This is a genomic window from Paenibacillus sp. GQ49 (assembly GCF_059759055.1).
Genome location: NZ_JCAXEL010000001.1, coordinates 692,059 through 807,401 on the forward strand (window position 1 = coordinate 692,059; position 115,343 = coordinate 807,401).

Annotated in this window: 101 protein-coding genes and 1 riboswitch (2 of these 102 only partly in view); of the genes, 21 read left to right on the plus strand and 80 right to left on the minus strand. The window is 45.1% G+C overall.

From position 1 onward, the window contains the following. The 11 genes from AC6CIF_RS03200 to AC6CIF_RS03250 all read right to left on the minus strand — a co-directional run. Positions 1–1,594: the 5' portion of a hypothetical protein gene (locus tag AC6CIF_RS03200; protein WP_498197847.1), read on the minus strand. Its footprint begins 2 nt before the window's first position; only the first 1,594 of its 1,596 coding nucleotides appear in the window; its start codon is at positions 1,592–1,594; the stop codon is cut by the window's left edge — 1 of its three bases falls inside, at position 1. A 484-nt stretch (positions 1,595–2,078) separates the two neighbouring features. Then, a complete protein-coding gene (locus AC6CIF_RS03205) occupies positions 2,079–3,206 on the minus strand; it encodes a hypothetical protein (protein ID WP_498197848.1) in 1,128 nt (375 codons plus the stop codon). A gap of 60 nt (positions 3,207–3,266) precedes the next feature. Beyond that, on the minus strand, positions 3,267–4,406 hold the full coding sequence (locus tag AC6CIF_RS03210) for a discoidin domain-containing protein (RefSeq protein WP_498197850.1): 1,140 nt from the start codon (positions 4,404–4,406) through the stop codon (positions 3,267–3,269). 65 nt (positions 4,407–4,471) lie between these two features. After that, positions 4,472–6,232 (minus strand): hypothetical protein, encoded by a 1,761-nt coding sequence (locus AC6CIF_RS03215; protein WP_498197852.1) that lies wholly within the window; start codon positions 6,230–6,232, stop codon positions 4,472–4,474. Then, positions 6,232–7,350 (minus strand): discoidin domain-containing protein, encoded by a 1,119-nt coding sequence (locus AC6CIF_RS03220; protein WP_498197854.1) that lies wholly within the window; start codon positions 7,348–7,350, stop codon positions 6,232–6,234. Before AC6CIF_RS03220 ends, AC6CIF_RS03215 begins: the two co-directional genes overlap by 1 nt. Before the next feature lie 4 nt (positions 7,351–7,354). Beyond that, positions 7,355–7,927 (minus strand): hypothetical protein, encoded by a 573-nt coding sequence (locus AC6CIF_RS03225; protein ID WP_498197856.1) that lies wholly within the window; start codon positions 7,925–7,927, stop codon positions 7,355–7,357. Positions 7,928–7,960: 33 nt separating this feature from the next. Further along, positions 7,961–8,581: a hypothetical protein gene (locus AC6CIF_RS03230; RefSeq protein WP_498197857.1), complete on the minus strand. Its 621-nt coding sequence runs from the start codon at positions 8,579–8,581 to the stop codon at positions 7,961–7,963. A 62-nt stretch (positions 8,582–8,643) separates the two neighbouring features. After that, complete coding sequence (locus AC6CIF_RS03235; protein WP_036609956.1) at positions 8,644–9,186, minus strand: hypothetical protein; 543 nt, start codon at positions 9,184–9,186, stop codon at positions 8,644–8,646. 17 nt (positions 9,187–9,203) lie between these two features. After that, positions 9,204–9,965 carry a hypothetical protein gene (locus AC6CIF_RS03240; protein ID WP_498197858.1) on the minus strand — a complete coding sequence of 254 codons (762 nt, stop codon included), beginning with the start codon at positions 9,963–9,965 and terminating at the stop codon, positions 9,204–9,206. 146 nt (positions 9,966–10,111) lie between these two features. After that, positions 10,112–10,870 carry a hypothetical protein gene (locus tag AC6CIF_RS03245; RefSeq protein ID WP_498197859.1) on the minus strand — a complete coding sequence of 253 codons (759 nt, stop codon included), beginning with the start codon at positions 10,868–10,870 and terminating at the stop codon, positions 10,112–10,114. Beyond that, positions 10,867–13,587, minus strand: coding sequence for a hypothetical protein (locus AC6CIF_RS03250; RefSeq protein WP_498197860.1), 2,721 nt, complete (start codon positions 13,585–13,587; stop codon positions 10,867–10,869). The genes AC6CIF_RS03245 and AC6CIF_RS03250 overlap by 4 nt, the downstream gene beginning before the upstream one ends. Before the next feature lie 269 nt (positions 13,588–13,856). Between AC6CIF_RS03250 and AC6CIF_RS03255 the strand changes: the two genes are divergently transcribed. After that, on the plus strand, positions 13,857–14,429 hold the full coding sequence (locus AC6CIF_RS03255; protein ID WP_091014625.1) for a hypothetical protein: 573 nt from the start codon (positions 13,857–13,859) through the stop codon (positions 14,427–14,429). Positions 14,430–14,552: 123 nt separating this feature from the next. Here the strand turns inward: AC6CIF_RS03255 and AC6CIF_RS03260 are convergent, their stop codons facing one another. Next, complete coding sequence (locus tag AC6CIF_RS03260) at positions 14,553–14,939, minus strand: DUF423 domain-containing protein (RefSeq protein WP_017689551.1); 387 nt, start codon at positions 14,937–14,939, stop codon at positions 14,553–14,555. A gap of 284 nt (positions 14,940–15,223) precedes the next feature. On the opposite strand from AC6CIF_RS03260, the gene AC6CIF_RS03265 reads away from it, so the two are divergent. Together AC6CIF_RS03265 and AC6CIF_RS03270 are read left to right on the plus strand one after the other, a co-directional pair. Then, complete coding sequence (locus tag AC6CIF_RS03265; protein ID WP_498197862.1) at positions 15,224–15,694, plus strand: hypothetical protein; 471 nt, start codon at positions 15,224–15,226, stop codon at positions 15,692–15,694. Between the two features lie 105 nt (positions 15,695–15,799). Continuing rightward, a complete protein-coding gene (locus AC6CIF_RS03270; protein ID WP_036609970.1) occupies positions 15,800–16,648 on the plus strand; it encodes a DegV family protein in 849 nt (282 codons plus the stop codon). A gap of 194 nt (positions 16,649–16,842) precedes the next feature. Here AC6CIF_RS03270 and pdaA read toward each other — a convergent pair whose 3' ends face one another. Together pdaA and AC6CIF_RS03280 are read right to left on the minus strand one after the other, a co-directional pair. Beyond that, the gene (pdaA, locus tag AC6CIF_RS03275) at positions 16,843–17,622 is read right to left on the minus strand and encodes a delta-lactam-biosynthetic de-N-acetylase (protein ID WP_498197864.1); all 780 of its coding nucleotides are present in this window, start codon (positions 17,620–17,622) and stop codon (positions 16,843–16,845) included. Between the two features lie 97 nt (positions 17,623–17,719). Beyond that, entirely contained in the window at positions 17,720–18,130 is a 411-nt protein-coding gene (locus AC6CIF_RS03280) for a hypothetical protein (RefSeq protein ID WP_076209139.1), read from the minus strand. A 207-nt stretch (positions 18,131–18,337) separates the two neighbouring features. On the opposite strand from AC6CIF_RS03280, the gene cysC reads away from it, so the two are divergent. Beyond that, positions 18,338–18,976: an adenylyl-sulfate kinase gene (gene cysC / locus AC6CIF_RS03285; RefSeq protein ID WP_498197866.1), complete on the plus strand. Its 639-nt coding sequence runs from the start codon at positions 18,338–18,340 to the stop codon at positions 18,974–18,976. Between the two features lie 81 nt (positions 18,977–19,057). Here cysC and AC6CIF_RS03290 read toward each other — a convergent pair whose 3' ends face one another. From AC6CIF_RS03290 to AC6CIF_RS03330, 9 genes are all read right to left on the minus strand, one after another. Beyond that, positions 19,058–20,875 (minus strand): ABC transporter ATP-binding protein, encoded by a 1,818-nt coding sequence (locus AC6CIF_RS03290; RefSeq protein WP_498198199.1) that lies wholly within the window; start codon positions 20,873–20,875, stop codon positions 19,058–19,060. After that, the gene (locus AC6CIF_RS03295; RefSeq protein ID WP_498198201.1) at positions 20,875–22,008 is read right to left on the minus strand and encodes a nucleotidyltransferase domain-containing protein; all 1,134 of its coding nucleotides are present in this window, start codon (positions 22,006–22,008) and stop codon (positions 20,875–20,877) included. Before AC6CIF_RS03295 ends, AC6CIF_RS03290 begins: the two co-directional genes overlap by 1 nt. Positions 22,009–22,060: 52 nt before the next feature. After that, a complete protein-coding gene (locus AC6CIF_RS03300; protein ID WP_076209512.1) occupies positions 22,061–22,543 on the minus strand; it encodes a lasso peptide biosynthesis B2 protein in 483 nt (160 codons plus the stop codon). Between the two features lie 4 nt (positions 22,544–22,547). After that, positions 22,548–22,847, minus strand: a complete 300-nt coding sequence (locus tag AC6CIF_RS03305; protein ID WP_017689560.1) for a lasso peptide biosynthesis PqqD family chaperone — start codon at positions 22,845–22,847, stop codon at positions 22,548–22,550. Continuing rightward, the gene (locus AC6CIF_RS03310) at positions 22,844–23,791 is read right to left on the minus strand and encodes an aldolase (protein ID WP_498197868.1); all 948 of its coding nucleotides are present in this window, start codon (positions 23,789–23,791) and stop codon (positions 22,844–22,846) included. Before AC6CIF_RS03310 ends, AC6CIF_RS03305 begins: the two co-directional genes overlap by 4 nt. 138 nt (positions 23,792–23,929) lie before the next feature. Then, positions 23,930–24,067, minus strand: coding sequence for a paeninodin family lasso peptide (locus tag AC6CIF_RS03315; protein WP_174806426.1), 138 nt, complete (start codon positions 24,065–24,067; stop codon positions 23,930–23,932). A gap of 29 nt (positions 24,068–24,096) precedes the next feature. After that, positions 24,097–26,028, minus strand: coding sequence for an asparagine synthase-related protein (locus AC6CIF_RS03320; protein ID WP_076209145.1), 1,932 nt, complete (start codon positions 26,026–26,028; stop codon positions 24,097–24,099). Further along, a complete protein-coding gene (locus AC6CIF_RS03325; protein WP_076209146.1) occupies positions 26,025–27,293 on the minus strand; it encodes a sulfotransferase family protein in 1,269 nt (422 codons plus the stop codon). The genes AC6CIF_RS03320 and AC6CIF_RS03325 overlap by 4 nt, the downstream gene beginning before the upstream one ends. Positions 27,294–27,717: 424 nt before the next feature. Further along, on the minus strand, positions 27,718–29,052 hold the full coding sequence (locus AC6CIF_RS03330; protein ID WP_498197871.1) for an MFS transporter: 1,335 nt from the start codon (positions 29,050–29,052) through the stop codon (positions 27,718–27,720). Between the two features lie 254 nt (positions 29,053–29,306). Between AC6CIF_RS03330 and yhbH the strand changes: the two genes are divergently transcribed. Together yhbH and AC6CIF_RS03340 are read left to right on the plus strand one after the other, a co-directional pair. Then, entirely contained in the window at positions 29,307–30,476 is a 1,170-nt protein-coding gene (gene yhbH, locus AC6CIF_RS03335; RefSeq protein ID WP_036609998.1) for a sporulation protein YhbH, read from the plus strand. Further along, the gene (locus AC6CIF_RS03340; protein ID WP_498197873.1) at positions 30,473–31,909 is read left to right on the plus strand and encodes a SpoVR family protein; all 1,437 of its coding nucleotides are present in this window, start codon (positions 30,473–30,475) and stop codon (positions 31,907–31,909) included. The genes yhbH and AC6CIF_RS03340 overlap by 4 nt, the downstream gene beginning before the upstream one ends. Positions 31,910–32,050: 141 nt before the next feature. Here the strand turns inward: AC6CIF_RS03340 and AC6CIF_RS03345 are convergent, their stop codons facing one another. The 5 genes from AC6CIF_RS03345 to AC6CIF_RS03365 form a co-directional block, all read right to left on the minus strand. Further along, the gene (locus AC6CIF_RS03345; RefSeq protein ID WP_498197874.1) at positions 32,051–34,531 is read right to left on the minus strand and encodes an EAL domain-containing protein; all 2,481 of its coding nucleotides are present in this window, start codon (positions 34,529–34,531) and stop codon (positions 32,051–32,053) included. A 265-nt stretch (positions 34,532–34,796) separates the two neighbouring features. After that, positions 34,797–37,619: an endo-1,4-beta-xylanase gene (locus AC6CIF_RS03350; protein ID WP_498197876.1), complete on the minus strand. Its 2,823-nt coding sequence runs from the start codon at positions 37,617–37,619 to the stop codon at positions 34,797–34,799. 252 nt (positions 37,620–37,871) lie between these two features. Next, on the minus strand, positions 37,872–38,876 hold the full coding sequence (locus tag AC6CIF_RS03355; RefSeq protein ID WP_221823030.1) for a LacI family DNA-binding transcriptional regulator: 1,005 nt from the start codon (positions 38,874–38,876) through the stop codon (positions 37,872–37,874). Positions 38,877–39,005: 129 nt separating this feature from the next. Beyond that, a complete protein-coding gene (locus tag AC6CIF_RS03360) occupies positions 39,006–40,013 on the minus strand; it encodes a protoglobin domain-containing protein (protein WP_498197878.1) in 1,008 nt (335 codons plus the stop codon). Between the two features lie 242 nt (positions 40,014–40,255). Further along, complete coding sequence (locus AC6CIF_RS03365) at positions 40,256–42,151, minus strand: PrkA family serine protein kinase (protein WP_036610009.1); 1,896 nt, start codon at positions 42,149–42,151, stop codon at positions 40,256–40,258. A gap of 361 nt (positions 42,152–42,512) precedes the next feature. On the opposite strand from AC6CIF_RS03365, the gene AC6CIF_RS03370 reads away from it, so the two are divergent. Beyond that, entirely contained in the window at positions 42,513–43,358 is an 846-nt protein-coding gene (locus AC6CIF_RS03370) for a DUF2161 domain-containing phosphodiesterase (RefSeq protein ID WP_498197881.1), read from the plus strand. Between the two features lie 113 nt (positions 43,359–43,471). On the opposite strand, the gene AC6CIF_RS03375 is transcribed toward AC6CIF_RS03370, so the two are convergent. From AC6CIF_RS03375 to AC6CIF_RS03385, 3 genes are all read right to left on the minus strand, one after another. Then, entirely contained in the window at positions 43,472–44,098 is a 627-nt protein-coding gene (locus AC6CIF_RS03375; protein ID WP_036610012.1) for an FMN-dependent NADH-azoreductase, read from the minus strand. A gap of 190 nt (positions 44,099–44,288) precedes the next feature. After that, on the minus strand, positions 44,289–45,512 hold the full coding sequence (locus AC6CIF_RS03380; RefSeq protein WP_036610015.1) for an aminotransferase-like domain-containing protein: 1,224 nt from the start codon (positions 45,510–45,512) through the stop codon (positions 44,289–44,291). 136 nt (positions 45,513–45,648) lie between these two features. Next, positions 45,649–46,305, minus strand: a complete 657-nt coding sequence (locus tag AC6CIF_RS03385; RefSeq protein WP_017689577.1) for a response regulator transcription factor — start codon at positions 46,303–46,305, stop codon at positions 45,649–45,651. A 439-nt stretch (positions 46,306–46,744) separates the two neighbouring features. On the opposite strand from AC6CIF_RS03385, the gene AC6CIF_RS03390 reads away from it, so the two are divergent. Both AC6CIF_RS03390 and AC6CIF_RS03395 read left to right on the plus strand, forming a co-directional pair. Beyond that, positions 46,745–47,155 (plus strand): uroporphyrinogen-III C-methyltransferase, encoded by a 411-nt coding sequence (locus tag AC6CIF_RS03390; protein ID WP_017689578.1) that lies wholly within the window; start codon positions 46,745–46,747, stop codon positions 47,153–47,155. Further along, complete coding sequence (locus AC6CIF_RS03395; RefSeq protein ID WP_221823021.1) at positions 47,152–48,216, plus strand: phosphodiester glycosidase family protein; 1,065 nt, start codon at positions 47,152–47,154, stop codon at positions 48,214–48,216. Before AC6CIF_RS03390 ends, AC6CIF_RS03395 begins: the two co-directional genes overlap by 4 nt. Positions 48,217–48,513: 297 nt before the next feature. Here the strand turns inward: AC6CIF_RS03395 and AC6CIF_RS03400 are convergent, their stop codons facing one another. The 6 genes from AC6CIF_RS03400 to AC6CIF_RS03425 all read right to left on the minus strand — a co-directional run bounded on the left by AC6CIF_RS03400 (position 48,514) and on the right by AC6CIF_RS03425 (position 56,177). Then, positions 48,514–49,530, minus strand: a complete 1,017-nt coding sequence (locus tag AC6CIF_RS03400) for a LacI family DNA-binding transcriptional regulator (RefSeq protein ID WP_498197884.1) — start codon at positions 49,528–49,530, stop codon at positions 48,514–48,516. A gap of 77 nt (positions 49,531–49,607) precedes the next feature. Next, positions 49,608–51,773: a beta-glucosidase BglX gene (gene bglX / locus AC6CIF_RS03405; RefSeq protein WP_498197885.1), complete on the minus strand. Its 2,166-nt coding sequence runs from the start codon at positions 51,771–51,773 to the stop codon at positions 49,608–49,610. A gap of 98 nt (positions 51,774–51,871) precedes the next feature. Then, entirely contained in the window at positions 51,872–53,467 is a 1,596-nt protein-coding gene (locus tag AC6CIF_RS03410; RefSeq protein WP_498197887.1) for a type 2 periplasmic-binding domain-containing protein, read from the minus strand. Positions 53,468–53,520: 53 nt separating this feature from the next. Further along, complete coding sequence (locus tag AC6CIF_RS03415) at positions 53,521–54,423, minus strand: carbohydrate ABC transporter permease (RefSeq protein ID WP_036610027.1); 903 nt, start codon at positions 54,421–54,423, stop codon at positions 53,521–53,523. Positions 54,424–54,441: 18 nt separating this feature from the next. Then, positions 54,442–55,401: an ABC transporter permease gene (locus AC6CIF_RS03420; protein ID WP_017689585.1), complete on the minus strand. Its 960-nt coding sequence runs from the start codon at positions 55,399–55,401 to the stop codon at positions 54,442–54,444. A gap of 11 nt (positions 55,402–55,412) precedes the next feature. Continuing rightward, positions 55,413–56,177 carry an alpha/beta hydrolase gene (locus AC6CIF_RS03425; protein WP_074094321.1) on the minus strand — a complete coding sequence of 255 codons (765 nt, stop codon included), beginning with the start codon at positions 56,175–56,177 and terminating at the stop codon, positions 55,413–55,415. A 473-nt stretch (positions 56,178–56,650) separates the two neighbouring features. On the opposite strand from AC6CIF_RS03425, the gene AC6CIF_RS03430 reads away from it, so the two are divergent. Continuing rightward, positions 56,651–57,568, plus strand: a complete 918-nt coding sequence (locus AC6CIF_RS03430) for a serine hydrolase domain-containing protein (protein ID WP_498197890.1) — start codon at positions 56,651–56,653, stop codon at positions 57,566–57,568. A 103-nt stretch (positions 57,569–57,671) separates the two neighbouring features. Here the strand turns inward: AC6CIF_RS03430 and AC6CIF_RS03435 are convergent, their stop codons facing one another. The 5 genes from AC6CIF_RS03435 to aroF all read right to left on the minus strand — a co-directional run bounded on the left by AC6CIF_RS03435 (position 57,672) and on the right by aroF (position 62,929). Then, positions 57,672–57,926: an AbrB/MazE/SpoVT family DNA-binding domain-containing protein gene (locus AC6CIF_RS03435; RefSeq protein ID WP_036610032.1), complete on the minus strand. Its 255-nt coding sequence runs from the start codon at positions 57,924–57,926 to the stop codon at positions 57,672–57,674. Between the two features lie 167 nt (positions 57,927–58,093). Further along, positions 58,094–58,561 carry a tRNA (uridine(34)/cytosine(34)/5-carboxymethylaminomethyluridine(34)-2'-O)-methyltransferase TrmL gene (gene trmL, locus AC6CIF_RS03440; protein ID WP_211081130.1) on the minus strand — a complete coding sequence of 156 codons (468 nt, stop codon included), beginning with the start codon at positions 58,559–58,561 and terminating at the stop codon, positions 58,094–58,096. Between the two features lie 139 nt (positions 58,562–58,700). Beyond that, the gene (gene serC / locus AC6CIF_RS03445; protein ID WP_074094319.1) at positions 58,701–59,789 is read right to left on the minus strand and encodes a 3-phosphoserine/phosphohydroxythreonine transaminase; all 1,089 of its coding nucleotides are present in this window, start codon (positions 59,787–59,789) and stop codon (positions 58,701–58,703) included. Between the two features lie 239 nt (positions 59,790–60,028). Beyond that, a complete protein-coding gene (glnA, locus tag AC6CIF_RS03450; RefSeq protein WP_074094318.1) occupies positions 60,029–61,453 on the minus strand; it encodes a type I glutamate--ammonia ligase in 1,425 nt (474 codons plus the stop codon). Between the two features lie 411 nt (positions 61,454–61,864). Further along, the gene (gene aroF, locus AC6CIF_RS03455; RefSeq protein WP_498197893.1) at positions 61,865–62,929 is read right to left on the minus strand and encodes a 3-deoxy-7-phosphoheptulonate synthase; all 1,065 of its coding nucleotides are present in this window, start codon (positions 62,927–62,929) and stop codon (positions 61,865–61,867) included. Between the two features lie 748 nt (positions 62,930–63,677). Between aroF and AC6CIF_RS03460 the strand changes: the two genes are divergently transcribed. Together AC6CIF_RS03460 and AC6CIF_RS03465 are read left to right on the plus strand one after the other, a co-directional pair. Next, the gene (locus AC6CIF_RS03460; protein ID WP_498197895.1) at positions 63,678–64,973 is read left to right on the plus strand and encodes a DUF3238 domain-containing protein; all 1,296 of its coding nucleotides are present in this window, start codon (positions 63,678–63,680) and stop codon (positions 64,971–64,973) included. A 76-nt stretch (positions 64,974–65,049) separates the two neighbouring features. Next, a complete protein-coding gene (locus AC6CIF_RS03465) occupies positions 65,050–65,451 on the plus strand; it encodes a hypothetical protein (RefSeq protein WP_498197897.1) in 402 nt (133 codons plus the stop codon). A gap of 80 nt (positions 65,452–65,531) precedes the next feature. On the opposite strand, the gene AC6CIF_RS03470 is transcribed toward AC6CIF_RS03465, so the two are convergent. The 11 genes from AC6CIF_RS03470 to AC6CIF_RS03520 all read right to left on the minus strand — a co-directional run bounded on the left by AC6CIF_RS03470 (position 65,532) and on the right by AC6CIF_RS03520 (position 78,231). Then, positions 65,532–66,485: a 4-hydroxy-3-methylbut-2-enyl diphosphate reductase gene (locus tag AC6CIF_RS03470; RefSeq protein ID WP_498197899.1), complete on the minus strand. Its 954-nt coding sequence runs from the start codon at positions 66,483–66,485 to the stop codon at positions 65,532–65,534. Positions 66,486–66,552: 67 nt separating this feature from the next. Beyond that, positions 66,553–68,013: a sensor histidine kinase gene (locus tag AC6CIF_RS03475; protein ID WP_498197901.1), complete on the minus strand. Its 1,461-nt coding sequence runs from the start codon at positions 68,011–68,013 to the stop codon at positions 66,553–66,555. 1 nt (position 68,014) lies between these two features. Next, positions 68,015–68,704: a response regulator transcription factor gene (locus AC6CIF_RS03480; protein WP_076209172.1), complete on the minus strand. Its 690-nt coding sequence runs from the start codon at positions 68,702–68,704 to the stop codon at positions 68,015–68,017. Between the two features lie 174 nt (positions 68,705–68,878). Further along, positions 68,879–70,540, minus strand: a complete 1,662-nt coding sequence (locus tag AC6CIF_RS03485; RefSeq protein ID WP_498197903.1) for a S1C family serine protease — start codon at positions 70,538–70,540, stop codon at positions 68,879–68,881. A gap of 148 nt (positions 70,541–70,688) precedes the next feature. Beyond that, the gene (locus tag AC6CIF_RS03490) at positions 70,689–71,351 is read right to left on the minus strand and encodes a response regulator (protein ID WP_498197905.1); all 663 of its coding nucleotides are present in this window, start codon (positions 71,349–71,351) and stop codon (positions 70,689–70,691) included. 18 nt (positions 71,352–71,369) lie between these two features. Then, positions 71,370–72,395, minus strand: coding sequence for a HAMP domain-containing sensor histidine kinase (locus tag AC6CIF_RS03495; protein ID WP_036669825.1), 1,026 nt, complete (start codon positions 72,393–72,395; stop codon positions 71,370–71,372). Between the two features lie 3 nt (positions 72,396–72,398). Then, complete coding sequence (liaF, locus tag AC6CIF_RS03500; protein ID WP_498197906.1) at positions 72,399–73,427, minus strand: cell wall-active antibiotics response protein LiaF; 1,029 nt, start codon at positions 73,425–73,427, stop codon at positions 72,399–72,401. 198 nt (positions 73,428–73,625) lie between these two features. Continuing rightward, positions 73,626–73,847: a hypothetical protein gene (locus AC6CIF_RS03505; protein WP_076209177.1), complete on the minus strand. Its 222-nt coding sequence runs from the start codon at positions 73,845–73,847 to the stop codon at positions 73,626–73,628. 111 nt (positions 73,848–73,958) lie between these two features. Further along, complete coding sequence (locus AC6CIF_RS03510; protein ID WP_081595013.1) at positions 73,959–74,498, minus strand: 3D domain-containing protein; 540 nt, start codon at positions 74,496–74,498, stop codon at positions 73,959–73,961. 422 nt (positions 74,499–74,920) lie between these two features. Next, complete coding sequence (gene thrS / locus AC6CIF_RS03515; RefSeq protein ID WP_036610058.1) at positions 74,921–76,858, minus strand: threonine--tRNA ligase; 1,938 nt, start codon at positions 76,856–76,858, stop codon at positions 74,921–74,923. A 419-nt stretch (positions 76,859–77,277) separates the two neighbouring features. Continuing rightward, complete coding sequence (locus AC6CIF_RS03520; protein WP_498197908.1) at positions 77,278–78,231, minus strand: putative sporulation protein YtxC; 954 nt, start codon at positions 78,229–78,231, stop codon at positions 77,278–77,280. Positions 78,232–78,402: 171 nt separating this feature from the next. Between AC6CIF_RS03520 and AC6CIF_RS03525 the strand changes: the two genes are divergently transcribed. The 4 genes from AC6CIF_RS03525 to AC6CIF_RS03540 all read left to right on the plus strand — a co-directional run bounded on the left by AC6CIF_RS03525 (position 78,403) and on the right by AC6CIF_RS03540 (position 81,856). Further along, positions 78,403–78,807, plus strand: a complete 405-nt coding sequence (locus AC6CIF_RS03525) for a hypothetical protein (protein WP_076209181.1) — start codon at positions 78,403–78,405, stop codon at positions 78,805–78,807. 292 nt (positions 78,808–79,099) lie between these two features. Beyond that, complete coding sequence (locus AC6CIF_RS03530) at positions 79,100–79,594, plus strand: cation:proton antiporter regulatory subunit (protein ID WP_036610059.1); 495 nt, start codon at positions 79,100–79,102, stop codon at positions 79,592–79,594. Positions 79,595–79,598: 4 nt separating this feature from the next. Then, positions 79,599–80,837 (plus strand): cation:proton antiporter, encoded by a 1,239-nt coding sequence (locus AC6CIF_RS03535; protein ID WP_091014701.1) that lies wholly within the window; start codon positions 79,599–79,601, stop codon positions 80,835–80,837. 113 nt (positions 80,838–80,950) lie between these two features. Next, complete coding sequence (locus tag AC6CIF_RS03540; protein WP_498197911.1) at positions 80,951–81,856, plus strand: YitT family protein; 906 nt, start codon at positions 80,951–80,953, stop codon at positions 81,854–81,856. A 278-nt stretch (positions 81,857–82,134) separates the two neighbouring features. On the opposite strand, the gene AC6CIF_RS03545 is transcribed toward AC6CIF_RS03540, so the two are convergent. The 6 genes from AC6CIF_RS03545 to metA all read right to left on the minus strand — a co-directional run bounded on the left by AC6CIF_RS03545 (position 82,135) and on the right by metA (position 89,031). Then, positions 82,135–83,148 carry a zinc-binding alcohol dehydrogenase family protein gene (locus AC6CIF_RS03545; protein ID WP_498197913.1) on the minus strand — a complete coding sequence of 338 codons (1,014 nt, stop codon included), beginning with the start codon at positions 83,146–83,148 and terminating at the stop codon, positions 82,135–82,137. After that, a complete protein-coding gene (locus AC6CIF_RS03550) occupies positions 83,145–84,122 on the minus strand; it encodes an aldo/keto reductase (protein WP_498197915.1) in 978 nt (325 codons plus the stop codon). Before AC6CIF_RS03550 ends, AC6CIF_RS03545 begins: the two co-directional genes overlap by 4 nt. A 232-nt stretch (positions 84,123–84,354) precedes the next feature. Next, on the minus strand, positions 84,355–85,491 hold the full coding sequence (mqnC, locus tag AC6CIF_RS03555) for a cyclic dehypoxanthinyl futalosine synthase (protein WP_091035048.1): 1,137 nt from the start codon (positions 85,489–85,491) through the stop codon (positions 84,355–84,357). A gap of 241 nt (positions 85,492–85,732) precedes the next feature. Further along, positions 85,733–86,905: a trans-sulfuration enzyme family protein gene (locus tag AC6CIF_RS03560; protein ID WP_490206104.1), complete on the minus strand. Its 1,173-nt coding sequence runs from the start codon at positions 86,903–86,905 to the stop codon at positions 85,733–85,735. Then, entirely contained in the window at positions 86,902–88,089 is a 1,188-nt protein-coding gene (locus AC6CIF_RS03565; RefSeq protein ID WP_498197917.1) for a PLP-dependent transferase, read from the minus strand. The genes AC6CIF_RS03560 and AC6CIF_RS03565 overlap by 4 nt, the downstream gene beginning before the upstream one ends. A gap of 24 nt (positions 88,090–88,113) precedes the next feature. After that, positions 88,114–89,031, minus strand: coding sequence for a homoserine O-acetyltransferase MetA (gene metA, locus AC6CIF_RS03570; RefSeq protein ID WP_498197919.1), 918 nt, complete (start codon positions 89,029–89,031; stop codon positions 88,114–88,116). Positions 89,032–89,267: 236 nt separating this feature from the next. Continuing rightward, a riboswitch (SAM riboswitch) is annotated at positions 89,268–89,391 on the minus strand. A gap of 451 nt (positions 89,392–89,842) precedes the next feature. On the opposite strand from metA, the gene corA reads away from it, so the two are divergent. Beyond that, entirely contained in the window at positions 89,843–90,778 is a 936-nt protein-coding gene (corA, locus tag AC6CIF_RS03575) for a magnesium/cobalt transporter CorA (RefSeq protein ID WP_062833460.1), read from the plus strand. A 70-nt stretch (positions 90,779–90,848) separates the two neighbouring features. Here the strand turns inward: corA and AC6CIF_RS03580 are convergent, their stop codons facing one another. The 8 genes from AC6CIF_RS03580 to AC6CIF_RS03615 form a co-directional block, all read right to left on the minus strand. After that, positions 90,849–91,850: an HRDC domain-containing protein gene (locus AC6CIF_RS03580; protein WP_498197920.1), complete on the minus strand. Its 1,002-nt coding sequence runs from the start codon at positions 91,848–91,850 to the stop codon at positions 90,849–90,851. Positions 91,851–92,026: 176 nt separating this feature from the next. After that, positions 92,027–92,905: an ROK family protein gene (locus AC6CIF_RS03585; protein ID WP_047842269.1), complete on the minus strand. Its 879-nt coding sequence runs from the start codon at positions 92,903–92,905 to the stop codon at positions 92,027–92,029. 73 nt (positions 92,906–92,978) lie between these two features. Continuing rightward, the gene (locus tag AC6CIF_RS03590) at positions 92,979–93,665 is read right to left on the minus strand and encodes an MOSC domain-containing protein (protein WP_498197922.1); all 687 of its coding nucleotides are present in this window, start codon (positions 93,663–93,665) and stop codon (positions 92,979–92,981) included. A 31-nt stretch (positions 93,666–93,696) separates the two neighbouring features. Continuing rightward, positions 93,697–94,803, minus strand: coding sequence for a phosphodiester glycosidase family protein (locus AC6CIF_RS03595; RefSeq protein WP_498197924.1), 1,107 nt, complete (start codon positions 94,801–94,803; stop codon positions 93,697–93,699). Positions 94,804–94,808: 5 nt separating this feature from the next. Then, entirely contained in the window at positions 94,809–95,702 is an 894-nt protein-coding gene (locus AC6CIF_RS03600) for a 5'-3' exonuclease (RefSeq protein WP_017689620.1), read from the minus strand. A 369-nt stretch (positions 95,703–96,071) separates the two neighbouring features. Continuing rightward, positions 96,072–96,437, minus strand: coding sequence for an arsenate reductase family protein (locus AC6CIF_RS03605; RefSeq protein ID WP_076209194.1), 366 nt, complete (start codon positions 96,435–96,437; stop codon positions 96,072–96,074). A gap of 404 nt (positions 96,438–96,841) precedes the next feature. After that, positions 96,842–97,825, minus strand: a complete 984-nt coding sequence (locus AC6CIF_RS03610) for an RluA family pseudouridine synthase (protein WP_498197926.1) — start codon at positions 97,823–97,825, stop codon at positions 96,842–96,844. Further along, positions 97,822–98,397, minus strand: a complete 576-nt coding sequence (locus AC6CIF_RS03615) for a cob(I)yrinic acid a,c-diamide adenosyltransferase (protein WP_036610088.1) — start codon at positions 98,395–98,397, stop codon at positions 97,822–97,824. Before AC6CIF_RS03615 ends, AC6CIF_RS03610 begins: the two co-directional genes overlap by 4 nt. 148 nt (positions 98,398–98,545) lie before the next feature. On the opposite strand from AC6CIF_RS03615, the gene AC6CIF_RS03620 reads away from it, so the two are divergent. Beyond that, positions 98,546–99,157, plus strand: coding sequence for a DedA family protein (locus AC6CIF_RS03620; RefSeq protein ID WP_017689624.1), 612 nt, complete (start codon positions 98,546–98,548; stop codon positions 99,155–99,157). Positions 99,158–99,242: 85 nt separating this feature from the next. Here AC6CIF_RS03620 and AC6CIF_RS03625 read toward each other — a convergent pair whose 3' ends face one another. The 7 genes from AC6CIF_RS03625 to AC6CIF_RS03655 form a co-directional block, all read right to left on the minus strand. Next, positions 99,243–99,785, minus strand: a complete 543-nt coding sequence (locus AC6CIF_RS03625; RefSeq protein ID WP_076209196.1) for a bifunctional adenosylcobinamide kinase/adenosylcobinamide-phosphate guanylyltransferase — start codon at positions 99,783–99,785, stop codon at positions 99,243–99,245. Between the two features lie 37 nt (positions 99,786–99,822). After that, a complete protein-coding gene (locus tag AC6CIF_RS03630) occupies positions 99,823–100,374 on the minus strand; it encodes a hypothetical protein (protein ID WP_310333874.1) in 552 nt (183 codons plus the stop codon). A 177-nt stretch (positions 100,375–100,551) separates the two neighbouring features. Next, positions 100,552–100,773, minus strand: coding sequence for an aspartyl-phosphate phosphatase Spo0E family protein (locus AC6CIF_RS03635; RefSeq protein ID WP_179198508.1), 222 nt, complete (start codon positions 100,771–100,773; stop codon positions 100,552–100,554). 187 nt (positions 100,774–100,960) lie between these two features. Further along, positions 100,961–102,169: an aminotransferase class I/II-fold pyridoxal phosphate-dependent enzyme gene (locus AC6CIF_RS03640; protein ID WP_036610094.1), complete on the minus strand. Its 1,209-nt coding sequence runs from the start codon at positions 102,167–102,169 to the stop codon at positions 100,961–100,963. Between the two features lie 13 nt (positions 102,170–102,182). Next, positions 102,183–102,683, minus strand: a complete 501-nt coding sequence (locus AC6CIF_RS03645; protein ID WP_024628343.1) for an Lrp/AsnC family transcriptional regulator — start codon at positions 102,681–102,683, stop codon at positions 102,183–102,185. Positions 102,684–102,843: 160 nt separating this feature from the next. Next, positions 102,844–103,239: a spore coat protein gene (locus AC6CIF_RS03650; protein ID WP_076209199.1), complete on the minus strand. Its 396-nt coding sequence runs from the start codon at positions 103,237–103,239 to the stop codon at positions 102,844–102,846. Positions 103,240–103,284: 45 nt separating this feature from the next. Then, entirely contained in the window at positions 103,285–103,518 is a 234-nt protein-coding gene (locus AC6CIF_RS03655; protein WP_047842262.1) for a hypothetical protein, read from the minus strand. Between the two features lie 97 nt (positions 103,519–103,615). Here AC6CIF_RS03655 and AC6CIF_RS03660 point away from each other — a divergent pair, with 97 nt between their 5' ends. Continuing rightward, the gene (locus tag AC6CIF_RS03660) at positions 103,616–104,836 is read left to right on the plus strand and encodes an NAD(P)/FAD-dependent oxidoreductase (RefSeq protein ID WP_498197929.1); all 1,221 of its coding nucleotides are present in this window, start codon (positions 103,616–103,618) and stop codon (positions 104,834–104,836) included. 94 nt (positions 104,837–104,930) lie between these two features. Here the strand turns inward: AC6CIF_RS03660 and AC6CIF_RS03665 are convergent, their stop codons facing one another. The 4 genes from AC6CIF_RS03665 to AC6CIF_RS03680 form a co-directional block, all read right to left on the minus strand. Further along, positions 104,931–106,145, minus strand: coding sequence for an MFS transporter (locus AC6CIF_RS03665; protein ID WP_498197930.1), 1,215 nt, complete (start codon positions 106,143–106,145; stop codon positions 104,931–104,933). 130 nt (positions 106,146–106,275) lie between these two features. Further along, positions 106,276–106,842, minus strand: coding sequence for a hypothetical protein (locus tag AC6CIF_RS03670; RefSeq protein ID WP_076209202.1), 567 nt, complete (start codon positions 106,840–106,842; stop codon positions 106,276–106,278). A 120-nt stretch (positions 106,843–106,962) separates the two neighbouring features. Then, positions 106,963–107,382, minus strand: a complete 420-nt coding sequence (locus AC6CIF_RS03675; RefSeq protein ID WP_076209203.1) for a DUF350 domain-containing protein — start codon at positions 107,380–107,382, stop codon at positions 106,963–106,965. A gap of 70 nt (positions 107,383–107,452) precedes the next feature. Continuing rightward, positions 107,453–109,819 carry an endonuclease MutS2 gene (locus AC6CIF_RS03680; protein WP_047842259.1) on the minus strand — a complete coding sequence of 789 codons (2,367 nt, stop codon included), beginning with the start codon at positions 109,817–109,819 and terminating at the stop codon, positions 107,453–107,455. A gap of 187 nt (positions 109,820–110,006) precedes the next feature. Here AC6CIF_RS03680 and AC6CIF_RS03685 point away from each other — a divergent pair, with 187 nt between their 5' ends. After that, positions 110,007–110,366 (plus strand): phage holin family protein, encoded by a 360-nt coding sequence (locus tag AC6CIF_RS03685; RefSeq protein ID WP_017689637.1) that lies wholly within the window; start codon positions 110,007–110,009, stop codon positions 110,364–110,366. Positions 110,367–110,586: 220 nt separating this feature from the next. Further along, positions 110,587–110,973, plus strand: coding sequence for a cupredoxin domain-containing protein (locus AC6CIF_RS03690; protein WP_498197934.1), 387 nt, complete (start codon positions 110,587–110,589; stop codon positions 110,971–110,973). A 104-nt stretch (positions 110,974–111,077) separates the two neighbouring features. On the opposite strand, the gene AC6CIF_RS03695 is transcribed toward AC6CIF_RS03690, so the two are convergent. Next, positions 111,078–113,786 (minus strand): hypothetical protein, encoded by a 2,709-nt coding sequence (locus AC6CIF_RS03695; protein ID WP_498197936.1) that lies wholly within the window; start codon positions 113,784–113,786, stop codon positions 111,078–111,080. 138 nt (positions 113,787–113,924) lie between these two features. Continuing rightward, positions 113,925–115,343, minus strand: partial view of a phenylalanine--tRNA ligase subunit beta gene (gene pheT, locus AC6CIF_RS03700; protein WP_498197938.1) — the 3' portion only. Its footprint extends 1,035 nt past the window's final position; only the last 1,419 of its 2,454 coding nucleotides appear in the window; the start codon falls outside the window, past its right edge; its stop codon occupies positions 113,925–113,927.

Sequence of the window (115,343 nt, forward strand, 5' to 3'; positions counted from 1 at the left end):
ATACACGGTCTGCTGTGACCTTCATTTCAAAATTACCATTAGGATTCGGCTTGGCATGAATATCTGTTGCAATACGAATATAAAAATCGATGCTATCCTCCGGTTGAATCAGACCATAGGTCAGATAATCGATCGGAAGAAACGGGTCGGCCTGTCTGGATAATTGGACGTCAACACCGTCCGTTTCGAATTTCTTATCCATCTCCAGGTATACATGATCCACAGCATATCCAAGCAAGTTTTTGATTCTGACTTTCTTCGTTAACGTCGTCTGTCCGGCGATGATCACACCATAATCAAGTTGTTTCAAAATACCACCAAAGGTATCTGACAGAAAGTCTCCCGACTCGTCCATGAACATTAATCCTGAATACGATCCGATAAACTCGATTTCCCTAGAGTCTATGGCACCCCAATAGTCCTGAAATTCAACCTTCAAGGTATTCTCAACGCCAAAATTAACATCTCTCTCGTCAATATTGAGTTCAATATTGAATGGTGAAGCTGCTAGTCGCGTAAAATTGCCATCCGCCGGATAATACGTTTTACCGTTCAACAACACGCGGTACTTCACCTTGCCTTGGTCTGCATCATCAAGCACACCTGTAAGTTTGTTACCAGAGAAGGTTAGGTCGATTGTGGCAGTGGTGTTTAACAATTGCAGTGACATATCTCTAAACTCCACCGCATTACGCGGTGCATCAACGATCATCTTCACTTCGTCCAGCGAATAGCTGTTTTCATAATGCTTACTGCTATCGAAGTAATAAGCGATTCGTGTTAAATCTATTAGATCCTTTTCAGGGATCGCGTTGAGTGTGTCCAGATTCATTCCTTTTCTTTTGAATAAGGTTGTATCCTGGATATCCATATTGAACCACTTGTTGAAACGGTACGTTTTCCATGTCAGCCCCGAGTCGAACGAAGCAGCCATTCTTAATATACCTTCCGGACTGTTCTCCGTTACTTTCGTAGCGACAACCTTTCTAACGTCTCCATATAACGCTATGTCTGTTGGTTGCACAATTAATTGCTCAAACGGTAGCGCGTTATACGTTAGCATCATGTCCCGATTACCTGCAATTACGTCTTCATCATTCGTCCACGTAACCACGTCAAAATCTCCCTCAAGTTCATCCAATGGGGAGTAGTTAGCCGTGATATTTAGTTCCGCTGACGTTTTGGATGGATCGTCTGTGTAGTATAGAACATCCACACTGTCACCCAACTCGTCGTAGAGGGTAAACGGTTCGGTTTCGATTGTAATCGTTGATTCGGTTTGGTTGGGGTCATCGGTGTATTCAATGATTTTGATCTCTTTGTCTTCCCATTCTTCCGCTAGGGTGAAGGGTTCGGTTTCAATGTTGAAGGATGCTTCTGTTTTGGTTGGGTCGTCGGTGTAGTAACATAGTTCTACTTCACCTTGAAGTTGTGACCATGCGAATTCAGGTATGATGGAGATGTCGTCCATTCCATAGTTTAAATAGTCCTGCTCGGTGGGTGAACCTGAAATCACTTGCCATTGTCCGCTTGCGTAATACTTGTAGGTTGAGCTATTTTGCACTAAATACTTATTGTCATAGACCCAATCCATAAATTCAATCTCATGGATATTGATTACTTCAGAGGTGTTATTTCTTGTTACCCGTACTCTATAGTTGAGATAGGCTTTAGTGGGAGCGATATTGAAAGTGACTTTTCTATTGTTTGTCCATGATGCGACTACATAATCATTTCTTGTGTCAATTAGATCCCATGTAACTGCATCATTACTTGCTTCCAGAACCCAAGATCGAGGTGGCGAGTTGTTTTCCAAGCAATATATCGAGTACCCTGCCAATTTTATAGAGGTTGGAAACCTGTAAGAAACCCATGTATTAGTGACACGATAGGTTCCGTAGAACGTACCTTGACTTCTATCAAAGGCTTTATAAGCGTGATATGCACCATTTTGACCGTTGTAGCTTACTACCCCTGAAGGTGAAGTATACGATGTCATAGGTGGTACGATATTCACAAGCTTTGCCATAATCCCATCTCCTTTCTAAATGTAAATTAAACAATTTCATTTTACTGATTTAAATGATTGATGCTTTTTTGATTGGTATTTTGTTAGTGTCAATTTTTTGTTTGAAGACTTTCCCTGAACCAATTTTTTCACTATCTTTAACCAATGACCTTCTTTCGCTGAATTCATCCTCCAAATCAATAATCATTCCTTTGCTCATCCCATGTTCTAGAATACTTACTTCCGAACATTCCACGGAAGTTATGTACCTTTCGGATTCATACATGCCAAAATCACCAATCGCCAAGAAGTCTCCAGCGCCTTGGTTGGCAGTAACATTAATTCTATATTTCTTGAACCCAACTTTATTCTTAAACCCGTAGAGACGGAACTCTTCTACAGTAAAGTTAGGCTCATTTATTCTGGTGTCAAGGATAATCCATTTCGTTCCTTCCCATCCCTCAAATGTCCAGGTTTTTGGAGGTCTGTTGACTGGGGTTGTTCCAGACTTAATAGAATATGCAGTTATTAATTTGGCCTGAGGAAACTCATAGCTTAACCATCCCAGCAAAATTCCACTAGCGGCAACCCATCCATTTGGATCAACAATTCTATCAAATGCTCTCCATGGATAAAATGTTGTGTAAGTCGAACTTGCATCAACAACACCTGATGGAGTAGTGTTAGATGTCATTGCAGGAATAACATTATCTTTGTATTTATTTGTAATGCTATAGTGATTGTCTTCTGATGAAATCAAGAACTTATTAATGTATATACCTATACGAGTCTCAATTTCTTTTGTTTGACTTATAGATGTAAATATAATTTTACCAACAGAGGTATAGTTAGTTTCATTATCACTTGAATGAAAGACTTCAATATTTGTTGCACCGCCATTATTTGAATAAGATTTGGCAACAATTTTTTTTATACCATTTTCTTCATATGGAAATTTAAGTATAATAACACCTTTATTACTTGGAGTGTCATAAGGTACATAGCCATCACTAGGAACAAACCACTTTGCTGTGTCTGTAGCTGTAGCCCTATTGATATAATTGTGAGAAACTAAATTGGAGTTATTCATTAAAATCAAATTGTTATTATTGTCAAAAAATTGTACTAGATCAAAAGTTTCATAAGTTAGACTTCCACCTAGTGATCCCGTAACTTCTAGCTTGATGTAAATCGCCAATTCAAGCATCTCCTTTCAAAATAAAATAGAACACACCATATAGATGTGTTCTTCATAAAATTAGTCAAGCATAATCTTATCTACTCGGCGTTTTGACATATCAACTGTGTGTTTCAAGGTTTTACCTGTACCTAAAGTAATACCATTTGATTCAATAGACATAACTCCGTTGAACAGGTCAAAATCAACTGATAAATCCATACCGTATTTAATGAAAGTTTGTTCTGATTTATTAGAGATGATAGCCAATTTACATGAATTAATATAATTATACATTCCAAAACCTCTGATAGATAAAAGAGTGCTTCCATTGTTATCTATCACGTTTACCCTATATTGAGTGAAATAATTTTTATTATTAATTGCAAATTCTCTTTTCACTCCAGATTGCCATCCAACCTGATTAGTTTGACTGTCTAAAACAACCCATGATATTCCATCATTAGAACCTTCAAATGTCCATGATTTTGGTGCTTGAGTTAAATCTGCGCTGTTAGCTAGTAGAGTATATTTTGCAATAGCTAAAGGATTTGAAAACTCATATGCCAGCCAGCCAGTTTTTGATGTTGATGCCCAAGGATATTGGTCATCTAATCTGTCAAATGCCTTCCAAACACTGTAATTAGAACTGTAGATACTACTTGCTCTTGCAACACCCGATGGAGTAGTGTTGGAAGTCATGATTGGAATCAAATTATTTGAGATCCTTTTTATTAACGAATATGTTTTATTACCAGACGAAAGTAAGATTTTATCATGAGTAATATTAAAACTAATGGATTGAATAGTAGTACCTTGAGTGAAAACTCCTGACGTTAATGTAGTCCACAAAGAACCATTTAGGCTTCCTTCGACTCTGTAGTTTTTTATGCCATATACTCCAGATGAGAGAGAATCGCTCTGATAATTCAAAGCTGATATTTGGACGAGATCACCAAAATCAACTTGAATCCATTGGTCTGTTTTGGAGCCGTTGGCAGAAAACCATCCTGTATTATTTGCATTAAATACGTTGTCGAACGCTTTAGGTGCTAGGTGACTTGCATCGTAAGTAGATGATGCTGTAAATGCTGATGAGTTTAAAGAGTTCGTTGCATCGACACTTTCTCCCGATTTAAACATCTCTATTTCTGATACTCCAATAGATCCTCCACCATAATTGTCTATCGCAAATAATCTATAGTATCTATACTTCGCCACACAACCATCTCCCTTCTAGTTAAAATCATTATTCTATAAACAAATAGAAGTAGAGCATTCAAGCCCTACTTCACAATTACATTTGTTATTTCAAAGTACTTATTCAGATCGACACTACTGTTGAACAACTTACCTAATCCTAGTGATCCATTGGAAGTCATAGTTTGAACGAAATCTTCTTTTTTCCTATCTAATACAGATAGATCATCCATTCCGTCATTAATAAAAGTGTCTTCTGATGGTAAAGTTGCTGAAATTGTATTCCATTCTAAAGTTACAGTATCAAGCCTTTTATAGGCTCCATCATGTTTGACGAAGGATTTAAACATTGGCAAAGTTTCTAGTTCCACTAATGGTCTATATCCAGTAGCGGTTGAACTTGTGTTTGTTGCTATACTTCCGTTGTTGTTTGCTATGAAAGCATCTGCGGATGTTCCACCTCTTTGAACTCTTCTGTCAGTAAAAGAAGGGTAAGTAGTAGAAGTCCAACTTCTAGTGGTTCCACTCCAATTCCATACACCATTGCTTCCAGCAATGATTGCTCCATTCAGCGTAGAGCTAACAATATATTTATCCCACTCATTATCCTTATCCGTTGCGTTGATACCGCCTCTGAGTAATCGATAAAGAAAGTTATAATTCTTCTCTCCCAATTCCTTTTGAACGCCAAATACAAGACCACTACTGTTCAATGCATCCCATGAAATTGTGGATTGAATGTTCCTGTCTGCAATTAAAATTTTCTTTCCATTATATGCATCAGCAACAATGAAATAGAAGTCACCATTAGGCACACTTGGAACAGATGTTGCTGATATAAAGTCAGATGTTTGTTTTCCTATATTTTTAAACTCTCCTGCCACACCAGCGGTATTCGAAACATAGTTACATCTAATACGCTTACCAACTTCAAGTTCAGTAATACTTGTCACTTCGTCTGGATGAAATAACCGACCATCTGAGTCTATATCTACGGCATCAAGAGCCATAAAAGTAGTCGTTGATCCACTGGATTTATTCACCATTTCTACTCGATGTCTTGATTTCGGTAATCCCACAATTTCAACCTGAAGTACTTGTGCAAGTTCTGATCCTAGTTGTGAATGAGTTCCATGCAACTTTCCATCAACGTAAATATCAATTAAATCACTTCGATTGGTATAACGTGCTCCAATAATTCTTAGCTTAGTTCCTTCAAAATCAAAGACAATTTTGTCGCCTATCATTGATGTGTAATTAGAGTACCCGTTGTATGCACCTGTACCAGCACCGTTAGTGAAACTTCCAACATATTTAATTGAGGAAATATTGTCATCATATCTCTTCCATCCTGATTCTGGCGCTGTTAATCGAGATCCTACCACTGGTCTTACCAATCCAAGATCCCTATCTTGATCAATATCAATGGAGTCAAACAAAAGTCTTGTCCTAGTTGCCCCTGAAACGGATGTATAGGGTAAGACTTTTATTTCAACGCTATGTTCACGATCTTCCAAATCGTCTTTTTCATAAACGACCACAGTAGATGGAGTTCCGTAAGCAGTCTTAATGTTCCCCTGATTCACTCCATCAAGTATTAGTACAAATCCACTTGTATCATTATTTCCATATGCTTTCAAAATAAGTTTTTTACCAGTAAAGTTAAATTTCATTGTATCGTTTGCTGTGATAGAGAACATACCAACATTATCAGTAAACTGATAGGAGCCTATAGTTGTTTCAAATCTCTCCCAAGTTCCTACATAAGAAATTGCTGAGGAAATTGCATTGGATCTTTTCCATCCTGTTTGGGGCTTTGGTAATTGCTGTCCTACAGTTGCCATCATTACACCTCCTTATATTCAAATACAGGACGATACCCATATATTGTATGGATTGATGCCGCAGGTAATATTAAGGTACCTTGAGGTGTAGTCGATCCTCTTGGCATTCTGTAATTAGAAACACTGAAAGATATATTTAACTCTGGAGTGTCCTGTGTAAATGAATAAACGTTTTTCCAGTGAAAAACATCGTCTAGAGTTTTGCCAGCTTGAATTTTACCCATAGGGAAATTAACAATGTACTTGTCCCATTCGTTGATTTTAGGCCAAGCGCCAAAATTCAAATCTGTTTTTGAAGCAGACTTTTTACCATCCGAATCAGCAAAAGCAATTCCACCTGTAAGACTTCGAAATGTTCCAACAATATTATCCATCAACTCTAATTCAGTTAGAGCAACATAGCCAGCCATACCATTATTCTTGGTTATATTTAAACGGTAGTGAGTAAATTTTTCGGTGTTATTAAAGGTGCATATTTTTTTCTCTAATGTTGTAAAACTTTCGTCAACTCTTGTATCCAACACTGTCCAATTAGAACCATCATTTGAACCTTCAAGCGTCCAATCTTTAGGATTGATTTGTAAAGAGAATTGTCCTGTATCAATTCCAGTCAAACTATACTTAGACACTCTTTTTCCTTCTAAAAATTTATATTGAATCCACCCTGTAGCTGCATTTGCTTGCCAAAATTTATTTCCAGTATATACTTTGTCAAAAGCTTGGTAAGCTTGCCTTGTACTTATTTCTGAACTTGCACTTGCTTCCCCATGAGGAGCAATATTGCTAGTCATCTTTGGAGTTAAAACGAATGGATTCCAATTCGCATAACCTTCTATCAGCCCTCTTGCATTAAGCAAATCCCAACTTACCATATTAAAAACAACTCGGTCAGCCACAAGAATGCCTTTATTAACTTTGACAAGATAAAAAACTCCAGTTTGTTGAGTGGTTGCATCAAATCCAGTCAAAGCTACTTCATTTGAATTGGGATAACCAAGATCATAAAATGCTGTTGATGCGCTTATTGTTCCTAAACGTATAGCACTACATGAAATATAATCGCCAATCTCCATATCTCCTATATTTGTTCTCAATTGCCCCGTCGTTGCTGGAACTGCCATAAAATCACCCCTTACTCACTCTGATTCTATCTACTTTCTTGAATTTCGCTTTTTCAACTTTCTGACTTAGCACCATCCCTGTTGGAGTGTCCGATGCTCGTTCCATGTTCAATTGATATATTTTCTTTAAGCCTAGTGAACCCGATTCACTTTCAATAAAGGGATTACTGTATTTCCCCTTCTGATTAAAATCGTCTATGTAGAAATTCGAATATTCTTTCTCAGCAACAATCTCAATTTTCACTTTCGCATACTTTGCTGGAGATTTAGGAGCAGTCACATCTGCTAGAATTTCCTCATACGCCCCCCACTCAAAGCCATCCTCAGATGTACTCCAATAGATCTTGTATGATGCTCCCCCTACTACATCTACGCTTGCAGCCACACCTTTAAATGAAGCGATCTTATCCTGAATCCGAATGGGAGTGGACTCCCAAGATCCATTAGCTGGATAGATTGAATTCCCGTCCGCATCCTGGCTCAACTCTCTTAATTTCAATTTCTGATCCTGAAATATCGTATCTTTGAAAACACCAACAGACAGATCTATATCCAGTGCAATTTCTTGAATTGCCATACTCTCACCACCTATCTCATCTCAAAATCCAACTCAACGAATGTCCCAGTTTATGATTCCTGCATGATTTGCCTTCAGAGGAGCTACGATTTGATCTATAACAAATCCATTTTTACGAATAACCAATTCCCCTGGCAGGTCCTGGTCTGAGGTAATTTTAATTTGGAGAAAGGCCGTTCCGTTCAACGGCAGGGAACACACACATTGAAAGTTAATCTGCACATCGTTCAAATTCATCATCTTTTTGTAACCGAAGTTAAAACATTCAATCGTATTATTAATAGCCCCCGAATTCCCGGGACCTGAGTGCCCACTCATATTCACATCTGAAGAAACATTCTTGAATTGAATGATGTCACTGTATAGAAAGGTCCTACCCGTTAACGGGTATTCTTGATCGTCACATACGTAAGATACAGAGTACCTATCCGCATTAATATGAAACACACCGTTGGCAACATTGTGATACACGTGAGATCCTTGCCCCATCAATCCAAAAGAGACCAACTTTTCCTTGTTAATTCTATAAAAACTGTTTGATTGTTGTGTCTGCAAATCGAATTCACTTAAATAAGTACCATCATAGTAATTAGCAATCCATATATAAGCTTGAGATACAGGTGAGCGCATAAATTGTGTATTACCTAGAATCACAGGACTTCCCCCTTTTAATAAAAAAGACAGGCTGCAATAGCCTGTCCCATAATTGTTTCTTTTTACACGTAACGATAGGAAATACGTTTCTTGAACTGTTGCTTGCCACTTTTCGCATTCAGCGGCACTACACATTGAATGGATAGAGTTACATAGTTACCAGCCGCATCTTGAGGATTTCCATTGTTACTAACGCCCAGGATTTCTTTCGGTCCCGGTGCAAATGGTGTTGCATAAGCGGTTCCTGTGTGATCTTTGGTTGTCTTGCCTGTTGTTCCGATGGGTTTGGAAAAATCCTTACCAATACGAGAACTTTCTTCTTCGAGATCTGTCTCCCCCAAGGAATCAACCTGAACGTGGAACCAGTTATTCTTCACCACTTCTACATCATGAGCCTCCGTGTCACCAGTACCACCAGTCATATCTCGCGTTGTAATCGTACAATCTTCCATTTTAGATACGTCCGAAGCACCATTCTTATTGTTCCATACATTGAAAATAAAAATATCACTTTTGCTATCCGCATCAATAACCTTGTAGTCAAAAGGGGTAATAATCTCATTACTATGTGTAGCATCCATCCATGAAATAATTGGTTGTGTCATTATATTCCATCTCCTTTTTATGTTCTGATCGTTAATTGAATTGTAAGATGTTGAATGTTTGAACCTGCTTCAATGATGTTGATTCTGAAGATATCTCCAGCCTCTACTTTTTTGGTCTCAAATGTAGCCTCACCGTCATCTTGATGTTGAAATGCTTCAAATTTCAGTGGACTCCCCATTACATCCTGCCAGTGAATGAGATCCTTGGATCGTTCAATTCTTATTTCAGTCGCGGTATCTCCAGAAACTCCACAGTAGCCCTTTACATGTAAAATCTCGCCATTGAATGGAAAGGGGGCTAGAATCCCCAGTACTTCCGGGTACACCCGTGATTCTTTGCAGAAGACCATAACCCGATCCTGTACTTCCAACGGAATCTCATTTAATTTCAGGTGTTCAGCTGTACTCATGAGCCCATCCATATCGGAATTAACCACCTGAAGGTTTTGACCAAATACATCAATCTCTACCCATGTCTTACCATCATAACGATATCTCTTGCCATCCTTATACGTCTGTACCGTCCAGCCTATTTCAGGAGAAGGGTACTGCATACTTAACTCCTCAAAATCAGCAACCGGACTCTGGTACACAAGTCGAGTCGTCTGATAAGCCTCTTTTGCTTTTCCGGCAGCCTGTAAGGCTTCGCCAGCAGCCTCCAGTGCCCGCTTGATAGCGAGTTCAGTTTCGCCAGGATCTCCTGGCTGTCCCGGACCGCTATGTTTCACCGCTTCTCTAATTAAAGACTCTACATGTGCTAAAGTTATCCCATTTGACATAATTCACCTACCTAAGCGTTATGTAGCATATTTTCTTTATAAGACTGTTTCCAAGTTGATACCTCCCCCTTAACTAGGAAACCTGTCCCTGGCTTATCATTAAAGAAATTCTTGAACAACCATGCAAAGCATTGCTGTGTCTGGCTTTAGAGAGGTTTTCTAATGGGACTAATGCCAGCTTTTTTGCACTCCTTGCAGTATTTCATTCGGTTCGATTTTGCCAGCATCCGTTTTCCGCATACGGTACAATTTTTAATATTTTCTCCTTTCCAGCGAGAGTACTCCAACACAAAGTCATCGAAGCGAACTAACTGGAAGGCAACCTCACCATGCTCCGCAGCGAACAAAACCTGTACATTAGTTGAATCGACGCGTTGACTTTCTTTGAGATACCCTAACTGAATAAGTTTGTGCACCAATAACCCCTGATCTTTTTTGCTTACGGCCATTTGACTATCACCGTAGATTTCTTTCCATTCATGATTAATCCAGTACGTATCATTTTCATTGATTCGATTATTAATCTTGCTGTAGACCAGTAAAACAAATGCCAATTTCTCGAGTCGTTTACTTTTAAGCTGTTTGATCTTTTGAAGTTCTTCGTGCGTTACAGGTACATGATCAATCTCGATTAGCGCGCTCTTGCATGCCTCCTCCCTTATCTTGATATACTTCTGAGACTGCTTAATGATACGATTGAGAAATGTGTCCCACTGGACAGCATTGTAATCTGGATAGTATCTGGTCATAAACTGATTTAACAACGCATACACATCTTCGGCGTTCTTTCCTTGTTCAAGCCCGTATTTAGCTAAACATATCAACGTTTTGGTTGGCTTCTTATCCATTTTCCCATGTGCAATTGCTTGCTCGGCATGATGACGTTCATTCAGAATGATTTTCAAGGGCGCTGCTCCTTCACATACATTTGGGTCATTTTAAAGGTTCTTCCGGCATACTCAATATCGCCGTCCGGCTCTCTAACCGGATAATGGATGATGTGATCATTGCTGAGCAATAGATTGCGAATAATCTGATCTCCTGACACATCCCATACAAATTGCTTTGATTTCTCGGCATTTCGATAACACATGTCCACAATCATATTGCACAGATCTTCTTCGTTATTACAGATCTCCAGCGCCTGCTCCTTAAAGCGTGAAACAAACAACTGCCATCGGGCAGATCTTTCTTCCTTTTTCACCTTACTCTTGCGCAAGTTAGTCATATAGCTACGTAGCTCTTCGTTATGCATCTGATATAAACGTTGAATCTCTTTGTAACGAGCTTGTGAGTATTTTTTGGTACTCATCAATATCGTATGATCAAATGGACTCTCGGACTGTTTTAGCTTTAACTTGTTGAACTCATCTTCCACTTGATGGCATAACCGGTTCATCACAGATGGTGCCGTGGATACAGGCATTCTCTGTTCATACTGTGCCAGGAACTGTTCCTGATCCGGAGATAGCTCCTTATTCGAATACAACTCATCCACAGTCATGCCAAATAACTGCAAGCACTTCTGACTCGTTTTTTCTACATAGGTGGTATATTCTTTTTTCTGTTCCGGGTCATTGTATATGAAAAAATAAGGTTTCTTGTGTGCTACCATTTTCAAGGTAGACTCGTCCGTTACCGCAGCGCGAATATCATACCAGTGCTTCGGCATTTTTTTACATTCAATACCTTTAGCCTGATCAATGGCATTTTGTTGATAATGCTGACCACATTGAATTCGGTACATCATTTCCTGATATTCTGCACTATGCTCCTCATAATTGGCTAATACATCAAACATCGACGTGATTTTGTTCGTTGTAAAACCGATCAGATCACCAAAGCTGTCTTTGTTAGCCTGAATCAGATCCTTCTCATCCGGAATTTTTTGGGCTGAGGTTTTCTGTACACATACAATCGCATCAAGCTCCTGAATTGCCCCAAGAATTGTGTCGTTGTCTGTAGTTAAGACCTGATCACTATCCATATCTGCACCATTTAAGGAATGCGTCGTCGTATCCCATGAATTTAAGATCGTGACCGTGTTCATATAGCGATACCAATGCTGCATCTCATCTGTATTTTGAAAACGAAGCATCTTGATATTGTTATGACAAGTCATCGGAGCTCTGAAGCAAGCTACACGGTCCACATGGCGTTCATGCCAATAGCTGGAGTAGAACTCACCTGAACTCAGCAATCCTGTTAAAGGCAAGCCAAATATGCTCTGACACAATGTATAGGGATCGCCAGATATAATGCTGAAATTGCCTTTCACTCTTAGAACTCCGATCTTGGCTTCATTCATTCGCTTACGTATTAAGGTATGAATTTTGTTGCGCACAAAAGGATCATCTATAAGTCGCGGGTCTACCATCAGCCCTTTGATATAATCATCTGGACTATTTCTATAATCGTTCTCATGGATGTGAATTCCTTTGAGAAATAACAGTGCCTTGCGATAGTCTTCACCTAGCACATCTTTAATCGAGTCTACTGTGGGACGAATAAGTTCACCAATCTCGTTATCATCCAATTGGAGTGACTGAATAAACTGGTAATTTAAATGACGCTCATCCTCCAGTTCTTCGGGTGTAACCTTCGTTACGCTGAACGTGTAGCCATAATAACCGCAACATAACAGGTAATCGTCGATACTGTTGTATGAGCTCCATAGTTTGAGCATGGACGTTGTGATGATCAGGTCTACCTCTCGAATATCCACAGGATTACCCCAGGCATCGTCCACCATATCATTGCCTGCAACTCGATCTGCAAATTCGTGATAATCAAATGTAAAGACCATCCCTTTACAGAAGCTATTACGAATACAAAATCCACTCGGGATATATGCATGTCCCAGCTCGGTTGCCCATCGTTCACTAAGTGCAGGAGAGATAAGACCGAACCCATCACTCATATTCATCTGAATAGGCTCATTTTTCCTACTCTCTATGCGAGGGTATTCTGTCTCGGTATCATCAATCTGTATTATGTCTGCACCAAATTCAGTTATACAATCATGAACAACCAATACCCGTTCGGGATGTGACACAGGCGTGCTTGTACTGCAAGCCAAGGCCTTATATGCCTCCAGTTTGGCAGGAACCAGTTCTTTATTGGGATCTCTGCCGTTATTCAATCTTTTCTCCAACAGCGAATGAATATCCTCACTCACATAGATGACCGTCGAACTTTTGGCTCCACCTGTCGTAGCCAATAACCGCTTGTATTTCTTGCCGTTGATGGAGAAAGCTTTCGATGAATTCAGCCGATCATAGTCTTTATTATTTTCAATGACCACCAGCAAGTAATCATCGGCAAATTTCAGGTTTTTCAGTTCTTCATGCAATTTCTTCATTGTTCTTTTATGTTCAGCATTGGTTTTCAAGGCTTTTAATCGCTCTATTTCCAGCTTGATTTTAGCCAGATCTTCCTCTCTCTTCTTATAGCCTCGAATATGATCGATAAAACGAAACACCTGATGGTTTCCAATAGATGCCACTTCTCCATTAACTGTCGCTTCTTGATAAGTAAGATGCAGATCATAATCCGCTTTTCTAATTCTGGAAGATGTAATTTTATAAACGTATCTCAATCGATCCTGATATGCATTGCCCATTCCCGATTCCCCCTGTTGCTTCCTGTCCTGATTAAATAAATTATAGAGTAGACCCGCACGACTGGCGCAGGCAAACAGGACGATCAGGGGATGAAAAAAGAAGAATATTTGTTCTATTCTGGGGAGAAATTAAGGGGCACTCCGGGACTAGATACATCTCGAATCGGCATATTTCTGCGTCTCTAGCACTATGATAATTTCCTTTTTAATGATATAGTGAATTGAAGCGTTTTTTTGAGCTGACATAATTTTTAACGGGGCTGGGATGAATGAAAGAAACCTTATCCAATCAAGAGGACATCGGCTTTTTATTTAATGTCGATATACTTATTAAGAGCCGCTCAAATGCATTGGCACTGCAGTCCCTGTTGGAGTTCATAAACAATGAAGAACAAATTGCGGACTTTCGGATTCAATCCGGCATAGAGCTAGGCAAAATTATTGAAGCGACACTCCAGTCCAAGAAGGACTCTTTCGTCACACTTCACAACGAACGCAAAAAAGCCAACGCAGCACAGAAGGCGTCCACTGCAGCTCAGACACCTGCCTCACCTGCTCCAGTCAAAACACAGAATCAACAAGAAAAACCGGTTAGCGAGAAAAAGCCTGCCACCCAAACATCCAATGTATCCGATGGAAACTCGTTTGACGCGTGGATTGACACGCTTATTAAAGAGAATAAACTCACCCGTATTGTTGTCAATAACAAGAACGGTAAACATCAGAGCATTCCTTGCCGTATTCTGAATTTTGATCGTGATACCAGTATTGTGAGCATCTACCATGTCGATGAAAAACAGGTGTATACGTTCCGAACCAATGAAATCGATGAGTTTCTGTAACTAACTTCATCGGATTAAAACAAAAAGCAACTTGCGTTAGAATGACGGGACATTCTAACGCAAGTTGCTTTTTAGTTCTATGGTTCATGTAGGATTGAACCCTCCGAGATTTGTTTGGACCGATCAGGAGCGATCCTTACCTCGCTGCCATACATCTAATGCCAATAACAACCATCCGGCAATGAAGGCTACCCCACCAATCGGTGTGATGGCACCCAGAATCTTGATGCCAGAAATACTAAGCACATACAAGCTGCCCGAGAACACGATAATTCCGATAAACAACAGACGCGCTGCCCACTTCAGTTTTGTCGATGCTCCAAGTTGACCAGCCGTCAAGCCAATAATGAGCAAGGCCAATGCATGAATCATGTGATATTGTACACCTGTCTCATATGTAGCTATGGCCGCCGGCCCAATCGTATCCTTGAGCATGTGAGCACCAAACGCACCAATCGCCACCGATAACATGGTCATTACAGCTCCAAGCATCATCCATCTTCGTTGCATATAAGTTCTCTCCCTTAATTTACTACAATTCACTCCTATTATTGTATCGAATCCCCTCCTCCTTTACCAGTCGTGACGGAGCTTCAAAGATCATATGTCTGTTTATACTTAACAATCCTATCCCTGCCTTATAAATTGTAGGAAACAAGCGTAAATCCTTGATTTTTATCGATATTTATGGAAAAGTAAATAGGTATGTAATCGTGTATTCTAAGAAAGAATCATTACTCATCGATTAGGTTAATAACACTCAGTACGATGATTAAGGGAGGCAAGTCAACATTATGGATAATCGCGATTCCTATAATTCAGGTTATAACAACACGGATCAGAATCCTGGCCATGCAGATCCATACAATAACAATGGGTATGAAGCATACCCGCCAGATCATGAGAGGCAACCAATGGTACCACTGAAACATTCCGGACCTGGGATCGCCAGCTTTGTCATTGGATTGGTTGCAATCTTGGGTTATATTCTGATATTCTTTATTGCCACCATGGCTGTAAACGAATCCATCGGAGTTCTCACCCCGTTGCAGACAGAAGAGATCGCCTTGCATCCAGCAGTGGTTCTGGCTTCATTAGCCATTCTGGTCTGCCTGATTCTCAATCTGGCTGGAGGCATCGTCGGAATTATTGGTCTTGTCCTCAAGAATCGAAAGAAAGTTTTTGCCATGATCGGAACCATATTAAATGGGATCATGATTCTGTTATTCGTTGGACTTATTTTGGTAGGCATGACGCTGATGTAACGCTTTGCATCAGCGTCATGTTTCCTTATAATTAAAATGAATGGGTTTACACATAAGTATAATCTATATTTTTTGCCAAAATCATTGTTTTCAAAGGAGATTGACATGTCACGAATCAAAATTTTTGCGGACAGCACAAGTGATCTGGCTCCAGAATGGATCCAGCAGCACGATATCGGTATCATCCCCTTATATGTCGTGTTCGGTGAAGAGTCACTGAAAGACGGTGCTGAGATTAAGCCTGAACAGCTATATGAACGTGTTAGCCAAGATGGGCGTCTTCCCAAAACAGCTGCACCTTCCCCCGCTGACTTCATAACGGCATTTCAACCTTACATAGATCAAGGGGATGAAATTTTATATATCAGCTTATCTTCTGAACTTTCCTCTACCTATCAAAATGCACGACTAGCGAGTTCCGAGTTCCCGGAAGGTCGAATATCGGTCATTGACTCACAGAATCTCTCATCAGGAATTGCACTGATGGTGATGAAAGCTGTACATGCTGCTGATAAAGGGCAAAACCTGACTCAGATTACACACCTGATTGAGGCGATGAAATCAAATGTACGCACGGAGTTTGTTATCGATACACTAGAGTATCTGCATAAAGGCGGACGCTGTTCGGGCATGCAGAACCTGATTGGAAGCCTGTTGAAGATTCGTCCTGTCATCCGGGTAACAGATGGCAAGATGGCACCTGCCTATAAAGTGCGCGGCAAACGGGAGAAGGCTCTGGAACAAATGTTGAATAATACGCTCAGCCAGAAGGATCAGATTGATCCAGACCTGCTGATTGTTGTGCACACCATGGCTGAAGAGGATGCGCTTGACTTGCAGAAGTCTTTGCAGGAACAGACGGGTGCCCGAGTTGAACTAACCACTGCTGGTTGTGTAGTATGCAGTCATTGCGGCCCGAAAACGATTGGAATCATCTATAATACTGTTTTATAGTATTACACGTTACATCGTATCGTATTACCCAATCCTTTCTTCTAGATCTGTATGTGGCACATTAATACTTGGACTGGCATACCGTTATAAACTAAAAAGGGCATTCCGAGCTTAATCGCTCAGGATGCCCTTTAATAATTTTCCTAAACTTTTGAATGACCTACACTTGGTCCATTGCTCATTATGATAATGGATCAATAATTTTTGGTCCGCAGATCATCCAGACTTTTGAATGCGTATCCTTGCTTGCGGGCCTCATCAATAATGGAACCAAGAGCCTCCGTGTTATCTTTGGATACCGAATGAAGCAAAATGACAGCGCCCGGATGGAGTTGTTTCAACACCTGTTGATGAGCATATTGTGCGCCACGCTGCACATTGGTATCCCAATCTTTATAAGCAACAGACCAGAACACATTCACATAACCCTGAGCATGACTCTCTGCAAGCGTACGATTGTTAAAAATTCCACGCGGTGGCCGTAAAAAGGTCGCTTGTTGACCGGTCAGCCGATTGACCTCCGTCTTGACCTTCTCAAGTTCCTCTCTAAGCTTTTCATTGGAGATGCGGGTCATATCCGGATGACTCCATGAATGATTACCGACAATATGACCTTCAGCCGCCATACGTTTGACCAACTCAGGCTGATCTTTCAGATAATGACCTGTCACAAAGAAAGCCGCTGGCACCTTCTTGGTACGCAAAACATCCAGTATGGCAGGTGTGAATCCATTCTCATACCCGTTATCAAACGTGAGATACAATTCCTTCTGTTTTGTATCCCCCAGGAAAATGGCATCGTTATGTTGTAAGATTGATTTAAAGCCTTCCTGATCAATGGAGGGCAGTTGACCGTTTTGACTTTTTTTGAAGCCAAAGTGATACGCTCCGGTAACCGGTGATGCTTCAGTCTGTGCCGGTACCATACTGATGGATAACAGTCCCAACAGTATATATAGAACCATTCGCTTCATTCTATCCGCTCCTGTTCCTGAAAAATTCGGTTAGTCGTTTGCACACACGAACACCTTCAGGTAATATGCCACAGGAACGGCTAATGTATGTAAATCATTAACGATCGAAACGTTTATTTTCAGGTTGTGGCGGAGATTGATGGAACAATTCAAGTAAGGTCTGAGGTTTGCCACTGGAAGCAAGCCATTCCCTCACGGTCTGTATGGCACGGGTCTGTCCATCTCCCCGATCACGCCATGTAAGCAACTCGATAACTTTGATAATCAAGGCCGACATATTGTGATTATCCAGTTCGGACCGCTCTGCCCTCAGCTTGTGATACAAAGCCTCCTGCTCCCAATCCAGTAGAATCTCATCACCGATGGTTGGCTTCAAAAGTGTATACGCTCTGTCACAACCTTTACAACGAACCGTGCTGACCTGTTCATCTATAAATTCCGCTCGGATATCCTGCTCGCAATCCGGGCATTTGAACCCAACTTGTATGTTTTGTATGTTTTTGTTCATGACATTGTTCCTCCTGCGATGTGAGCATTTTGCATCATTCGATTCAAAATACTCCTTGGATATATGCATAATGCTTATGTATGTACTACATCTATACCCGATATTTTGTCGATTCACGCTTATTTTGAAGAAATCTGTAAGGTGCTATAATCTTGTAAATATGTTAAAATATTATACATATCATGGTAGGGAAAAGGCGGGATACTCATGTCGAAGGAAGAGCGCAACATAACTTGGCAAACATCCAGCATCAACAGGCAAGACCGGGAGAAGCATAATGGGCACCATAGTCGTGCCATATGGTTTACCGGGTTATCAGGTGCAGGAAAGTCATCCCTTGCATTTGCCCTGGAGCAGTATCTCTACGATCAAGGCGTACGCTGTTATGTTCTGGACGGGGATAATGTACGTCATGGACTGAACCGTGATCTCGGTTTTACAGCAGGGGATCGTCAAGAAAATCTGCGGCGAATTGGTGAAGTATCGAAGTTAATGGTAGATGCCGGGTTGTTTGTCCTTTCGGCTTTTATCTCCCCTCATGAACAGGATCGGGAGATGGTTAGACAGTTATTTGAACCAGATGATTTCATTGAAATTTATGTGCGCTGTTCAATTCAAGAATGTGAGCGGCGTGATCCCAAGGGGCTGTATAAAAAAGCTCGCAACGGTGACATCCCGCATTTCACAGGCATTTCCGCCCCCTATGATGTACCCAAATCTCCTTCATTTATCATCGATACAGAGCAGTCATCCATTGAGGAAGCCGTGCAAGAGATCGTACAACATTTGGAGCAGATCGGTGCTCTCCAACTACCGCGCCCTTCCAATACAGAACTGGTCCATTAATTCTTGCTCATTATACTAACCTACTTACATGAAAGGCGCGCCCATAGTGGCGCGCCTCTTTACTTTATGTCATAACCTACTTTACTGCCCCACAACACCCGCTTGCATATTAAGAAGCTTGCTGAACGTCCCTACCGGATCAGTAGATAACTGCTGGTACCCGCCTTCTTGAATCACCCGACCTTCATCAAGCACAATGACACGATCTGCCGTCCGAATCGTGGACAATCGGTGTGCAATCACGATAATGGTCACATGTCCTTTTAGCCGTTCCAGCGCCTCATGAATGTACTGTTCATTCTCACTGTCGAGCGCACTTGTTGCTTCATCAAGTACCAAGACCGAAGGATTACGCAGCATGGCCCGAGCAAGCACCAATCGCTGACGTTCGCCCCCGGATAGCCGAATACCCCGATCACCAATAAGCGTATCCAGACCCTGAGGCAGCTTCCTCACAAAAGCCGCAGAAGAGGAAAATTGCAAAGCCTGCCACATCTGCTCTTCACTTGCATTTGGATCAACCAGACGCAGATTCTCACGAATACTTGTATGAAATAGGAATGGGTCTTGGGAGACATATCCGATGGAACTCCGCCAGCTCAATAATCGTTCTTCTGACAGAGGCACACCGTCAATCAAAATACGACCAGTTTCAGGCCTCACAAGGCCCATAATCAGATCTATCAGCGTGCTTTTGCCTGCTCCGGATTTCCCCACAATTGCGGTCATACCCCTTGCTGGAATCGAAGCTTGCACATTTCTCAATGAGTAAGCATCACTTCCCTCATAGCGATAGCAGACATCCTCACAGGTGATAGATTCCATCAGTTCCATAGGTTGAATTCCATCAGTTCCAACGTCTCCTGCCGAAGCAATCTCTTCACTAATCTCACGACTCTTCGCCGTCTGCGCTTGCAGTTCTCTGACCACTCGAAACGCAGGCAGCATCGAGCTGATGTACTCCAGATTGGACTGAATTGCCGTAAACCTTGGCCATAAGCGGGAAAAGATAAGAATGATGAGCAGCAAACTTGCGGGAGGTACCGTCATTACACGGAGAGACAGGTAGATGAATGCCGCAATAATGATTGCCGCGGACATCCGGTGAATCAGCTGTGTTCCACTGTTCAATTGACTAAATTGAATGACGTTGCGTTCTATCTGTCTGCACATGCGCTCAAACCAGTTCATGTGTGAGCGCTCAAGCATGTTGCTCTTAATATCCTTAATGCCGTTAAAATGCTCGGTAATGCCGTTATAATAACTTTGCGAGAATTCAGAGGTCTGGTCTCCGATCTGCTTGGCCCGCTTGACGAATTTTCTCAAGACAAAAAATAATAACAATCCACAGACCAGCACAAGTGCCGTCAGCTTGGCGGATAACCAGAAAGCAAGACCAATCTGTATCCCCGTAAAGATCAGCGAGGCTGCCATTTGCAGCATAATGCTCGTTCCCTGGCTCACACGTGCAAGTTCAGTCGTTAATATATGGTTAAAATCGGATTTTCGTTTTTGGAGAAAAAATGACCATTGCGCCATAATAATAGCACCATAGGTTTCCATGCGCAGCGTTCGTACAAATTGCTGTTGGATTCGAGTATTACGGATCGTCTGGAGACGCTGCATCCAGGCCTGTCCGGAGACAATCAACACAAAGGTGAACAATACGAGTAACAATTGGCTATTTTCAGAAAAACGATTCAGCACTTCGCCAATCCAGGGAATGTTTAAGCCTGTGGAGCCCATCTCAAATATGCCAATCAGACTCAGCATCGGAACAAGCATGTAGATGCCAATCCCTTCCATGAGACTGATACAGATCATCCCTAGCAGATTCCAATATAAGATGGGCCCCGTGACATGATGCAACTTTCGCATGAAATACCTTAATTCCGAGATCATACTTTACCCCTTTCCGTCACCGTATACCTTTTAATTCGCCGCCAGAACCAGAGAAACGGACGTAACGGAAAGTACAGAAAAAACAAAGAACGCGGAAGCGGCAATTGATCCACATCCCATGTACTTGGATATAAACGTTCGATAAAGAAAAACCATTTCTGTTTGGTACTTCGAAGTTTAAACAGATACGATTGATAAGACTTCATATCAGCCGGACTTTCCAGCATGTCGTTCATGAACTTTGCGCCTTCGTTGGCTAAGCGCTTGCCTGTACGGACACTCAAGGACATTAAGGACCTGTACTCTACATCCAGCGGCGTGTTCAGCAGCTCCGAGGCCAGATAAAGAGCCTGTGAACCGATCGATAAACGTCCCTCCGCTTTCAAACGTCTTTCCACTTTCTTCACATCAAGTAGCATGCAGCGGATCATCTGGTCGATATCCAGTAACCAGCGCAGTCTGAACCAGCCGTGTCGTGCACCATGGGTTACGAGATAAGCCCACAGGTCTTCTTGTTCGAGCATACGCACAGGTGTCTGTGTATATGAACTGAACCGGCTGCGTTTCCACAGCAATTCAAAATCGGTTTCTTTGCCCGAATCCGGATTCAGACGCCAATGGATCTCCACTTGAGTCCTTTTGACCGGATGGGTATAACAGATATGATGTTCCCGCCATTTCCAGCTGCGCACCGTAGGTGCCCGCTCCCCTTCCTTGGATACGTATCCGAGAGTAGCCAGAATGCTTTCAGCCGCTTCCACATCATCGAACGGAATCAGGATATCCAGGTCTTTGGAGGTTCGCATGGATACATCACCATAGAGATCATGAGCCAGCGCTGGTCCCTTGAGTGTAATATTGCGGATGCCGCGTTCACGAAAAGCGCCACACACCTGCTCCATTTCAGCTGTCAGATGTAACATGCGGAACGTATTCATCGTATATTGTTGTCTCAGACTCTCCATAACATCTGCAGGAATAATTGCAGAGTTCAATTCTTTCATTTTCAAATAAAGGACAGAGTATAAGCGGTGATGATAGACAAGCCGCAGAAAGAGCTGCCAATCCGTTCCTTGCAAACCCGCCTTGAGTTCTTCAGGGGATAGAGCCGTCAGATCACCTCTAATCATGCTCAAAATCAGCTTAAGCTCCTTCGGAAACCCTGATGAATAGAGTTCACTTTCATGTATCATAGACAATCTCCCCAGATCCCTTCTCCGGACACCGTTTGCCAAACACACCGACAACCGTATATTGGTCCATAGTATCAGCTCCGGTCACGATCAATTTACCACTTCGCAGCCAGGCATGAGCCATCATATGTCCTTGTTTATTCCGCGCTGTCCCCATATATAACGTACTCTCTATCTTGCGTCGCTCAAGCATCTTCATACCGGCAATCGCCATTACAAGGCAGCGGCTTTCCCATAACGTATATTTGCTGGCGAGCGAAATCGCTTTGGAAATATTCCGTATAGTGATGACCTCGCTGCGATCAAGTCCTGTCATCGGTGTTTCAACCATGGGTGTACCCAGCCCTGGCGCGATTTTGGCAAATGGCATAGCCTTCTGTATGCGTGCCCAGCCAAGGAGCATATAGGCCTCCCATACCAGTCGACGCATCGACCGCGGGAGCGCGAGATAAGCCTTTATTTTTCGCAACATCATTCTACACTCCGCGAGTAACGTCGATTAAACCTTCACGGGACAGATGTTCCAGGAATTGCACCACCTGCTCACGACATACATCTGGCTCAATCTCGTACTCCGCAGCAAGTACCTCAACAACTTCACCCAGCGTGCGTTCTTCTGCGATCAGATCCCAGATTCGTCCACCGGTACTCCCGAGATTATAGTATTTTCCAGAGCTGATGCTCATCATAACTTTCTCACTGCCCATATCACTGACCAGATTGCCTTCCTTCCGGGTTACCCGGTCTTCCACATTCATCGGCGTAGTCGCTGTCATTGTCCTGTATGCACTCCTTTACGTATATGATCTGTGATCCGATCCACCATCTCAAATGCTGTAAACTCAGCACCCGTTCTGACCCACCTGCCAATCTCCACACCTGCTGAAAGTCTTGAAGCCGTCTCGAACAGCCACTGTGCCAGCCCCTGTCTTGCAACGAGTCCACCACGGAACGTATGCGAGCATAACAGATGCAGTCGTTCTAGCCCCGTCACTTCAACCAGTTGAACAGAAGTATGGTTTTCCTCCGGTTGTGGAGCAAGTTCGAATATGCCACCTAGTGGTACGGCCATCTCATGAAAATAGTGCTGAACAGGTATCGCATACTTCGTAATCTCCGCATGAACCGTTGCGTAATCCTGCTCCTTCATACCGAAACCATCCAGACTGGGTTGCCATAACTTCTGTTGCGGGTAACCGGGTGATACGATAGCTCTTCCTCCGGCATCCCAGGTCAGTGCAACAACATCATCGGTGAGAAGCGGATATCCGCGTGATGCCAGTGCAGCCGACAGTGTCGATTTACCTGCTCCCGAATGTCCGACAAATGCGTAAGCCCAGCCATCAATAACCACTGCACTGCCATGCAATGGTAGAATGCCACGCTGCATCATAATGACCGCCATACATGTGCCCAGGATGAATAATCTGACCTTTTTCTCATCTGCACCCGGTATGGGAGATACAACAATGCGCTTTCCTTGTTCCATTAGAAACAGACCTGTATCTTCGATTTTGAAAAAAAGACTGCCCTCTCGTGCCACAAAGTTGTCGTTGCCTACATTCCAATCCTCCCACAATGGGGTCAGATCTGAAGACTCGATGTGCACATCCACGACATCAAAATCAGTCTCCGCATCCTTGGGTGCAACTTGTAGTTCAGGCATTCGAATTAGGCTCGACCAGCGCAGACCATACGCCACATAATGCACAGGCAACAATGAACGACGCCTCCCTCGTAATAAAATGTAAAAAAAGCCCTTATATTCATGTTGCTCAATATAAGGGAGGAGGCGAAAAGCTGGATTGGTTCCAATTCCGCCCTTTAAGTATGATGACACGTTTTGGAACTAAACAACTTAAGAAGTTGGATCGTACAGATCCGCATCGTGAACCGTGATCCAGTCAATTTGTCTGTAGCCAGTACCGGCCATAGTTTGATTGACTTCCAACACTTCAAGAGCTGGTGCTTGCCATTCCTTTTTTTCCATTTGCATCGTATTCACCTCCTTTCATGTGCGCTCATTCAGAATTTTCGAATGAACCGATAGACGATTAGACTATGCATCATCAATCGCAGATCTGGATGCGAAGCAAGTTCAGGTCGTGGACTGGGAAAATTGGCCAGGGCAGACTTGATACGCTCCGTGTTTAATATGCCAGCAACCTTGCTATCAGAACACAAGGCACGCAACTCGGCCGTAAAGGCATCCCAATTCGGAATGATGCGATGCAGCCAATCCGCCGGTTGTACACCCCGTACCCGTTGATTCAGTCTGACCTTGTCAGGCAACTCCGGTGAGGTAGCCCGGCGAATCAATGAACGATCCGTCCCTTGTTTCACATATTGTTCAATCGGCACGGACAGACAGAACCGGATGACTCTGGCATCACTTGTCGGATCACGTTCCCAAGCGCGGTAACGCAGAGAACATTTTGTAGCTACAGCACCGTTTTTGTTCGCAATGGCCAGGTTATTGAATTTCTCGGCACGTACTTTGAGTGCATCAGCCTGCGCACCGCCCTGCAGAACAATAATGGATTTGAGTCTTTCCAGTACACCTGTTCTTTGAGCAAAATCAGGATGGATCAACTGTACAGAAGCGGCCTGGTTTGCTCTTTTGGACTGAGCCTTGAACCATTCCGGATATGCCTTTTTCCCGGTGATCTTGGCTATACGGGAGAAGGGCATACCGGTCCGTTCACTATACTGCTGCATCTCACGGAACCAGCGATACCAGCGGCCGCTTTTCAGTAGACTGGCGTAATAATCCAGAGCCGGACCCCAGGAGATGGTGAAGTTACCCCGTGCTCCTGTGAGCAGGATGCCCGCATCTTGCTGGCTCGCTTTTTCATAGAATCCGCGAATCCAGAATGAATTTTCAAAGTATTTGTAGGGCATTTCCATAATATCGAGCCAGGTGTCTACTTCACTGAGCGGACTTCTGCCTTCAAAATCCAGATAGTTCTCTGTGATATTCCCGACGTGATTAATAGTCGAACGTATAAATGGTCTCTCGTCAGCAAGCAACGTTTTCGACGTGTAATCCGTGAAATCCGGCACGGGAACATAGCTATAAGCATGCAGCCGTTTACCCTGACTTCTCAGTGTTCCGGAAGCAAAACCAACCACGGCTCCCGAGTCCAGTCCGCCACTTAAAGCAGCAGCTACCTGCCTGTGAGTTCGTAATCGCGACCCAACCGCCTGCCCAAAGACCTCCCGAAACGCTTCTACATACTCACCATCGGATTTCAGCCTTAGAGGTTCGACTTCATTCCAGCGATGATACTGCTTCAGCTCCAGTCTCCCATCCCGGAAAACAAGTGTATGTGCAGAAGGCAGCTGGCTTATTCCCCGATATACGGTTGAATTGATATCTGCTGAATCATGCATGTCAGGAATGGCAAGGAATTCGGACAACCAGGTCTCATCCAGTTCTTTATGTACCCCTTCAAGCCCAAGCAACGGATTCATGAGTGTGCAGAAAGCAAAACGTGAGCCATCATGTCGGTAATAAAAAGCTCTCATGCCTGTAATGTCTCTCGCTGCATACAGTTTTCGATTCCGCTCATCCCATATCGCGAATACAAAATCCCCCAGCAATCGGACAGCTACATCTTCTCCCCAGCGCTGATACGCACGCAAGATCAATTCACTATCCGATAACATCGCCAGTTCAGCTCTGGATATCTGTAATTGATCTGCCAGTTGTTCCCGGTTATCCAGAATGGCATCTGCCGTGATGGTCAGACCACTTTCCTCTTCATATAAAGGCAACTTCTCGCTAACCGATTCCGGTGTAATCCATTGGGCATGACAGCTGAGGAACGCCTCATTGCCTTTCCACACCCCTGTTGTATCCGAAGGGACATGCCCCAGGCTTGCGTACAGACGCCAGCTGTCTTCCCATAGCGCCTGCTGACCATCGTTGTGTACAATTCCTGCTATGGCGCTCATGACTTGCCTCCCCGTAAAATCTTGCGCTGTGAAGCCCAGGCGCTGATCTGGTGACCAAATGGTACCCATGATTTGATACGCTGTATTTTGCTTTGAGCAGAAGCCAGCTGGACTTTCAATCGTTCTCGTTCACTGTATCCCCGTTCCAGACGATGATCTGCCGCCCGTAGTGCGGCCTGCAGCTGCCTGATCGTTGCCAGTGCAGCCAGTGTGGGATCTATCTTTTCCGGTTCTTCGAGAACTGAACCATTCAGATTTTCATGGGAATCATGGACGAGAGAATCAGCTGGCTGCATCCGATAGTGCTGCTGCCAGTCGCAACCAGTCGCTGTCGTCAACTGATGTGTAATTCGCTCGATGACCTCTTGATCCGGACTTGCTTCATAACGAACACCCGTCCATTGTTCGGCTTCTGCCAGCTGTTCACTGTATCCCATCCGGTGGAACAGATCTGCCCCCATCACACGGCAATACAGTTCAACTTCATGCGGTTCTAATATGTTTTTCCAGTTGTTAACAGAACCCTGATGTGCCTCTTGATGCGAAGAGAGGAATGGATCACCCACGCCCATACTGTAGAACATGTCAGACTTGGCACTGTCCAGAAACTGTCCATACTGCTCCATACCCTGTTCATATCGAATTCCCAAGAATGAGCACAGTTTCTCAAGTTCTTCTTGAGGATTGGAAACCAATCGTTCATATTGCAATTCATGCGCATTGGAATGTGGTTCAGCAAAATAATCATTCAAGCGGAGCATACCCAGTGTGAGATCTACAGATTTCATATTTAATTTGGAGCTCTGCAAACTATGAGTCAGGTCGAATCCTTCACCTGTATGGCGGTTTACCTTTTTGAATGATGCTGCTATGGCCAGAGGATTACGCTGGAGATGAATGCGCTTGGACTGTGGGAACAGACGATCCAGCCATTCAAGCATGTAATAATAACGCGGAGATTTATCAACGATGAAGTCTGCTCCGCTCCCTTCCAGGAATCCATTGTAGATCTCAAGAGCAAAACTTCTGCACGCCTTTTCGAAGACATCCTCGGATACCATGGCATTGTAGAACTGACGCATGATGGAGCTGCCACCATAAGCACGTGAATCGGTTTTTGGCAGATCGACAAGACTCATCAGAAACCACATTTCCTGGGTGGCGAATATACGACTGTGATTTTGCAGCATTACGGTGGATAAGGAACTACCACTGCGGGGAACACATAGTAAGAAAACAAGTCCGTTACCTTGAGCATCGATCAATGGCAGCCTCTCCTCTGTTCATTAGTATAAATGTGTAGCTGGGATAGACCAGACTCTACCTTTGTGTTTGGCAAAACGAGTAATATGCACGCTATAGGTCAGCATTTTGCAATATTCCGTCGGAAGTTCACCCGGGAATGAAGCAAAACACATGATTACATTCGACAACTCTCAGATACAATATGTATTTATAGTTTTACTCTATGATACAAAATGTATCATGTCAATCTTTTATTTTCACCTTTTCATAAATTGATACTCTTTCACTGTATTCTGCTGTCTGTCATTTAAGCACTTATTCATGGATCAATTATGTTCTGATTGCACAAACGCGAATAAGCTCCAGACATGTTCTGTGAGGAACAATGCCTGAAGCCATACGTAATCCGTTGAGAAACTTAATATGAAAACGGGTGAACAACCATCAGGTAAATCTTACATCTGAACTTTTCCCAGTAGCTCCGACACTCCTATTTCTCTCTTCTTCCTGATCTGCCAGTGAAGCATCCTGCATCCCCTTCTGTACCTTCACGGTTAACAATACAGCAATGCCAGCGACGAAAAAGAAGATGAGCGACAGAATGCCCCAACGCGTGGAACCCGTGATCTGTCCGACATAACCGAATACAAATGGACCAAAGATCGAAGAGAATTTGCCTGTAATATTCACAAAACCAAAATATTCGCCTGTTCTGCCAGCTGGCATCAGATTGCTAAACAAGGAACGAGCTGTGGATTGACTCACACCCTGCACGACACCAACCAGCCCGGCGAGCACGTAGAAGTGGATCGCTTGTGTCATGAAATAACCGAGAATCACAATACATATGTAGACCGATAAGCTAACGATTAATACCTGCTTTGCTCCCCAACGCTGTGCCCATGCTCCCAGTAACAATGTACACGGGAACCCGATGAACTGGGTTAACAGTAGCGCGAGCATCAGGTCGGTTGTGCCGATACCTATACTTGTCCCATAGATTGTAGCCATCAGAATGATGGTATTAATGCCGTCATTAAAAAACCAGAAAGCCAACAACATGCGAATTAACTGGGGAAAACGCCGCATCTGACGAAAGGTGTGCCGCAGTCTGCGTACGCCCACCGCAGCATACCCTGTCCACGTTCCGGGCAGATCCGGTGATGCAGGCCGTCTCGGAGCATGGCGAAAGATCGGTATCGAGAACAGCAACCACCACAACGAGACGGAGATAAAAGCAAGTCTTGTGCCTGCCAGTGTACTACTCATCCCGAACCAGCCCGGTTGCTGAATCATCAGCAGGTTCACTGCAAGCAACAAGCCTCCTCCAATATAACCATAGGCATAACCTTTGGAGGATATCATGTCCCTTCGTTCCACGGGTACCAGATCCGGCAGCATTGCATCGTAAAAGGTGTTACCACCCGCAAAACCGATTGTAGATATGACCAGCAAAGCGGAAGCAAGTAACCAGTCCCCTTCACCGATTGCGCTGAATCCCAATGTAGCAAGGACGCCTATGATTGCAAATACACGCAGGAAGTCGCCTTTCCGTCCTGACAAATCAGCCAATGTGCCAAGCAGCGGTGTTAGCAGAGCTACACACAACATGCCAATGGAATGTGTGTAGGCCAGGTAGGAGGCGGCTGTATCCGTATCCAGCGTTGCTGCAGCAACCGAAGCATAGAATACGGGCAGGACCGCTGCCAACACCGTTGTCGCGTAAGCCGAATTGGCCCAATCATACATAATCCAAGCCTTGATCGCCTTTTTATTCACATAAATCCTTCCTTTACATGCAACTATTATAATGATTAATGTCTTGCTCCTATTGTAAAGGAAGGATATCACACTTGTTCACTGTTTCTGTAAAAAATGGTGCAGTTCTGTGCTTGCGACTCACCTTACCTCTGAGGTGAACTTGCGTAATTGTATCATTTTATATCCACTCTCATCACATATCGTCCTCGCCCGTGAATATACTTAATTACCGACAGGCCAAACTGTGCCGCGTAATCAATGGGGGTGCCTACATGTCAAATTCACACCAGCCTTACTCGTTCGTTGTGTCGAAGGAAGATTGGTCGCTTCACCGCAAAGGGTACCAGGACCAACAGCGCCATCAGCAAAAGGTGAAAGATGTCATCAAGCAGAATCTGCCTGATCTGATTACGGAAGAAAACATCATCATGTCTGATGGAAAACAAATCATCAAGGTACCAATCCGCAGTCTGGATGAGTACCGTTTTGTGTATAACTACCAGAAGCAAAAACATGTCGGTCAAGGAGACGGTGACAGTCAGGTCGGAGACGTCATCGGTCGTGATCCCTCTGCTTCGCAGAAACCCGGCAAAGGCGAAAAAGCTGGCGATCAGCCTGGTCATGATATTGTGGAAGCCGAAGTTAGTATTGAGGAATTGGAAGATATGCTCTTCGCTGAGCTGGAATTACCCGATCTGAAGCAGAAAGACAAGGATCTGATTGAGACACATACGGTAGTTTTCAACGATATTCGCAAAAAAGGCATGCAGTCCAATATTGACAAGAAACGTACCATTCTGGAGAATCTGCGTCGCAATGCAACGACTGGTACGCCAGGCATCCATCACATCAGTCCGGATGACCTGCGCTACAAGACATGGGAAGACAAAATCATTCCACAATCCAATGCCGTTATTATTGCCATGATGGATACATCCGGGTCCATGGGTTCGTTTGAGAAATACTGCGCGCGCAGCTTTTTCTTCTGGATGACCCGTTTTCTACGCCGTCAGTATGAGAAAGTTGAGATTGTTTTCCTCGCCCATCATACGGAAGCCAAGGAAGTAACCGAAGAAGAGTTCTTTACCCGTGGCGAGAGCGGAGGCACCATCTGCTCCTCTGTATATATGAAAGCACTGGATATTATTGACAGTCGTTATCCTCCTTCAAGCTACAACATCTACCCTTTCCACTTCTCTGACGGGGATAATCTGACCTCGGATAACGAACGGTGTGTGAAGCTGATCGGTGAGTTAATGAAACGTAGCAATATGTTTGGATACGGCGAAGTGAATCAGTACAACCGCAGCAGCACACTGATGTCGGCTTATCGTCATATCAAGATGGATCAGTTCATGTATTATGTGATCAAAGAAAAAGGCGAAGTGTACAAAGCTTTGCGCAGCTTTTTCCAGAAACGGGAAGGAGGCAGCGTTAGATGACAGATGAGATCCGCGACCTAGAATACGCTATTGCCGAGATTATGGAGATTGCCAATGGTTTTGGTCTGGACTATTACCCCATGCGGTACGAAATCTGCCCATCGGATATTATTTATACATTTGGAGCCTACGGCATGCCGACCAGATTCAGTCACTGGAGCTTTGGCAAAACATTTCATAAGATGAAAATGCAATACGATTTTGGACTCAGCAAAATTTATGAGCTTGTCATCAACTCCAACCCTTGTTATGCCTTCCTGCTGGATGGCAATTCCCTGATTCAGAACAAATTGATCGTAGCCCACGTATTGGCACACTGCGATTTTTTCAAAAACAATGCCCGCTTCTCCAAATCCAACCGTAATATGGTCGAAAGCATGGCCGCTACGGCGGATCGAATCAGTAATTATGAGATGGAGTACGGAACGGAAGCGGTTGAAGCATTTATCGATGCCGTGATCGCAATTCAGGAACATGTGGACCCACAGCTGATTAAGCCCCGCCATTTGGACAAACAACGTTACATGGAGATGAAAATGCGGGAGCAGCGCGGTGAGAAAAAACAACGGCCCGAAGGTCGCTATGATGATCTATGGTCGCTTGATGTTGTGAAGACCGAAGAAACACCCGCCGAAGGTATTCAGGTCCATCACTTTCCGCCTGAACCAGAGAAGGATGTCATGTGGTTTATTCAGGAATTCTCGGAAGTGTTGACCGACTGGCAACGGGATATCATGAGTATGATGCGTGAAGAGATGTTATATTTCTGGCCACAGATGGAAACCAAAATCATGAACGAGGGCTGGGCATCCTACTGGCATCAACGCATTATTCGTGAGCTCGATCTCAACAGTGAGGATACGATTGAATTTGCGAAGCTCAACTCCTCCGTGGTGCAGCCATCCAAACAAAGTCTGAATCCGTATTATTTGGGACTGAAGATTTTCGAGGATATTGAACGGCGCTGGGATAACCCAACCCGGGAAGAACAGGATCGTTGGGGCCGTAAACCAGGCCAAGGTCGTGCGAAAATGTTCGAGGTGCGTGAATTTGATTCCGATACCTCCTTTATCCGGAATTACATGACCAAGCAATTAACCGAGGATCTTGACCTTTACGTCTTTGAGAAAAAAGGCCCGGACTGGAAAATTACCGACAAGTCCTGGGAAAACATACGGGATCAGCTCGTATTTTCACGTGTCAACGGAGGCTCCCCTTATCTGGTCGTGCAAGATGCCGACTATATGCGGACAGGGGAACTCGTACTGAAACATCAATATGAGGGCATCGAGTTGGACCTGAAATATATGGAGCGCACCATGCCTTATCTGTATCGCCTCTGGGGGCGTACGGTACATGTGGAGACACGTGTCGAGGATAAACCGATCTGGTTTACGTATGATGGCAAGAAACACCACCGCAAATTTATGTAAGGTTTTCGATTATCATTATTGGAAACGAAAATATAAATGCTCTTATCATGGATGAGATTAATGATTAATAATAAATAAGGACATAAAAAAGCGGCAAGTTCCCGACATACACGGGGACTTGCCGCTTGGCATTTCATAAAATTAGGATGGTACTGGCGGGATACCATTACCTTGCAACCGCAGCGGTACAAAAAAATCATGCTCCACTTCACTTGCTGGCAGCGGACGACTGAAATAATACCCCTGAATCTCGCGGCAATCATTCTGCATCAGAATATCCAGTTGACCTTTCGTCTCAATGCCTTCCGCAATGACTTCCATCTTGAGATTCTGTGCCATTGATATAATAGTCGCCACAATGGCTTGATCGCTGTGACTCTCTGTAATGTCCGTTACAAACGAACGATCAATCTTGAGCTTGTGTATCGGGAAATGCTTCAGATAACTGAGTGAACTGTATCCCGTACCGAAATCATCCAGGCTGATCTTGACACCCAGTGCTGTCAGTTCATTAAGAATCGCCGTGGATACGACTGCATCCATCATCATGCTCTCTGTTATTTCCAACTCCAGATATCGAGCCTCCAGCCCTGTCTCCAAGAGTGCATTCTTGACTTGTTCTACCAAGTTGGATTGGTGGAACTGCTGGCTCGACAAGTTAACCGATACTGGAATGAGTGGTCCGCCACTGGCATGCCAGAGTTTCATCTGCCTGCATGCTTCCCGCAGCGTCCAATTGCCAATCTCATAGATCATGCCTGTCTCTTCTGCAAGCGGGATAAACACATTGGGTGCGAGCAGACCTTTGAGTGGATGGTTCCAACGTATAAGAGCCTCCACACCAATCATGCGGCTATCCTCGGTACGAATCTGTGGCTGATAGTACAGGACCATCTCATCGCGTTCCAAAGCTTTACGAAGATAACCCTCCAGCTCAATGCGTTCATATAGTTCCGAATCCAGTTGGGCAGTGTAGAATTGGAAACCATTTTTGCCGTTTTTCTTCACTTCATACATGGCGGAATCCGCATGTTTCAGCAAAGCATCCACGCCAACTCCATGATCCGGGTACATCGCAATTCCAATGCTGGCGGTTACGTAAAAGTCATTCTCCTTCAGTCGATAAGGTAACTGAATGGCTTCAACAATCTGTTTTGCAAGTTCTGCCACTCTTACTTCTGTCGCTTGACCCTGGGTCACAACGAGTGTAAACTCGTCCCCGCCCATCCGGGCTAACATGACATTCTCCATAGCCAAGGGATCAGAAGCTTCTATGGCTTTCATGATCCGGTTGCTGACTTCTCTTAGAAATACATCTCCAATGGAATGTCCCAGCGAGTCATTAATCATCTTGAAACGATCTATATCCATCACCATAACGGCAAAAGAATTCCCTTTTTCTGCTGAATCGTTAATCGTACAAGCCAGCACATCATCCAACTTACGCCGATTGGGCAACCCCGTCAACGGATCATGCAAAGCTTGGTGACGAATCTTCTCCTGAGCCTGCTTCTCCTCCGTAACGTCTTTGATTAAAATGTGACTTCCCACATGTCTGCCATCAATGACAACAGGAACTACAACAATACTAAGGTCCAGAAGTTCACCCTGTATGTCTCTCATTTTGGCCATGTAGTGCGCCTGCTCCAGCCCATGATCATCCCAATCGATGGAATCAAATTCACTTATCCACTCTATATCGATTTGCTGAGCGATCTCATCAATGGAACGATCCATGACCTCTTTTTCAGGATATCCAGTAATTGTTGTTACAGCAGCATTAATACCTTTGACAATACCTTCCTTGTTCACTGAAATAATGGCATCCGAATGGTTATGATACAGGGCCTGATACCATTGCTCATTCTCATGAATCCGTCGATCTTTCTGTAACATTCGCTGATTGATAAATATGCCAAACAACGTCAAGCCCAAAGCAATAAATGTGCCCGATGCGATCAGGTAGGCGAGAATGCCCGGTTCAATCTGCATACCTGAACTTACCATCGAGCCATGTGAATGATGGAAATGTGCGGCTGACATCCCGGTATAATGCATGCCAGAGATTCCAATACCCATAATGAGACCGCTGCCCATCTTGTAAACCCAGGTATGTCTTGATTGATGATAACGGAAGAAAAACATGAGCCACAATGCCGCAAAGGAAGCAAGCGCTGCAATCAAAATGGATAACACCACTCTGCCTGGTTCATACGTAACCGGAGTTGACATCGCTGCCATTCCCACATAATGCATCGAGCTGATCCCCGCTGTCATCAGCACTCCAGCAATTATGAGCTGGCTTATCCTGCCCGATTGTCTACCCGCAATGTTCAAGGCCACCCCTGATGCGACAATAGCAAGTAGAACAGATAAAACAACCTTACCGGTGGAATAGGAGACTTGCGTAGGCAGAACAAAAGCCAGCATACCTACGAAATGCATGGACCAGATTCCCAGCCCCATCGAGACTGCACCGCAGGTAAGCCATACATTCCGCGCCATCCCGCTAGCCTGACTTACACGGCCTGCAAGGTCAAGGGCAGCGTATGAAGCTAACGATGCAATAATATAGGATAAAATAACAAGTTCTAAGTTGTACGTACCATGTAGGTGCTCCACTCACTCTGTCCTTTCGACCGGGAAATGCCTTGTATGTATGCAAAAATGTAAAAAAGAAGCGAGTGCGCTGTCTGGATGACAGGCACTCCCTCCGCATCATTTGACTCGTGACTACAGACTTAGTTGAAGCCGTTGTCATACATTGGAACCCGTTTATTTGAATGTATATAGTCTAAACGTCCCAGCCTTTAAAATCAACACTTATTTCCAGATATACGATGTTGAACAGCTAACATTTTCATATTCTAATTCACAACAAAATATTCTATTTGCGAGTCAATAACAGACTGCCAAAACCGGAAGTATCTTGATAAGAATTACCTGATGAATCACTCCAGATGGACACACTGCTTCGCTTGCCATCCCCCGCGCCATCATCATTAACTTGCAGATCAAATCCAATCCATCTTTGCCCTTCAGCACGAACGCTATCTAGTGGGATTGCCACTTCCACTGTATACCCTCCGCTTGTTAATCGGGTAGCTGATTTGAAACTTTCTTTCCGTGCATTTCCTCCAAAAGAAGCCTCATTATCAAAATTGACCCGGTACTGGGCGTCATCCTCCTGATAGAATGTTGTCTGATCTTTGCTCGGGTCGATAAAAATCTCGATTGAATCCTGCTCATGTGCATTAGAACTTAATTTGCTTCGCAAAGGATCTTTCACATCTGCCAATACGTACAGGTATTTCTCATCCCATAACAGCTGTGCAGTCGCCGTTGCACCGGAGTTTCCGACCACCCAGACATCCGTTTTAACAGATGCAGCCTTTTTCCAGACGTTATCCTTTTTCGCATCAATTACAGGTTTGCCATAAGTGACCTTGGTTTGTTTCAAAACAGAACCGAGCTTCAGTTTGCCCCGGTTGGCTGGTTTGTCGGGCTGCTGATTGGAAATATCATTCCAAACGATGGTCGCTGTCTTTCCAGCAGCAGATTCATCCGTAATCCGAAAATCCAGAGACAAGACCTGGCCTTCGCTAAGTAAAGCAGCTGACATAGGTAATGATGCGTATACAACATAACCGGTTTTTGTCTCCTGTACGTTGTAAGTATTTTTATCTTTGCCTTTACCGCCATCCCGTTTAAATGTATATTGACCATTTGCAGACGGTGGATTTTTCTTCTTGGCAGACAGATCAGCTTCAGAAGTTGCAGCACCTGTCCCCTTGACTTCTTCCGCGAGGAAAACCTGCACCTGATCCCCTTTGCGACGTGTGGTATCCTTCACTTCCACTCGTAAATTCACCTTTTTGGCATCCCACATCATACGAGCCTCACCCGTAACCGCAGATGTACCATCTGCCAGATGATTAATTTCGAGTCCTTTCACAGCACCCCAAAGAATATCTTCCTGCCCTTTGTGATTCGGGAAAGAAGGGCTGGCCTTCAATGCTGTCCATTCATTACGATAGATCGGAAGAGTGGTAGCATCCACCAGTGCCCAAAATGCCGGTTTTGCTTTTAATTTACGATCAAATAACAATGGTGCATCTTTGCGTCCTTTGACTGGATGATTGTCAAGCCATGTACCATCATCCGCAAGTCCCCATACTGTAACGCTGTCCATTACGCCGCGTTTTCCCAACTCGTCGAACAGGTCGAACAGTTCACGATAACGATAAGCTTGTTGCAGCATTAATTCATCTGTGACAGGCATCTCCAGTTCAGAATTACTTGAATAGATCGAAACGTCCAGCTCTGTAACCTGTACATTCACACCAAGAGCGATCACTTTCTCAAAAGCCTCACGAATGAGCTTTACATCCGGTCCGTACATCGACACATGCATCTGGAATCCAACCGCATCAATCGGTGTTCCTTTGGCAAGCAGCTTCTCTACAAGCTTCACCATATCATTTACCTTGTTTCCATTGCCCTCCATTCCATAATCGTTAATCACCAGTACAGCATCGGGGTCAGCCTCACGTGCATAACGGAAAGCCAGCTCAATGTAATCACTGTCATCTCCGTCGCCATCTACATCCCCAATAATATCTCTCCACTTGGAATTACTGGCCTCATTCCGCAAGCCGCCTCCATCCGAGATGACTTCATTGACGACATCCCATGTATGAACCTTTCCTTTGTACCGGGTCACGATGGTTTGAATATGGGTTTTCATCCGTGCAAGCAACTGTTCCCGCGTGGCAGGTTTCGAAGCATCGTTTGGATCTGTAAAGAACCACTCTGGCACCTGACTATGCCATAACAGCGTATGACCTCTGATTTCCATGTCATTTGCTTCGGCAAACTCCACCAGGCGATCTGTCTCTGACCAGACAAATTGTCCTTCCTGAGGCTGCATCGCATCCATTTTCATAAAGTTTCCAGCTGTAATACTATTAAAATGTTTCGTCAACAGCTGGGAATGCGGATCTTCCGCATCCAGTGCAGACTGGTCGATTGCCGCTCCCATTGCATAGTGTTGTCCCACAACATCCACTAGATTCGGAATGTTCGGCTCTATTTCAATTTTTTCGGCTTCCGTAATCAGTACATCATCCACGTAAAAAGTAATCGTATCCGCCGGCGTCACTTCCGCTGACGTCTTCCAAGGTGTCTCTGCATACATCCGGAATCCGGTGATGCCGCTATTTTCTCCAGGGATCACCACATCCGCCTCGATTTTTTTCCACTGTCCCTTGTTCAGAGTTGCAGAGGCAAACGTAGCATATTCTCGACTTGAAGCGTCGTTATTGTACTCTTTCTCCAGTGAACCGTTAATAACCTGACTGTCCGGCCCTTCATCATACATGGCCCAAAAAGAAATATGAACCGTGCTGCCCTTCTGTACATGGTCTATTACTTCAATTAATGGTCCATGGAACGTTTCGGTACGGGAAGAGGTTCTCAGGCTCCGTGTACTGTCGTGACCTACTTGCGTTACGATATCAAGCTTTTCACTCGCACGTGGACACCATTGTCCCAACACACCATCTTCAAAATTAGCCTCAAACAGTACTTCATCATCGCCAGTCTTAACGTCCGCAGCCGCAGCACGTGTCCCTCCTGTTCCCACACTTGGGAACAAACTGAAGATCAATACAGCCGACAAGCACAAGCTCCACCATTTTCTCAAATGCATCCGATCTCCTCCTTGGTTGGTTGTTTGTGAAGAGTAACCTTTGTTCTGTCATGCTCCAGCCCTTTACAAGATCGTTGTGCAGGATTGGATAGACGTTATTCAACAGAAATTGTAAGCACTTTCATTATACGATTGCCAGCGAACTTTGTTTACCCGTTAAACTATAGGACTTATTTTAAAAACTCCACCATAATATAAAACGACAAAAAGCACAGCTTGTTAGCTGTGCTCCATGTCACCGTCATTACATATTTACACTTTTAAAGGTGCTGTCGTCTGACGGACAACCAGATTGGAAGGTTCCGTCACCACGGGAGGAGAATAAGATGGATTCTCGATCATGGCAATCAGATATTCGATGGACTTAATGCCAATGGAATAGATATTCTGATTCACCGTGGTCAACCCCGGTTTGAATACCTCAGCATAATACGTGTTATCGAACCCGACAACCGAGATATCTTCTGGTACACTCAGTCCATGCTTTTCAATTTCATGAATCGCACCAAAAGCAGACATGTCTGATGCACAGACAATTCCCGTTGGTTGATCCTGAAGTGCCAGCAATCGTCGGGCAGCCTTGCTTCCTCCGTCGAAGGAATAATCGCAGATCTCCAGATATACCGTAGAATACGGGATGCCGCATTCTCGCAGCCCTTCCCGATATCCTTCCAATCGCAGATTGGCTACGGCAGGTCCAAGTGTCCCTGAGATATAGGCAATTTTGCGGTGCCCAAGCTCATGCAGATGTTTGACACCCATCGAGATCCCGTTCGCGTTATCCGTAGTAATGTAACCGGCACGCTTGCCCAACATGTCCGTATCGATAAACATTGTTGGAATCTCTGCATCCACCAATTCCTGAATACTCGTGTTTTCTCTGCCTTCCCCGAATACCACAACGCCATCCACATTACGACTGCGGCAATGTTTGATAAACGAGTACGCCGGATCATCGAATCGAGTAGACAACCGGACCAGATCATATCCACTGTTCTCCAGCGCTGTCTTGATCCCTTCCAGCAACTCCGACACAAATGGGTTCGTAAACGGAACCGTTAACAGTACGCCCACCGTCCATGAACGGCGTTTGACGAGTCCACGTGCGACCACATTGGGTTGATATTTCAATAATTCGATGGCTATATTGACTTTTTTGCGTGTTTTTTCACTTACATCAGGATAATCGTTTATCACTTTGGAAACGGTTGCAACAGATACTCCCGCTTCCTTGGCTACATCATGGATAGAAGCCATCTGATCACCTCAACCTCTTTCAAATCCCCTGTCTCCGGCTGCATTTTCTATAACATCGGCAGGTTTGTCTACCCATTATAGCTTAAAACAGCCTGAAACGGTATGGAAGGTTCCTAATGCTTTTAAGCTCTATTCCTGCTGTTCCAGATTCTTCAAATCCAGAGACAGTTTCTCCATTGTTGTTGCAAATACAGCGAGTTCAGCCGAGCGTGAAGCTTGGCTACGTGCTCCGCGAGACGTATGATCCGACTCCTGCTGCACACTGCTCAGTTTCTTCATGATCTGCTCCAGATTAGACTGAATTTTACCCTGGGCGTCCCGAGAACTGGCTGCAAGCTTGCGCACCTCACTGGCGACTACTTCGAAGCCACGTCCAAACTCTCCTGCATGAGCAGCTTCAATCGCTGCATTCAGACCGACAAGATGACTCTGATCCGATATCTCGCGAATGAGTTCACCCATTTTTCCAATCTGATGGATCTCCCCTGTCAATTCGGTGAGCAGAACCTGAGCCTGATCCTGAGAAGCCGCTGTTTCCTTGGCTACACTCGATATAGCCATTGCACTTTCATTTAATTCACTAATCATGCCCGTAAGCTCTTGGGTAATCTGCGTAATCGCCTGCAATGTATGTTGTTGGTCATCGGCAAGCTGATGTAACTTTTCTTTTTCTTTCTTCTCATAGGCTTCAAGGACAAGCTGTGAATCCAGATTGAACATTTTGCTGAGCGCTTGAATGACAAGATGCCAGGAATCAGGAATAACCTGTTGGAATATGCTCGTTGCAATATCCAGGTAGACCATATAGGTACCCAGATAATAATCTTCAGACAGACCAATCCGTGAATGCACAAGTCCAATCGCAATTCGTTGCTCAATATATGCGTCGTCCACGATTCCGTCCGTCATCGATAACCAGTACATCTTCTGTGTTTCTTTTAGACGATCAATGGTAGAGAACCTTGCGATCAGATCTACCAATTCAGGATAATTCCCCACATGATTGTAGAAATGATCCACCACTTCATTAACGACTTTTTTAAAAACAGGCCGATGATCGGCAAGTAGTTTTAGATCCCTTGTGGTTAATCCCATGTAATCAAGTTGCTTCTGTCTTGTTGCGGAAATACTGCTCATATCTGGTTCAGTCAGCTCCTTAATAAACACTAAATACTTCAAATTGTAAATATATGTATTGATTATAGACTAAAATACCTAAATATACATATACCATTAGAACTAATTCTCTTTAAAATTAACCTTATTTGTCAGCTTTTTAAATTAATATGACCTTCATGTAATTAAAAAGGCCCTGACTCTGCTGTTAAGGAGCCTCACAGCAGACATCAGGAGCCTGATCCGGAATGGTTTGTTGCCGATTAGCGATTAAGCAGACTGCCCACATAACGTAACAGTTCATTCGCGCTGGCTGCGGTGTATCCATGTTCCTCAATTAAGCGTTTAATGACTTCATTCATACGTTTTAATTGTGTTGCATCCGGTGTTTTGGTTGAGGTTGTGATCTTGACGATGTCTTTCAGATCGGTGAATAACTTCTTCTCAATCGCTTCACGCAAACGGTCATGGCTGCTGTATTCGAACTTGCGCTCCTTGCGGGAGTAAGCCGAGATTCGGATCAGAATCTCTTCTCTGAACGCTTTCTTTGCATTCTCGGAGATCCCGATCTGTTCCTCAATGGATCGCATCAGACGCTCATCCGGGTCCATCTCTTCATCCGTGAGCGGATCACGAATCTTGGACCAGTTGCAGAATGCTTCAATGTTATCGAGATAATTTTCAAACAACGTTCTGGCCGACTCCTCGAACGAGTACACAAATGCTTTTTGCACTTCCTTCTTGGCCAGTTCATCATACTCCTTGCGTGCAAGAGCAATGAAGTTCAGATAACGTTCCCGCTCTTCCTTTGTAATCGAAGCATGTTGGTCCAGACCGTCCTTGATCGCCCGCAGAATGTCCAGCGCGTTAATGCACTGAAGATTTTGCTTGATCAAAGCACTGGAGATCCGGTTAATGACATACCGTGGATCAATGCCGGACATCCCTTCATCCAAATACTCATTTTGCATCTCGCGCAGATCGGCTTCTTTGTATCCTTCCACTTCTTCACCATCATACATGCGCATCTTTTTAACGAGATCCATGCCTTGTTTTTTTGTTTCCTTCAAGCGGGTAAGTATCGAAAAAATGGCTGCAGTCCGCAGGGCATGCGGTGCAATATGAACATGCTTCATGTCACTTTGCTGAATGAGCTTGGCATAGATTTTCTCTTCCTCGGATACCTTCAGATTGTACGGAATCGGCATGACAATCATCCGGGATTGCAATGCCTCATTCTTTTTGTTGGAGATAAAAGACTTATACTCCGATTCATTTGTATGCGCCACAATCATTTCATCCGCACTGATTAAGGCAAAGCGCCCTGCTTTGAAGTTCCCTTCCTGCGTAAGCGAAAGGAGATTCCACAGGAATTTCTCATCACATTTTAACATCTCCTGGAACTCCATTAACCCACGGTTCGCTTTGTTCAACTCCCCATCAAAACGATAGGCACGTGGATCGGATTCGGAACCAAACTCCGTAATGGTGGAGAAGTCAATACTACCCGTCAGATCGGCAATATCCTGCGATTTCGGATCCGATGGGCTGAACGTTCCTATTCCCACGCGATTATCTTCGGAAACAATGACCCGTTCCACCGGCACCTTGCTGATATCACCACCATATTCGGTACGGAGCCTCATCTGGCAGGATGGGCAAAGATTACCCTCAATGCGGACTCCAATTTCCTTTTCCACTTCAGGACGAAGCTCCAGTGGAATCAGATGCAGCGGTTCCTCATGCATCGGGCATCCATCAATGGCGTATATGGCACCTTTCTCTGTCCGCGAGAACTGTTCAAGCCCCCGCTTCAGCAGCGTCACCAGCGTCGATTTTCCTCCACTTACGGGACCCATCAGGAGCAAGATCCGCTTCCGTACATCCAGACGGCGTGCTGCCGAGTGAAAGTATTCTTCAACCAACTTTTCAATCGAACGGTCCAGCCCAAAGATCTCCTGTTCAAAAAACTTGTACCGCTTATGCCCACCTACTTCTTCCACCCCAAACGATTCAATCATCTCATACACTCTGGCGTGAGCCGTCATTGCCGGAGTCGGGTCCTCTCTCAGCAGTGCAATATAATCTTCAAATGTTCCGTTCCATGTCAAACGGTCACTCTCTGCCCGATGTTCCGCAACGCGTTCAAAAATATTCATGCTTGGTACCTCCCATGGCTCCTTTAGTGTGATTGTCAACCATTCCGAATGGTATGAAGAAATCAATAGAATTGCGGCTCCTGCTTGAATACCAATCTTGCGGTTCTGTGTAGTTCCGCCACCCTCTGTCCAAACGTCTTGTTTTGTTGTGAAAAGTGTATTACATACCTATGCGGCAATTCAGATAAGTTGACCTCTTTTTTTCAATCCACCGCTTCGAATTTTGGCTTTTCCCTGTTCTATCAGACATCTTGTGCCTTCAGAAAAAAAAGAACGAATATGATATAATGAGGGTTCTAAATTCAGGAAACCGGACAACACATGGTCAGAGACAGGCCACTTCTGGAAAGGAGCACGGACGATGGCAGTGAAATACGAAACCGAACTATATTCGCCTGTGAAGGCTTTCTTCGAGCAGCGTGGCTTCGACGTCAAGGCGGAAGTCAGACATTGTGACCTCGTCGGAGTCAGATCGGACCAGGACGAACCACTGATCGTGGAGATGAAAAAAACATTCAACCTCTCCCTGTTATTGCAGGGCATGCAGCGCTTGAAGCTTAGCCCGTTCGTGTATCTGGCCGTCGAGCGCAATCGCAGTAAACGCGGAGCCGTGAACCAACGCTGGAGCGAACTGGCTGCACTATGCAGACAACTTGGTCTGGGGCTGCTGACTGTCACATTTTACAAAACCAAATCCCCCCTAATTGATGTACTGTGCGAACCTTCAGCCCAGACGCCCCTTACTAGCGCCAATCAATTTGCCCGCAAAAGCGGTGTTCGGCGGAAACGATTGCTCAAGGAATTTGACGAACGCAGCGGAGACTACAATACGGGAGGCAGCACACGAAGACAGCTGGTCACAGCATATCGTGAGAAGGCTTTACGTGTCGCATCCGCTCTACGGACGAACGGAGAAGCCTCTCCGGCCAACCTTGCCAGACAGACAGGCATAGGTTCTGCAGCAGCGATTCTCCAAAAAAATTATTATGGCTGGTTTGAACGCCTCTCCCGTGGAAAATATATTTTGACGATTAAGGGAGTACAGGCGTTAACCGAGCATGCACACATGCTTGAGGATAATGATATGATTGAACGAACCATTAATGAACTGGATGTAACGTATTCTGTATCTGGTGAAAATAAGGACGACCTTGCACACATCGCTGAAACAGCGGAGCAGTACTTGAAAAATACAGGCAAGATCTGATTCTGAATCATCTGAAAGTAACGGATACGAAAAAATGAGAATGCAAAAAAAACACCTGTAATCTCCACTGGAGACTACAGGCGTTTTGATGTGTTCTATATAAATGATTGCTATTAGAATTTTACGGCTACTTCGGAAGCCAATTTCAGACCTGCAGTAACGATTTCTTCAGCACGATCTGCAGAAGCGTTATGTCCTTCAACGATAACCACTTCTGGGTTTTGAATGCCCCACAAGCCGAGAACTGTTTTCAGGAAGTTCAGGGACATTTCAGCAGCTGCCATTGGGCCTTCGGAATATACGCCACCACGTGCGTTAAGCAAAGCTACTTTTTTGTCGCCAGCAAGTCCTACAGGACCTTCAGCAGTGTATTTGAATGTTTTACCAGCTTGGCTCAGGTAAGCAATGTAGTTTACCAATGGAGCTGGAACAGTGAAGTTCCACAGTGGGAATGCAAATACAACTTTGTCAGCTGCCAGGAATTGATCTTGCAATTGTGCTGCAAGTGAAGCTGCTTTTTGCTCGTCAGCTGTCAGTTCAAAACCGTTAGCTGCTTTGTAAGTACCTGTGATAGCAGTGTTACCATAGAATGGGAATTCTGTATTGTAGAGATCCAACTCAGTAACTGTGTCACCTGGGTGGGACTCTTTGTATGCGCTCAAGAATGCATCGTACAATTTAACGCTGACTGCTTGATCTGCAGGACGGTCATTTGCTTTAACAAATAAAATATTAGACATGTTGAATTTTCCCCCGTTAGATAAAATATATGAGTGCTTTTTCTGAACCGGCCACCATTGTAGCTTATATAAAGAAACCAACAACTCATTAATTCATATTATATATAAAAATGTTAGTGGATGCAATAACGTAATCACTTTGGTCATGAACCCATTTTAATTTTTGCTACAAAATCTATTTTGATCCGACTTAGCTACGAGCCGTAAATTCGGAAATGGCTTCACTGATCAGGTTCATGCCAAGCAGCAATTCATCCCGGCCCGGATGGCTAAAGTTCAACCGGATGTAACGTTGATCCTGTACACCTGTGGAGCATAGTGATCCAGGAAGAAAGGATACACCTTTGGGCAAAGCCGCCTTAAGCAGAGCGCCACTATCCAATCCTTCAGGCAACTGTACCCACAGATACATTCCGCCCTCAGGGATGTTGTACTGACACCCTTTCCAGCCAGGTCTTTTCAACAGTTCAAGCATCAGTTTGAGTCTTGTCTTATACTCCCGATTCAACATGGATAGGTGATCACTCCAACGAAAAGGGGAATGAGCAAGCAATTGATACAACAGCCGCTGATTCATCGGACTGGACTGACCATCTGCAATTCGTTTAACCGAGGCCATTGCCTGAATCAGCGCAGGATGTCCAGCGGCCCATCCGGTTCGAAGAGCGGGCGCTACCGTTTTGCTGAATGAACCAATGTAGAGAACATGTCCACCCTGATCGGCAGTATCCAGTGCAAAGAGTGAAGGATATTTACGATAGAATTCCGTTGGCTCAAGGCCATCAAAATGGAGCTCTCCATAAGAATCATCTTCCACAAGCAGTACACCATAGCGCGAACACAGCTCAAGGACTGCCTCCCGCCGCTCCATACTCCACAAAGCACCGGTCGGATTCGAGAAACTGGGTGCAGCAAAAAGCAGCTTCGGTCTAACCTGCTGCATGTGATGCTCCAAAAGGTCTGGCAGTATGCCGTCCCGATCACCCATTACGGGCACAATCTTGGCTCCTTGCATCTCCAGAACCTCAAGACAGCCTGGAGATGTGGGATGTTCAACCAGTACAGAATCTCCTGGCTCAAGCAATAGACGCATCACCAGATCGATGGCCTGCTGGGTACCAGTGGTCAACAGAATCTGCTCGGGTACCGTTCGTATGCCTTTGCGTGCATTCCAGTCTTTGTTCAACCACTCTCTTAGGGGTGTGTAGCCTGCTGGCTCTCCATATTGCAATGCGGAGGGGCCTGAACTAAAGACAGATACCGCTGCTTCTTCCAACAATTTGAAAGGAAACAACTCCTCCGCAGGCAATTCTTCTGCCAGAGAAATGAAATAATCCCTGCCAGACATCTCACGTATATCCCTCAGTGGTGATGACAAAAGCCTGTTGGTACGGGAAGCAAAGAAATATTTCATCGATCCGTTCCCCTTTCATCCCTATTCCGAAACTGTACTCGCAGTCCGCAGCCCTACAACCTATTCCTGCTCGCCATCGAATATGACCGGATGCATACAGAACTGTTGTGATCATGGGAAGAACAAACCTGTTTCGTCAGGATCCCGTCTTCACTTGTCTTGCATGCAAGGCATAACGTTCAATGGCCTGTGCTCTACTGCTTACTTCCAGCTTCACGTATATTTTACGCAGGTAATTATCAATGGAACGTCTGCTAACGTTGATCTCATTCGCTATTTTATCATAGGTTACACCCTGAACAATTCTTTCCATGATAAAAGTTTCGGTTTCTGTTAATTCAATGACACGTGCTTCTGTCGGAGACTCCACAGGTTGCGCCCACTCCGCACTGTTTAACCACGACAATGGAATGGACACATGGCCCTCACGCAACCCAGAGATCAGATGAATCAGCTGGCTAGGGGAAGCCTGTTTGGATAACATGCCGCTTGCACCAAGGCTCATCAGATGACGAAACAGCTTCACATTGTCTTCATCCGTCAAAATAATGATGTGACTGTGAGCTGACAGATTCTTCATCTGGGCAATATATTGATCTGCCTGACCCTCCGGAAGACGATAATCCATCAGAATCAGATCAGGCTGGTGAATATTCACCAGATCGAGCCCTTCTGTTCCGGTCGAAGTCATGCCACGTACCGTCAGATCTTGCTGCTCTTCCAAAATCAATTTTGTACCGAGCATGCTGGTGGGGTGGATATCTATGATGACCACCTGCCATACTTTTTTCATTGTTGTTCCCCCTGTTATGTATTGGACAAATAACTTTTAAATTCTGTCATGATGATTTCATCGTCTATGCGACAATCCGAGTATAGAAGAAGCATAGGTCGGATTATGTCGAAAAACAGAAAAATACAGGAGGAAGCCGATAAAAAAGCTCTATTTTCACTGTATTTTGTTATAAAAACACCATGACGTCCATCTTCCCATTCCCGGAAAGGTCAAAATATAGTATAAATTTCCTGCATTTCTATCTAAAAAAGTCGAAAAACCTGCCCAAAGTTCCTACTTATTGCATCTATAAGAAATTGTATCCTAGGACTTCCTTCCGATGCAATCTCTTTTTACTCTATTAAGTAAAGAATTTCATTTTTGCGTAATCAATAGGGGCATGATAGAATGAGGACTGGAAATTTTTTTGTACCTATTAATGACCAGGAGTGATGATATGAAACCATCTGCCCCGTCCTCTGACATCCATCACACCCGGAGCGCCAAAGGCAAGGCTGGATCTTCAATCAAGCTGTTTCTGGTAATGTGGATTGTTCTCATTGCACTAGGAGTCGTTGGAACCTACTATTATAGTAACCATCTCCAGCAACAGATGATTAACCAGCTTCAAGCCCATAATCAGCAGCAGATTGCAGCGCTAAAAACCGACTATGAAAATCAGCTAACAACGATATCAAAGGAAGTAGAAGACCTGCAGGGACAGGTTCAATCCTTCAATGAATTGCTGACCTTCACCAAGGATAATGCAAGTGACAAAACGGATAACAGCAACAAACTGTATACCCAGCTGAGCGAAGTCAAAAAACAACTGGAGACACTCCAGAAAAAGATGGACCTGCTCAAATGATTACACCCGTCAAACAGGTTAATCGTTTTTTTATGCTTGCACTCGCTCCTTTTGTTGGATTGATATTATGCCTGCTGCTGCTTCGTCCTCCACTTGAACCCGGAGGTTTGATGCCTACCGAACTGTCAGAGGATACGATTACACCCCGGACCCAAGCAATTAGCCAAGAGCTTGCGGGGGCAAAAGATGCTGCTGTCCAGACTTCTTCTTCTATTAAAAGAACGACACAGCTCTATAATAAAACAACAAGTACGATGTCTACACTTGTACAAAAGGCTTCCGCCCAAGCGGATCGTCCGGAAATGATCTACAACAAACGGATTTCATCCAAGCTTGGAGTTCCATTTGAACGGGTAGACAGTGACCGGTTAACGATTGAAATGTACAGAGTGAATCCTGGCAGCTATAAGGGCTATGCCATGAAGATCAAGCTAAAAGACCCGACGGCCATGCAGATGGCTCTAGACAGTGAACCAGGGCGTTCTGAGACGACCATGCAGGCTGTGAAGCGTAACGGCGCAATTGCCGGGATCAACGCAGGTGGATTTGCTGACAGTGGCGGCAAACGTTATCCACTTAGCACAACCGTCATGGACGGGAAATACGTGAACGGGTTCCAAGCCAGTTTCAAAGATCTGTTTTTTGTAGGACTTAACGATGCCGGCAAACTGGTCGGAGGCAAGTTCTTCGACAAAAACTCACTGGATCGCCTACAACCACAATTTGGGGCTACGTTTGTACCCGTGCTGCTACAGAATGGACGTAAAACTGCAATTCCCGACAAGTGGAAGGTATCACCCAAACGAGCACCACGTACAGTCATTGGCAATTATAAAGATGATCAGTTATTGATTATTGTTGTTGACGGATATAATGAGGGCGGAAGTTCCGGTGCTACCCTTGAAGAGTTGCAAGGGCGGTTGTACAAGCTTGGGGTGATCGACGCCTATAATCTGGATGGCGGTGGATCATCCTCGCTTATTCTGAATAATCGGGTCGTGAATAACCCTTCAGATGGCAGCCTCAGACCGGTGCCCACACACTTTTTATTTTACAAATAATAGGGTGAAGCATTTCTTTTCTACCTATAATGGTTATAATAGAAGAAAATGAGCTTGTGCAGGAGGTGCGAAGGGCATGTCATTTTCACTGACATTCTGGATTATTGCAATCGTATTGACTCTCTTCATTACAGGCATTCTCACTTCATCCTACAACAATGACAAAACAAAAGGCTTGTAAGGCCAAGCCTCTCTCCGGAGAGGCTTTTTCTATTGCTTCATCCTCGAAATAGCAAGAGACAAGGCTTAAAAGAATGATTCGATTCTTCTAAGCCTTGTCTCTTGCTGTATTCGGGATCAATAGCTAACCGCCTGGTCATTCCGCATAGATATAACCGAATCAGACGGACTAGGCCCACTCACCGACCCACCCTCAACTAATGTCACATAAATTCGTTCATGATCAACGGGTTCTCCAGCAATAATTTTGATCAATTGTTCAGCAGCGAGCGATCCCCACTTGCGTTTGGAATAATCAATGCTTGCCAATCTCGGCTGGACGTACTTGCTCAATTCAATATTGTCGAATCCGATGACATCAATCTCCTGACCAACGCCAAGTGCACTGTCTGCCAGACGATCACACAAGCCAATAGCCATCTCATCATTGAGGCAGAATACCGCTGCGGGTCCATCATACACCTGCACAATCTGATCTGCGGCTTGTTCTCCACCACTCTTCTCAAAATCTCCCGTGATCTCAATCCATTCCACATCGGCTTCACGTTCCGCAACCTGTCTCACAGCCTTTAACCGCTGCACAGAGTCAAACGAACCTTCCGGTCCTGTCACCACGTAGATTTTCTTATGTCCCTGTTCAATCAGATGTTCCATCGCAAGTGTCGCCCCGGCTTTGTTATCCAGCAGAACCTGATTAATGTTGGGATGATCCATCTCACGGTCCAATACAACGATTTTGTGCCCACGATCGGCATACTGCATTAGTTCCTCACTTGCAAACGTATGATCCAGAATGATTGCACCATCAATCATCCTTTCTGGAAGCATGCGATGGGATTGTTTACCACTGCACACGATCAGGTCATAACCTTGAGCATTACATACGGCTTTCATGCCACTCAGCAAGTCTCCATACACATCTCCTCTAAAATCGGTCAAGAATACACCTAGAATTTTGGATTCCCTCTTCTTCAGTGTTCTTGCTGCGGCATTTGGAACATAGTTCAGCTCTTTGGCAATGGCCAAAATTTTGGAACTCGTCTCATCGGTCACTTTGTTGCTGCCATTCAGCGCATATGACACAGTAGAGATGGAAACTCCCGCCTGTTTGGCGATATCCTTGATACTGACCACATTCTTCGCTCCCCTGTTATGTTCATCAGGCCTTCCATAACAAAAGGCCTGACACATTACTCTTTCCATTCACCGGATTAAACAAGTCTGAATGATTTCTTCTGAGTATCCCGACTGTTTGCACCCACAAGAATATGGAACTCGCCTCGATCACTGCGGTGGCTTAAGTCGGAATGGTGATAACGAAGCTGTTCTTCATTTAACGTAAACGTGGCTGTACCACTCTCGCCTGGCGCCAGTGCAAGCTTCACATATCCTTTCAGCTCACGCATAGGACGAACGACTTCACCCGTTACATCACGAACGTACAACTGAACGGTCTCCACGCCTGCCCGCTCACCGGTGTTTGTTACACGCACTTGGATGCTCAGGGACTCTTCGGCAGTCATCTCGTTACTTGACACTTCAAGATCACCATAAGAGAACGAAGTGTATGAAAGACCATAACCGAACGGAAGCAAAGGTTCATTCGGGCTGTCAATATATTTGGAGACATAACGTTCTTCCGTCTTCTCCGGGTTCAGTGGACGACCTGTATTGAAATGGTTGTAATAGACCGGGATCTGACCTACGGACTGCGGGAAAGACATCGTCAGACGTGCAGATGGATTCACCACACCTGTCAGAACATCTGCAATCGCGGCTCCGCCTTCACTACCTGGGAACCAGGCTTCAAGAACGGCATCCGATTCATCGATTACACCATGCAGATCCAATGGACGGCCGTTGAAGATAACGCTCGCAATCGGTTTTCCCGCTGCTTTGAGCTGTTTAACCAATTCCAATTGGGCTGCTGGCAGACGAATATCCGTGCGCGAGCCACCTTCTCCACTCATCTCGGAGTCTTCACCAAGAGCAAGGACAATCAGATCTGCTTTGCTTGCCACTTCCAGGGCTTCGGCAATCTGCTCAGCTGTAATCGTATGAACATTACTGCCTTGAGCAAATTGAACTTTCCCACCCGTCAGGCGTTCTTGCAGAGCTGTTCCCAACTTGACTGCATCTTCCTTAACCCCTTCACAGGACCACCAGCCCAGAATATCAGGACTCTGTGCAAAAGGACCAATGAGGGCTACATTAGCATCAGGTTGAAGTGGAAGCACGCTACCATCATTTTTCAACAGGACAGCCGATTTGGTTGCCAGTTCATACGATACCTGACGGTGCTCTTTGGAGAATACAATCTCACGTTCACGTTCAGGATCAGCTGCACGAAGTGGGTTATCGAACAATCCCAGCTTCTCTTTCAGTTGCAGAATTCGCAGAACGGCTTCATCAATGAGCTTCTCATCCACTTCACCACTCTCAATCAGTTCAGGCAAATGATGCACATAACAAGGTGTCATCATCTCCATATCTACTCCTGCGCGAATGGCACGATATGCCGCTTCACGATCATCTTCTGCAGCACCATGCGCAATCATCTCGCGAATGGAAGCCCAATCCGAGATCAATACACCATCAAAGCCCCACTCGTCACGCAAAATGCCGCGCATTAACTTCTCATTGCCACTTGCCGGAATACCGTCAACCGTATTGAACGAAGTCATGACCATCTCCACGCCCGCATCCAACGCTGCTTTGTACGCTGGCAAATAATACTCACGCAGGTTACGCTCAGACATGTCCACCGTATTGTAATCCCGACCACCCTCAGCCGCTCCATATGCCGCAAAGTGTTTAACACAGGCTGCAAGACGGTCTGGCTCATCCTTCAAGCTATCGCCCTGATATCCACGTACAAACGCAGCCGCAAACAAACTGTTCAGATAAGGATCTTCTCCTGTCGTTTCCATCACACGACCCCAGCGTGGATCACGAACCAGATCCACCATAGGCGCAAAGGTAACATGCAAACCGGATACAGCTGATTCACGTGCTGCAATTTCAGCACTTTTCTCAGCCAGTTCTGTGTCCCATGAACAACCGATCGCCAGTGGAATCGGGAAAATGGTTTTGAATCCATGAACTACGTCAGCCATGAACAAAAGCGGAATGCCCAAACGGCTTTTTTTCATATAAGCTTGCTGTACATCAATGATGGCCTGTGCACCCGACAATCCCAGAATGGACCCACTGGCATCCACGGACTGCTCCGTAATTCCCATCTCTTCCATCGGCCCTGTGATCTGACCTTCAACATTTGTTCCTTCATAAAAGTTGGCAGTCAACTGAAGAAGCTGAGCTGTTTTTTCCTCCAACGTCATCTGTTTTACCAGGTCTAACAACTGCTCGTTATTCATCTGATCTTATCCTCCACTACAAGTTGTTGAAATAAAGAACCCGGCTGCGTTCGGGGAGAGACCGCGCACCGGGTTCAAAATTAATTACTGAACGATTACTAGAATTTCTCGTTTAGCTCATCCAGATAAGGTTGAACCAGGGACATTTTACTGTTCACCCATTCTTTCCAGTTAGCCTCCAGATCTCCGCTTTTCAGGATCAGGTTGGCATATTCGTTCTGGTAATCGAATGAAGCTTGACTCTTAGCTTTGGAATCGTACAGGTTGACATCCCAATCGTATGGTGCAAGCGATTTGCCTTCTGTACCAAGTTTTGCTTTTTCTTCGAACAATTTCACGGCTCTATCACGGTAATCTTTTTTGATTGCAGGGTTTACAACACTGAAGTCGTCACCGAGCAGATACAGACCTTCGAAACGTGCTGGATATTTATCTTCCAATACCGTTCCTTCTGGCAACAAGCTAACGAGTTCGTTGTTTTCATCATATTTCCAATCTTTTCCTTCAAAGCCCATGTTTATGAGCAACTGTCCTTCTTTTGTTGCGGAGTAATCGATCAGATCCATGATCCGTTCGAATTTCTCGTCACTAATCTCCGGATTGAAGATCAATGCAGACCAGAAGTTGGCTTGCTCCATGTTACGGTATTTACCGTCATCGCCTACTACGATTGCTGTGTGTACCAGTTCATCACTATCTACACCCAGATTTTTTCTCATATCAGAATCCAGACCTTGTCTGTACGAAGCCAGTCCGCCCAGACTCGTTACAGCAGCTGTACCTGTTACTTTGAAATTGTTTTGACCTTCATTGTTTTTCCATGTGTAGAACTCAGGATTGAGCAGTCCATCTTTGTAGGCTTTTTGCATCAATTTAAGTCCTGTCAGCGTTTCAGGATCTGCTGGTCCCCAGTGGAATTGGCCATCTTCACCTTTGTAGAACGGAGAGTCAGTCATGGCATGCACACTGTTTGGCATAATCATGTTTGTCATGGCATCTGCCGCATTGTAGGACAGAGGTACAAGTTTGTTACCCACTTTGCCTGGATCTTTTTCTTTCACTAGCGCAGCATATTCATTCAATTCGGTTGTTGTATAAGCATCTTTCAGTTCAAAACCAACCGCTTCAGCCCAGTCTTTACGAAGCGCAATGACACCAATTTGGTTCGTGAGTGGGTCAGCTGGTTTGTTCTCGAAATAAATTGGTCTAGGCAGGACGTATGTTCCACCCGTCAATTCTTCCAATTTGTCTCCAAGACCCGTCAGATTGTAAGCTGCTGCCACGTTAGGCCAGCGTTCTTTCCAGTCATCCGGGAATTTGTAGAACAAACCTTGTTCAATGCTGTTTATAGCATCGCCATGGACGTAGTTCCATACAGCTACATCCGGCAAGTCGCCAGAGTTGATCCACAGACGAAGCTTCTCGCCCCATGAATCCCAATCGATATAGTTGTAGTCCCATGTTACATTGAATTTGTCTGTCCAGAACTTGTGGAAGTCATTATCCAGGTTCCCGTTTTTGATTTCTGTCAGGTTAGCTACAGAGATGGTCAGGTTATCTTTGTAATTTCCCTCTGCATCTTTTTCGTTACCACCTGAAGCTCCTTGGCTGGAACAAGCGGTCACCATCAGCATAACTACACTAAGCGTGATGGCAAAGAGAGCTCTTACTGACAACTTTTTGTTCGTTTTCATGTTTTACCCCCATGTTTTTTAGTAGAATTTATTGCAAAATCCTATACGTATAATCAGGTCTTGATTGCCCCTGTTAATACCCCTTTGGCAAAGTGTTTTTGCAGCATTGGGAAGAAACACATAATTGGTACCATGGTGACAAATACAGCTGCCATCTTCATGCCCATTGAGAAGTTGCTTGCCTGGGCAGCATCCACACTGGATGCATTGGATGCATTCGTCGTAGATGTCACAATAATATTTCGGAGTACATTCTGGAGCGGTAACTGATCCGCTTTTCGAAGGAATATCATCGCATCATACCAGCTGTTCCAATAAGCCACACCGTAGAACAAAGTGATTGTAGCCATAATTGGTGTAGCAAGCGGAAGAACAACGGAGAACAAAATTCTCCACTCTCCTGCTCCATCCAGTCTCGCCGATTCCATCAGCGATTCAGGCAAGGTGTAGAAGTAGTTCATCATCAGGATCATGTTAAACGCACTGAAGCTTCCCGCCAGGATAACGGACCACAGCGTACCAGTAAGATGAAGTGATTTCATGATCAGGTACAGCGGTACGATACCACCATTAAAGATCATGGTGAACAGTACCAGGAAAAAGAGAAATTTCTTAAACGGAAATTTGTTACGACTAAGGCCATATGCCATGCTTGTTGTCAGGAACAAGCTTAGTGGCAAGCCGATAACTAGCAATATAATTGTATTTTTGTACCCCGTCAGAATCGTTCCGTCAGCGAACAATGCCTTGTAGGAATCCAATGTCCATTCTTTAGGGAACATCAAAAATGGATTGTCAGCATATTCTTTTTGTGTTGCAAACGAAATCATGATGACATTCCAGAACGGAATCAGGATCATCAGGGCAAGCACTAGTAATACGGCGAAAATAATGTAATCGAGAAGTGTCATTTTTTCTGTACCAATTCTCGGTTTTTTGTTAGCTTTCTTGCTCATCTCATTTTTCCTCCTCTCTTATCGGAACAAACCGTCTCCGCCAAGCCACTTGGCAAATCTGTCAGCAAGAAGCAGCAAGGCCATATTCACCAGGGAACGGAACAAGCTGACCGCTGTCGAGAATGAGAAATCGGTAGATGACTGGAACGTAATCCGATAGATATATACATCGAGTACTTCCGATACATTTTTGGTAGCGGCATTTGCCAAGTTGAAGATCTGGTCAAACCCGGAAGACATCAATCCACCAACCGAGAGAATAAACATGATTGTGATGGTTGGAAGGATGTTCGGTAAAGTAATTTTGAACATCTGTTGCATACGGGAAGCCCCGTCAATCTGTGCTGATTCATACTGATCCTGATCAATACCGGAAATGGCAGCCAGGAATATAATCGCACCCCATCCACTTGATTTCCAAATATCAGTCAACAGCAACATGGGTACAAAGTTGGATTCAGACCCCAGGAAGTTAATCGTTGGCAATCCCAGTAATCCGAGCGCGCTATTTACCAGTCCGTCATATGCCAGCACATTGATGACTACCCCGGATACGATGATCCAGGACAGGAAGTGCGGGAACGTAAGAACGGTTTGGAATAATTTTTTCCCTCTGCGCATCCGCAATTCATTCAGCAACAGCGCCAGAATAATTGGGAACGGGAACTGAATAATCAGTTTCAGAATATTGATGTACAGCGTACGCCATACTGCGTCGATAAAGGTTGGATCACGGAAAACATATTTGAAGTTCTCGAATCCGCTCCATGGACTTCCCCAGATGCCCAGGTTGGCCTTGTAATCTTTGAATGCCAGAGACAGGCCACCCATCGGCATGTAGGCAAACAGAATTAGCCAGACAAGCCCCGGAATAAGCAGGGTGTATGTCATTCGGTGCTTCCAGATTTCAGTCCAGAGCGAATTGCCCTTCACGTTTCCCTTCAGCTTTTTGCTAGGTCCTTCGGCTGCAGGTTTCACATTGCATCTCCTCACTCTACTATGGTCTTGTCGTTGTACAGAAAATCAAACATCGTTCTCAGGTGGTGCTCCCAAAATTTCCATTCATGAGCCCCTGGCGTCTCCACATACCGAAAATCAAAGGCAGTCCCCTGCATGTATCTCGCATAGTCGCGATTCATCTCTACAAAGGGGTCACTATCGCCACAGCAACTGAGGATATCCGGTAAAGGAACACCCTGTTCCAGCAGCTTGGCCGACAGTGCGTAAATATCCTGATCGGCTTTTACCTGTAAACGTTCTCCAAAAACCGCTTTCATTTCCTTGATCATGGTCGCTGGCATATGGGGATCATGAAGTCGTGTCTGGATATCCGTTACGCCGGATAGGGACACTACTTTGCGATATCGCTCTGGATAAGTTAGTCCACATTTCAGTGCACCATATCCACCCATGGATAAACCGGCGACGTATGTTTTCTCCGGATCAGGATTCAGATTGAGCAGACGCTTGCATATTTCAGGTAACTCCTGAGTGATGTAGTGGAAGTAATTCAGGCCGTATTCCATATCGGTGTAATAGCTTCGATTCGCTTCCGGCATAATGATCGTACAGCCATATTGCGCTGCATACATCTCAATTGTGGTTAACCGCTGCCAGGTACTCGCATTATCGCCTGCCCCATGCAACAGATATAGTGTACCGCCTGAAGTCTCTCCGGAGTCACTGGACACAACATGTATGCTGGTATTCATGCATAAGGTTGGCGATCCAGTTTCGATCGTTATATGTGCCATAAATGTAACCCCTCTCATCATCGCCTGCTGTCTTTACTCATTCGTTTCTCTGGGGTTGGATTGCAGGCTGTTGTAGATTCCCTTGTATTACGATGGGTTATCGAAACGATTTTCTCGAATCGTTTCAAAACATAGCCAACGTTGATTCACATGGACTTCATTACAACACTTTTAATGTGGAAGCGATTTCTTCGAATCGTTTCGAATAAATCATAAGCCCGATGAGTAAATCCTGTCAATAACCTTTTTACAAATTTCGCGTTTTTTTCTCGAAAAAATGCTCTTTTAAGTCTAAATTTGCGTCCAAAGACACTATTATTACGAAAAAATGAAAATTTAGTAAGTCCTATTACAACTTTAATTGACACCAAACCAGGTTTATACTAACATGGGTTCTGATTTTGCATTCGAATTACGGAAACGTTTCACCAACCGATTTTACTCAGGTTTCACCTGATATTAGGGAGGTTAATATGTCTGAGCAACTCAAAGGTTTCATTCATACGATTACGGAGCAACAATTGAACGTTTTTTCCATTCGTATATTACAAAAAGGGCATCTGCTTGCCCATTGGGACCGGGATAAGGATCAGCGCAGGGTACAACATTCCATCAGTAAATCCTTCACATGTATGGCCGTTGGTCTTGCGCTTGAAGAAGGTCTGATACATCTGGATGCGACACTTGGTGATTATTTCTCTTATGATCATGTACCCGTTGCACAACGCAATCTCCCATCGCCGCAAGAATTGAGACTACGTGATCTTCTCCGAATGTCTTCGGGCCATGACTCTCCCCCTCTTTGGGCTGATGAACGAGCTTCATTGACCGAAAAGGACTGGGCGAAATATTACATGTCGCTGCCTCTGGACCGGGTACCTGGAGAACAATTTACCTATAGCAGTGGGGATACATTTATGATCTCAGCCATGCTACAGGCTGCTACCGGCCAAACCGTGAAAGATTACCTGACTCCACAGTTATTTGATCCACTTGGCATTCATGATGTAGAGTGGGAAACCTCTCCATTGGGGGTAACACTCGGCTGTGCAGGTCTTTGGATAAGCAATGAGGAACTGAGTCGATTTGGACAGTTACTGCTGCAGGAGGGGCTTTGGGAAGGCACACAGCTTGTACCTGCGGATTGGATCAGACAGGCTACGTCCCAGCAGATCGAAACGACTGGAGACGGTGATTGGGGAAAAGGTTACGGGTATCAGTTCTGGATGTGTTCCCATGATGCTTACCGCGCCGATGGTGCCTATGGTCAGTTGTGTATCGTAATTCCCTCAAAGGAAGCTGTCATATGTATTAATAGTGAGGAAGAAAATATGCAAGGCATCCTGAACGCTGTATGGAATGAGGTTTTACCCCTTTACACCCAGCGTTAGTATACGTATTTTATCTTTTTTTTCAAATTGCAATTATGCCATTCAATTGAGAATAAAACAAAAAAAAACGCCACGGGGTCAATGGACCCCATGACGTTATTTCTTATCCGTGTTGTGGAAGCTGAGTCATTTCATCTAAACATTGTGCGCATATGTAACGCTCTTTGAACTCGTTGACTTCCTCGATGGATCCGCAGAAAATACATTTTGGACGATATCTCTCCAAGATAATATGGTCCCCTTGTACTAAGATTTCTACAGGATCTCCCTCATTCATTTGATACCTTTTACGCAAAGATTTAGGCAATACGATCCTACCTAATTGGTCAACTTTGCGAACTACTCCAGCTGGCTTCATAGCTACGGCACACCTCTCCTATCTTACTCTAAATTTCTAGGTACATTTGTACTATGTTTATAGATTCGCCAAGATTTTGTCGAATCCTGCTGGAAATAAACATTTTTTGTCCTTTTTTTTGAAAAATGTTTTTTTACCGAATTCTAGCCGTCATTTATAACCTGAATTTATCCTTCTAACCCCGGGAAATTGAGTTGACGCAACGCTTCATATACAATAATTGCTGCCGAATTGGACAGATTTAATGATCTAACGTCACCAGTCATTGGCATTTTCATACATGTATCGGGATTCGCGGCAATTAATTCAGGTGGCAGGCCTTTAGTCTCTTTACCAAAAACGAGGAAATCTCCATCCTGAAAATTAAAATCACTGTATCGGTTCTTGGCCTTCGTAGTTGCGTAGAAGAAACGACCTTCGGAATATTTTTCCTGAACCTCAGCAAATGAGTCGTGGTATTCAATATGAACGGCATGCCAGTAGTCCAGCCCTGCACGTTTCAATGTAGCATCATCTGTTCGAAATCCAAGTGGGCGTACGAGATGCAGATGGGTCCCGGTTGCCGCACAAGTACGCGAAATATTGCCTGTGTTCGCCGGAATTTCTGGTTCAACCAGAACGATGTGTAAAGCCATATGTGTTCAATCTCCTTTTCATTTCATGTTGACGACAACCCTCTAATCTTAAAGAAAAGCCTTCCACACGTCAATGTGGAAGGCTCTGGTAAGGCACAGGATTAGACACAAAGGTCCATTACACCGTACCTATACTTAATTATCCATTTGTCTTCTGGAAGTGGCTCATGAAGTCTGTCAGTGCCTTAACACTCTCATAAGGAGCAGCATTATAAATGGAGGCACGGAGACCACCCACACTGCGATGTCCTTTCAGACCTACAAATCCTTCTTCCTCCGAAGCCTTGATGAACTTTTTCTCCAGTTCTTCAGAAGCAAGACGGAAGGTTACATTCATGAGGGAACGATCTTCTTGTTCAACACAACCACGGTAGAAATCACCGGAAGCATCAATTGTGTTATAGAGCAATTCCGCTTTTTTCGTATTTTTCTGCTCAATCCCAGCCAATCCGCCCTGTTCTTCAATCCATTTCAATACTTCATTCACCATATATACCGAGAAGGATGGCGGCGTATTGTACAGGGAGTTGTTATCTACATGTGTGCTGTAACGAAGCATGGTTGGAATCGTTTTAGGCGATTCGCTCACCAGTTCCTCACGAGCAATGACAACCGTAATTCCGGATGGACCCAGGTTCTTCTGTGCACCTGCGTAGATCATGCCAAACTGATTAAGATCAAATGGTTTACAGAAAATATCACTCGACATGTCCGCGATCAGAGGTACTGAACCGGTATCCGGGAACGACTTGAATTGCGTACCTTCAATCGTTTCGTTGGAAGTCAGATGTACATAAGCCGTACGTTCTGGCAAACTCAGATTCGAAACATCCGGCAATTTCATGAACTTCTCTGCTTCTGAAGATGCAGCAACATGTGTCTCGCCGATCAACTTCGCCTCAGACAGAGCCTTTTTGGCCCAGCTGCCAGTCATTACGTAACTTGCAGTCTGCCCTGCACCGAGCAGGTTCATTGGCAACATCGCGAACTGAGTGCTTGCACCGCCCTGCAGAAAGAGAACCTTGTAACCTTTTGGATTGCCTAGAAGCGACAACAACCGCTCCTGAGCTTCATTATGTACAGACTCATACACCGCTCCACGGTGAGACATCTCCATAATCGACATGCCTGTATTACGAAAATCTACAAATTCCGCCTGTGCACGCTCCAGTACCTCAAGTGGTAACGCCGCAGGTCCTGCATTAAAGTTATACGCTCTTTTTGTCACAAAATCCCCCGCCCTTTCCATCCGTAACTCTGACATACTAAGTGAATATTATCGCTATGATATCAGTATTCTCTATCTGCTTCAAGGGCAATATGCACTGAAGTGTTGAATTCAGGTCATCAAATTCCTTTATCACCCTGCAAAGTTAAAGCACTACATTGTTTAATTCAAGGAAAAGCCTCCGAGAGCGTGTCCCGGAGGCTTTAAGTTGGAACAAGAACTGTTCCGACCCCGACCGATTAGCAGTCGAAGTAGAGGCTGTACTCGTGCGGATGAATGCGGATCGCTACTGCTTTCGCTTCATCACGTTTGAGGTTGATGTAGTTTTCAATGAATTCTTTTGTGAATACGCCGCCTTCAGTCAAGAACTCGTTATCAGCTGCCAATGCATCAAGTGCTTCTTCGAGGGAAGCTGGCACACTGCGGATGTTTTCTTTATCTGCATCAGACAGGTCATAGATGTTTTTGTCGAGCGGACCATATCCAAGCTCAGTTGGGTTGATTTTGCGTTTGATTCCATCCAGACCCGCCATCAACATTGCGGAGAATGCCAAGTATGGGTTAGCTGTGGAGTCTGGTGTACGGAACTCGATACGACAACCTTTTGGTGTCACAGCTGCAACCGGAATACGAACTGCTGCGGAACGGTTACCTTTGGAGTAAACCAAGTTAACTGGTGCTTCGTAACCAGGTACAAGACGTTTGAACGAGTTTGTACTAGGGTTAGTCAAAGCGATCAGTGCCGGAGCATGGTACAGAATACCTCCGATGTAGTGCAGAGCCATTTCACTCAGGTTAGCATATCCCGCTTTGTCATAGAACAATGGGGAATCGCCATCAAAGATGGATTGGTGAACGTGCATTCCGCTACCATTATCACCGAACAATGGTTTTGGCATGAATGTTGCTACTTTACCATATTGACGTGCAGTGTTATGCACGATGTATTTGTATGCAAGCAGGTTATCTGCTGTTTTCTTCAGTGTATCAAAACGGAAGTTGATTTCGGCTTGACCCGCTGTCGCCACTTCATGGTGATGACGCTCGATCGACAGGCCCGCTTCTTCCAAAAGGCGACACATTTCGCTACGAATATCTTGTTGTGTATCCACTGGCGCTACTGGAACATATCCACCTTTAGTGCGTACTTTGAAACCCAGGTTTCCGCCTTCTTCTTTGCGGTTCGTGTTCCACGAAGCTTCTTCGGAATCTACATAGTAGGAAGAGCTGTTCGTGCCGCTCTCATAACGTACATCGTCGAAGATGAAGAACTCGGATTCAGGTGCGAAGAATGCCGCTGTACCTACACCGCTCTCTTGCAAATAAGCTTCTGCTTTAACAGCGATGCTACGTGGGTCACGCTCATAACGCTCGCCATCCGGAGTGAAGATATCACACATAACATTCAATGTAGGGTGTGCAGTGAACGGATCGACATAAGTCGCTTCAGGGTCTGGCATCATAACCATATCGGACTCTTCAATTCCGCGGAAACCTTGGATAGAAGAACCGTCAAAAGCTACTCCATTTACGAACGTGTCTGCATCAACAGCCGAAGCTGGCAACGAGATGTGATGTGCACGACCAGCTAAATCTACAAAACGAAAATCTACCCACTCGATGTTGTTCTCTTGAATTGATTTCAATACGTTTTCAACCGACATGTATTCGTCCTCCCAAATATTCCGAACATTAAACAACCCCACTAAGAAAATGTCTAAATTCGAATTTTTTTCTGTCGTCATTATAAATTTTAAAACATGACATCGTCAATACTTATGTAAGGTATTTTTTGAAGGTATGTTAGATATACTCACATTTTATAAATAACCTAAATTCATATAACAACTAGATTTATATATATTTAACTGGTTTAATGCGGTAAAGCGACCCCTTTTTTATCCTAAATCATGGGAAAAACTTCACATCATAAATGTTTCTTATCACCATTGATTAATAAATACGTTCAAAACTGCAAAATATGCAAAAAACCGAGCATCTATCTGATTCCGTTGCAATGAACGAGACCAGAGGAGATGCCCGGATGATGATCCAGACCTTGATTATAAATCTTATTATACGCCTACACGTGCCGGGAAAAATTCTGCTGGTTGTTTGGCTGTGCTGAATGATTTACCCACGATAGGTGCCAATTTCTCCAGATCCTGCAACAGGTTGGCGAATTGGTCAGGGAACAAGGACTGCACACCATCTCCTGTCATGGAATTATCCGGATCGGTATGCATTTCAATGATCAGGCCATTGGCACCCGCAGCAACGGAAGCTTTAGTCATCGGTTCCACCAGTTCACGTCGTCCAGTACCATGGCTCGGGTCAGAAATAACCGGCAAATGGCTCAGAGACTGCAGAACAGGGATCGCTGACAGATCCAGCGTATTCCGTGTGTAGGATTCAAATGTACGAATACCACGCTCACACAGCATAACATTTGGGTTTCCACCCGCAAGAATGTATTCAGCCGCGTTCAACAATTCATCGTATGTCGCACTGAAGCCACGTTTCAATAATACCGGTTTGCCACACTCGCCCAATTTGCGGAGCAAGTCAAAGTTCTGCATGTTACGTGTACCTACTTGCAGAATATCTGCGTACTCGGCGCAAATATCCACATACTCAGGTGTCATGACTTCTGTAATGGTCAGCAGATCATGTTTCTTGCCTGCTTCCGCCATCATGATCAATCCCTCTACGCCCGTTCCCTGAAAGCTGTAAGGACCCGTACGAGGCTTGAATGCACCTCCACGTAACACTTGCCCGCCCGCAGCTTTCACAAGCCCGGCAATCTCATCAATCTGTGCAGCGGATTCAACCGCACATGGTCCGCCCATGACAACAAGTTCTTTTCCGCCGATATCTACACCTTTGATGGAGATCACCGTATCTTCCGGATGGAAGTCGCGGCTTGCCAATTTGTAGGACTTCGAGATTTTAACGACATTCTCGACACCTTTCATTTGGCGAAGATGCTCTTGCATTTTAGGTTCAACTTTGCCAATCAAACCAATGATAGTACGATCCTCTCCGCGGGATACATGTGCCTGTAACCCTTCCTTTTCAATCACACTAACGATATCTTGAATTTGGTCCTCCGAGGTAGCTTTGCCTGCAATTACGATCATGAATTGTCCCATCCTTCCTTGTATAAGAGCACTCGTCTATTTCGTGCATCTGATTGTCCTGTGGTCAGTATCTCAAAAATCCTGTCGTGCTTAAACGCTTGTTCGCTTGTTCGCTTTTAAGCTTTTAATCACTAAAGTGAATATAACAATGAAGTATACTCTTGTCAAGTCCTCCTTTATAAGACTATAGATCATTAGCATCATTGTATGCCTGCGTGAGATAAATGAAGAGATCTAGCTCGTTCTCAGACTGACGCATCCTAAGTCAATGGATTTAGTTTCACTGCTTCCTTCATCAACCAGTCGTACAAACTACCTTGAATACAGTCTTTACTGTAGTGAGGGTTATATTTGATTTAATTCGGAAAAGAGTTCTTCATCATAGCTTTCAAAGTAATACAGATAGTATATATTTCATTTACGTAATATTAATAGTAATATTCGTAAATTATTCATTCTTATTTGGGGCCCTTTCATCCTACAAACTTGTTTCTCACAGAAAGCATAAAAAAACCGACTATTATAGTAACAATAACGAGCTTGTATTGGTTTTATGGATACACCAAGTTAATAGAAGCCTGCTGAATGGTGCTCAGGATACTCAGCGTGTAGTAGACTTTTAAACATAGAATGCTTTAAATTACTAAAATAAAATTAATCATTGTAAATAAAGTATTATTGTAAGCATTTACATTTACGAAAGGTGGTTGTAGTCAATTTATTAAAAATTAAGGGAGTTGAACAAAGCATGCATAAGGTACGAACAATAATTTTATCTTTTTTATTTATATTTTCAATGTCAGGCTCAATGATGGTTTCTGCAGAATCCAATGAAAACAAATTAGCCCCCCCTAAAATCGAGACTACATCAAATTCAATTATTATGACTTTTAATGACATTCATGGTGTGGTAACTCTAGAAGATTTAGACCAGGGTAATGAAATAGTATATCAAGGTGTAGATAAAGAAATTACCTTGAATAATTTGGATCCTAATACATTGTATCGTTTCAAAATTAGCTTAGACAGTGAAAAAGAAGGAAATGTAATGTATGTATCGACAGAGACAGATAATAACCCTTTTAAGGCTTTAACAAACAGTGACGAATCTGAAACTAAAATTAAATCAAATGCAATAGTTACTCAAGAAAAAGTAATTCTTTCGTGGGACAATGTTCCTGGAGTAAGTAAATACACTATATTAAAAAATGGAGACCTGTTGTCTGAAACTCAGAAAAATAATTTTGTAGATCAAATTGACAGTAACCAAGTTTATAGCACATACGAAATACAGTTTGATATCCCTCTTACTTCCAGTGAAAAAGATGAAATCAAACAATTCTATGCCAACAAAAACATGGATTTAGGCAGTGAAGAGTTAGAGCGTCTTTCCAAAAAACCTTATAGTATAATAAAAGTTATTGACTCATCGATCTTAAATCCTACTCTATCTTTAGCAGCAGTTAATAACTCTTTTAAATGGACATATAAGACTTTTATACCCATGGATTATGCAGAAGATCCCTGGTATAACGCAGCTACTTGGGGAAAGAATATAAAATTCTTTAAAGGTGACAATCGTGGGTTTAGTTCTAGTGCAGAAACTTATAGAACAAAAACTGTAGGAGATACTATATTTTACACAGATTCAACTACAGCTTCAGAAGCATTTTATAAGGATGTCTCTGCTACTCACGCTTTAGACAAAGATAAAAAGCTTGTCAGTACAAAAACCGACTCCGGACAACATATCAACAGAATCGTTAACAGCAAAACCTCTTCAAAAACAGATGTAACTGTATTTCACAAGTCTGGAAATCCATACGCAGTCTCTGGAAATGAGATAGACTATCAAATGAGAGTTATAACCCAAAAAGGGGGCTCTTATAGTTTTGCAGGCACTCATGACCGTGCTCCTGCTCATGAATTATATGTCAGACTGAGTAATGGAACTACCCTTACTATTTTCAATCACCCACATGAAGGCTTTGAATATCTAGGAGCACCGAGTACGTTGGCTAGGAATTTCAATATTTCAAATTAGTTTTTTAGCGCCTGTTATTATTTAACAGGCGCTGTTATATTAAGTATAACCTTTTTATCGAAGGAGGTGAAAAATTTTGAGTAAAGTAATTAGTGCTTTTGTAACTGCTCTAATAGGTTCAATTATTTTCACATTTTTTAATATGATGAACAGGAATACTGAAACCACCCTATATTATACTGGTGTCTCATTATTTATGACAGGTTTTGTAGTCTTATTTATCTTGTTTTTATTTATTGCAACACCAATATCTCTTTTTTTAGACAAAAAACTTAAACAATATACTTTCCTAACAAAATCCCTTTTGTATTTTGTCACTGGAATAGCTTTTGGAGCATTATTTTTAATTTTCAATCCCTCCAACAATTTAGCAGGAATATTGAATTTATTGTTAGTTTCTGGTTGTTCCAATTTAATTTTTTTTCTTTTTTCTCATCTAATTAACTCTATATTGATATCATTTAAAAAATTGAAATAATCAAAAGAAGCTGGAATCGAGAATAGACTCGAAACCAGCTTGTTTAAATGATGCTTCCCTCTTTTTTATAACTATAAAACTCAAATATTACGTGTCTTCTCTCGAACCGGAGGTAACAGCTTGCTCATATTAACAGTACGTTTGATTTCCCACGTCTCCGGCTGATCATGCTCGTATTGCTCCAGATATTGAATAACTTCCTTGGTAATTGGTGTTGGTGTTGAAGCGCCTGACGTCACAGCCACTTTCTGCACACCTTTTAACCAGTCTTGTTGAATTTCAGATACGTCCGATACACGGTAGGCCGTAACACCCGCAATCTCCTCCGACACTTGTGCCAGACGGTTAGAGTTATTGCTGCGAGGATCACCCACCACGATAACCAGGTCTGCTTGACCTGCCTGTTCCGCGACAGCTTCCTGACGAACCTGAGTTGCAAGGCAAATCTCATTATGAATCTCTGCCCCTGGAAACTTCTCCAGCAGACGGCTCATAATGTGTTTGATATCCCACTGGCTCATCGTTGTCTGATTTGTAATAAGGATTTTGCCTGGAGATACGTTCAGTTCTTCGATCTCTTCTTCCTTCTCGATCAGGTGAACGAGATCTGGTGCAACACCTACGGCACCTTCTGGTTCAGGGTGATTCCTTTTACCAATATAGATGATCTGATAACCTTCTGCCGTCTTCTCCCGAATGAGATCATGGGTCTTGGTGACATCAGGGCATGTTGCATCCACTGTTGTCAATCCTTTGTCCCGTGCCAACTTGCGCACTTCAGGAGAGACACCGTGAGCTGTGAAAATAATCGTGCCACTCTCCACTTGGCTCAAAATATCCATCCGGTTCGGACCATCCAATGTAATAATACCTTCATCTTCAAAGGAATCCGTCACATGTTGGTTATGCACAATCATACCCAATATATAAATAGGTCGTGGTAAATCCAGATTGCGTGCCGCTTGACGCGCGAGCACCATCGCATCCACAACGCCGTAACAATATCCCCGCGGCGAAATTCGTAGTACTTCCACTTGGTTGCCACCCGCTTTCTTTCTCGGCAACGTTGCCGATGTAATTGCAGTCCTGTCTATTATACCTTTATTCGATAGGCGGAGCAAAGACAACCGGCAACCAGATAATAAAGGTGGTTCCTTCTCCACGTCTGGTCACAACCTCAACCGATCCATGGTGTTCCTCAATAATCCACTTCGCAATTGAAAGTCCCAGACCTATGCCCGGTGTAGCCCCGCGGGATTCATCTGCCCGATAGAAACGATCAAAGATGAACGGCACTTCGTCCCGATCCATCCCAATACCGGTGTCGCTGATGCGTAGTCCTACCTGACCTTTGTATAATACGGCATCCAGCGTCACAGAGCCTTCAGGTGTGTATTTAAACGCATTTTCGATGAAAATAAACAGCATCTGTTGCAGATAGTCCTTGCTACCGTTCACATAAATGCCGTTCAGGATGGAAAAATCTCCTGGAAGCCAGTCTGCCTGACGATCCAGAAATTGTGCTCTGCGTGCTACTTCCTGTACGAGTATCTGCAGCGGGATCGGATTCAGTTCAATTTTCTGACCCGTATCCGCTCTCGCCAGCGATAACATGTCGCTGATCAGCCTGCTCATACGTTTTCCCTCGTCCGCCATATCTTCAATGGCTTCCAGCGACATTTGTTTGACAGTCTCCTCATCCAGATTCGGTCGGTCGCTTCCTTCCTGATCCCACAGCTTCTTCAAGAAGTCTACGTTCCCGCGAATGGTGGTCAGCGGCGTACGCAGTTCATGCGATGCATCGGATACAAAGCGGCGCTGGGCAGCATTCGTCTCCTCCAAACCACGGAATGACAATTCTGTACGTTCAAGCATATTATTCACCGTTTCAATCAGACGCCCGATCTCATCCTTCGGCCCAGCATATTGAATACGTACACTTAAGTCATCTCCAGATTGAATCTGATTGGCGGCATCAATGACAGTCACGAGCGGACGCATCGACTTGCGAGCCAAGACGAGGCCTGAGGTAATAGCCAATGCCATCGCTACCAGCCAGCCAAAAACCAAAATATTAAGCAACGCTTCCAGCAAGCGCTCCTGTGAACTTACATTCGCACCAACCTGAAGAATCCCACGTACTTCATTGGTTCCCTGAAGAGAAAGGGGAAGCTGATTCACTAGAAACGGTGTACCATCCACATAGATCTTGGATATGCCTCGCTTTTCAAGAATTTCATTGGCTTTTAATACCGGAAACTGAATCTCCAGTTTTTTCATATTGCCCGAAATTATGCCTGAGCGACTCTGATAATCCCAGAGTTGAATGTAAATTTGTGCCTCCTGAAGCTGACTCTCTGTAAATGGGTCCAGATCCAACGACTGTGAAAGAGGATTAACACCAATCTGCTCCGTAATCCGGGTACTCTTCACCTTCAATTGCTGTTCGACTTCCTGATAGGAGTTAAAATACACAAAGGCATAGATTACAACGCCCCAAAAGATAAGAACAGCCGCCAAAATGCCAGAATACCATGCGGTTAGTCTTAACCGGATGGACATATCAGGAGTCACCTCTCAGAATATAGCCGGCTCCCCGGATGGTCTGGATTAGACGCTTGCCACCGTATTCTTCGGTCTTCTGTCTGAGCATGGCAATGTACACTTCAAGCACGTTAGACTCACCGCTGTAATCATAACCCCAGATTTTATCCATAATCAGATCGCGGGACAGTACCCGTCTTGGATTTTGCATGAACAGATTCAACAGTTCGAATTCTTTGGCAGTCAGCTCCAGACGCTGCCCATCTCGCAATACTTCACGTGAGTCATTGTCCAAAATGATATCTTCATACATTAAGCGGTTGTCCGGCGTACCCCCATTATCAGACTTGCGGCGCAGCAATGCGCGGACACGTGCCAATAATTCTTCCAGCGCAAAAGGTTTTACAAGGTAGTCATCGGCTCCCGTGTCCAGTCCGGTCACCCGGCTCTGTACTTCATCCTTGGCCGTCAGCATCAGCACAGGCACTTTGCTGCCTGCTTCTCTCAATCTGCGACATACCTCAAATCCGTCAATCTGCGGCATCATCACATCCAGCACAACGATGTCCGGCTCCTTGTCCATCAGTTTGCTGAGGCCTTCGGCTCCATTGGAAGCCGTCTGTACCTCATATCCTTCAAAAGCCAGCCCCCGGCGGAGCATGGATACAATTTTTTCGTCATCATCCACAATCAAAATAGTTGAGCGCATGGTCTTTCTCCTTTATCCTAACGTTTTATCCCATTGTAACAGGCAGAAGCACAATCTGCATCTTCAAGTAGGCAGTCTCCATTCCGTACTGGTCCATTGTAACCTTGCTCCATCAGGGCAAAAAAAACGGAAGGGCCTTCAAACCCTTCCGTTCTGTTAATCCTTGACCGATATTTATGGTTGCTGCTGTTGTGTACCTGTTGTTTGTGAAGTATCAAAATCATTTTTGTTGCCGATTTTGATTTTCAGATCCATTTTCTTACCGTCACGCACCACGTTTAATGTCACTTCACTGCCGATTTCCTGTTTCTTGATAAAATCAATCAGATCTTGACTTGTGGCGTAAGGGGTACCGTTCGCACCTGTAATGATGTCATATGCACGAAGATCTGCTTGGTAAGCCGGCGATTGGAAGATCGTGCTGGCTACAACTGAACCTTCGGTCACATCTGTTCCCATTTGTTTAGCGACTTCAGGTGTGAGAGCCATCAGAGATGCACCGATAAAGGGTACTGGCTCTTTGGGAACTTCTTTGTTCTCTTTAAGATATTTAACCGCTTCAGAGATGACACTTGATGGGATCGCAAAACCAATCCCTTGTGCGTCTGCGCTTACTGCAACGTTCATACCGATAACTTCCCCGTTCAGATTAAGCAACGGACCACCGGAGTTACCCGGATTAATCGAAGCATCTGTTTGCAGCAAATGGCTGTACTCACGTGTTTTTCCTGTTTCTTCATCTGGAATACTGATTGTACGTTCTTTGGCACTCAGTACACCTGCTGTAACCGTGTGTTCGAATCCTTCAGGGTTACCAATAGCTACAAGCCACTCACCGACTTGAGTACTGTTGGAATCACCCAGTGGAGCTACAGGGAACGCATCTTCACCACTGTTTTTCTCAATTTTCAATACAGCCAAATCCAGATCAAAGCTGCTTCCCAGCAGTTTAGCTTCATAAGGCTTGCTGTTGTTCTCCAGGGTTACCTGGATTACATCTGCACCCTGAACAACGTGTTGATTCGTCAGGATATATCCTTCTTTGTCAAAAATGAACCCGGAACCAATGCCCATAGGCACAAGCTGATTACTGCTTTGTGGTTGCTGGCTTTGGCCTTGATTGCCTTCCGTTCCGCCGCCATTACCAAAGAAGTATTGGTACAGCGGGTCACTTGTATTTGATCCACCCTGACCCAATCCTGTACGTGAGGACTGCTTCGCGAGTGTTTCAATTTTGACGACAGCCGGACTTGTACTTGTTACTACGGAAGACACATCTTCTTTGCCTGTTGGCAGTAACGACGCTGTGACATTGTTGCCTCCGCCTGTGTTTGTGGATACTTCCTGTCCTGAACTTTGATTGTCCGTGTTCGTAAGTGCCGTCTCCGGTGTGAACATGTTTGTTCTGTCAGCGGTGTACATGAGAACGGTGATGACCAGCATACCGGCAATAAAGGAAAATAGAAGTGATCTTACGGAAGAACGTGGCTTGCGGTTATTATAGTTCCAGTTGCCTTTGCCGCCATTCCCTTGATCTCCACCGTTACCTGAGCCGTTTCCGCCGCCTGCTGATCTTTTCGCTTGTTCGGTTGATTCACTATTATAGTAAGTAGGTACGGGTCTCACCGGATCAGGTTTTGTAATCTCTACATTTCCTTCTTCACGTTGATTATTACTTCCCATGTGATTTGCTGTATCTTCCTGATTCACGGACTGAAAAGGTCCATAAGAATAATAATAGGAGGATTCGTCCGTTCCGGAAGAATTGCGGTTCTCCGTTTGTTTGGTTTCGTTTTCCTCGTCTTGACGGTTCGATCTATAGTTGCGTTCGTCCATGCCTCTCTACCTCCCAATCTCTTATTCCCAAGAGATATTCTTTAACTGTCCTTATTTTGTACTTTAAACCTTAACCGTACCTTAAAAACAATTAAAAAGGAGATAAAAGCACGTAAGAATAGACTCTTTTCCCAGTCATGACAGCATTTTACCCTTTCGTTTTCACCCAACCCTGACGATGCGCATAGATGGCCAATTGTGTACGATCGTCCATCTCACATTTCATCAGCAGGTTGCTCACATGTGTTTTGACGGTTTTGATACTGATATGTAATTCTTCTCCAATGTCTTTGTTGGTCTTCCCCTCTGCAATAAGCAGCAGCACTTCCTTCTCCCGTTCAGTCAGACCTGATTCACTCTCTCTCGCTGTACGTTGTCTGATTCCCCGGGTTAATGCCTGCGACACATCACCTGTCATAACAGGCATGCCTCTATAGGCCCCTTGCAGAGCATAGATCAGTTCTTCAGCAGAGACTGTCTTCAGTACATAACTTACCGCACCCGCTTCAATCGCTTGCACAACCAGATCATCCTCCAGGAAACTGGTGAGCATCACAATCTTCATCCCTGGAAATTCAGTCATGATGGCCTTTGTTGCTTCAGCGCCATTCATTACCGGCATCATCAGATCCATCAAGATCAGGTCAGGCATTTCACTATCATTTAACTTACGTAACTGATCAAGTGCATCCTGCCCATGGCCCGCTTCTCCCATCACATGAAAAGTAGGTTCCAGCATCAGATACGTTTTCAACCCCATTCGTACCATGTCATGGTCATCCACAATCATTACGCTTACTTTACCACTCATTGCGTCTCCCCCTCTGGTTCACTCAGGAACGTTCGGGAATTTCGGGATCAATACCCGTACCGTCGTTCCCGCTCCCGGTTTCGATATAATCTGAACTTGCCCCCCAAGCTTCTCCGCCCGTTCACGCATGGTAGATAACCCGTATGAACCCGGACGCTCCGCTTGCTGTAAAAATCCCTGACCATCATCGCTGATGCTCATGCTGATCTGATGTTCACTCTCCCGTATGGACAGACTAACCACTCCAGCCTCTGCATGCTTCACAACATTGGCAACTGCCTCCTGAATAACAAGAAACAGCTGGTGCTCAATGGCATCCGAGATTCCGCCATCCAGTTCCAGCTCTTTCACACCTTTAAGACCATTCTGCCTGCAATAATCAGGAAACCAGCTATCCAGTGCTGCGGTGAGATCACGCCCTTCCAGTTCCACCGGTCGAAGTTGAGCAATCAGTCCTCGCATCTGACGCTGTGCAATATGTGACATCTGAATTAACTGGTCCAGTACTTTACCGCCATGTTCAGGATTCATCTCCAGCAGACGAGGTAAAGACGAAGCCGACATATGCATGGCAAACAACTGCTGGCTAACCGTGTCATGGAGGTCCCTTGCCATTCGTTTGCGCTCTTCAAGCACCGCCCGCTCCGAGGCTTGCTCCTTCTCAATGACTTCCTGCTCACCGAGGCGCTGAAGCAGTCTCATCTTTTTCTCAATCGAATCCATCATGACATTGAACTCCTGATAGACACGACCAAACGAAGCGTCATCCGCTTCAGGCATACGCACCGCCAGATTACCCTTGGACACTTTCAACATGTTGAGATCAAGCAGGTCGATCTTGCGTTGGAGTCGTAAAGCAGCGATATATCCGGTGATAACGGTGGCCAGCACAACAACGGCAACATAGGTCCATGCCCGCTGGCGACCAGCCCCCATCAACACCTCTCCATACAATAGATAGAATCCGCCCAGCGTAATCAGACCGGTTAGCGCAAAATACATCATCAGTTCCCATTTATTGGCCTTGAGAATTGTTCGAATCATGCATTAACCCACCTTATTCACTTTGACGTCTCCGATAAACACACTTACAATAATCCGTACCTTTTTGCTCGCTTCATGGTAATGGGCAGTTTCAGCCTGGGCACTACTCAGGAATCCGCCGCGTTTCTGGTTCAACAGTGACATATCTCCAATGAAGGAATTTGTCGTCACCGTCACACCCAGATCCATATCTTCCGGTACAAATACTTTCACATCCCCAATAAATGAAGAAATGACAATCTTCGTCTCCCCGTAAGGAATCTGTGCCTTGGTCAAATCAATTACAGTATCTCCGATAAAAGCCGAGATGTTCATGGGTTTCAACGAGAACACTTCCTGCCCCATGTACAGATCACCGATGAACGCCGATTTATTAATGGTATTGCCACTGCCATAATCCCCATAACCAGTTCCGTAGCCATCATCATAATGTTCTCCATATCCGGTATCGTTAGAGTTATACGATTGATGTTTCTTCTTATACTGTTGCCCTTGTGATGATGAATCCGTTGATCCTGTGAAATGAGGGTCATGTGCATCGTTCTTCTGTTCCTGTTTTGGTTTGCCAAATGTTTTCTCGAACTGTTCGTCAAACGACGACGGCATCTCCAGATCCTCCGGAGCCAACGGTTTATAAGGTTGCTCAGGTGCTGGAGGTGGCTGCATCTTGTCATGATGTTTCCGATCACGACGTCGTGGCCCAATCAGTACAAACAATCCTCCGCCAATCAGCATAACCGGGATCAGATAACGGATGAACTCACCCATGGAGTAATCAATCCATCCCAGGTTACGGGCAAGAAAGTAACCACCAATCGCCAGTACAATTACCGGTCCAATAAAGGCGTAACCCCCGTTGCGACGAATCTCGGAGATTCCTTTGACCCCCCACCAGATTAGAAATAACGGCCAATATGTTCTGAAAATATATCCTACATCAATGTCATATCCCAATTGTCTGAACAAGATCATCGCACCAATAGCAATAAGAGGTATGCCAACCCACCAGCGGTCACGCGTCGATCGTTTCATCGCTCATGTCTCCTTTGTCTGTATTATGTATCCAGTGTAACTCAGACAAGACAATGAGAACAGCGGCGGCAGATGGAATTCATCTCGGTCTCGAGACTGAGATGGGAGGATATTAATGTAAAAAACTTCGCATATGTAAAACACCCCGGAGCTGCTGCTCCAGGGTGCTGAATCATCATTTGATTAATGAATCTTCAATTATTTTTTGTATTTTGATGCTTTGCCTTGACCTTGGCCAGTTTGGCCTGTGTTTTCTACACCGAACTCGGCATTGTATTTTTCATCAGGTGTTTGGAAATTATCTTGTACTTTGTTTTGAGCGGATTGCTTCACTTTTGCTGCTGCATTCTCTTCTCCAAACTCTGCATTGTACTTCTCGTTTGGCGTTTGGTACCCTTGTCCTTGTGATTTCTTAGCCACAACGAATCACCTCTCTCTTCATATTTACGATACATTGCTGCACCGCGGGGTTCGTCCCCAGTCAATATTATGTGGAGAGAGCACTTCTGTTATTCATGTTCACATGTGAAATTAAATGGCCTTGTCCAGCCAGGAATCCGGTACGGATTTGTACACATCAATCGCATCGGCCAACTCGCTGAGCATCTTCTCTGTACACTTTCCGGCGCCTTGTCTGATCACCTGTACTTCCACATCCTTTTTGCCCCACTCTTTGTACACTTGCTTGGTTGTCGGGAAATACAGATCGATTTTATTGCCTTTGATCGCTGAACCGGTATCTGCAACAATTCCGTATCCATAGCCCGGAATATACAGAATGGAACCCATCGGGAACAATTTTGGATCAGCTGCAATCGTGGAGACCGTTTCTTTATCACGGCGTACTTTGACACCAGAATACGTAATTCCGTATTGAGGATGTTTAGGCCCTTTTCCTGTAGACTCCACTCCTGCCGTATATCCCGTTGCTGTAACCTTTTGTGTACCCAGGATTTGTTCTGAACGCGGAGCAAGCACCGGCATAGACGGGTCCGCCACTTGTTTTTCTGGAAGTTCAGGTCTTGGAATGACCATCGGTTGCGGTGACCACAATAAAGCCATATACACCATGGTCGTCAGCTGGGCCTCATCGCTGTATTGATGGCTAACCTGTTCCGGAAATTCCTGAATAGGCTTGCTCGAAGCTTCAATAATTGGACCTTCAATACCGCTGCTCTGACTCTCGACATGCAGTACCGTACTTTCCTCTTCAAATGTATAGGCATCCGCCTGATTCAGGTTAATCATCATCCCGGCGAATATCACACAGCCAACCAATAAACCCCGTATATGTTTCTTTTGAATTGAGAATTGCTTTTTCATTGTATAACCTCCCCCTCACTGCAAAGGTTTTCCAAAAAGCAATTAATCTATACTTTTTACTGCAAACACTACGAAAAACGCCTGAATAACATAGGTCAATCCCATGTTATCCAGGCGTTATGCAGAGTGATCAGCGCAACTTATGCACTGGTTATCTGATAGATGATCATTTATACTAAACGTGTTGCAATTTCTTCTTTTAATTGAGCGATAATTTCATCGACCGGTTTCATGCCCAGATCGCCTTCTCCACGCTTCCGCACAGATACTGCTTCTGCATTACGCTCATTCTCACCAACTACAAACATATAAGGCATTTTCTCAAGCTGCGCCTCACGGATTTTATATCCAAGCTTCTCATTCCGCAGATCGGCTTCAGCAGAAATTCCCGCACGTTTCAGCTTCGCTTCGACTTCACGCGCATAATCGTCGAAGTTTCCGGATACCGGGATCACTTTTGCCTGAACCGGAGACAACCACAGCGGGAAAGCTCCTGCAAAGTTCTCCAGCAAGAATGCTGTGAAACGTTCCATTGTACTAATTACACCGCGGTGAATAACGACCGGACGATGTTTCTGTCCGTCATCTCCCACATATTCAAGTTCAAAGCGCTCAGGCAATAGGAAGTCCAGTTGAACTGTAGACAATGTCTCTTCTTTGCCCAGGGCTGTTTTGATCTGTACATCCAGCTTCGGACCGTAGAATGCCGCTTCACCTTCAGCTTCATAGAAAGGAAGATCAAGTTCTTCCACAACTTCACGCAGCATGCGTTGGGACATTTCCCACATCTCGTCGTTCTGGAAGTATTTCTCGGTATCCTGCGGATCACGATAGGACAGACGGAAACGGTATTCGTTAATACCAAAATCCTTGTACACTGTTTGAATCAACTCGATAACACGAGCAAACTCTTCTTTGATCTGATCCGGGCGTGCAAAAATGTGTGAGTCGTTCAGTGTCATTGCACGTACACGGTGCAGACCTGTTAATGCCCCCGACATTTCATAACGGTGCATCATGCCAAGCTCCGCAATACGGATTGGCAGATCACGGTAGCTGTGCATGCTGGACTTGTATACCATCATATGGTGAGGACAGTTCATTGGACGCAGAACGAGTTCCTCGTTATCCATAACCATTTTCGGGAACATATCTTCCTGGTAGTGCTCCCAGTGTCCAGATGTTTTGTACAATTCCACGTTACCCAGAACCGGTGTGTATACATGCTGGTATCCCAGGCTTTCTTCCAGATCAACAATATAACGCTCCAGAGTACGGCGCAGCTTCGCACCGTTAGGCAACCAGATTGGCAGGCCTTGACCGACCAGTTGGGAGAATGTGAACATTTCCAGCTCTTTACCCAACTTGCGGTGATCCCGTTTTTTAGCTTCTTCGAGGAAGTGCAAATGCTCGTCCAGCTGTGCTTTTTTCACAAAAGCCGTACCATAGATACGTTGAAGCATTTTGTTTTTGCTATCTCCACGCCAGTAAGCACCCGCGACATTCATCAGTTTGAACACTTTGATTTTGCTAGTTGATGGTACGTGAGGGCCACGACACAAGTCGAAGAATTCACCTTGCTCATAAATCGTAATCACGCTGTCCGCTGGCAAATCACGAATCAACTCAAGTTTGTAAGGATCGCCCACTTCTTCAAACGTTTTGATCGCGTCCTCGCGGCTAACTTCCTTACGTACAATTGGCAAGTTCTCATTCACAATACGTTCCATTTCCTTCTCGATCTTTTGCAGATCTTCAGGATTGAGCGCATGTTCGAGGTCCATATCATAGTAGAAACCATCTTCAATGACAGGGCCGATACCGAGGCGTACCTCTTTGTTACCATATAAACGTTTCACTGCTTGAGCCATCAAGTGAGCTGTACTATGACGCATCACTTCAAGTCCTTCTGGTGAATCCAGCGTTACGATCTCCACCAATGCTCCCTCATGAAGTGTTGTGGACAAGTCCACCACGATACCATCCAGCTTGCCGGCTACGGCATTTTTGCGCAATCCACTGCTAATCGAAGCGGCTACGTCCTCAATGCTGCTGCCATCCGCGTACTCACGCACCGAACCATCCGGTAATTTAATGTTAACTGCCATTTGTCTCATTCCTCCTGTTAATGTAACCTTCATGTCCAGATATTTATGGACTGATTATCTATTGCTATTCCAGTCATTTTGCAAAGGAACGCAAAAAACACCCGTCCCGGCAAAGGGACGAGTGATATATACTCGTGGTTCCACCCTAATTCAGCTGATTCATCCATATTCGGAAATACAGCCCTCATTGGCATGACGATAACGGGCATGACCCGGCAGATCCTTACTCGCGGACGGATAATCCCCAATAAAGGCGATACTCTAACTCCACTTTCAAAATTGCAGCTACAAAGGGGTAAACCATACGTGATATCCGGAGGAAATTCCAGCCTAGGTTCCTCTCTCTGCACCGATCTTGCGTGTGGTTGTTGTCTTTGTCAACGCTTTTGGTTCAATGGTTCAAATGAAAAATTCATGGATCAACAGTTATTATAATTGCCGAGATCACTTGCGTCAAGACCTGTCAACAATCCTGAGCGCAACACTTCGCATTCTGGGCAATGATGACATATTTGCACTTTGTCTTCAAAGATCTGGCATATGGTCGAGATGATTGGCAGATCCGGGGTGCGTGTATGGAGCATGACCTTCTCAGGAGAGATCGAGATGAGTGTACTTACAATCATATCTTCAATATCCATCTCCAGTTCCAGACCCGGCATTTCTACAACAACCTGTTCATCCTTCTGCACGGGTAACAGATTAAGTCCAGCATCCAGGACCTGAAATTCATGCATTCCCTTGTGTACAAGATGAATTAGTGGTACTTTGGCTTCTTGAAAAAACACAAAATATTTTAACAGCCCCATAAACTCTTCATATTGCCGATCCATCCAGAACTCATCGAGCGCATACTCTACTAATTCCTGAAGTTCCTGCTTATATGGCCGTATACGGAAATTGATAATACCTTCAAGGTGAAAAAAGTGAACATCCTCCAGATCCTGCCGTAGTCCACTGGCTAACGTAGTACGGCGGCGCTCCCGAAGTCCGGGCTGATCCAGATCACCATTTAATAGAAGTGGCATACAGATTCGATTAACCTTCTCCACCTCATGCTCATCCATGACAGAACATGCCTTGGCGATCATATCCTCCACCATGCTTCGTTCTTGTGTCTCCATAATGAAGTCGGCGAGTCCAAGGGAGAGCAGATCACTGATCCGGGGAAGCCATTGCTGGAAGTCTTCGTGATTCTCATTCCCTCTGCACACCCAGGTTGCTCTTCCATCATTATGTTTGAAGGTGAGCCGAAATCCTCTTTTACTTATATGTAAACCTTTGGTCTTTTCCTTAACACAACGATAAAATTGATCCGCTTCCTCTTGCCCCGATACATCGGTCCATACAGCAAACAGTTCCACAAGAATCACTCCTTTCCTTCCTGTTCAAAGTATATGGCAAGGCTGATGGGGATATACGAAGCGGATTGATGGAAAGCGTGTCATGATTTCTCAGTATATTATGAAGAGGTTTGGAGTTAAGACAAAAATGTGTTATTATTTTAATAACAGTATGTTTCACGGAAAAGGAGGGAAGCCAAAATGAGACAACAACCTAGAATACTCCACTACACGATCATTATCATTTTGTGCGTTTTCCAAGCCTTGTGCTTCCCTATACCAATGCAGACCGAATCTGCCGTTGGGGTATCTGTAGAAGCAACTTCCAACAAGGAAGTGCTGTTGCAAATATCCGAATCCCAGCAGAAACCTGTCATTCGCAAATATCCACAAGTCATGTCCAAGCTGATTGCGGTTACGCATAATAAGCCTGTCTTTCTTGTCCTCGCATTGGTATTGATGCTGCGAATCCCTACAACGGGTCTGTCCTTTAAACCGTGGTATTGTCTGTTTAAACGCAGATTATTTCTGCTACCTATTAAGTTTACCAGCATGTATGTATCCCTCACCCCTATAGCACCAAAATACGTGAACGCTCTTCACTAGCCGTTACGACGTATTACAGGTTGCTTTTGCATGGAGACACCTCTGTATTTATAAGACGGTGTGCTTGTGCATAACTTATAACCCTTTTGGCACACGTTAGCTAAACCAATGTTATGACAGTACCTATTTTTGTTGTACCCACACCGACAAATTCAAATCATATGGCTGTGTCAGGAATTTCTGGCTCTGTTTACCCGCATCTTTTGATGTTCCTTTGAGCAGCAGATTAATCATTTTCGGGAAATAAGCCTGTCTTCTGTGGCCAGCCCCTAATATAAGGAGGCAACAATCCATGGATGTACGCGAAACAGACTTGCCGGGAATTGGCAAAAAATTTCAAATTGAAACAAGCAGCGGTGATAAAATTGTCATTATTATTCACGATGACGGTCGCCGGGAAATGTACCACTTCGAGTATGATGATCCCGATCAAAGCATCTCGATGATCACGCTTGACGATTACGAAGCACGACAGATTGCTGCTATTGTTGGCGGATTAACTTACAAACCAAAGCAGCTTGAAAATATTGAAGTAACGTTTGACGACCTGATTATCGAGTGGTACAAAATCGAACCATCTTTTGGAAGTATCGGTAAATCCATCGGTGAATTGGACGTACGTCAGAACTCTGGGGCAACGGTTATCGCCGTTGTAGAGAAAAATCACAAAAAACATATCAGCCCAGGTCCGGAGGTAGTTATCAGTGCAGAATCCACGGTGGTAGCCGTTGGCGAACGCAATCAGCAGAAACTGTTTAAATCACTCCTCCTGACTGGAAGGGGGTAAATAGATGGATCATTTGATATTCGAAGTAGGTCTGGCCCTTGTGCTCATTGCAGCAGCCGGCCTTTTATCGGCAAAATTAAGATTTTCGGTTGTTCCATTTTATATTCTGATCGGGATGGCCGTTGGGCCACATGCCATGAAAATATGGCATCTGGACTTCCGCTTTATTGAGAGTCAGCCTTTTATTGAATTTATGGGTCGGATCGGTATCCTGTTCCTTCTCTTCTACCTTGGACTTGAATTCTCGGTAGGTCGTTTAATTAAATCGGGTCGCTCTATTGCAGTTGGCGGCTCGATCTACATCGGCATTAACTTTACGCTGGGATTAATATTCGGTTTTGTGTCCGGTTTCCCAGTTGCAGAAGCACTTATTATCGCAGGTATAACTACCATCTCTTCCAGTGCCATTGTGGCCAAGGTACTCGTCGATTTGAAACGAACGGCCAACCCGGAAACAGAGATGATATTGGGTATTATTATGTTCGAAGATGTGTTCCTCGCTGTATATATCTCGATCTTGTCCGGACTTGTGCTTAGTGATTCATCCTCCATCGGAGGCGTCATCATGTCCGCACTTATTGCCCTCGGATTCATGCTTATCGTGATTATCCTTGGACGCAAAGCAACACCGCTACTAAACAAATTGCTTAAAATTCGATCGAATGAACTCTTCTCTCTCGTTGTATTTGGAGCCTTGTTCCTGGTAGCTGGTTTCTCTGAAACCATTCATGTTGCCGAAGCGATTGGTGCGTTACTAGTTGGTCTGGTGCTTGCTGAAACAGAACACGCGAAGCGGATTGAACACTTGATTCTACCGTTCCGTGACTTCTTCGGAGCCATCTTCTTCTTCAGCTTTGGATTGTCCATTGATCCTTTGTCCCTGGGTGGCGAAGCCGTATGGTTAGCTCTGATTGCAGTTGTTATTACATTGTTCGGTAACTTCCTGGCCGGTATGTTGGCCGGACGCAGTGCAGGACTATCGCCCAAAGCATCGGCGAATATTGGATTAACCATTGTGTCACGGGGTGAGTTTTCCATCATCTTGGCCAACATGGGTAAAGCCGGTGGACTGTTGCCAATGATTCAACCATTTGCCGCGCTGTATGTCCTAATTCTGGCCATTCTGGGTCCTTTATTAACCAAAGAGTCCAAACATGTATTCCGTTTATTGGATAAAATATTCAAGTTCAAAGATCCTCGGAAAAAGAAAGAAGAGCCAAAGGTTCTGCAGAAAGAAGGATAATCCCTATGTCTGTACAGAACAGACATACTAACGTACTTCGCGGCTCTTACGCCGATCTTTCTGTGACTAACCCAGGGAGAATGGCTCGAAAGCCGTACTAAGGAGGCTGACCTATGAAAGCACCTCTGATATCGGCTAATCCGGTGCCAAACACCGCCAAGACTAGGATATCGTCTATCCGCCGCTGGTTAAACCTGTTTCTCGTTATTGCGGGCGGAATTCTGGCCTCCGTAGGACTTGAATTGTTTTTACACCCCAATAAGATTATTATTGGAGGCATTACAGGCATTTCCTCACTCTTCGCCCACTGGACCGAAATGAGGATTGGATTGTTCCTATTTTTATTCAATGTTCCGTTTATATTTCTGTCTTACAAGATCGTGCAGAAGAAATTTGTACTGGTTACTGTTCTGGGTCTGGTTGTCTTTTCGATCGGTGCCATTGTGCTTCATCCCATGCCGCCACTTGTAGAGCATCCGCTGGTTGCCGCCATGTTTGGCGGATTATGCCTCGGACTCGGAATTGGGCTCGTCGTACGGTATGGCGGGACACTGGATACGCTGGAAATCGGTGATCCGTCTTCCCGCCCACCTGAACGTGTATTTAGCGGAAAACGGATGCTTATCGAAAAAATAATCATGCTGCTTAACTTGTTGATACTGACAGCCGCTGGTGTTGTCTTTGGCTGGGACCAAGCGATGTATTCCGTAATCGCTTATCTTATTGCTTACGAAATGGTGTACATTGCGTTCAGGGGCTTCTCTTCCAAACGCAAAGTATGCATTTTGACCACACAAAGCTCTCAAGTTGAAAAAGCTGTACGCAAACGGCTACGCCGTGAACCTGGAACGCTGGAAGCCACTTCTGACTCAACACAACTCGCGATGGCGGAAGGATGGATCAGGCAAATCCCGGGTGCACTTTATTATGAGGTACATGTTCTGGAGATGATCTGGTTGAAGTCCATTGTGCGTCACATTGATCCACATGCGGGCATTGTAACAAATCCGGAAAAATAATAGCCCATGTAAGTTGGACTAAAGATATTTACACTGACACTACGATGACAGAACAACCTTCCAATCGCTGTTATCCCCAGATTTTTTCTATTCCCTTTTCACAAGGGAAAAATCCGGGGATAAAGGCGAACGCTTCGCTTTTTCAGGTTTTTTCTGTCCTCTTCGTTATCGTGTAATTTTAATTCAACTTACAAAAAACGCTCTCTTCCCCTATGGATGGACAGTATTGTCCACCAAGGTCAGAGAGCGTTTTTTTCTGTTATTATAATTAATTGTTATTATAGTTCAACGATGGCTTTGACTACATGTGAATCTGGCAAAAGCCATTGGTCTATTGCCGTAGGTAGCTCATTAAATTCCACTCGGTGTGTGATATACCCATCCATGCTTATTTTCTTTTGGCGCAAGGTCGACAGGACTTGTTCAAAATCTTCACGGGTTGCGTTTCGACTGCCCAGGATGCTCATCTCCCGCTTATGAAACTCAGGATCATGAAAGGTAATATCCGCTTTCACCAGTCCTACAAAAATAAGTTGTCCACTATGCGCCACATATTGAATGGCCTCATTCATGGAATTCACGTTACCTGTTGCATCGAAGACAGCCGTAGCATAGTCGCCTCCCGTGATTTCAGCCACATGCTGCACAGAATGTTCATTAGCCTGAACCAAGTCATCCGCTCCAGCCCAAGTCCGACTAAGCTCCAGCCTGTCCAGATTACGATCAACGGCAATAACACGCGCCCCCGCCTGTTTGGCAAATGCCATCACACCCAATCCAATGGGGCCAGCTCCAATCACAACCACATGCTCACCAGGCTTGATTCCTGCTCTTCTGACGGCATGGGCTCCAATGCTTAATGGTTCTACCATTGCCGTCTCATCCAGTGTCAAACCTTCTGCTGAGAGCAGATGTGAGACAGGCACACTGATTCTTTCTCTCATGCCTCCGTCTACGTGCACACCCATGACTTGCATGGACGCACAACAATTGGTTTTTCCACTGCGACATGCAATACAGTGACCGCAGTGCAGATACGGAATAATACTTACCTGATCCCCAGGCTTTAATCCTGCCTCGTTCGGACCGATTTCTTCAATAACAGCCGCCAGTTCATGACCCAGAACACGAGGATAGGTAAAAAATGGCTGGTTGCCTTTGTATGCATGCAGATCCGTTCCACAGATCCCAATCCGCCGAATGGCAACCAACGCCTCTCCTTCTGCTCGTTCCGGTTGAGGCAGGTCCTGAAGCTTCAATTGATCTATCCCTTCACATACAATGGCTCTCATCGTTGTTCCCCCTTGGATGCTTCTGCTGTAGTGTTGCCTGGCTTCGTATTATATTCAGGTCGTCCGCTTGACCACGTCTCGTTATGCAATGGAGCCAGAATGCGCAGAACTTCATCAAGCAGACTCTGATCGATCTCTTCCTCTATCCAGGCTGCATTATTGAGGATATTGCGCTGGCTGGCACTGCTCACCAGTGTTGTCGGAATTCGTTCATTCGACGTGGAGAATTGCACGGCCAGCTTGGCAATGTCACTGCCTTGTTCCGCACAGAAGCGGGCGGCCTTCAGGCAGAGCTCTTTCACACGATCATCTGCCGGATGCCAGGCAGGAGCCCCTCGGGTACTCAACAAGCCCATAGAAAGAGGTGAAGCATTGACGAGGCCAATTTCTTTTTTTTCCAACAGGGGCAATAACGACAATAATGAGGTATCATTCAATGAATAATGACAATACGATACGATCGCATCCGCATCGATCTGTGGCAGAACCTTCTCGAACAAAGGCAAGGGCAATCCACAAATGCCCGCATGTCGTATAACTCCCTGCTCTTTCAGACGCAGCAACGTTGGAAAAGCTTCTTCGATAATAATCTCTGCTGGCACAAATTCAATATCATGCAGGAACAGAATGTCGATATAGTCTGTATGCAGTCGATCCAGGCTCTCTTGCACGCTATCCAGAATCCGCTGACGTGAAAAATCAAACTCATTTTCCCCATACCGTCCGGCTTTGGTTGATAACATATATGAATTGCGCGGCAAGCTGCGGATGGCTTCACCCAACACGGACTCCGCTTTTGTCTGCCCGTAGTAAGGCGAAACGTCTATGTAATTCATCCCCGCATCTACAGCCGCATGTACAGTGCGAATCCCTTCGTCCCGGTCAATGTCACGAAATACAGAACCGAGTGAGGATGCTCCAAAGCTCAATACAGGTACGTCCAGTTTCGTCTTGCCAAGTATTCTTCTCTTCATCGGTTTAACCCCTTCCAGCATGTCTGACTACACAAGTTCCCTTTCATTGTAACAGTTCAATTTCAATATAAAATATCGCCAATTGCGTAACATGTACTGTTTGATGACCTCGAACCGCAGAAGAAATCAAAAAAGCCCGCCGTCTCTCCAAACGGAGTAGTCAGCGGGCTTGGGTTCATCAATACTTATCTACCGATCAGCATTTATGGGAGTAGTATTCAAATAATCAGGATTAGTTCTGCATTACAAAATCTTCATGCACGGAATTCTCTTCGTCGAACATGCGCACAATTTCGTATCGGGTGTTACGTTGTGCCGGGATATAACCGGACTCCCGAATCAAACGGAGAATGGATTCAATGTTAACTTTGTAAGTTGCACCAGCAGCAGATACAACGTTCTCTTCAATCATGGTGCTACCAAAGTCATTACAGCCAAATTCAAGCGACTTCTTACCGATCTCAGGACCCATCGTTACCCAAGAGGACTGAATGTTCTTGATATTATCCAGCACCAGTCGGCTGATGGCAACAGTCTTCAAGTACTCTTCTGGCGTCTGACGCTCCAGTTTGAGATTTGTATTATCCGGTTGGAACGTCCACGGAATGAACGCCAGGAAACCTTCGGAATCATACTTGTTCGCAATACATTCATCCTGTGCTTCACGTACACGGAGCAAGTGCAGTGCACGCTCTTCCATCGATTCACCAAGGCCGATAACCATTGTTGCCGTGGTGTTCATGCCGATGCGGTGTGCAGTTTGCATAACGTCCATCCAATCCCGCCATGAACCTTTCAAGCGGCTGATTTTCCGACGTGTGCGATCATCCAGAATTTCGGCACCGCCACCAGGCAAGGAATCCAGTCCAGCTTCGTGAATGGCACGAACAACCTCTTCCAATGTAAGGCCATCGGATACTTCAACCATTTTCATAATCTCCGCTGGTGAGAAAGAGTGCATTGTGATGTTCGGGAAACGCTCTTTGATGGCTTTCAACAGGTCTGTATAATAGCTGAAAGGCAAGTTTGGATTCGTTCCACCTTGCATCAAAATCTCTGTACCATTCACATCTTCCGTTTCCTGAATCTTCTGGAAAATAACTTCGTCCGGAAGTACATAACCTTCATCCGAGCCAGGTCTGCGGTAGAAAGCACAAAAACGGCAGTACACATCACACACGTTTGTGTAGTTGACGTTACGCCCAATTACAAATGTTCTGTATGGTTCAGGGTGCATGCGTTTCATAATGACATTAGCAGCTGCCCCGATTTTGTCCACTTCATTGGATTCAAATAGCTCAATCGTGTCTTCCAAGTCCAAACGTTCGCCCCGAAGGGCTTTATCTAAGATACGGTCTACCGTACTCATCGTAAAAAAGCCTCCCTCATGAAGAGAAATTATATAACGATCCGTCCCAACTTGTTCAAGAGAAGCAAGTTCTGGTGGCAACATCGTATTTCTGTACTCCACATATCGTAACACAGGTTACATGTGAAAAAAAGCACCTTATGTACAGGTGCTTTAAAAATAAGTAAAAATTTTTACATATGGAAAAGAATTAGTTCGAACTTAAGTGATACGCAAAAGCGTATTCGGTCATCCACTTTTGCTAGGATTCCTGAAGTGCTTGTTCCAAATCTACAATCAGATCTTCGATATCTTCCAGACCTACAGAGAAGCGCAGCAACCCATCTGTAATGCCACGGTCACGGCGAACCTCAGCCGGCATTGCAGCGTGAGACATCATCGCTGGGTAGGACAGAATACTCTCCACAGCTCCCAAGCTTACAGCAACAATGGGAAGCTTCACCCGGTTAAGAACTGCTTTTGCGCGATCACCTGAACCGACGTCAAATGAAACGACAGCTCCATATCCTGTGGACTGCCGCTCATGTGCCTCACGTCCCGGATGATCCTCCAGTCCAGGATAAAAGACAGCAGTAATATCACTGCGCTTATTAAGCCATGCCGCCAGTTTGGCTGTGCTCCGTTCACTATGAGCCATGCGAGCTCCCAAGGTTTTCATCCCGCGCATCAGAAGCCAGGATTCTTGTGCCCCGAGAACAGTTCCAAGTCCATTTTGCAACTGTTTCAATTGTACGCCAAGTGATTCCGTGCGAGCAACGGCTAACCCTGCCAGTACATCACTGTGACCTCCGAGAAACTTCGTAGCACTATGTACGACGATGTCCACACCAAGCTCAATTGGACGCTGATAGTAAGGTGTCATAAAGGTGTTATCCAGAATCGTGATCAGGTCATGTTCCTTCGACCAGTCAGTTACAGCAGCGATATCCGTAATTCGCAGTGTAGGGTTGGATGGTGTTTCCATATAAACTGCCTTGGTGTTTGGCTTGAGTGCCGCTTTTACTTCATCTATATTGGTCATGTCTACAAAGGTTGTCTCGATCTGCATACGGCTTAATATGGAAGTAAGCAAACGATACGTACCTCCATATACATCTTCCGTTACTATCATGTGATCCCCTGCGGAGAACATCATGAACACGCTTGATATCGCAGCCATCCCCGAAGAATAGGCAAAGCCTCGTGCTCCGCCCTCCAGCAACGTGATATAATCTTCCAAAGCCTGACGTGTCGGATTACCCGAACGACTGTAGTCATGCTGAGGCGGATTGAAGATATCAAAATGATGGAAGGTTGATGCTTGATAGATCGGTACACTGGAGGCTCCAGTCGTTTTGTCAATCTCATCGCCAAAATGGAGCAATTTGGTATCAAATTTCAACTCGGAATTGGGCTTATTGTTGGACTCACTCATGAGTGAACGCCTCCTTCCACTTCCTGTTGTGCAGCTGTAAGAGCATTGCCGAGATCTGCAATCAGATCATCTGCATGTTCAATGCCTACGGAGAACCGGAGCAGACGGTCATCCACACCTACGGCTTCACGAATCTCAAGCGGAATATCCGCATGAGTCTGTACTGCCGGATAAGTCATGAGTGATTCAACTCCGCCGAGACTTTCGGCAAAAGCAATGAGTTTGATATGACGCAACAACGGTTCAACACAACGTGCATCCTTCACTTTGAAAGAGAAGATACCTGTGTTACCCGTGGATTGTTTATTCTGTATCTCATACCCCGGATGATCGGAGAGGCCTGGATGATACACTTCAACCACCGCTGGGTGCTCAAGCAAGTATTTGGCAATAGTAAGTGCATTGTGCTCATGGCGCTCCATGCGAAGAGCCAGGGTTTTCATACCTTTCATCAACTGGTAGGAGTCACTTGGAGATAATACCGCTCCAATGGAATTATGCAGGAACGCCATCTCTGCAGATAACGCCTCACCTTTGGTAATAATTAGTCCAGCGAGCACATCATTGTGTCCACCCAGATATTTGGTAGCGCTATGAATGATGATATCGGCACCCAGTTCAATCGGACGTTGGAAAAATGGAGTCAGCAACGTGTTGTCAACAATGGTCAACAGGTTGTAACTTTTCGCCCAGGAAGCCACGGCTTGCACATCGGTGATCATCATCAGTGGATTAGTTGGTGTCTCAATAAATACAGCTTTTGTATTCGGCTGACGAACCTTCTCCAGTGCTGCAAGGTCATTCGTGTCCACATAACTAGCAGTTACGCCGAAACGGGACAGAATACGTTCCAGCAGACGATAGGTTCCACCATACAGATCCAGCGATACAATCAGATGATCCCCTTGACCAAACATGGCAAAGATCGTTTGCAGTGCGGCCATTCCCGAGCTACAGGCAAACCCTGCATCACCGGACTCCAGTGCTGCGGCGGCTTCTTCCAACACTTTACGGGTTGGATTAGTCGTACGAATATAATCAAATCCCGTGCTTTGTCCAAGCTTCGGGTGGCGAAACGCAGTGGATTGATAGATCGGAAAGTTAATGGCGCCTGTTACCGGTTCATTGATGGACCCAATTTGTGCTAAGCGGCTTTCGATTTTCAACTTGTTGTTGTCTTCCATTGCTGCATCCTCCTATAATCTCGATTAGATTTGCGGGCCAATATCGTAAGGTGTTTCTTGATACACATAGTAATTGAGCCAGTTAGAGAATAATAAGTTGGCATGAGCGCGCCAAGTAGCCGGTGGCACACGGGAAGGGTCGTCATTCGGATAATAATGTCTAGGCAATGCGATATCCAACCCTTTGGCTGTATCCCGGTCATACTCCCACTTTAATGAGAACGGGTCATACTCGGCATGTCCTGTGGCAAAAATCTGTTTGCCGTCTTTGGTAGCAACCAGGAAGATCCCCGCTTCCTCGGATTCAGCCAAAATCTCTAAATTCTCATTCTTTTCAATATCTTCGCGTCTCACTTCCGTATGACGAGAATGTGGAACGTTGAATACTTCATCGAACCCACGCAACAACGGAACATGTGGTTTATTGATGGTATGTGGGAAAACCCCAAAACACTTTTCTTCTAGTGCAACCTTGGGTACGTCAAAATGATGGTATAAACCTGCCTGGGAAGCCCAACATATGTGGAGGGTTGAAGTCACATTGGTTTTGGTCCATTCGAAGATCTCCTGGATTTCATTCCAATAGTTCACGTCTTCGAAATCCATCTGTTCCACCGGTGCACCCGTAATGATCATTCCATCGAAACGGCGGTGCTCAATCTCATCGAAGGTTTTATAGAACAGATCCAAATACTCCTGAGACGTATTCTTCGACGTATGGGATTTGGGATGTACGAGAACGACATCCACCTGAATAGGCGTGTTTCCCACCAGGCGAAGCAATTGTGTTTCTGTCGTTTCCTTTGTGGGCATCAGGTTTAATATAGCGATACGGAGTGGTCGAATATCCTGCTGATATGCAGAAGTTTCATCCATGACGAAGATATTCTCTCCTTCAAGTACTTCTTTTGCTGGCAGAGTATCGGGTATTTTGATTGGCATAATAAATCTAACTCCTCCTTGTGCATAGATAGATGCAGCCACCCCTGGTTTGATGTCTTTACATCAATACAGTTATAGACTGCCTTGAGCTTGTAAAAACATTGAATTGCTCTTTCATCCAACGTTACAAACAACCTCAAGTTCCTTAGCGAAAATCACTGCTGAGAAGTCGGGGCATATAACAAAGACCTTCCTCGGATTTCGAGAAAGGTCATATGTAAAAAAGATATGCGCCTCTCTCATCTCTCAGTTACAACAGTGCCACTTGACACTTAGTCGCTGCAAGAATTAGCACCGTGCGGTATACCGCCGGTTGCCGGGTTTCATCGGGCCAGTCCCTCCACCTACTCTTGATAAGATTTCGCTGTATTAGATTGTAATTAAATATGGTTCACCGTCTACTTTATTACATTAATGCCCTCACGTCAAGATGCAGTTCGATGTCTGCTTCCCAGATCGGAACCGTTCATCATCCATTGTCATACACTGCCTCAGGGCGCGAAATAGACACATTTTTGCGCTTGAAAGCACCTTGTACCAGCGGTATACTAAACAAGGTGTTATAAACCCTTATGTGAGAGGTGACATATTAAATGGATGGCGACCCGAGGCCTGACTGGCAGCCGAATTCCGACAAACTGCATAGAGAATTGACATCAGCATGCCGGCAGCGGGACGTGACTTCCGTTTGATTATATAGTGAACGCAGCCCTGATCTCCAGGCTCCGCTGCCGACCGGCTGATTTGTTCTTTTTGCGCCCATAATGATAATATCCGCCAAGTTGGCGGGTGCAGAAGGAGTAGATTAACGATGAAAATCCGGTTGGTAAACAACGGTGTGTTTATTCCGGTGGACGACATTCAGCAGGCGCTGACTCCACCAGCGGAAGGATTTTACTGGATTGATGCAGACGTAGACGATTTGGCGGTACTTCAGCCGCTGTTCTTAATGCATGATCTGGCTGTGGAAGACTGTCTTAGTGACGAAGAACAACGTCCGAAGATTGAAATTTATGAGAACCATTATTTTATTGTGATTAATAGCATCCGTTTCGATGATGAAGAGATATTTCTACGTGCGGTCAACCTGTTTCTCGGCAGACATTTCATTATTAGTGTTACCAAGCAAAAGGTCAGCGAATTGCGCACACTGAAACCAATCCTGTGGGAACAGGAAATCAGTACACCGGATCGTCTGCTGTATTTGCTGGTTGACTTGATTGTTGATAATTATTTCACCGTAGGTGACCGAATTGAAGCACGGATCGAGAAGCTTGAGGAAGACATTCTGATGCACACCAAAAAGTCACATCTGAATGAGATTATCGGGCTGCGCAGTGAGATCCTGTGGCTGAAAAAAGTGCTTGGACCTCAGAAAGAGGTCATTAACACCCTAAACAAAAAAGATCTGCGTCTCATCGATGATCAACTGCAAAAGTATTTCAGTGACATCTATGAGAATGCTGTAAAAATATCTGAAACCTTTGAGACTTATCGCGACCTGATGGGAAACTTGCGAGAAGCCTACCAATCCAGTATTGCGAACCGGGCGAATGAGATCATGCGTGTATTTACCGCCATTACCACGGTCTTCATGCCGCTGACGGTCATTACGGGTATATACGGCATGAACTTTACGAATATGCCAGAGCTTAACTGGAAATACAGCTATTTTGTTGTGATTGGCCTGATGGTTACCCTGGGCCTGAGCATGTTCTTCATTTTCCGCAAGAAAGACTGGGTATGAACTCGTATGAAATAACAAAGACGAAGCGCTCCTCCGGGAGAAACGCCTCGTCTTTTTTCATTTCTGATCATTAACCAACATTCTTCTCTGTCTCTGCGTGCCGACGAAAGCGGATTCGAATCATGCGCAGTTTTTCATAGACCTGCTCCAGACTTCCTCCATCGGGTTTCTCTCCTCCATACACCTTATGTAATACTGGCTTCAGGAACGTATCTCCCAGCTCCTCATACGCACTCCATACGGCCTCTTGTTCGTTCTCTGGCATCACTGCCAGCTCCACATCAAGAAGACAATCGGTGTCATAACCTTCGTGATCCAGTGCTTCTAGTAGCTCAACCAACTCGCGTCGGGATAATCCGGATCGATTAACAATCTCCTCTAACGTATACCCTTCCTTCATGCCTTCAAGCACCTGCTTACGCGTGGTGAACTTATCAAGTTCCTGCTTGTACTTCTGCTCTCTCTGCTTGTATAACCAACTCTCATACTCTTCTTCCTTCAGCGCCGTATATACCCAGTCCAGCGGGAATGTCGTTGAACGCTCCAATCCGCTTGTAATCTCCATCCATTCCGTACCATACTCAGTCGCTTTGCTCTCTCCTACGCCCGGCAGTTGCATCAGTTCATCCAGCGATTGCGGAACGAAGGCACTGATCAAACGCAACAGACGATTCGTTGCAATAAAATACGGTGCCTTCCGGTCAGACACAGCTCTCTTCCTGCGCCATGTGCACAGATCCGTATATAATTGTTCATTGCCGTATAACTCACTGTAACAATGGAGCCGCTGTCCACCATAACTGCGTGACTTCAGATCATCATTCTCGTGAAATAACCCCTGCAACTGCGGTCGGTACCCCTCACTCATCTGTATGGCAAGCTGATGACGGTAAATATGAAGCAGCTCCTCCCAAGAAGTCCCCTCATACCAGATGCTGTCCTCACGCTCTCCTTCCTCATAGCGACTCCATCCCAGCTGCCAACTATCTTCCTCTTCCCCAATCCATAACTGTGCATACTCTGCATTCTGATCTGACATTCTGGACAATCTGTTCATGAAAATGACTTCCATTTTCGTTCCCTCCCTTTGAATATTCAGCTTATACGAGTTAAAGATGCTACCTATAGGCAGCACAAAAAAACACCCCTCCTGCAAAATGCATGCAAGAGAGGTGCTTCCTCATTAACCGTACTATGCTGTTGCCCATATCATACCACAATGGTAAAATTCGTCAATCCCTTTATAATCTACTTATTCAATGCCAATTTGGCAAGCGCCAGCGAACCACACAGCCCTGCATTGTCGCCAAGTCCTGGTGAAACAACATACTGGTCAATGTCGGACTGAAGCGCCGGATGCTGAACGTATCCAGCCAGCAACTCCTGCAGTTTGCTACGAACCATCGGGAACAGGTGCTCCTGCTTCATTACTCCGCCACCCATGACAATTTTCTGTGGAGAGAGAATCAGAACATAGTTCATCAGTGCGTGTGCCAGGTAATGTGCTTCAATCTCCCAAGCTTTATGATCTGCAGGCAGTTCATAAGCTGGTTGCTCCCAACGTTTGTTAATGGCCGGTCCTGCTGCAAGGCCTTCGAGGCAGTCACCATGATACGGACAGAAACCCTCGTATGTATCCTCCGGATGTCTGCGTACAATGATATGTCCCATCTCTGGATGTGACAATCCATGGACCATTTTACCGCCAACCACAGCACCTGCACCAATACCTGTACCCACAGTGATATACAGACAGCTCTCAAGACCTTGTGCAGCGCCCCAGGTTGCTTCTCCAAGTGCCGCACCATTCACATCCGTATCAAATGTCATCGGCACATCAAAATGCTCCTTGAGCTTGCCAATCACGTTATACTGTCCCCAATGTGGTTTTGGTGTTGTTGTGATATAGCCATATGTTGGGCTTCCTTCAATCGGATCAATCGGACCGAATGAACCTACACCCAGAGCTTCAATGCCTTTGCCTTCAAAAAATGAAATCACTTGAGCCATTGTCTCCTCCGGTGTCGTCGTGGGAAAACTTACGCGTTCCAGAACTTCTCCGTTCTCTGTGCCAATACCACATACAAATTTGGTTCCGCCTGCTTCAATTGCGCCTAAGATCGTCATGTTAGTCACACTCCCAAGTTAGTTTAAAAAAGGAATTCGAGTTGCTTTACTTGATGACACTATAATTACCCTGCTACTTGTTCTCCAGCTTGGACAATCGTTTCATTAACGTCTGCCTCCAGCTGTCTGACAGCGCAGGTATGGCCAGTAACGCCTGAATACCTTCCATATCTTCTTTCCCCTGATGCATAATTCGATTGGCTTCAAGAACCGTCATTGATGCAGGATCAGTGCTGATCCTTCGAAATATCGATGAAAGTCCTACCTCACCTTCTTGCAGTACACGAAAGTAAAATCCGGTATGTCCACTCTCCTGAAAATAAACAGGCAACTCCTTATAGTCATACCTCGCACCCAGCTTGAAGCAAGGTTGTCTGGGCTGACTGACCTGTACTGTGGCTTCGCCCAACTCGTACACATCACCAATCCGGACGTCTTCTTCGGCACAGCCTTCAACCGTCAGATTTTCTCCACAAGCTCCCCAGTCCAACTTGCGATCCATCAGCTGTTCCAGCACCGGATAACGACTGTAATCGTATACACAAACGGCTTTGTCAGGGCCGCCATGATGCACCAGATCCGCCTGCGCGTCCCCTGTCATTCCAGTGAATGACAGGAAAACCGCGTCGGATACAGGATGTTTCACAATGCCGCTCAGCACTTCACGCTTCTGCCCAGGGAGCGGCTGCGGCAGTCCTACATTAATGGCCAGAACAGCTGTATTGCCCTCCCCTGGCTTTCGATCAGATGTGAGTGTCATTTGGCATCATACCTCCCATAATCACTTTCTTTTAACGCACAGAGCCGCCAAATACGAGTGTATTACTCAAAAGCCGACCTGGAGAAGTCAGCATTTTGCCCCCGGCATACATACCCGAGGAAGCACCGCCATCCAGATTCATGGCCTGTTTGGCACCAAGCTTCTGCATCACTGCTGCCCACTCCTTGATTGTTGCTCCGGAAACGGTAGCCAGCATAACAGAACCGTCCGCCATGATCGCAATACCACTTCTGGCTCCGGAAGCATTAAGAATCTTGGCATCCTTGAAACCTTCGCTCGTCGGATTGACAGCTACCTTGCCGTCTTTCACTAGACGGGGTCCTGCCCCAACAGCAGTCACTACATCTTGCCAAGGGATCTCTTTGCCTGCTGCGTTCGTATACTTATAATTCATTTCTACGGTCGAACCAACGGTGAAACGGTCTGAAGAAGACTTTTGGTTGCCTGTAAAGACCAGTACCGAGCCATTCTTAGGAATCGCTACATTGGTATTGGGCACTTTTTTGGTCACGATACCTTTCTCCATGACAACCGCAGTGCCACCTTTGAACCCAACTGTGGCACCTCGTTCAGGCGTATACAGCATTGTTATGCTTGCATTCGCTGAAGGTGTTCGATTAATAAAGGTGGCATACCAACTCCGTGATTTACCTTTTGTATCCGTTACTTTACCTGTCAAACTCACCTGAAGTGAATCCATGATCGCCGAGCCGTCTTCCTTAAATCCGATGGATGTTCCGTATCTTCCAATATGTATGACCTTACCCTTTGCTATTAACATACCGTATGGATCTGGTGCTCCGTTATATGCTTCAAAAAATGCTCCGTTAATGGCTGCTTGCGCACCATAGGCTTTCACAATCGATGGCAATGTTGCCGTCTGGCCAACTTGCTTCTTCGCGAGTCCCACGGTAACCGGTGTTCCCTTTGGAATCGAAACGGTCTGTACGGTAAAATTACGTCCTGCTGCTTTTACTTTCTGTATTTTGGTGCTAATTGCTGCTTTGGCATCCACTGTCTGTGGTGCACTTACTGCTCCCGAAAGAATTACGGGCAAGGCCAGGACGAGGGCCATAGCCCCTGTCCACCACTTTTTGCCTGTTCGTACGTTCTTCATGTTGCTCACCCTATTGCCACTCCCATCCAAGAGCCAAGGCTCTTCATCTCAAGTTGTTCAAACTTGTCCATCACCATATCCGGATCAAGACGCAATTCACAGATATCCAGCGCACAGGCAACCGGAACAGCACAATGAATCTCTGCCAGTTTGCGGGACAGATGAAGCATGTCCAGATCATTCTCAATCTTGTTACGCACCGAAGGGGTCAGTTTATCCATGTTGCTCAAAATCCCTTCAATGGAGCCGTATTCCTGTACAAGCTTCAACGCTGTTTTCTCACCAATTCCCCGTACTCCGGGATAATTGTCGCTGGCATCTCCCATCAGACCCTTCATATCAATCACTTGACGAGGTGTCAGTTGTTTCTCTGCCATGAGCGTTTCAGGGTTGTACACCATGTAGTTGCCATGGCCTTTTTTCATAATAATGATACTTGTGCGGTCATTGATCAGTTGCAACATGTCGTGGTCACCCGTCAGCACCATAACATTCATATCGGTCTCTTCGGTATAATACTTCGCAAGCGTCCCGATACAATCGTCGGCTTCGAATCCTTGTGCACCTATATTTGGAATACCCAGGCTATCCATAACTTCACGAATCAGAGCAAACTGGGGAATCAGGTCATCCGGAGCTTCAGCCCGGTTGCCTTTGTAGGCTGCATATTCTTCACCGCGGAACGTCTTACCGCCCATATCCCAACAACATACGACATGACTTGGCCCAAAAGTCTGAACCGCATCCCAGAAATAACGGATAAATCCGTAGACTGCGTTGGTAGGCAATCCTGCCTTTGTACGTCTGATATATCCGCTTGCAGATGTCGCATAAAAAGCACGAAACAACACCGCCATACCGTCTACCAGCAACAAAGTAGGTTCATTACGTTGATTCACTTGAATTTGTTCTCTCCTGTCCTGATTCTATAGAAATTAAACTAAAGTATATTTACACTTACCATTCCGATGACAGAACATCCTTCTGATCGCTGTTATCCCCAGATTTTTTTGATTCCTTTTCAAAAAGGGAAAATCCGGGGATAGCATATGCTTCCGAAGTAGCTTTCTTTCAGAAAGCTTTTAGGCGAACGCTCCGCTTCTTCAGGTTATTTCTGTCCTCTCCATTTTCGTGTAAATGTTTAGTTCAATTTCTATAGCAAATAAAATATCGAAACTAATTCTATCATTATAGCATAGTTCCGCCAACCATCGTTCAGCCAAAAAAGCCCTGAATTTTGAACAATTCAAGGCTGATATTCAGCGCGTTTATGCGTTATTCCATTCCTGCTCGTACGTTTCTTCCTTGAATCCAACCGTCACCTTTTCTCCATCCGTAACGATCGGACGTTTGATGAGACGACCATTGGAAGCCAACAAACGAATCTGTTCATCAGCGGAAATTCCGGGAAGCTTGTCCTTCAGTTGTTGTTCTTTGTACACTTCTCCGCTCGTATTAAAGAACTTTTTCACTTCAAGCCCGCTCTTTTGGATGAGTTCTGTTAGTTCAGATTCGGATGGCGGTGAGTCAAAAATAGGGATTAGCTCCAGCTCATGTCCTTGAGCTTCAAGCCATTTTACAGCTTTGCGGCATGTGCCGCATTTGGCATATTGATATACTTTTAAGTTACTCATTGATTTGCCTCCTAGTGTGTGGCTCCGGTGTGGCTCCGGTCTCGACTTGTCGCTTCCCTTGGTTTGCTTCGCAAATCCAAAAGTCGCTCCAAATCGATACCATCGCCATGCAACTTTACTGACTTTGGCGAATGATCAAAAACACATTCGCTATATTTTTTGGGTCAAAATCTTACAGCTTTTATATCTTTAAAAGCTTCAAAAGATTTGAAATCTTAAAAGATTTAACATGAAATGGGTAAACATCAATACATTGAACCATAATTATTAGCCTACGGCATGTTGTTCGGGTGCATGAAGCATCCCTCACACAAGTTAGCCAACCAAGGTTGACTGCAAAGCAGGACGGGCTGTGCAGGAAACTGCGATACGAGGTGCAGATCTAAGTCCCTCATCGCAGCTTCCTACAGTTCTTCCCTGGGAGCTGCCTCATCATTCAAACGCTGCTCCAGCGCGGCCATATCTGCTGGAAAAGGGGCTTGGAACGTTATGCGTTCCTGTAAAATTGGATGTTCAAACGTCAATTCACAAGCGTGTAATGCCTGGCGTTCGATCCAGGTATCCCGTTCTTCTCGAACAGCCATGGTCTGCTCATCGATCTCATGCACAGGTAGTGTCTTGTACATTCGATCACCTATCAACGGGCAGCCGATGGACGTCATATGTACCCTGATCTGATGTGTTCTGCCACTTTCCAGCTTGAGGCTTATCGCACTGGCGCTGCCCCCTGACCAACGTGTTAAGGTCGTGTACAACGTTCTTGCAGCGTAACCATCAGGAGTTACGATTCGGCGATGTGGCTCTTCAGGATCGCGGTCAATCGGTCCGTCCACCGACCCTTGTTCCGGGACAGGGCTTCCGTGCACAAGTGCAATATATTTCTTGTCCACTGTTCCAGCAATCATCTGTTCAGAGACATGTTGATGGACATAAGGGTTCTTGGCTATGGCGAGCACACCGGACGTTTCCTGATCAAGTCGATGAATCGGTCTGAACCGGAAGCGCTCACCCTTGGATTTCCAGTAATGAACAACGCCATTTGCCAAAGTACCTGTGTAATGTCCATGTGTCGGATGAACGATGATGCCCGCATCCTTGTTGACAATAAGCAAGTGCTCGTCTTCATACAGAACGGTAAAGGGAATAGGCTCAGGCAAAATATCATCCGATTCCTCTTGCTCCATCCGAACTTCAACGACATCACCCGCAGCCACCTTGACGCTAATGTATACGCGCTCCCCATTTAACATGACGCCTTGTTCAGTCAGCTTGATTTTGGACAAAAGCTTACGCGACACCAGCAGCCGCCGCTGAAGCACGGTCTTCAGCAGCCAGCCATCTTCTTGTTCGGTCACCGTGCAGACAATCGGCGAATAATATTGGCTCATTCTTTGCGGCGGAATACTTTTTTGCTCCGCACATATTCAATATCCGCCACCTGTTGTCTCGCGTTGGCCGTCCGTGCAACCACGAAGAAATAATCAGACAGTCGGTTTAGATACCGTCGTACAGACGGATTAATATCTGTATGTTGTCCAAGTGTTACCGTGCGACGCTCTGCGCGACGACATACAGTACGGCACACATGAAGAGCAGAAGACAGCTGACTGCCACCAGGAATAATGAACCGTTCCACTTTTGGATTCTCTGCATCATACTGGTCAATCCATTGTTCCAGACGTGTGACCATCTCATCTCTCACCTTATATTTGGTTTCACTAATCTTCACAAAGGCTAGATCCGACCCGCAATCAAACAGTTCCTGCTGAACTTCCAGCAGATGTTCACGCAGATCTTCAAATTCCCCTTGAGCAGAGTCAATAAGGCTGATCGCCTGGCCTACAAAACAGTTTAATTCATCAATCGTGCCATAAGCCTCAACCCGGTCATCATCCTTGATGACGCGTCCACCGATGACCGAAGTCTGTCCTTCGTCACCTGTTCGTGTATATATGCCCATCGTTATCCCTCCAATTGGTAATATAATAATGAATACGAGAATGCCATTTTTTCAGAAACCCGTCTATCGCTTTACACGTATATAAGAATTGGTGTGCTCTGCCGAGTATACGACAAATCAAAGGAAACCAAAAGTAAAGGAGACGATTATGCAAAACTGGATAACCGATTTCATGGAACAATACGGCTACATAGGCATTGCACTCATTATTGCTCTTGAGAACGTATTTCCCCCGATTCCATCCGAAATCATCTTGCCGTTTGGCGGATTCATGACCACCTATACCAGTCTCACTCTTCCAGGAGTTATTATCGCCGCAACTATTGGCTCTGTCCTTGGTGCTGTGATCCTGTATGGTATTGGTCTACTCATTGACGTCGAACGCCTTGAGAAAATTGTGGAACGCTGGGGACATGTTCTGCGCATCAAAAAAGAGGATATTCACCGTGTCGATGCATGGTTTGACAAATATGGCATGTGGACCGTATTATTCTGCCGAATGGTTCCCCTCGTCCGTAGTCTTATCTCCATTCCCGCAGGCATGTCCAATATGAAATTTGGTTTATTCCTTCTCTTTACAACCATTGGTACATTGATCTGGAATGTCATTCTGGTCTGCGTTGGTGCTGCGCTTGGCGCATCATGGGAGAGTATTTTGCACTTTATGGACGTCTATTCCATTGTAGTGTACGTCATTCTGGCCATCATTGTCATCGGATGTATCATCTGGTGGATCAGACGTAGCAAAAAGCAGAAATAAAAAGGACAGATTAATAAATAAAGCCTCCTCGCCACCAATTCGTGGTTAAGGAGGCTTCTTTATGTCACCCGTTTATGTCATCTCACTATCGTTCATCTTCATTTCGCATGCCCTGACTCTTAAGATCGATAGCCAGACCAGATACCAGCATGTACATCTTTTCAGCATGTATCTGCAGCATCCGATTAACCGAAGCCATTCTCGCTGTAAAAATTCGTTCTTCCTCGGTAGGATGCAATGTACCATGCATTTCATTGGTAATCACAAGCAACTTCCCCTGATAAGACAATAAAGCATCAAGCAAAAGCTGTGTCTCTGAACGCTGATGATCCAGATCCTCTGTTGCCCTGAAACCGGCAGCCATCCAGGAGGTCAAACTGTCTACAATTACAATTCGCTGATCCGCCAAAAACAGATTGGATTCCCGATTAATCTGGGTGATCACCTCTGTCAGATGCTGACCGTTCCCGGCATGAATGGCACGATAATGAGCGGATGGCAATTCGGGAATAACGGGATCATGATCACCAGTGGATAAATATACACCCTCCCGGCTAATTCCGGCTGCATACTTGAGGGCAAACCGGGTTTTACCACTACCTATGCCGCCTGTGACCGTAATCAGCAATCCGCTTCCCTCCTTCCATAGCCATTCTGAATTTTCTTTACTCTGTCAGCGCCTTCAGCACTTTTTTGGATTCTTCGACATTGGAAGATGACACTGGAATGGTGGCGAACAAATTGCTCGCAGCATATTCTACATCTTTAAACATTTTCATATCTTCAAGTGGAATGCCGTAAAGATGTGATTCTTGTTTGATATCTGAACCTTCATCTCCTTCACCCTTCTCTACCAATACTCCACCCTCAAATACACCCCGTTCAAACTTCTTGGGATCAAACGTATCATCCAGCGGAACATTGGAGCCATTACTTCCGTATTGTTTCATGTCGGACTCAGGCAAAATGAAGATATCATGTCCTCCAGCCGCATATTCTACCATAATTTTCTGAACATCATACATCGCACTGGTGATCACTTCCACCTTCGGTTCCTCGCCCAGTTTCTGTTGCAGATTGGCCTGTAACTGTTCTGAGATTACAGATGGATTTCCTTGGTTATCAATGATGAAAATGGAAAAACCATCTTTACCTCCACAACCAGCAAGCAGAAAAACGATAGAAATGATTGCAGTAAGCCCCCAAAATCTCTTCATTCCAGTTCCCCCTTTAGTCTCCTATGTCCAATATATCACAATTGTTCCACGCAAAAAAATAACCTGGCTTATCGGAGGATCACCTTGCCTTTACACACAAAAAAAGAAGACCTTCTCAGGTCTCCCTTTCTTTACTTTCTAATTCGATTAATGAAACGTTTCAATCCAGCATAAACGTTATTTTGCTTTAATTGGGTTAGCCTTCATATATTCATTAATCTTTAAATCCAGCAAACTGCTGATTTCAATTACAATATCGGATGTGAATGATTTCTCTTCGAGGAAGATCTGTTCCATCTTGCGACGAAGCATATGAATTTCATCTTCCAAGGAAATGTCATGCAAAGATGCGTTATCGGGTTTCACCGACCATCGGTCGCCATGATCGCCTTCTGCCAGATAGTGCCCACGATTCGTCGGTAAATCATATTCAACACAAAACAAAGCTAACCCCTCCTTGGAAAAATGGTTTCCAAATTTATGAAAACTTATTTCAAATTGAAATTATATCACATTATTTTGTAAAAGAAAGTTATTTTTTTCCAATATAACCATGTCCCATTTGTAAAAAGATTCTATTTTAGTATTAACCCTCTTTTTGCAGTTTGTAAACAAAGTTTCCGATTCGTTCCAAAGCTTCATTTAATTGGGTTACAGAAGTAGCATAAGAACAACGCAAGAAGCCTTCTCCCTGAGGACCAAAAACATTGCCCGGAACAGCAGCCACTTTATTCTCCGTTAACAATCGTTCAGCAAACAGGTCGGAACTCATACCCGTCTTTTGAATGCTCGGGAATGCATAGAATGCCCCCTGAGGTTCGTGACAATCAAGTCCAATATCCCTGAATCCCTGCACAATTAAACGTCTACGCTGATTATACGATTCTACCATCCGATCTTTCTCACCCAAACCATTCGTCAACGCCTCAAGTGCAGCAACCTGACCCATGGCCGGCGCACACATTACCGTATACTGATGGATTTTGAGCATGGCTGCAATAAGCTCAGGATGACCACACATGTACCCAATCCGCCAACCTGTCATTGCAAAAGCCTTTGAAAATCCGCTTACGAGAATGGTCCGCTCCTTCATGTCAGGGATAGCTGCAAAGCTAACATGTTTTTGCGTATACGTCAATTCAGCGTAAATTTCATCCGCGATCACAATCAGATCATGCTTTTTAATCACTTCAGCAATAGGCAGCCACTCTTCATAAGTCATGATAGCTCCAGTGGGATTACTCGGATAACACAGAATAACCACTTTCGACTTCGGTGTGATACCAGCTTCAAGTGCTTCGGCAGTTAACTTAAACTGATCTTTCGCGTAGGTTTCAACACCAACCGGTATACCGCCACCGATTGAAGCGATTGGTGAATAAGCCACGTACGAAGGTTCAGGAATGAGAATCTCGTCGCCAGGTACGATTAATGCTCGCAAAGCCAAGTCAATCGCTTCACTGCCACCCACGGTAACAATAATCTCATCCTTGGGATCGTATTTGGTATCAAACTGCGTATCCAGATATTCACTGATGGCTTCTCTCAACTTCGGCATACCTGCGTTGGATGTGTAGCTGGTCATGCCTCTTTCCAGCGAGTATACACAAGCTTCACGCATATGCCAAGGGGTAACAAAATCAGGCTCACCCACACCCAATGTGATAATATCCTTGTTGTCTCCAACCAGATCAAAAAATTTACGAATTCCGGATGGAGGTATCTGCTGCACGAGAGGTGCCAGATAAGATGTCATTTTCTTGTTGTTCCCGGTTGTCTGTTCATTCACTATCATGACACATCTTCCTTTACGGCGAGATCATGAGACGGTTGTCTTCCTGATGGTCTTCAAAAATAATCCCGTCCTGCTTATATTTTTTAAGAATAAAATTCGTTTTGGTTGAAAGTACAGAGTCTATCGGAGACAGTTTCTCCGACACAAAATTAGCGACTTCACGCAGGTTGCCACCTTCCACTTCAACGAGCAGATCGTATGCACCTGACATGAGATATACGGACTTCACTTGCGGATAGAGATAAATGCGTTCGGCAATCCCTTCAAAACCACGACCACGCTCCGGCGTGATCTGCACCTCAATCAGGGCCGTTACTTTCTCATCATCTATTTTGCTCCAGTTGACGACGGTTGCGTATTTTACGATGACGTGGTCTTGTTCTAGCTGTGCCACGGCGTTTTTAATCTTGTCTTCCGACTCCCCCAGCAGCGTCGACAGCAGTGCGGGAGTCCTTCTCGCGTCTTCCTTTAGCAGATCCAGAACTTTTAATTGCAGATCGTTCAAATCTTTCATGGTTTTCCCTCCAGCATCATCCAGGTTCCTGAAAATGAATTAATACTTATATTACATGAATTTGACGTTGATGCATAGACAAAAGACCGCCTGCCCTGAATTCAGGCAAGCGGTGGTATGGTCCTGTAACGTTAGGTGCTTCAAACCTCTTTTGCAAAGGTTACATGTAATAAGGGTTACCGTAATTCGGTTGATGCTGAGGCACATTAGGAGCTTGGCTGTATGAACTGTTCTGCGTGTTCTTTTCTTGAATGAATTGCTGACACTTCTGTTGGGTCTGGTGTGCAGACTGGATTTGTTTGTCCACATCCTGACGAAGTGCTTTCGATGAAGCGGAATACATGTTGTTTTGTTGCATCAGGTTGAACAGTTCACCTTGCAGTCTTAATGTATCGTTCGTTAAATCATTGAACATTCTCCGGGTCGTGGGGCAAGCAGATTCAGTAGTTGCCGTTGTATATTCACGTGAAGTTCGTCTTAAATCTGCAAGAATCGACTTCAACAAATCTTGCTCTTGCATAAAATTCCCACCAGATGACAAAGATTGAGTGTACACGTATTTTCCTCCTATGCTTTGAAATAACTTGTCATGTTTTGAGCTTTACTGTGATTGCGCCGGTGCAAGAGATTGATGTTGCTGTAACGCATTGACAAGCGTGTTCAGATGCTGTTCATGTGAGCGAACATAATGATTCAGCGCCTGTTGAATTTGCGGATTATGTGTGATGGAGGCTGTAGCTGCACATTGTTTGATTAACATTTCCTCATTGGAAATTGAATCCGCAATATAGTTCAGTTCCTTGGGGCTCAGTGCTTGCATTTGTGAGTTTTGCATGTATGTCTGACCTCCTTAATCTAAAGTTATTGCGAATTTATTGTTACCTTAACCTCAAAAAGTATACTTCAACTACATTCAACAGAGGTGATCAATTATGGAACTTATTAACGGAAAAACATTTTGGCCAACTACCTTTGCTTCTCCTCCCCATTATCCTGTTTTGCAAGAAAACCTGTCCTGTGATTGTCTAATCATCGGTGGTGGAATGGGAGGCGCGTTGTCTGCCAAGCTTTTGACGGATCAGGGGATTGACACCGTTGTTATTGACAAAAGAGATATCGGTCATGGCAGCAGCATGGCAAATACGGGCCTGCTCCAATATACAAATGACAAAACGCTCACCTCTTGTATCCAGACATTTGGGGAAGAAACCGGTGTTCGATTCTACGAATTATGCCGGGATGCCATGCACCATCTTGAAAGAATTTCATCGAAGCTTGAGATTGATCCTTGGTTTGTGCCTCGCACAAGTCTGTATTGTGCAAGTCATGAGGAAGATGTAACGTTGATGGAGGAAGAATATCGTAACCTGAAACATTATGGATTTGATGTGGAGCTGTGGGATCAGGAAAAAATCAGTGCACTGTTCCCGTTCAGCAAACGTGCTGCACTATACACAAGCGGGGATGCTGAGGTTAATCCGTATCGTTTGGTTCACTCGCTATTCCACTCAGCCTCACGTCAAGGAGCAAGGGTCTATACTCATAGTGAATTCACCCATTGTGATTATGATGAAAATGGCGTCCTATGTTACACACCTCATGGCACTGTACGTGCCAAACATGTTATTTTCTCAACAGGCTATGAAACACAAGAAATTAAAAAGGACAGAGGCGCATACCTCCAAAGCACATATGCTATCGCTACCAAGCCACTACAGGATCTGAGCAGCTGGCATAAGCAATGCATGATATGGGAGACCGAACGACCTTATCTATATATGCGCACAACTCCAGACGGAAGAATTATTGCAGGTGGACTTGATGAGAACCGTCCTCGAGAAGAACAACGGGCAATCAAGGCTGTTCATAAAGGTGAGATTTTGCTTCAGAAAATTGCCGAGTATTTCCCATTACCTGATCTCGAAGTTGATTACGCTTGGGAAGCTGTTTTTGGAAGCACCCATGATGGTCTTCCGCTAATCGGTCCACACCCAGACTATCCGAATTCGTACTTTGTTGAAGGGTATGGAGGCAACGGTACCGTATACAGCATGATTGCTGCTTCCTTAATTGTGGATGCTATTACTGGCAAACCAAACCCCGATATGGATCTGTTCTCACTCACACGTACAAGTAAACCATCTCCTGTATAACCACCAACTGAACCAATACAACGACAAACAGGGTACAGCACACGGAAAGTTCTCTTTTCCCGCCGCTGTACCCTGTTTGTATATTTGGAAGCTGCTAAGCCGAGGGCTCTTGCCCTTCCGTTCGGTTCAATAACTTGCGCATAAAGATCCACCCAATTAGCGGAAAAGCACCCAGAACGATAATAAGCCAGGTTAACATGCGCAGGGACGGACTATTCATGACCGTTATAATAAATATGATCAACCCAAAAAGTCGGCCAACCATCAAACATAATTCCCTCAATACGACAAGTTCAACCCTTTTCTCCACATTTTCGCCACTCGTGCCCATCATGTCGAATCCCGCTGATATCATAGGTAAAATATACAATGGCATCGCAACCGCACTTCCGATCCCCATGATTAACAGCGTAACATAGGTCACTTTCCACAGAAGAGGAATCAGCACAATCAGCAGAATCAGAGCTCCGATGAACATGCCTCTGGATCTATACTGTGGTTTGGACCATTTCCCTACTGCCCAATAACTTATTAATGCCACGGCCGAAGTGATGAGTGAGAACTGTCCCAACTTATACTCCTGTGCAGTGGCCACGTATACAAGCAGTGCAATCAGAAAGGCAAAGACCCCTTCACGCGCACCCTGAGCGAACAAACCCAAAGCCAAGGTCCTCCAGGGACTGTCCGGTTTGGATAACTGTATCCAAGGCTCGGACCAGCGGTACGTTCCACTTACCTTTCTTTTTTTTAGAAAAAAACTAAAGACTACCGCGATAACATAAATGACGAGTGATACCGTGAAGATGAGCCGATATCCTGTGTTGTCTGTCATGCGAGTAATAATCAGACCGGAGAACCATGGACCTATAATTCCGGTCATCGAACCAAGTAACCCAACCCAGCCATTGAATAGATCCCTGTTTTCTCGATCCGTTATTTCAAAATACACAACATTAAATGCGATCCAGAACAGCCCCAGGGAACATCCGAGTAGTATACCCAGAGGCCATATCCAGTCTACAGCTTTGGAACCAGCCCAGAGGACTATCATATAAAATATGCCGGACAGCGCAGTACCTAATCGTAGTGCACTCATTTTATTGTGTTCCTTGACCCATTTACCAGCAAGCCAGAATGTCAGTCCAATGGCCAGTTGCTGGCTGAGAGTGAACCACCCCAACATGGCATAATCCGGACGGCTTTTCCACAGAAACACATTCAAAAAGGTTCCCGACAACGCTCCGGCTAACGCAAACAATCCATTCACGCCCAAAAGCAGAATGGATTGTCGGCCTAAAGTAATCTTCATCTGCTCCTCCTTCATCCACCTGAAGTGAACTGTGTACAGGTAGGTCTTAGGGTTAACGTGCCCCAAGCAAGAGGAAAACATGATGAATCTTCAGGATTGCTATGAAATTTGGTTTGAATCTCCGAAATGTTTATTCCTGCGTACTCAGATTCTTAATCAGACGCAGACGATCTTCCTCAGACAGACTGTATTGAACTTGGAAACATCCCGAGCATACATAGGTCAATACCTTAAACGGTGGTGACAATAGTGCCCCTTCGCCTGAAGCTGCGTTAGCAACTGGAGTAAAGTTATCCTGCGTTGCAGCTTGAGTACCAGCAAGAATCATGAATTCCCGACAATTCGGGCACTCCGGTACTTCTTCCTGATGATCTAGTTGCTTCTGGACACCTTGTTCATATTGAATCAGGTCATTACCTTCATCCGCGTATTTGGTTAACGTTCGCAACTCCGGCAATTTGAGCTCAACTTCATCCCCCCACAGATCTGAAAGATCCGTAGTCTGTTTATCATCGTTTGCATGATCCACATCATAAATGTCGTCTTCAGCTTCATCTTGCTCTTCATCTCCGATGTCAATGTTGAGCGTACGATAGCCCTTCAATTCATTGTGGCAATATGGACACTCTTCTTCAGGACCGAGTTCCTCATCCCATACAATCTCCGTGTGACACCAAGGGCATACTGTTGTCTCCATATTAAATCAACCTTTCTCTTTCAAATAATCATGTATTCATCACATAGATGACACCGATGGCAAAGAACACAAGTGATGCCGCAAACAGAATCCGTATCAATATCTTCATGACCGGTCCCCCTAGATAATACTCGCGCCAATAACAAACGACAATGAGACGGAAATAACCATGGATATCAATCCAACAGCTCGGTTGTCCGCTGCGATCTCCTTATCAATGGAGAACACGGGTGTCAGGAATTCGAACAAAAAATAGGCAACGAGCAGAAGGAAGAACCCAACAAACGACCACGTCATGGCTTCATACACCGAAGATTTAGCCTGTATGCAGAAACGCAGTACGTTGCAGATCCCGAAGATCTTACCTCCTGTAGCCATCGCAACGGCCACATTGCCCTTCTTGATCTCCGTCCAGCATTTATACTTGGTCACCAGTTCGAAGCAAGCCAGAAATACGAGCAGCTCCATAATCGCTACCGAGAAAAAACCGAGTACCATCCCCAAGGGATGAGACAGCAATTGGTCAATGCTTTCTATCACGCACCGTTCCCCTCTCCCATCTGCGACCTTCATGAACAAGGTCGCAGAATATCATTGATTCATGGACCGGCTATTCCAATTCTGCGACGGTCACACCGTTCCCGCCTTCTCCGTAATTGCCCAGCCGGTAGCTTTTAATATGTTTATGCTTACGCAGGTAATCCTGAATACCGGAACGTAAAATTCCTGTACCTTTACCGTGAATAATATAAACCTGGCCCAGGTTGGCAAGGAAAGCTTCATCTATGAACCGGTCTGTCTCCATCAGGGCTTCTTCCAGGTTGGTACCACGCAGATCCAATTCACTTTTCACATTGTCATCACGTGTACGTTTCATACCCGTTACCGGTTTTTGCTTTGGTTTAGCTGCGGGAGCCGATTGCTGCAGTTCCAGGTCATCCAGGGATACTTTCATTTTCATAATCCCCAGTTGTACCATCGCGTCTTTGCTGCCCGCCATCTCTACAACATGGCCTTTTTGATTCAAACTGTAGACAAGCACTTCATCACCAGGACCGATAGCACGAGTCTTCGGCGCTGTTGCCGTCTTCTTGACCGTTTTTCTGCGTTTCTCCGGTTCAGCCTCGTCCAGCTGTTTGCGGGCAGCAATGAGTTTGTGCTCCTTCACGGAAGCACCTTCTTCCATAGCCAACAGGCGAAGATCTGCTATAATCTTCTCCGCTTCCGCGCGAGCCTTGTCCACAATGCTGCGTGCATCTTCTTCTGCTTTTTCAATCCGGCGATCACGCTGCTGTTCCAGCTTCTCCAGTTCGGTCTGATGACGACTGCGTAATTTCTCCATATCCTGGCGCAAGCTCTCTGCCTTCTCACGCTCTTGTTCAGCCGTAAGACGGTTCTCTTCAAGAGAAGCAATCATGTGCTCAATCCGTTGATCCTCTTCCTTCACTTCGCCACGGGCGTAGTCGAGAATGTAACCCGGCAGTCCCAGTCGCTCTGCAATGGCAAATGCATTACTTCGTCCAGGTACACCCACCAGAAGGCGATAGGTTGGACTCAGTGTGTTGATGTCAAATTCCATGCTGGCATTAATGACACCTTTACGCTCATATGCGTATGCTTTCAGTTCACTGTAGTGGGTAGTTGCAACCATGCGACATCCCGTCCGGTGCATATGCTCAAGCATGGAGATCGCCAGTGCGGAACCTTCAGCCGGGTCTGTCCCTGCTCCAAGTTCATCGAGCAACACCAAACTTTTTGGCGTCATGTTTTTCAGAATGCGAATGATGTTGGTCATATGACTGGAGAAAGTACTTAGATTCTGCTCGATACTCTGCTCGTCCCCAATGTCTGCATAGATCGCATCAAATACACATAACTGACTGCCATCCTCAGCCGGAACAAATAAACCGGACATTGCCATTAGGCTGAGCAATCCAATCGTTTTGAGCGTTACCGTCTTACCACCCGTATTCGGACCTGTCACGATAATGGATGTGTAATCATTGCCCAACTCTATGTCAATTGGAACCACGTTTTCAATCGGAATTAGTGGATGACGGCCTTTCTTAAGCTTCAGGAACCCGCGGTCATTCATGCGAGGCAATGTTGCTTTTAGTTCACGAGCCAGTCGTGCTTTGGCAAAGATAAAATCAAGTGATCCCAGCAAGTCGACATCATACAACAGCCACTCTCCCTGCTCACTGACAAGTGCCGTCAATTTCTGCAAAATAATTTCTATTTCGCGTTCTTCCCGAATCCGGGTCTCGCGTAATTTGTTGTTCATTGCAACAATGGATTCCGGCTCAATGAACAATGTCGCACCCGAACCGGATTGATCATGCACAATCCCGCCAAAGTACGAACGATATTCAGCTTTCACCGGAATTACGAAACGGTCTCCTCTGATGGTGATGAGCTGATCCTGAAGCATCTTGGATACGGTAGAGGATCGTATCATGGAATCCAATTTTTCGCGAATCCGTGCTTCTCCGCCTCGCAGCTCACGACGAATCTGCGCCAACGTTACGCTTGCACTGTCGGCAACCTCTGCATTATCGTCAATACAGATTTTGATGGCATCCTCAAGCGTTTTTTGCTCTGACAGTTGATCACTGATATAGAACAATGATTCGATGGGCTCATCTTCATGCAAAGTACCAATCTGACGTTTCAATCGCCGCGCCGCAAAGGTTGTATTGGATATTCCCAAAAGTTCGTGAGGGTTAAGTGTGCCTCCAATTTCAGCACGTTTGATGGAAGCCGTAATATCTACAATTCCCCCAAAAGACGGTGAGCCTTTCAGGCGATCAAATGTGAAGGCTTCATCGGTTTGCTGCAGCAAACGCTTCACTTCTTCAAGTTCACTGCTTGGTTCAAGTTGCTCCGCTTTCTTTTTTCCCATGGTCGTCTGAGCAAAGCTAAGCAATGTATTTAAAATTTTGCGATATTCCAGTGTGTGTAAAATTTTCGTGTCCAAGTGTACAACTCCTTCCAAACTATATCTGTATTATAACGAAAGAAACTTTCTTACGCTATTTAACGAATCCTTCCACACATAACTTCAACCATAGCACCACAAACTACAGGTGTCAGGATTGTGCAACCTCTCCATCCCCCTGGAGTTGCCCTGCTCAGTTCAATCCGAATAAAAGGAGGTAAACACCATGAATTTCCTGGGACATGTCGTGCGATTTATCATCGCTGCAATTGTATTAATGGTGGTCAGCTGGATCGTTCCCGGATTCGCCGTTGGTGGCTTCTGGAGCGCCCTGTTGCTTGCTCTTGTCATTGCCCTGCTCGGCTGGATCGTTGAAGGTATCTTCGGCAAAAGGGTCAACCCGTTTGGTCGCGGTATTGTCGGATTTATCGTTAGCGCACTGGTGATTTGGCTTGGTCAATATGTTGTAGATCATGTTGAAGTCAGCCTGCTCGGTGCCATTCTCGCTGCGCTGGTTATCGGGATTATCGATCTCTTCATCCCGGTATCCACCCCTTTTGATGCCGGACGAAGCTCCAAAAGTTAGTCTCCACTTCACCTTAACATCCCCATGAATTCTCCTAAACCTCTGAAGGCCCTGGGCCGGAAGGGGTTTATTTCATTCGGGCAGTACGCATGCTCTGCCGTACACGTACAATTTTCAAAAAAACGACATACGCAGCGTGTACAGGCATCCACATATTGCGGTATGATGACTGGAGCAATCATTCAAATTTTATCCATATCACGCTTTAAGGAGGCACATAATGAAGAAAGGCATAACATGGCTCGCTGCCTGTATGTTAATTCTGGTCCTCACTGCATGTGGAGGAGAGAATCAGTCCGCAGACTCTGACAGCAACGGGTCGGATGCTGGCGTTACAGCCAGTGAAGAACTGGTCATCAAGGCAAGCAACTACAAATTTGATCAACCCGAGTACCATCTTAAAAAAGGTGTCCCGGTTAAGATTGTTTATGAAAATGTAAACGGAAACCACGGTATTCTCGTGCCTGAGCTGAATCTTACGCTCGACACCAGAAATAGTTCCAAAGTCATAACCCCGGACAAAGTTGGTGAGTTTGAAATGTCCTGTTCGGTCTTCTGTGGTTCAGGACACAGCAGCATGATCTCCAAAATTATCGTTGAAGAATAGTATTCAAGACAAGGAGCCCCCGCAGCGACGGGAGCTCCTTCTTTAGTATAACAAATTGTACCAGAGTACGTTGCCCACGAGCCAGTTCTGCTGCATTCATTCCGCTAGGTCTGGTCCTGTTCAATCAATTCAATCCATTCGTTATATTCCGTCTGCAATTTCGTATATTCATCATGCAACTGACGATATTCCGTGTTCAGCTGCTCAGCCTTCTCCTGCTCCATTTCACGTTCAACCTGTAACAAACGTAATTGATTGGCCGCTAGTTCGTAACGCTCCCCCATCTCAAGCAGTTCAGTTTCCATGATCTCTTTCTCTTGGGTCGCTTCTGCACGTAACTTGTCCAGCTGCTGTCGTTCTTGCTCCAGTCCCTCCAGCAACTCACTACTTGCAGCACTTTCTCTCTTCCAAACCGTTAGTTCATTCTCAAGTGCAGCCCAGCGTTCCTGCCAGGATTGTTCCTGAGCTGCCCATTCATCTGCACGGCGTTGCCATACCTGGTCGTTCTGCTCTGCTTGTTCAACGCTTGAGCGAAGTTCTTCTTCACGTCTTGTCAACTGCTCCAGACGGGATGCCAACTCGGTCTGTTTGGCTGACAGTTCTTCGTGTTTGATCTGCCATTCCAACGCTTCTTCCTCAGTCTGGGCTAGCCGGCTCTCTTGCTCAGAGTAACGCTCGGAAAGTTTAGCCGAAGACTGTCTCGCTTCTTCAAGTGCGCTCACAATCTCTTGTTTCTCCTTGCTCAATTCATCCAGCTTGGAACTGTAATTCTCTTCCCGTTGTAATGCATCACTGTAATCATTACGGATTTGTTTATAGTTATCCTGAAGTCGGTTCAGCTCTTCCCGAACAACATTTAGCTCAACTTCAAGCTGATTGCGTTTCTCTTCCAAAAGCTCTGCATCCTTCTGGTATTGCACAGCCTCTTCATGGTTGAAACGAGACTCTTCCTTCACCACGGATAATTCATCATGAAGGGATTGCACACCAGACTCCAACGTTTCATTTTGTTCAGCAACTTCAAGAATCTGATTCTCCAGGTCTCCGATCTCAGCCAATCGCTGCTCAGCAAGATCCTTCAAGGACTGCTCACGTTCCGTAAGCGTGCCGATCTCATTCTGCAATGTACGTACCGCAGCATGAGCCTGTTCAAGCACTTTATGCAACCTGCGCTGTTCCTCTTCCGACTTCACTTCTGCCTCACGAAGCTTTTGGGCTTCCTGTTCAAGCTGTGCATGTTGCTCCTGAAGTTTGCGTAGCTGTGCTGAGAGAGAGGTTTCTCTATCCACAGTTTCATTATACTTCTGCTTCCATTGTTCCTGTGAATCACGGGATTGCTGGGCAGCCTGTTCCGTTTCACGCAGAAGCTCCTGCAACTGGGAACGGTCCTCTTTCAACTGCTCCAGTTGTTGTTCCAGTTCCGTAATTCGGCGAGTCTGAACTTCCTGCTCCTGCTTACGGACCCCATGCTCATGACGTAACGATTCCAATTGACCACGCTCATGCTGAAGCTGCTGTTCTTGCTCTGCAACCAAGTCCTGTGCACTAATGAGCTGGGTCATTACTTCTTCCAATTGTTCTTCGACATCTAATAGTCGAGCCTCCGCCTGTTTACGTTGTTCCTCAAGTTGCTGCTTGAGCTTGCCCTGTTCTTCTTGCAACAAGGCCTCTGCCTCCGCCTCGGCTTCTTTCGCCTGGGACGCTGCTGCTTCCTTGGCTTGCTGCAATTGTTCCTCGAGGGCTGCTTCTTTCTCCATCCATTCGAGTTCCAACTGCTCGGATAACGCCTTGAACTCCGCATTCAACTGATTTATCTCAGTCAGGCGCTTCTGCTCCGCTTGTTCCTGTAAGGCAGCCCGTTCCTGATTCGCATGATACGTGAGCTCTTGTGTATGTTGCAGCGCTTTTTCTTCAGCCTGTTGAAGACGAAGTTCCATCTGTTGCTGAAGTTCCTTATATTGCAGCGCTGCTTCTTCCTGAGCTTTCTTCAGATTGCTCTCTGCCTGCTCCAACTCGGACAAAATGGCCGACTCGGCTTCTTCCTTGGCTGTCTGAACCTGCTGAGCAGCTTTGGCTTCAATCTGCTGACGTTCTGCAACGGCACGGCTTTCGGCTTCTTTTAATCGAGCTGCAGTCTTGTCCTGCAACTCTTTATATTGCGCAGCAGCTTTGGCCTGCGCCTGCTGCAATTCGGCTGCAGAACGGTTCTGAGCTTCTTTGAGCTGGGAAGCGGCCTGTGCCTGTGCAGTTTTAAGCTGATTAGCCGCTTTCTCTTCCATTTCCTTCAGCTGTTTCGTTCCCTTGGCTTCTGCTTCCTTCAGTTGTGCCGTCGCTTGGGCCTGCAATTTCTGCACTCGCTCCGTTGCTTGAGCGCGTTCTTGCTCCAGCAGCTTATTCAACTTGGCTATCTCTGAATTTTTGTCCGATTCGGACTTTTGCAACGCCTGCTCTGCTTCAATCTTCAGCTGTTGCAAATCAGCAAGAGCCTGGTCACGCCGTTCCAATTCTTGTTGATGTTCATTTTGTATGGCGTTTAACCGATTCAATTCGTTTCTCAGTTCTGTACGTTCTCCAGTGAGCATCTTCAGTTCATTACGGATTTCCTGAGTCTGAAGAGACTGTTCAGCCATATGTACAGCCGCCAGTACCGCAATACGCGGAGTATCCAGACGGGAATTTTGTTTGGAGATTGCGCCCATACGCTCATCTACCAGGTTAGCTACTTGTTTCATATAGTCGGCACTGCTGCCAACCAGTTTATAGGAAGTCCCGTAGATCTCTACGGTGACGCGTGTACGATCAGGTGTAGTCACAGTTGTGCCCTCCTTCAAGTCTGTATGTTGATTCTAAGCTGTAATCACAAAAAAGTCACATCGATCCTCTAATGCTAAGGATTCGATGTGACTTCAAACAATTCCTGCTAATCTTTGTTCAAAAAATCTTCTTTTGTCCTATTTACGCAATTCCGCTCCGAATTGCTCTTCCAGACGAGCCACTACACGGGCATGAACTTCAGTAACTTCCTCATCGGTGAGTGTACGTTCACGATTCCGGTATACCAGTGCCATCGCCACGCTTTTCTTGTTTTCACCCAGTTTACTGCCAGTAAACACATCAAATACCTGTACGTTTTGTAACAATTCACCCGCCGATTCACGAATGGCGCGCAGCATATCTCCAGCTTCAACATCCTCATTCACAACAACCGCGATATCACGTTCCATGGCTGGGAAACGCGGAAGTTCACGATAACGAATATCAGCGTCTGCTTCATTGTAGATCGATTCAAGTGCAATCTCTGCGATATATACATCATTCAGATCATACTGCTGTTGCAGTTCCGGATGCAATTGACCCAATGTACCGATCAATGTGCCTTCTCCGCCATCCTTCCCTTCCAAATAAACCGATGCAGAACGTCCCGGGTGGAACCCTTCAGGGCTGTTTGCTACCAAGCGAATGCGTTGTTCAAGACCCACATAGGCGAACAGATGCTCAAGAGCACCTTTCAGGTCAAAGAAGTCTACTTTCTCCGCTCCAACATTCCATTGCTGGCTTGCACGATTTCCGGTGAGCAGCAAGCCCAGTACCGGAATCTCATGTGGTTGCTTGGTCAACTGATCTTCTTCGGTGAAGAACACATTGCCCACTTCAAATACAGCCAGTGAATCCTGTTTACGGTTCATGTTATACACCGCTGCATCCAGCATTTGCGGCAAAATACTCGTACGAAGCACACTGCGGTCCTCACTCATAGGCATCGCGAGTTTCACGGCTTTACTGCCTTGTGTCAATGCCGGGAACAATGTCGCTTTATCCGGGTGTACAAAGGAGTAACTGATCATTTCCTGCCAGCCACTTCCTGAAAGCAATCCACGAATGGTGCGGCGCATCGCTTGAGAGCGTGTATATGCCCCTGGAGTCGTTGGTCCTTCAATCCATGTGGTTGGAATGTTGTCGTATCCGTACAGACGTGCAATCTCTTCAAACAAGTCTACATCGAGCGTAATATCCCCTCTGCGTGTTGGCACTTCCACATCCAGCAATCCTTGATCAGCATCACCACATGCAAAGTGCAAGCGAGCGAAGATCGTTTTTACCTCAAGCAACGACAGATCGGTTCCCAGATAACGATTCAGTCGGTCCAGCGACAATTGAATCACACGTTTCTCCGCAGCTTCCGCTCCAGCTTCCACGATTCCCTGGTGCACTTCACCCTCAGCATAACGCTGAATCAGTTCAGCCGCACGATCCAAAGCCGTAATGACCGCACCCGGGTCTACTTCCTTCTCAAAACGCATGCTTGCTTCGGAACGCAGCCCCAGTTGGCGCGACGTTTTCCGAACAGTACCGCCGTCGAACTTGGCGGA

Coding starts and splice junctions, on each gene's coding strand:
- AC6CIF_RS03215 (WP_498197852.1), bottom strand. CDS start 6,232: ATGATGGCAACTGTAGGACAGCAATTACCAAAGCCCCAAACAGGATGG.
- AC6CIF_RS03220 (WP_498197854.1), bottom strand. CDS start 7,350: ATGGCAGTTCCAGCAACGACGGGGCAATTGAGAACAAATATAGGAGAT.
- AC6CIF_RS03225 (WP_498197856.1), bottom strand. CDS start 7,927: ATGGCAATTCAAGAAATTGCACTGGATATAGATCTGTCTGTTGGTGTT.
- AC6CIF_RS03235 (WP_036609956.1), bottom strand. CDS start 9,186: ATGACACAACCAATTATTTCATGGATGGATGCTACACATAGTAATGAG.
- AC6CIF_RS03240 (WP_498197858.1), bottom strand. CDS start 9,965: ATGTCAAATGGGATAACTTTAGCACATGTAGAGTCTTTAATTAGAGAA.
- AC6CIF_RS03250 (WP_498197860.1), bottom strand. CDS start 13,587: ATGGGCAATGCATATCAGGATCGATTGAGATACGTTTATAAAATTACA.
- AC6CIF_RS03255 (WP_091014625.1), top strand. CDS start 13,857: ATGAAAGAAACCTTATCCAATCAAGAGGACATCGGCTTTTTATTTAAT.
- AC6CIF_RS03260 (WP_017689551.1), bottom strand. CDS start 14,939: ATGCAACGAAGATGGATGATGCTTGGAGCTGTAATGACCATGTTATCG.
- AC6CIF_RS03265 (WP_498197862.1), top strand. CDS start 15,224: ATGGATAATCGCGATTCCTATAATTCAGGTTATAACAACACGGATCAG.
- AC6CIF_RS03270 (WP_036609970.1), top strand. CDS start 15,800: ATGTCACGAATCAAAATTTTTGCGGACAGCACAAGTGATCTGGCTCCA.
- pdaA (WP_498197864.1), bottom strand. CDS start 17,622: ATGAAGCGAATGGTTCTATATATACTGTTGGGACTGTTATCCATCAGT.
- AC6CIF_RS03280 (WP_076209139.1), bottom strand. CDS start 18,130: ATGAACAAAAACATACAAAACATACAAGTTGGGTTCAAATGCCCGGAT.
- cysC (WP_498197866.1), top strand. CDS start 18,338: ATGTCGAAGGAAGAGCGCAACATAACTTGGCAAACATCCAGCATCAAC.
- AC6CIF_RS03295 (WP_498198201.1), bottom strand. CDS start 22,008: ATGATTAGAGGTGATCTGACGGCTCTATCCCCTGAAGAACTCAAGGCG.
- AC6CIF_RS03300 (WP_076209512.1), bottom strand. CDS start 22,543: ATGTTGCGAAAAATAAAGGCTTATCTCGCGCTCCCGCGGTCGATGCGT.
- AC6CIF_RS03305 (WP_017689560.1), bottom strand. CDS start 22,847: ATGACAGCGACTACGCCGATGAATGTGGAAGACCGGGTAACCCGGAAG.
- AC6CIF_RS03315 (WP_174806426.1), bottom strand. CDS start 24,067: ATGCAAATGGAAAAAAAGGAATGGCAAGCACCAGCTCTTGAAGTGTTG.
- AC6CIF_RS03320 (WP_076209145.1), bottom strand. CDS start 26,028: ATGAGCGCCATAGCAGGAATTGTACACAACGATGGTCAGCAGGCGCTA.
- yhbH (WP_036609998.1), top strand. CDS start 29,307: ATGTCAAATTCACACCAGCCTTACTCGTTCGTTGTGTCGAAGGAAGAT.
- AC6CIF_RS03340 (WP_498197873.1), top strand. CDS start 30,473: ATGACAGATGAGATCCGCGACCTAGAATACGCTATTGCCGAGATTATG.
- AC6CIF_RS03350 (WP_498197876.1), bottom strand. CDS start 37,619: ATGCATTTGAGAAAATGGTGGAGCTTGTGCTTGTCGGCTGTATTGATC.
- AC6CIF_RS03355 (WP_221823030.1), bottom strand. CDS start 38,876: ATGGCTTCTATCCATGATGTAGCCAAGGAAGCGGGAGTATCTGTTGCA.
- AC6CIF_RS03360 (WP_498197878.1), bottom strand. CDS start 40,013: ATGAGCAGTATTTCCGCAACAAGACAGAAGCAACTTGATTACATGGGA.
- AC6CIF_RS03365 (WP_036610009.1), bottom strand. CDS start 42,151: ATGAATATTTTTGAACGCGTTGCGGAACATCGGGCAGAGAGTGACCGT.
- AC6CIF_RS03370 (WP_498197881.1), top strand. CDS start 42,513: ATGGCAGTGAAATACGAAACCGAACTATATTCGCCTGTGAAGGCTTTC.
- AC6CIF_RS03375 (WP_036610012.1), bottom strand. CDS start 44,098: ATGTCTAATATTTTATTTGTTAAAGCAAATGACCGTCCTGCAGATCAA.
- AC6CIF_RS03380 (WP_036610015.1), bottom strand. CDS start 45,512: ATGAAATATTTCTTTGCTTCCCGTACCAACAGGCTTTTGTCATCACCA.
- AC6CIF_RS03385 (WP_017689577.1), bottom strand. CDS start 46,305: ATGAAAAAAGTATGGCAGGTGGTCATCATAGATATCCACCCCACCAGC.
- AC6CIF_RS03390 (WP_017689578.1), top strand. CDS start 46,745: ATGAAACCATCTGCCCCGTCCTCTGACATCCATCACACCCGGAGCGCC.
- AC6CIF_RS03395 (WP_221823021.1), top strand. CDS start 47,152: ATGATTACACCCGTCAAACAGGTTAATCGTTTTTTTATGCTTGCACTC.
- bglX (WP_498197885.1), bottom strand. CDS start 51,773: ATGAATAACGAGCAGTTGTTAGACCTGGTAAAACAGATGACGTTGGAG.
- AC6CIF_RS03410 (WP_498197887.1), bottom strand. CDS start 53,467: ATGAAAACGAACAAAAAGTTGTCAGTAAGAGCTCTCTTTGCCATCACG.
- AC6CIF_RS03415 (WP_036610027.1), bottom strand. CDS start 54,423: ATGAGCAAGAAAGCTAACAAAAAACCGAGAATTGGTACAGAAAAAATG.
- AC6CIF_RS03425 (WP_074094321.1), bottom strand. CDS start 56,177: ATGGCACATATAACGATCGAAACTGGATCGCCAACCTTATGCATGAAT.
- AC6CIF_RS03430 (WP_498197890.1), top strand. CDS start 56,651: ATGTCTGAGCAACTCAAAGGTTTCATTCATACGATTACGGAGCAACAA.
- AC6CIF_RS03435 (WP_036610032.1), bottom strand. CDS start 57,926: ATGAAGCCAGCTGGAGTAGTTCGCAAAGTTGACCAATTAGGTAGGATC.
- trmL (WP_211081130.1), bottom strand. CDS start 58,561: ATGGCTTTACACATCGTTCTGGTTGAACCAGAAATTCCGGCGAACACA.
- glnA (WP_074094318.1), bottom strand. CDS start 61,453: ATGTCGGTTGAAAACGTATTGAAATCAATTCAAGAGAACAACATCGAG.
- aroF (WP_498197893.1), bottom strand. CDS start 62,929: ATGATCGTAATTGCAGGCAAAGCTACCTCGGAGGACCAAATTCAAGAT.
- AC6CIF_RS03460 (WP_498197895.1), top strand. CDS start 63,678: ATGCATAAGGTACGAACAATAATTTTATCTTTTTTATTTATATTTTCA.
- AC6CIF_RS03475 (WP_498197901.1), bottom strand. CDS start 68,013: ATGTCCATCCGGTTAAGACTAACCGCATGGTATTCTGGCATTTTGGCG.
- AC6CIF_RS03480 (WP_076209172.1), bottom strand. CDS start 68,704: ATGCGCTCAACTATTTTGATTGTGGATGATGACGAAAAAATTGTATCC.
- AC6CIF_RS03485 (WP_498197903.1), bottom strand. CDS start 70,540: ATGGACGAACGCAACTATAGATCGAACCGTCAAGACGAGGAAAACGAA.
- AC6CIF_RS03490 (WP_498197905.1), bottom strand. CDS start 71,351: ATGAGTGGTAAAGTAAGCGTAATGATTGTGGATGACCATGACATGGTA.
- AC6CIF_RS03495 (WP_036669825.1), bottom strand. CDS start 72,395: ATGATTCGAACAATTCTCAAGGCCAATAAATGGGAACTGATGATGTAT.
- liaF (WP_498197906.1), bottom strand. CDS start 73,427: ATGAAACGATCGACGCGTGACCGCTGGTGGGTTGGCATACCTCTTATT.
- AC6CIF_RS03510 (WP_081595013.1), bottom strand. CDS start 74,498: ATGGTGTATATGGCTTTATTGTGGTCACCGCAACCGATGGTCATTCCA.
- thrS (WP_036610058.1), bottom strand. CDS start 76,858: ATGGCAGTTAACATTAAATTACCGGATGGTTCGGTGCGTGAGTACGCG.
- AC6CIF_RS03525 (WP_076209181.1), top strand. CDS start 78,403: ATGAGACAACAACCTAGAATACTCCACTACACGATCATTATCATTTTG.
- AC6CIF_RS03530 (WP_036610059.1), top strand. CDS start 79,100: ATGGATGTACGCGAAACAGACTTGCCGGGAATTGGCAAAAAATTTCAA.
- AC6CIF_RS03535 (WP_091014701.1), top strand. CDS start 79,599: ATGGATCATTTGATATTCGAAGTAGGTCTGGCCCTTGTGCTCATTGCA.
- AC6CIF_RS03540 (WP_498197911.1), top strand. CDS start 80,951: ATGAAAGCACCTCTGATATCGGCTAATCCGGTGCCAAACACCGCCAAG.
- AC6CIF_RS03545 (WP_498197913.1), bottom strand. CDS start 83,148: ATGAGAGCCATTGTATGTGAAGGGATAGATCAATTGAAGCTTCAGGAC.
- AC6CIF_RS03550 (WP_498197915.1), bottom strand. CDS start 84,122: ATGAAGAGAAGAATACTTGGCAAGACGAAACTGGACGTACCTGTATTG.
- mqnC (WP_091035048.1), bottom strand. CDS start 85,491: ATGAGTACGGTAGACCGTATCTTAGATAAAGCCCTTCGGGGCGAACGT.
- AC6CIF_RS03560 (WP_490206104.1), bottom strand. CDS start 86,905: ATGAGTGAGTCCAACAATAAGCCCAATTCCGAGTTGAAATTTGATACC.
- AC6CIF_RS03565 (WP_498197917.1), bottom strand. CDS start 88,089: ATGGAAGACAACAACAAGTTGAAAATCGAAAGCCGCTTAGCACAAATT.
- metA (WP_498197919.1), bottom strand. CDS start 89,031: ATGCCAATCAAAATACCCGATACTCTGCCAGCAAAAGAAGTACTTGAA.
- corA (WP_062833460.1), top strand. CDS start 89,843: ATGAAAATCCGGTTGGTAAACAACGGTGTGTTTATTCCGGTGGACGAC.
- AC6CIF_RS03580 (WP_498197920.1), bottom strand. CDS start 91,850: ATGGAAGTCATTTTCATGAACAGATTGTCCAGAATGTCAGATCAGAAT.
- AC6CIF_RS03585 (WP_047842269.1), bottom strand. CDS start 92,905: ATGACGATCTTAGGCGCAATTGAAGCAGGCGGAACCAAATTTGTATGT.
- AC6CIF_RS03590 (WP_498197922.1), bottom strand. CDS start 93,665: ATGACACTCACATCTGATCGAAAGCCAGGGGAGGGCAATACAGCTGTT.
- AC6CIF_RS03595 (WP_498197924.1), bottom strand. CDS start 94,803: ATGAAGAACGTACGAACAGGCAAAAAGTGGTGGACAGGGGCTATGGCC.
- AC6CIF_RS03605 (WP_076209194.1), bottom strand. CDS start 96,437: ATGAGTAACTTAAAAGTATATCAATATGCCAAATGCGGCACATGCCGC.
- AC6CIF_RS03610 (WP_498197926.1), bottom strand. CDS start 97,825: ATGAGCCAATATTATTCGCCGATTGTCTGCACGGTGACCGAACAAGAA.
- AC6CIF_RS03615 (WP_036610088.1), bottom strand. CDS start 98,397: ATGGGCATATATACACGAACAGGTGACGAAGGACAGACTTCGGTCATC.
- AC6CIF_RS03620 (WP_017689624.1), top strand. CDS start 98,546: ATGCAAAACTGGATAACCGATTTCATGGAACAATACGGCTACATAGGC.
- AC6CIF_RS03630 (WP_310333874.1), bottom strand. CDS start 100,374: ATGAAGAGATTTTGGGGGCTTACTGCAATCATTTCTATCGTTTTTCTG.
- AC6CIF_RS03640 (WP_036610094.1), bottom strand. CDS start 102,169: ATGATAGTGAATGAACAGACAACCGGGAACAACAAGAAAATGACATCT.
- AC6CIF_RS03645 (WP_024628343.1), bottom strand. CDS start 102,683: ATGAAAGATTTGAACGATCTGCAATTAAAAGTTCTGGATCTGCTAAAG.
- AC6CIF_RS03655 (WP_047842262.1), bottom strand. CDS start 103,518: ATGCAAAACTCACAAATGCAAGCACTGAGCCCCAAGGAACTGAACTAT.
- AC6CIF_RS03660 (WP_498197929.1), top strand. CDS start 103,616: ATGGAACTTATTAACGGAAAAACATTTTGGCCAACTACCTTTGCTTCT.
- AC6CIF_RS03665 (WP_498197930.1), bottom strand. CDS start 106,145: ATGAAGATTACTTTAGGCCGACAATCCATTCTGCTTTTGGGCGTGAAT.
- AC6CIF_RS03670 (WP_076209202.1), bottom strand. CDS start 106,842: ATGGAGACAACAGTATGCCCTTGGTGTCACACGGAGATTGTATGGGAT.
- AC6CIF_RS03685 (WP_017689637.1), top strand. CDS start 110,007: ATGAATTTCCTGGGACATGTCGTGCGATTTATCATCGCTGCAATTGTA.
- AC6CIF_RS03690 (WP_498197934.1), top strand. CDS start 110,587: ATGAAGAAAGGCATAACATGGCTCGCTGCCTGTATGTTAATTCTGGTC.